Genomic DNA, 111,414 nt, shown 5'->3' with positions numbered 1-111,414 from the left:
ATAATCACCATTTCCTCGAAATAATGGAAGATATAAAGGTTCAGACTTATGGAAGACCAAGAACAAGACCATTAGAGGTACTGGCAGATCCGGCTTATGATGATGTGAAGATAAGGCAATATCTAAGGTCCAGAGCAATCAAAAGTAACATACCCATCAATATCAGGAACACTAAGAACAGAAAAAGAGGAAGACCTACAAGATTTGATTCTAAATCCTACCATAGAAGAGGGGCTATTGAACGATTTTTTGGATGGCTGAAGATGAGATTCAGAAGATTAGTAATCCGATATGAAAGACTTAATGTAGTGTTTAAAGGACTCTTAGATATTGCATGTTTCATGGTGTGTTGGAAAAAGCTATGAATGGAGTTTTGAAACCAGCTCAAAAAATGAATTCACAAAATTATCAAAATCCCTAACATTCGCAAAGGCCTGGTTTGAAAAATTCAAACCATATATAGAAAGTGTAATTGGTTGAGTTCAGGCCTATAAAATAAATGATATTATTTATTGTGATAACAGCCAAAATAAATAAAACATCTTCTCTAATATAATGATAATACGTGATAGAACCTCTGTTCTCCACAATTTTTGTATATTCGGAGATTCGTATATAGGATTTAAAAGCTTGCAGCATAGTTATTTTTTTGAAACTTTATATTAATGAACATAGAATATTGATTTTGATTTTGTTCGTACTTATTAGAATAGAATGATTAATCATGATGAATCTCAACAAACTATAAATACTATTGATACTAATAGTGTCATGATCAAACATGACAGAATACCAAGTTGACCACAGTGCTTCCAACTTTGCAACGCTGATAGTTTCTCTATTGGTCTCACTCTTCGTGTACTACTCATACCTGAGCTATCACGGAGTATTATAATTATCTTCTCTGTACCGCAAAAGCGTGTAGGATCGAGGACTACATGAATAGGCAAATGGATATTTACCATCCATTTGTTTTTACTTTTTAATCATTCGTTCATTGTAAAAAACAAATGTGCATACCCGGAACTGTGTATGCACATTTTAGATAAGTTCTCCTAATATAAATTGCTCTTTTTTCAATAAGTCTCTTCATCCCTGTGATTAAATCCTTTGGTGTAGTCAAGATAGTAAGCTTTTACAGGATCTACCTTGAAAAGGACATATTCATCATTTGATGGCATATCTGACATGAACGGATACTTCTCTGTCATCATACCCAATGCTTTATTCACTTCTTCCCTATCTGTTACAAGAGATGCTTTTCCCTCCATCTGGACCCCTTTTATCTCCATAACATTCACATCATCCTCGTCCACCGTGAATGCAACATTAGGATTATTCAGCATGTGAGAGACTTTATGGGTATTCTTATTTGTAGTAAAGTATACCTTAGACCCTTCAGATACATAGGCCATGGTGTGGACCATGGGTCTGCCTTCCTGGTCAACAGTCCCAAGGTTCAGCCAGTTGTGGCTGGAAAGGTAATTGGATATCTTCTTCCTTATTTCTTCAGACATTTCAAACCCCCGAATTTCTGAATGTTTCAATTAATAATACTAAGTTTCAGGTGATTTAAATATGCTTTGCAAGTAGTCTGCTTCATTTTGATGTTGCATTCCTGCTGTTATCATAATCAGCATACACCTTGGTGAATTCAGTCATAATAGTCACTATGATCGCAGTAATGTATATCCACAATAATATAGCTATCAGAGATCCAATACTTCCATAAACACTCGCCGGGTTGCTGAACATTAGATACAGGCTGAAAGCGTACTTGCCAAGCGTGATAAAGACAACGGTCAGGAAAGACCCTGCCAGGACATATTTCATGTCCAGCCTTGTTTCCGGAAGGACCCTGTAAAGGTAAACGAACAAAAGCATAATCACAAGGAAGTTGAGGATGGAGCTACTGTACTGGATCACATTTAAAGGCAGAGGGAATATGGACTGGAAACTGCGGGATATGTTCATAATTATAACTTCAAAGATAGTTGATAGCAGGATTATAAGAACAAATGCCAGTACTGCAAGTATTGCTGAGATTCTTTCAGATATGGACTTTTTATACCCCCCATAAGCCCTATCGACATTCCACATACCATTAATCGTTTTCTGAAACTGATTAAAAAGATTCCCTGAGGTCCACAGAAAAAGCAGGATACTTATGATCAGTCCCAGAGTAAGAGTACTTGTGTCCGGTATCTGCTGAAATAAAGAGTTCAATGTATCTATGGTGGCCTGGCCTGCAACATTTGAAACATAGTCTATGATCCTTTGCTGTAGGGCCTGATCACGTACGAACATACTTCCCAGTGATATCGTGAACAGAAGCAGAGCAGGTAAGCTCATTAAAAATATGAATGCAAGGGCAGCACTATCGGTCATTCCATCATAGTCGCTCCAGCGTCGATATGTTTGCACGGCTATTTCTTTGATCTTACTCATGTAATCCATTCCCTGTTCTAATTTGCTATTTAATACAATATACTTTTATGCATTACAGGTTAATGGTCTGACAAAAATCAACAGTAACTGTAAAAAACAGCAGCTTTGGAACTTATTTAATTTCTATGACCAAGCATTAAATCGGAAACCTTTTGTATGGGTGTTGCATCAAGGAGTTTGGATCTGGATAAAATGCATAAATAGTTAAGGATATTTATCCTAAAAACCCAAAATGTTCATAATATTGCAGTTAAGAAGATAAGGCGAGGCACCTGATAACCACCACGCTTATGGTGCCTCTTTCCTTGCGAATCCGGAATATCCCCATATTCCGAAAATTTAGTTTACTAACCCGCGGCTTTTCCCTAACCCGCAATTACCAGAATAGCTTATTTTTATTTAACCTGAACCCTTCTTAATCGGAGACCGGGTTATATAATTCAATGCCATTGAAAATTCAATCGTTTACTTACGAACAAAACTTGATTTTAAGCTTGCCTGATGCAATTTAACCTGATTATGGCACAGAATCTAACGATAAAATCAGAGTATATCATCATCTTCAATCTCAACATCAAGTACAGGTAGCTCCACAGGGTTCCCGCTGCCGTCATAACACTTCCAGTTGTTGCTTCCATATGGATGTCCTGCTATTATGTGTCGTGTCCCTGTCTTGCTGAACAACCGCAGGTCAGCTTTCGAGGGTCTTATGGCCGAACTCGGATGGCTGTGCACCGAACCTACGGCTGAGATATTTGGCATCATGAAAAGCTTCAGGACAGCGTTGATCTCGCTCGATTCTGTGCCCGGGAGAATAAGCACATCGGTTATTATACCGTCCTTTGCCTCAAGGAGCCCTGCAAACTCGTTAGGATAGGTTGATCTGCTGACCTCCAGAATAAAACCAAGGGTCTCCCTGGCGATGCCTTTTACCTCGATGTTCTTTTTCATTAATGAAGTATTGTCACGACCGCTTATAAGATTTTTTAAATTATCGGATCTGTTTTTCCGGGTAACAGGAGACCTCAGACAAATACCAGGTACAAAATGCCGGATATCAAAGCACCTGCAAAAGTTGCGACAAAATTGACCCCGCTATTTGAAAGCATACCTTTTTTCTGCAGGGTTGCGCCCAGCAGGCTGTCAACGTTTGTGCCCAGGAACCCACCTGCCGTGGTGATCAATATGACCATGGTGGCACCTTCAACCATCCCAAAAACAACTGGCAGTATCCCTATGATCATTGACCCCAGAATGGCTGCAAATTCCCCGAGAATTGTTACTGCCCCGTCAACTCCTGCATTTGCTGGCTTAAGAGTGGTTATCATGATAGGCTGGGTATGGGCAGTTGTACCGATTTCACTTGCAAGTGTGTCTCCGGTGGCAGTGGCAACCGTTCCAAGATATGCGAAGATTATCAGTTCTGCATATTGCGGATATATCCCGTAGCAGATGGCAAGTACGAGAGCGGCGGTGCTGTTACTGAATACATTCTCATAACTGCGTACTCCACCTTCAGACTGTGCAAGGCCGATGGATTTCTTGTACTTGTACTTGTACTTTGTAAAGACACCCCCAAGTATGAAAAATGTGAGCAGCAGGATGAACCAGAACACCTCACTAAAGACTATTATAAGGACACCAAGCAGTGCCGCACTGAAAAGTGCCGAAAGGTCGGCTATTCTGGTCCTGTAAGCAAAGTAACCGAGAACAAGGGAAAAAATAAGAGCTATGGACATCTGGGAAGGGGGTACTGAATATCCGAAAGAGTGAAACATCCACATGGCCATCCCAGATCCCAGCGGAACCGATATATTATCATCAACTCTTGAAGGGATGGATTCGAAAAGTGCACCTGTGATCGAACCAATTACAGCCACGAAAAATATCAGATTCCTGCTAGCGTTGATATCTCCCCAGCCAGCTATCCATGCTCCTGCCAAATAGGCTGTGACTATACCTACTCCTAACAGAACTATACTTGAAGGGAGCAGATAATTCTCCGTTTCATCACAGGAAGCGCCTTTATCTCCATTGATTTGAAGTTGTTTGCGGTGACGAATAAAAGTAGCTGCACTGCTACCGAAAGTGGATATCGCCATAGTCCCGCCGATCACATACAGCGGAAAAGAGAGTGATGTGAACTCAAGCAGAAGGCTGATCAGCAGGAGTATGGACAGTGACAGGGTCAGGTTCTGGGCGCTTCTGATACCGTCGTTAATACCGTCGGTAAGCATTTCCCTTGAACCGGGAAAAGGTCTCTTGTAAAGGTATTTTTCAATGGTGGGATATTCCCTGAAATGTCCCAATACGACCATAGTCAGCAGGCTGAATGCCAGAAGTGTCAGGGTGTTGAAGAGTGGGAATGCAAATATAAGCAGGCCGAAAGCTGCATGAATTATCTGTCGTCGGTATTCATGTTCCATCTTTTCCAGGCTCTCAAGGACTGCATGCATAAGGATCGTTTTGTTTTTGATTTAATGAGTACTTGATAAAAGTATAAATCAATATTGATTATTTAAGTATGTTCTCATCATGCTTTATTCTATGGTTTTATATAGGTTATTATTTATATATTTTGATACAAAATGAGTTTTTCAAAGGCACTTTGATACAAATTCATCACCAATTTCCAGGAAGATGAATATATTAAAATATGAAGAAATCTTAAAAAACCCGGATATTACAGGATAGTGCATCTGGACGGACCAATCTTTGAAGTGATAGATATGCAGGAAAAAATAAAAGAAATTGCATCCCGCGTCCGGGAATTACGTGAGATATGCGGCTTCTCACCCGGGAAGATGGCAGACCTTATAGGGATACCAGCCGACGTCTACAGGAAGTATGAGAATGCTGAGGAGGACTTTCCGGCAAGTGTCCTTTTTGAGATCGCACAGCATCTGAAGGTGGATATGACAGTATTACTCACAGGTGAAGATCCCCGGATGCATGTATTCACAGTTACCAGAAAGGACAGGGGCGTAAGTGTCGACAGGCGCAAGGACTACAAATACCAGAACCTTGCTGCTAATTTTATCCATAAGAAAGCTGAGCCTTTTGTGGTAAAAGTAGAACCAAAAGCAGAGGATTCATTATCAATGAACTCCCACCCCGGACAGGAGTTCGATTATGTACTTGAAGGCACACTGAAGGTAGTCATCCACAATAATGAAATAATCCTGGAGGAAGGCGATTCTATTTTCTTTGATTCCAATTACGCTCACGGGATGCAGGCAATAGGTGGAAGACCGGCCAGGTTCCTGGCAGTTATTTTATGATTCGGAGGAAAAAATGGCTTCATTACTTGACAGGTATGTATCACGTTCAGAGTTTGATTCATACGAAGATTTTAAAGAGAATTTCAGAATAAACATTCCGGATAACTTCAATTTTGTATATGATGTCGTTGATGTCTATGCAAAGGAGCAACCTGAGAAAAAAGCACTCGTCTGGTGCGATGACAGTGGTGAGGAAAAGATATTCAATTTCAAGGACCTTGCAGACTACAGTAATAAAACTGCAAATGTGTTCAGGAATTTAGGTGTCCGTAAGGGTGACAGCGTGATGCTCATGCTCAAAAGCAGGTATGAGTTCTGGTTCTGTCTCCTGGCACTGCACAGGATCGGTGCCATAGCTGTTCCTGCAACCCATATGCTAACTAAGAAGGACATCGTCTACAGGGTGGAGCACGGTGATATAAGTATGGTGATCTGTGCTCCCGACGCAGGTGTACTGGACTGTGTGGACGATGCCTCCGCTGAGGTAAGCTCAACTCTGAAGACAAGGGTAGCAGTCGGTATGAAGAGAGATGGATGGGTTTCCTTTGAAGATGAGATAGAGGCCGTATCAGCTGATTTCGCCCGTCCTGCCGGAGAAGAGGCAACAAGCAACGATGATATATTGCTGAATTATTTTTCTTCCGGTACAACAGGATTTCCGAAAATGGTGCTTCACAGGTTTACGTATCCTCTGGCCCATATCATTACCGCTAAGTACTGGCAGAATGTGACCGATGGTGGACTACACTACACTGTAGCCGATTCCGGATGGGCGAAATGTGTATGGGGAAAGATATACGGCCAGTGGATAGCAGGAAGCGCTGTTTTTGTCTATGACTATGAAAGATTTGCCGCTGACAGGATGCTGGACAATGCAACAAAATACGGTGTCACCACCTTCTGTGCCCCTCCGACGATCTACCGTTTTCTTATCAGGGAGGATCTGAGCAAGTATAATTTCAGCAGTCTGGAATACTGTGTGACCGCAGGAGAACCACTGAACCCTGAAGTGTATGAGAAGTTCCTGGAGATCACAGGTCTCAAACTCATGGAAGGTTTCGGGCAGACAGAAACCATCGTTACCCTGGCAACCTATCCCTGGGTCGAACCCAAGCCCGGCTCCATGGGAAAACCCTCTCCAGAGTACAGTATAGAACTGCTCAATGCAGAAGGCAAGCCGGCTGAGGTCGGTGAGGAGGGAGAGATAGTGATCGACACAAGTTCTGGTAATCCTCCCGGCATCTTCACCGGGTATGGCTCGGAGCCCGATAGGACCAAAGACGTGTGGCATGATGGTTACTACCACACAGGTGATATGGCATGGAAGGATGAGGACGGCTATTTCTGGTTCGTCGGAAGGGGCGATGATATTATAAAGACATCCGGTTACAGGGTGGGCCCCTTTGAAGTTGAAAGTGCCCTGATAGAACATCCTGCGGTACTGGAATGTGCTATAACAGGTGTTCCGGACCCTATAAGGGGTCAGGTCATCAAAGCTACCATAGTTCTCACAAAAGGCTATGCAGCAAGCGAGAAGCTTAAAAATGAGCTTCAGGACCATGTCAAGATAGTAACGGCTCCTTATAAGTATCCTCGTGTGATCGAATTTGTCACCGAGCTCCCAAAAACCATCAGCGGTAAAATAAGACGCGTGGAAATACGTGATCACGATAAAGTGTCAAAATGACTATATACATAAAATGCATTCCCGAACCGGCAAACAAATACCTTTTTCCAGGCTTATGGGTACTCTGTCCGGGAAATATTGTTTATGCTATTAGTGAGGTTACGATATTATGTCAGATCTTCAAGAAAATAAGGAGCCTTATCCGGTCATTAACATACTGGAATGCAAGGCTTGCGGGCGCTGTATTGCTGCTTGCCCGAAAGATCTCCTGCAATTAAGTGTCGATCTAAATGAAAGAGGTTACCGCTATGTGGAATATTCAGGCGGAAGTTGCACGGGTTGTGCAAACTGTTACTACACCTGCCCCGAGCCACTTGCAATAGAGATACACATTCCCTTAAAAGAAAAGTAAAAATCAGATTATCAAGGTGATCAAAAGTGGCAACACAATTGGTTAAAGGAAATACGGCGGCAATTATAGGTGCCCTTTATGCGGGGTGCGACTGTTATTTCGGCTATCCCATTACTCCGGCAAGTGAGATCCTTCAGGAAGCCTCCAGATATTTCCCACAGGTGGGAAGAAAGTTCGTGCAGGCTGAGTCAGAAGAAGCTGCCATCAATATGGTATACGGTGCCGCAGCAGCTGGTCACAGGGTCATGACAGCATCCTCTGGTCCTGGTATCAGCCTGAAGCAGGAAGGCATCTCGTATCTTGCAGGTTCAGAACTTCCCTGCGTAATAGTCGACATCATGCGAGCCGGTCCGGGACTTGGCAATATAGGTCCTGAACAGGGCGACTATAACCAGGTGGTAAAAGGTGGCGGTCATGGTAATTACAAGAATATTGTGCTTGCCCCGAACTCTGTTCAGGAGATGTGTGACATGGTTATCAAAGGATTTGACCTGGCTTTCAAGTACAGGAACCCTGTGTTCGTGCTGGCCGACGGTGTGCTGGGTCAGATGGTGGAATCCATCCAGTTCCCGGAGGCTGCAGTTCATCCCGGGATTGACACTTCATGGGCCGTAAGCGGAACCGCAGAAACAAGAAAGAACCTTGTATCATCTATATTCCTGGATTTCAACCTGCTTGAGGATTTCAACTATGCTATACAGGAAAAGTATGCGATAATCCAGGAGAAAGAGGTGGAATACGAAGATCATATGACCGAAGATGCCTCTATTATCCTCATATCCTACGGAATCAGCAGTCGCATATGCAGATCTGCTGTGGACCAGGCAAGGAAGAAAGGGATCAAGGTAGGTCTTTTCAGGCCAAAGACACTGTTTCCTTTCCCGAAGATGGAACTGAAGGCTATTGCCGATTCAAGGGATTGTAGTTTCGTTTCAGTGGAAATGAGCAATGGTCAGATGCTTGAAGATATACAGCTCGCAGTCGGGTCTGACAGGAAGGTGGAACTTGTGAACCGCATGGGCGGAAACCTCATTACTCTGGACCAGGTCATGGGCAAGATACGGGATATCGCTGCGAGGGAGGAGTGATCATGACTGAGAAGATAATTAGAAGTTCAGGTCTGTATCCTGAATTTCCGCGTAAGGGCGGTGCCGCGCCAACGGCAACTCATTATTGTCCGGGTTGCGGGCACGGGATTATCCATAAACTCATCGGTGAGGCAATGTCTGATCTTGAGATACAGGACCGCTCCATCATGATAAGCCCAGTTGGCTGTGCTGTCTTTGCATACTACTACTTTGACTGCGGTAACCTTCAGGTAGCTCATGGAAGGGCACCTGCGGTAGGAACAGGTGCTTCCAGGGCAGAAGATGACGCTGTTGTCATTGCCTATCAGGGAGACGGTGACCTTGCATCCATAGGCCTCAATGAGACGATGCAGGCTGCAAACCGTGGTGAGAAGATGGCAATCTTCTTTGTCAACAATACTGTTTTCGGTATGACTGGTGGACAGATGGCCCCGACAACGCTCATCGGAGAGAAGACAGTAACATGCCCTGAAGGAAGGGACCCCATGTCCACCGGATATCCGCTTCATATGTGCGAGATCCTGAACAACCTGAAGGCACCGGTCTTTATAGAACGGGTCTCTGTTTCAGATATATCTCATATCAGAAAAGCCAGAAAAGCTATCAAAAAGGCCCTTGAGATACAGCGCGACGGCAAAGGGTATGCCTTTGTGGAAATATTGTCCACCTGTCCTACCAACCTGCGGCAGGATGCAGAACAGAGCACCCGTTTTGTGAATGAGGAAATGGAAAAGGAATTCCCGCTTGGTAACTTCAGGGACCTTTCGGCAGAAACAGAACCACTGAAGAGAGGTAAGAGTGATTTTTCAAAGGCTGCCATTGACAGATTGTTCAACCTTGAGACGGAGTCCTCACCCGATGCCATACGTGACCCCGGATTCCCTGAGGTGCAGATAAAAGCTGCAGGTTTCGGGGGGCAGGGAGTGCTGAGCATGGGACTTACCATTGCGCATGCTGGCTGTGATGCAAGTCGTTTTGTTTCATGGTATCCTTCGTACGGGCCTGAGCAGCGTGGAGGCACTTCCAACTGCTCTGTGGTAATATCAGGTGGGTCCATCGGCTCCCCTGTGGTTTACACTTCGGATATCCTTGTGGCCATGAACAAGCCGTCTCTTGAGAAGTTCGCAGCTGATGTAAGGGAAGGCGGAGTTATCCTCTATGACTCAACCATAGGGGAATGTGATATTCCTGCAGGTGTCAGGGGAATAGCCGTACCTGCTGTCAGAATAGCACAGGAAGCAGGTTCCGTGAAAGCTGCAAATACCGTAATGCTTGGTGTGATGCTGGCACTTGGTGTTACAGGTCTTTCCGGGGAGAACTTCCGTTCCGCAATAGCAGAGACATTCTCCAAGAAACCAAAACTCATATCCCTGAACCACGATGTGCTGGAAGCTGCAGTAGCATGGGCAATGGAAAATGTATGATGTGTGTTCGGGCTTTGAACAAGCCTGAACTATTTCCTTTCCTTGCAGAACTATTTATACCTGGAAGGTCAAATCTTATTCAGGAGCGGTAGAAATGGATGAAAATGGTGTGATTGAAGCAACAGATGAGAACTGGGAAGAACTTCTCGGGAACCAGGAGAAACCGATGGTGGTTATGTTCTACCTTCCGAAATGTGTTCATTGTAAGGAGATCGAACCATATTTCATAGAATACTCCAGGGAGTTCCGGGATTCGTGCACTTTTGTCAGGATGAACGGGCTTCTCAGTGCCAGGACTTCCAGAAGATACGGTGTGAAGGCAACGCCTACTTTCAAATTCTTCTGCCGTGGAAAACCAATAAAGGAAGAAGTAGGTATTATCTATCCATCTATACTTCGCAAATCCATTGAGGATCTGGTAAAGCACGGCGACGAATGCGTGCTGCATACAACTCCCATGCCGGATGAGGTATCGCCCTACGAATGATTGCAGGCAGGACTATGCGTACCTGTCCTTAATATTTTCATCATCTGCAACCGGTAAACTCATAAGCAGATCTCCCGTGTTAATCCTGTCATGATCCGGGAATACAAACTTTCTGAGCTTGATTTCTTCCCTTTGCTGAACCCTCCGGAAAAGCAGGAAACCTGTTCTAATCATTACTTTGTTTTTAAGGACCGGAAAATATTGCTTATATCAGGGGAAGGTGATCTCAGATTACCTTCTGCATGTAATATCACATCCTTTAAGATAGATATCCAGAGAAAACAGTATCTGGGTGAATTTGGGGGTTTTTCCTGCTTTGCAGCCGAAACAATTGATGATCTCACTGAAAATAAGAGTGTCGTATTTGAGGATATCAGGAAGTTGCCGGGCATTATTGGAGAAACAGTTGCAGCCATTGCAGGCAGGGCTGTTCATTTGCTTGAGTGGGATAAAAACACTCTTTATTGCGGACACTGTGGCTCGGGGACACTCTGGAAATCTGATGAAAGGGCAAAAGAGTGCACTGAGTGTGGTTTACTGTTCTTTCCGAAAATATCTCCTGCAATCATTGTCATGATCGAAAAGGATAATAAGATCCTGATGGCAAGGTCCCCACATTTCCCGCCGAATCGTTACGGCCTGATAGCGGGTTTTGTTGAGCCTGGTGAGTCCATCGAAGAGGCTGTTGTCAGAGAGGTAATTGAAGAAGTGGGAATTCGTATCCGGGGCATATCTTATTTCGGGAGCCAGCCCTGGCCGTATCCCGATTCCCTGATGATCGCTTTCACAGCAAAGTACCTGGAAGGAGAAATACGCTTCAATGACGGGGAAATAGAAGAAGCGGATTGGTTCAGCTATGATGAGATTCCCCATTTACCGGGCAATACCAGTATTTCCGGAAAACTGGTGGAACATTTCATATCCGGTCAGAGAATACGATCTATATAAAAAATATGGATTTCGGATTTCTACAGAGCCTGGATTTCATTAATAATGTCTCTTTCAAACCTTTTTTCCAGAATGGCATATGATAAACTTCTAAGAGATTCAACTCCCGCCCAAATATACATAAGAATTATCTATTTGCAGTTTTCATGTACATATTATCTATTTAAATAGTTATAAGTAACATCTTATTATAGGTTATAAGAAGGTGAGTGGCTTGATACAAAAGATTGCATTATATACATTTGTTTCTTTGTTATTTGTATTTGTATTTTCGCAGACAGGTGCAGCTTTGACTTATTCTGGAGGTGGGGAATGGAACTTCTCGGAAGATATTACCATCATGGAAAATTCAGATCAGAACCTGGTCAATTATCAGGTGCTTCTGGTCCTCAATAGTTCCAACTTCAACTTTTCCAGTGCTTCCCCTGCAGGCGAGGATATTCGTTTTACCTCAGGTGAGACGCAGCTCAAATACTGGATAGAGGAATGGGACCTGCAAAAGGAAACAGCTAGTATCTGGGTAAGGGTGCCATATATTGCTGCCAGGGGAAACGCAAAGATCACAATGTTCTATGGTAATCCCCTTGCAATCGATGCGAGTTCAGGTGCATCTACTTTTGAATTCTTTGATGATTTCGCCGGCCCCAACATCAACTTCGGTAAATGGGACCGGTACTACACAGGCGGGGGCGAGATCGATATAAACGGTGGTATGCTCAAACTGATCGTTCCGAAGTTCCATCCGGAAGATGTCTCGCAGGTGAAATCCGAGGAGACTTTTGCGGTGAACTCCATGCTAGTGACCAAAAGAAAGAAAGTGACCACCGGAGAGGACAGCCGCGGACCAGTTATCGAACAGGGATTTGTTGACCCTCACAATGAGAACCGCAATCAGGTAATTGTTCGTACGGAACTTCAGAATGAGACCTATGTGTCCTGGGTGCTTGAGAACCAGAAGGGTGATGCACGTTACTTCCCGAAAGATATGGCATCCCTGAATGTGCCTGAGGATACCTGGTACACCACGGGTGTTGCCTGGTATGTCGAAGATGAACTTGGAAGGGTCGCATTCTTTGAGGACGGTTCCAGGGTCAGCAGTATGGACCTCGCATCCACAGAGGAAGCAAATTATGTGCCCATAACAGATATGAAAGCATACCTCTTTGCCAGCACCTATTCAGATGTTTCCAAGAATATGGGATATGCAGCATTTGATTATGCATACGTGCGTAAGTTCGTTCCTGAGGAGCCAGCAGTGATCATGGCAACAGCTGCAGTGCTAATGCAAGAAAATGATTCTGAAACTACTCCTGCACCTGTAAAGATCAATATCGCACCCCCGGATGGCAAAATAAATGCCATCCGGATCTTCGATACTGCAGGATACAACGATTCTACAATCGCTGATCTGAAGGACAGTGGTCTGAATCTGGTGATGCTCAGAGTGGATTCCGGGAATATATGGAGTCTGGAGAGATTTGTGAAAAATGCTCATGACAACGGCATGCAGGTCTATGCAATGCTATTAAGTGATCCTGAAAGAAATACAGAGGACAATTCTGCATCTGTTCGGGAGGCGGTTGATTCGGTCATGGATTATAATAACAAGTCCCTTGCAGGTTTTGACGGGATAAACATTGCTCTGAACCCATGCAGCGAAGACCCGGAAACAGCCTGCGAGGACAGTCTGATGTTAGTTGAGGGTATACGTGAAAGTACGAATAGTAGCCTGCCTCTTGCAGTGGATGTGCCATTCTCATATGACCGATCGGCAATCGGAGAGGTTTCGGATCATGTGGAAATCTTTGTTATCCTTACCTATGATGCGGAAGGTAATTCTCAGGATTCCACTGCTAACATTGTTGATTCCATTGCGGCTAAGATGGGAGAGATCCGGGCAGCAGGAGGAGATGCACTGATCAGTGTTGCGGTCGATGATGATTTCATGACGGATGAAAATGTTCAGGAACTGCTTGAAAGATTACAGGACTATTATGCACAGGACCCGGCTTTCATGGGTACTGAGATTGTTGTGTACAGCGAGTATCTCGATTACACCGAAGTATCACCGGCTACCACCGAAGAAAGTAGTCCTGTACCTGGTTTCGATATCATTTTAGCAATCGCTGCAATATTTGTGCTGGTATTTACCGTAAGGAAAAAATGATGTGATAGGTTCACATCATTGTATTTTTTTTAGTTCTGTTTTTCCTTCAGCAGGGCAACTGCCATATCTCTCAGCTTGAACTTCTGGACCTTGCCGCTTGCTGTCATGGGATATTCATCCACGAAGAATACGTGTTTTGGCACTTTGTACCTTGCTATTCTTGAAAGACTGTAGTCACGAATGTCCTCTTCTGTAAGATCGATGCCGTCAGCAAGGACAATATAGGCCCCAACGATCTCACCGTATTTCTCATCGGGAATTCCTACTACCTGTGCACTCTTGATGCCTGGCATGGTGAACAGGAACTCTTCAAGCTCCCTTGGATAGATATTCTCACCACCACGTATTATCATGTCCTTTATACGGCCGGTGATACGATAGTATCCGTCCTCGTCCACGGTAGCAAGGTCCCCGCTGTGCAGCCATCCGTCCTTGTCGATAGCGTGCTCTGTCATTTCAGGCATTTTGTAGTAACCTTTCATAGTATTGTAACCGCGGCAGCATATCTCCCCCTGTACGTTCGGTCCGACAGTTTCCCCTGTATCGGGATTGACTATCTTCACCTCGATCTCAGGCATCGCTGTTCCAACTGTACTGACACGACGCTCGATAGAATCATCTGTACTGGTCTGGGTAAAGACAGGTGATGCTTCTGTAAGCCCGTATGCAATTGTAATATCCGTGCAATGCATCTCGTTGATAACACGCTTCATTGCCTCGATGGGACAGGGAGAACCAGCCATTATGCCTGTTCTAAGTGAGGAAAGATCGAACATCCTGAACATCGGGTGGCTGAACTCAGCAATGAACATGGTCGGTACGCCATAAAGGGCCGTACATTTCTCTTTCTGGACTGCAGCCAGCACCATGAGGGGATCAAACAGTTCAAGCATAACAAGCGTGCCTCCGTGGGTCAGGGCTGCAAGTACCCCCAATACGATTCCAAAGCAGTGGAAAAGAGGGACCGGGAGGCAAACCCTGTCATCCTCAGTTAGCTTCTGCCTCTCTCCGATATAGTATCCGTTGTTCAGGATATTATGGTGAGTGAGCATGACACCTTTCGGAAAACCCGTGGTCCCGGAGGTGTATTGCATATTGATGACATCATCTTTGTTAAGTGTCTTCATTATCTTGTGGATATCTTCATCACTGCTGTGCTGTCCAAGAAGGAACAATTCACGGGTGTTGTACATTCCCCTGTGTTTTTCCTGACCGATGAAAATGACATTTTTCAAGTGCGGGAATTTCTCACTCTTCAGGCTTCCACGATTCTGTGTCTTGAGTTCGGGAACCAGTTCGTAGATTGTCTCGATGTAGCTTACATCCCTGAAGCCGTCTATTATGGCAATGGCCTTCAGGTCTGCCTGTTTCATGAGATATTCTACCTCATGTATCTTGTATGCGGTATTGACCGTGACAAAGACCGCACCTATCTTTGCTGTTGCGAACAGGAAAGTGAGCCAGTCAGGTACATTGGTTGCCCATATGCCAATATGGTCTCCCTTTACGATGCCGATCTCCAGCAGGCCTCTTGCCAGCATGTTGACGCGCTCATCGAACTCTTTGTAAGTGAACCTCAGGTCCCGGTCGGGATAGACAATGAATTCCCTTTCAGGATCCTTCATAACCTGTTTCTCGAAAAAATCACCAATTGTATCATCTGTAAAAGGCATGATCATATCTCCCTGGATATCAATTACAACTGCTACTCTCTTTCTGCAGATGCTCTTCAAGTTCCTTCCTTATGTCATCCGGTATGGGAACAGATCTCTTATTGATAAAATCATAGTGGACGATCGTGGACCTCCCGATAGCACCAATTTTCCCGTTTTGCCATGCTTCCTGCGTAACAGTGAACGATGAGTTACCGATCCTTGATACGTAGGTGATGACATCAACATCTGCTCCATAGAACATTTCTCCTACGTAATCATATTCGGTTCTTGCCATAATGAGCTTCCAGTTCTCATAGCTCAGGTCAAGGTCCGGGGTGAACAACCGGAATATCGGATTACGTGCCTGTTCGAACCATATGGCAATGGCAATATTATTGGCATGCTTCAACCCGTCAATATCGCCGAATCTTGGAGTAACAATTGTTTTGAACATATCGATCTTCTTTCTTAGTAAGGAGCATATACTATTGCAAGTATCTGTGCATCGCTGTCCTTGGCGTGAACGTGGTGTGGAACAACAGAATCATAGTAAATACTGTCACCTGTGACAAGATTATACCTCTCTTTGCCGTAGATTATCTCTACCTCACCTTTGAGCACATAAATGAATTCCTCTCCCTCGTGGGAAGATAATTTTTCCTCTTCTGACTTCGGCGGGTGCACATCAATTAAAAAGGGCTCCATATGCCGGTCTGCCTTGTTCGCAGCAAGGGAAAAGAATTCCAGGGTGCTGGTGTCACATTTATCACAGTTGCCTGAGAAATGTAGTACACTCTCCGATCTGCCGGACTTGACAACAACCGGTGCGTCGTGGGGAAGATCGTCAAGGAAGGTTCCCAGTCTCACGCCCAGTGCACGGGCGATCTGTAAAAGGGGTGTCAGGGAAGGGACAAGTGCTCCGTTCTCAAGCTGCTCGATCAGTTCAGTATTGGTATTGCTGGTTTCTGCCAGTTTTTCAACTGACATATCATGCGACTCTCTTAACTGGCGGATTTTGTTGCCGATCATATTCTTTTCTGGCATGGTGCTTTCCTCATATGGTTTTTCGTGAAAACAAATGAACATAAGACTTACGGTATTTTCAGTTATAATAATTACCTTATTGTAGTGTTCTAACATCTTACAGGTAAGGGATTTTATGAACGTAGACCAACTAAGGAAAGAGCCAACTATAATTAAATTATTCGCTTTGACCGATTAGGCAGATAGCACCAAAACCGGATACACGGCAGTGCTCTGGCATTACATGATTAAAGATGGTAAACTCATGCCAGATTTCTGCATATTCGGGTTCAAAGGATGCTTATAAAAACATTCAGTTTGCTATAAATAGTACTGCCTATAAATATTACACAGGGATGAGTGACTTAAAGGAGCAATGAAAGTATGAAGAAGCCCTTACTTGATTTGATATTTGCATCCGATAAAAGAAAGAGTGCACTCTTATTACTGCAAAATGGCCCTCTGATGATGGAAACTCTTCTCAATTCCCTGAACACAACAAGACAGTCGCTGCTTCCACAAATGCGAATACTGGAAGAGCATCACCTTATAACTAAATCAGATGATTCTTTTGGTTTGACAACTATCGGGGAACTCATTGTTGACGAGATGGTTTCTTTAGTAGATACTGTTGATGTATTAGATACTGATGTTGGTTACTGGGGAACCCATGATTTGGATTTTATCCCCGAGTATCTGTTTAAGAGAATAAATGAACTTGCAGAGATACAAATAATAAACCCTCCCGTTGTCAACATACATGATCTTATGCAGGAACTGTACAATGCTTCAAAGGATTCAAGATCACTAAACCTGGCCACTGTATTCTATCATCCACAATTCCCTGAGCTGTTTGCTGACCTTGTTAAACTTAACATACATGTGTACCTTATTATTTCCAGAGATCTACTCGACAAATTTACAATTAAAGTCGGAGAAGATCTTGATGAACTGCTTAAAAGCCAATATTTCCATCTTTCGGTTTACAGCAAAGAAATGAATTTCATGTCCTTTGCATACAGCGACACATTTTTTAGAATCAGTCCACTGAAAAATACAGGAGAATATGATTATACCTATCTTATTTCTTTTAATGAACAGGCAATCGAATGGGGAAAAGACTTATTCGCATATTATTTCAATGACTCAAAATCGGTATATGAACTTTAAGTAAGTATGTTCCTTTTCAGTATCATTAAATCTGATATTTTGGGCTCTGTAGAAATCCTCATTTGAATCAAACAAACGACCTTGGCATACCTGCCAATGTTGTTTACTATTAGTTTTATTTTAATCTCTTTTACCTGATTCCTTAACTTTATGGCCTTTAACTCCCCCATATTTCCTTTTGAGTACTGAGAACATAGTTTCAACCAGGCTTCTGTTATGGTAGAGTTCCTCATCAAACTCTTTTATCATTTTCCTACGATAGAATCCTTTGATCTTTTTCCTCTTCCTGTTCCGTAAAGGTATCATAGCTATCTCGAAACTATTCTCTTGTTAGTGAATGTATAGGTTCACAATCGTATCCTTTGTCCATGACATAGTAGCTTGACCTTCGAATTCTATGACATTGTTTCAACAATGTTTTTGCATGCTTTATATCGTTGGCAGGTTTACCTGATATCTTAAAACCAGTAACTATCAACTTATCAGTATCAACAGAGATACTTACTTTCATGAATGATCTGCGTTTCTTCTTTGTTCTGAGTGAATAATAGTAACTACAATGGCCACTTGTAAATCCACTTGAATCAATAGCATTAACATCTATTCTGTCTCCATGTGAATAGAACAGATCAAGTGTTTGCTTTAATAATCCATTGAAGTAAACAGATTTAATTCTTCTAACGAACTTATGCAGAGTGTTCCAGATTATAAATCTGGAACTCCCATTCAAGCTATGATTTAATGGAAAGTGAAATGTGGAACTTGTTTTAATCCAATTCTTGACTTAACTGGACCCATCAGTTGAACAAGTTCAACATTACTCCTGCAATCGGTATTCAGGTACTCCTTTAACAAAACCAAGGCTATTAGCTGATGCTGCGTATATTTCCTCTTGGAATACTTACAACTGTAGATCTGCAAATGTGAGTATCCTGATGCAGTTAGCGCTGCATCAACAAACTTTAAGTACTTGTTAGACTGCCATCAAATCGAAGATTTAATGGGAGTTCCAGATCTTTGATCTGGAACAAAATACTAAACATCCCCTTTGTGTTTTCTGTAGCAAGCAACACTTTGGGGTTTTATCCTTTTTAAACTATTATGTGTAAAATGGAATAAAAAATAGGTTTTCTACAGAGCCGTAAATAGTGTAAATATCGGATTTCACTGTAAGCTGAATGCACAGTAGACAGAAGCCTATTGCTTCTTTTTATTATATAAATAGCTTGCCATATATAAGTGGTTGCCTACTATGTACAGACCAATAATGTCCCTTTTGAGGTGTTCGAGTTTCTTATCCACCTTGACCATCCGGGCTTTCCTGCCTTCATTGAAGGCTGGAGGCTTGATGATAAGAGAACCATCCTCAGCGTACAGAATAGAAAGTGGAGAACCGGATTTAAGCTTTGATCTGACAGCCCATTTCTTCGGGATTGTGATAATATACGTAGACTTACCCGTCACCTGCACTTTTCTGGTATCCATAGCTAAACATCCGACCTTTCTTTCAATACAACTGACAGCGCAGGATGAATTAAATAGGTATCCTTAATAGATATATAGTAAGTGTATAGAATATATAGTCAATTTGTTCAAAAATGAATTGGTCCCGGGATTGAAAATATACTCACTTCAAAAGATATTCCGGATTCATCCTTCCACCCCGTATCATATGGTCTGTCAGCACCAGTGCCACCATTGCTTCAGCCACAGGAACCATCCTCGGAGGGATAGTCGGATCATGTCGGCCATGTATCTCAATGCCGGTCTCTTCCATGGAAGCTACATTTACACTTTTTTGCTTTTTTGATATAGAAGGCGTGGGTTTCACAGCAGCACGACAGATCAATGGCAGACCTGTAGACAGGCCACCTATGATACCGCCTGCGTTGTTGCTCTCGGGAACGATCTGCCCGTCATCCACCAAAAATGCATCATTCATCTGGCTGCCTTTCATGCGTGCACACTCAAAGCCCACACCGACCTCCACACCCTTTACCGCGCCTATACTCATAAGTCCCCCTGCGATGTCTGCATCGAGCTTGCCGAATACGGGCTCACCCAAGCCTATAGGCATACCTGTTGCAATGATCTCAACAATGCCACCGATGCTGTCACCCTCATCACGTGCAAGTCTCACTTGTTCAAGCATCTTCTCAGCTGCTTCCAGGTCCGCAGACCTCACTGCAGTTCTTTCAACATTGTCACGGATAGCCTCAAATGTAACAGGACCGGCTTTTATTCCACCCAGCTCGATCACATGTGCAAAGACTTCGATGCCGAAAAACATAAGCAGTTTTTTTGCAATCGCACCGCCTGCGACCCTTCCGATCGTCTCCCTTCCGGAAGACCTGCCACCTCCCCTGTGGTCGCGAAAACCATACTTCTCCATGTAGAAAAGATCGGCATGCCCCGGACGTGGAATGTCCTTAATGTAATCATAGGCACCGGGGTTGGCATTCCTGTTGCGGACAAACATGGAAACAGGAGTACCGGTAGTCACACCCCCAAAAACACCAGAAAGTATCTCAACAGTATCGGACTCCGAACGGGGTGTCGATACCTCGCTCTGACCTGGACGTCTTCTGTCGAGTTCCTTCTGCACATCCACCTCGGAGAGCTCGAGCCCTGCAGGTACTCCGTCAACGACTACACCCACAGCATTACCGTGGGATTCTCCCCATGTTGTGATCCTGAACGAATGACCAAAGGTGTTTCCTGGCATAGTCTTATAAAATCCCTGATTCTATTTATAATTGTAACTGTTATCCTCAGGCTCGATATGTACAAGCACTTCTTCGATGCCCTCGAAGGCTTCTTTCAATCGATACTGTACGATATGAGCTACCGTATGCGACTTATATGTGGGCATTGAAGGGTCAACCTCCACATGAAGATCCACATACACACAACCTTCAGGCCCACGGGTGCGAATATTGTGGCAACCCATGACTCCTTCCACCCTGCACACAACACCACGTATCTCCTCGGGATCTATACGTGATTCATCACAAAGGACTGAAACACTACTGAAAATGATTTCCATTCCCGCATGCAGTATCACAACGGCCACAAAGATAGAAATAATGGGATCCACCATGGGATAACCTGCTCTGATAGCTAGAAGACCTAGCAGCACAGACATGGAAACGTAAATATCACTTCTCGTATGAGCGGAATCTGCGAGCAGGACCTCGCTTCGGAGCTCATTCCCTTTCTTTTTCTCGTAAGTTGTGACAGTATAGTTCACAATCATTGTTCCAAGCATTACAAGGAAACTGATCGTCGTGACTTCAGGAATGCTCCCGTTATCAAAGCGCATCAGTGCAGAGCGTACTATTTCAAATGCAACGGCCCCCAGGATGAATGCAATGAAAACAGCTGCGATGGTCTCGAATTTCCGGTGTCCGTAAGGGTGCTCCGCATCAGGAGGCTTTGAAGCTATCTGAATGCCAATGAGACCTATAACATTGGACACACCATCAAAAAGGGAGTGATAACCGTCAGATTGCATGCTCAGCACATTAGTCCACATACCATAGCCGATTTTGGCAAAAGCAACTGCAAGGTTCAGGAAAAGTACGTACCACATGACTCTTTGTATTTTCCTGAACCTTGAGTCCATAGTTTGCATACTAAGGTCTATTAACCATGTACAATATAAAATCTATGATTCCCGTATCTAAAAAAGGAAGGAAGACCAACAATACCGTATGTGCGAATATATTAATATATAAAAGATATAGTATTAATCAGGTGATATTTTGAGATCTTGTCCAAGAACACTGGCTTTAATATGCTCTTCATTACTCCTGATAGTAACCTCAACGGGATGTATGGAGACTCCTGCTGCATCCCCTGCACTGATTGATGAGACCACCCTGGAAAATCACGGATGGTCACAGGAAGGAGAGATCGAGTATAGTACGTTACAACAGAGTATTTCCGATTCAAGCAGCATCAGCTTCAACAGTACGTTTGTCAAATATCGGAATGAACGACTGACATCGGATATCATTGACCAAACGAACAGTTTCAAAGATGCTTACAATATCCCCTTCGATTCTGAGTTTCCTAAAATGGATGCCTGGATAAGCACCAACCGTATCACCCTTCCGGGCGGAGCAAAACTCCCGATCGACATGATATCAAAGATGACTAACAGAAGTTTTAATGATATGTCGGAACAGAATAATATAAGGAACTTCAGTAAGATCGAGACCAGAGAACTGGTTATGAAAGAAGGTAGCGTTATTTACGTATCTATCTACTCCGGCTCAGCCTCTGCACAGAACTCCAGCCTGAACGTACTTGGGTTAGTAGCAGCATTCGGCAATGAAGATTCTAGCACTATCGTCATAGGAATGACACCCAACGGGAGCCTGCCGGTCAATATCGGACCTGTGGAAGCGGACCTGTTCACCATTGATGGTAATAAGGAAATAGAAGAAATGCTTGAGCTGATAGCTACAATTGAATAATACAGACAATGACGGAATATACTTTTTAATCATGCATCCTTTTTGATTAATATTTCCTGCAGGGAAAACGTACCTATACAGATGACTTTCATAACCGGAAAATATAATTCGGATTAGTCCTGAGTTGAAGAACATGGTAAAGATCGCAGTTACTGGAAAAGGTGGTGTAGGCAAGACTACACTCTCGGGAACCCTTGCACGCATGCTTGCAAGAGAAGGTTATGATGTGCTTGCCATCGATGCGGACGCTGACATGAATCTTGCTTCGGCCTTAGGCGTGAAAAATCCGCCCCAGCCCCTCACCGATTACAAGGACCTTATCGAAGAGAGAGCAGGAGAAGCCGGAGGCATGTTCAAGTTCAACCCGAAGGTCGATGATATCGTTGACAGGTTTGGGGTTGTAGGCCCGGATGATGTGAAAATGCTTGTTATGGGCACCGTTGAGAAAGGTGGGAGCGGCTGCATGTGTCCTGCATCGGCATTCCTGCGCGCTTTCCTGCGCCATGTGGTCCTCAAGGACACCAGTGCAGTGATACTGGACATGGAGGCAGGCATCGAGCACCTGGGCAGGGGTACCACCCGGGGAATAGACCTTATGGTGATCGTCGTGGAACCCGGCATGAGATCTATCGAAACAGCCCGGCGCATTAAAGAGCTCTCCGAAGGTATCGATATCATTAACCTGGCTGCAGTCATCAATAAAGGAACTTCTGCCAATATAAAACCTCATCTCGAGAAACTTGGTATCCCGGTCCTGGGGGAAATACCCTACGACACCGAACTCGTGGAAGCTGACTTCCATGGACTGGCCCCTATCGATGTCGGAGGCAAATGGGTGGAAGCTGTAACGCAGATCAAGGACAATATGCTTTCCATGGTCCGGAACTTTGAAAAGCAAGTTTGATACTGCGGTTTTAAAAAATGCCCATCAAGATAATACATCAAAACATAGAACCATACATAACCAAAGATGGATCTTCTATCAGGGAACTTATGCATCCGGAGGTACATGGGAATCATTTCCAAAGTCTGGCGGAAGCCACTGTACCAGTGGACGGTTCAACCATATCTCATAAGCACATCAGCGCAGAGGAGATATACTACATCCTGAAAGGTAGTGGTCATATGACAATCGAAGGAGAAGGATTTGGTGTGAACGAAGGCGATACTATATGCATTCTGCCCGGGGAATCCCACATGATCCGCAATACCGGGAACATACCTCTTAAGATACTATGCTGCTGCTCTCCTCCTTACTCTCATGATGATACGGAATTGTCAGACTGTTAAAGAAAGTAAAGTATCACAGGCAACAGGATCACACCCATTGCATGGCTCTTCCGGACTTTAAGGAATGGTGCAAGCATCCCAATTGAAGTGGATACTGCAAATATCATCAGTCCATAAATGCCTGTGAAAAGCAGGACGATGACGGAAAGGACTGCTAACACCATATAGCACAAAAGCGGGTAATTCATCTTAGAGAGCGTTCCGTGAACCCTGTCACCTATATAGATCGTGGAAAAGTAGGAGAGAATCGCAGTCAGCGAGACCGCACAGAGGAAAAGAACCATTGAAGAGATATCAAGTTCAATACCTCCGAGCAAACCGCCTATGACAACCATTGCCCCGTTCCTCGACTTACCAATAACCGCAAGGGCTACCAGAGCAAATATTGCGTTGCATGTATTCACTCCCGATACAGAGACAATGAACTCCTTTGCAGGATCAAGAAGTAATTCTTCATTGCCATATCTCCCGAATCGTTCCTGATCTTCTCCGGATTCTTCCCGGATGAACAGCCTGGCAAAGACAGTTGCCACAGATGACGATATGCCAGGCAGCCATGCAACCAGGGAACCCGAAAGGCCACCAACGAAGATTCCCCTGAAGATGCGCTTGCTTCCAAGTTCGATGCGGCAGCGGAGCTGGGCCGGTATCACAGGGCTGGACATCAGACTTATAATAAGCTGTGACGAACCAAAAAGACCACTCAGCAGAGGCAGCAGTATCGAAGGCTCGCCCAGAAAGATGAGAGGTGCCATCAGGTGTTCGGTATTAAAAGCAAGTACTCCCAGTGAACCGCTTAGCAGAAAGACCAATATTGCATAGGACCTGAACTTCCATCTTGAGAGCGAGCCCTGTCCATGGACGAACTCCCCCTTTTCGGTAAGTATCATCACAATTACGACAAATATCAGTATCAAGGCAAGGTAGGATTGTATATGTCCATATGCACTTTTGATCAGCATCGAGAGAGGCAGCGCTATTACCAATGCAAAGGCAACAGAACCTGCACTGCCAAGCGCGGACAACCTGATAGCTTCCGCCCCGCGCCCTTCCAGCAGGAGAGTGTGACCAGGCAGTACTGCAAGCGCCATATCATCGTTCGGGGCACCGAGAAATATTGCCGGGATGATGTCATGGAACGTGTGAGCTACAGAATTTGAAAGGATCATAACTGCAACATAGAACAGAGGTATACCGTTGTCCGACAGGAACGGTGAGAGCGCAAGTAGTACCAGTGCGAAATTGTTGGTGTGTATACCCGGAACAAGTCCGGAGAATACTCCAAGGAAATAACCTGCAAGAACTGAGAGTATGAACAGTACAAAAGAGATTTCACCAAACGATATCATTCAAATTTTCCTTATTTTTTAAGGAAGAATATTTGCAGCCTATTTAATTTTTTCTTTTTGTGCCTGCATGGCCAAGGCTACGGAATACAGGACAGATATTTATATCAATATACCTTTGCATGGACAGGACCTATGACTATAAAATGTGATAAATGCAATAAGGACGCCATCATCTATCAGAAATACTCAGGTATGCACCTGTGCAGGAAACATTTTACCGAGGATGTTGAACGTAAAATAAAACTCACCATTCGGAAGCATTACAGCATCAAAAGGAACGAGACCATTGCAGTAGGCCTGAGCGGCGGAAAGGACAGCAGTACAACACTCCATATACTGCACAAAATATTCGGCATGAGACCGGATATCAGACTTGTTGGTATTTCAATAGATGAGGGCATTGAGGGCTACAGACCCCAGACGATTGAATCAGCAAAGGAACTGACCGAGGAACTGGGTATTGAACTGATGGTCAGGTCGTTCCGGGAAGAGTATGGTAAGACCATGGATGACATAGCACCGATGCAGAGAGAGAAAGGTGCATGCAGTTACTGTGGTGTGCTCAGGAAATCATTGCTTAACAAAACAGCATTGCAGATCGGCGCTACAAGACTTGCTATCGGCCATAACCTTGATGATGAGGCCCAGACCGTTCTCCTGAACCACCTCAAAGGTGACGTGTCACGTCTGGTCAGGATGGCACCACCAAAGGAACTTGAAGGGCTTGTCCTGCGAATGAAACCTCTGAGACAGATACCTGAGAAGGAAATTGCCCTCTATGCTTATCTCCATGACCTGCCACTTGGTTTTGGGGGATGTCCTTATGCACATGAGGCCATGAGAAAGGAAATAAGAACACTTCTTAATGATTTTGAAGTAAGGCATCCCGGTACAAAATATGCCCTCCTCAGCGGGTTCGATAAGATATCAGGAATACTTGGAAAAGAATTTCCGCAGGAAGGGCTGTCTAACTGCAGGGTCTGCGGGCAGGCCTGTACAGGAGAAATTTGCCAGGCCTGCAAACTACTGGGTAGAATTCAGTGATCCAGCAGGTAATCATCAAAGGAATAGAGTTTTTTGTCATTCCTGTTAAGATAGAAGCGTGTCCACCAGATAGTGATCAAGGGCCTTATTATAATAATACTGAGTAAAAAGTCGGCAAATGTCCACATCTGTGACAACACATCGTTGTAACTGAAGATGTTACCTATAATACCAAAAATCACTGTAATTCCAATGACCAGGGACCAAAGTATCAGTGCAGGTACCTTATTGGACATGAAAAATGACACTCCATCCCCAATAGCACTTACAGGGTCAAGACGATCGATCACAAGTGCATATTCGACGAATATCAGGATAATACTCAGTAGCAAAGCATAGAATCCCCATATAAAAAGCCCGAATATCAGCAAGGATGTACTTGCAAGAGCCATACTAGGATCAGCAAGCAGATCACCGATGTTCCCGATCGAAAGGAAGCCAGGTATCAAAAATATCACTCCTGCCAGTGCAAGCAATGATACCATGACTTTTAAGAGAAACAGGTTAAAGAAGTTCTTTGAGCCGTATGAGGACATATCTCCTACATTGGTGTCACCCTTCTCTAATGCCTCTTTGGACATACCTATGGCACCTGCAGTGAAAAACGACTGAACGAGCATGTATAATAGAAAGAAAATGATACCAAAAGCAATGAGTACCAGTAGGTTATCCGAGAGCAGCGACTCAAGAATATTTAGCATTGCATCCGGGGATAATTGTTCAGGATCTATATTGCTGCCTGATATAACAGGCATAATGAACAACATCACAAACAAGAAAGCAGCCAACATTGAAAGGAGCACTGTTACAAGCACCTCTGAAATAAAAGGTATGCAGATAATCAGGTTCCTTTTCCATGTGCTAAAACCTCTTCTGATAATTGTACCGATGTCTTCATTCATCAATAATCTTCTCCGGAGACATGTGCACTATGGGCGGTCACTTTATATTTTTTGTGTTGATTAGATAACAGGTATATAATAAACAGACAATGTACAACAATTTTACAAGTGCGGCAAAGGTTATTATAATTTTCCTGACGGCAATAATTAAATATAATCATGTTAATTGTAGAGATTGCGCGGGTACTTTTTTCATACATTAAACCCCACTCCCCAAATACATTAAACCCCCACTCCCCAACCCGCGCACTTCTTTTCATAAACAGTATCTGGTTTGCATTCATTTTTGGTTATTACAGCCCCCATAATTATTGATGATCTGACTCAAAACGTTGATATCGGTTAAAATTATTGGGATCCAGGTCACATGACAGGATTTAGAACTGCAAGATGCAAAAAAGCTTTTTGTCATTGTAATTCTGAGACTGAATTAACAATGTCACAAGAGATATTCAAAAAAAAGATTATTTCCGGCTTTCACCGGAAATTAAAATATTCTTACTTTTTACAAAAGACCTGCGCCTATGAACAGTGAGGAGAACAGAATCGCAACCATGTTCACTACCTTGATCAAAGCGTTGAGTGCAGGTCCGGATGTATCCTTGAACGGATCACCAACGGTGTCACCGACAACAGCTGCCTTGTGAGCTTCTGAGCCTTTACCACCATAATTTCCGTCCTCAATGAGTTTCTTTGCGTTATCCCATGCACCGCCACCATTGTCCATTGTAAGTGCAAGCAGAAGACCTGCGACAATGATACCAATAAGAAGACCACCAAGAGCTGCGGGACCGAGTATAAGTCCGACCAGCAGTGGTGTGAAGATAGCAAGTGCACCAGGAATGGCCATCTCACGAATCGCTGCTGCTGTGACTATATCCACACATTTGCCATATTCAGGTTTTGCTGTTCCTTCCATAATGCCAGGAATCTCGCGGAACTGGCGACGAACCTCATTGACTATCTTGAAAGCTGCCTTACCTACAGCCTGCATCGTAACAGCACTGAAGACGAAAGGAAGCAGTCCGCCAATGAAAAGGCCTACAAGGACCGTTGGCTGGTTAAGGCTAAGAGCTGCAGCGCTCAGATCCACCTTGTGTGTGTAATCTGCAAAGAGAGCCAGGGCACCCAGAGCTGCAGAACCTATGGCGTATCCTTTGGTAACTGCCTTTGTGGTGTTACCCACTGCATCGAGTTCATCTGTGATCTTGCGTACACTGGAAGGCATGCCAGCCATTTCTGCAATACCGCCGGCATTGTCAGTAATAGGACCGTATGAGTCAAGTGCTACGATCATCCCGGTCGTTGAGAGCATTGCTGCTGCAGCGATCGCAATTCCGTAAAGGCCTATTGCCGGGTTTGCCGCTCCGCCTACAACGTAGTATGAGGAAAGGATACCACTTACAATGATGATGACCGGAAGTGCGGTACTCTCAAAACCGAAAGCAAGCCCTGAAATGACGTTTGTCCCTGCACCTGTTTCAGATGCTGCGGCAATCGTCTTTACCGGGCGGTAGGATGTCGAAGTATAGTACTCTGTGATAACCACCATGAGAACCATGATGACAATACCCACTAAAGCTGCATAGTAGAATCTCATGTCGCCCATGAGATAAGTCGTAACGAAATAGAAAGCTACAAGAGACAGAACTGCAGAAACTGCTACTCCTTTATATAACGCTTTCATAATCTTGCCATCACTGCCGACCTTCACGAAGAACATGGAGATGATGGATGCAAAGATCGCCACTGCACCAAGGATGAGCGGGTAGAGAATCGCGTTTGTATATGAGTCGAGAATCAATGATCCTAGAAGCATTGATGCGAGAACTGTGACTACGTATGTTTCAAACAGGTCAGCACCCATACCGGCACAGTCACCGACATTGTCACCGACGTTGTCAGCTATTACACCTGCATTTCGCGGGTCATCCTCGGGAATTCCGGCCTCGATCTTACCGACAAGGTCCGCACCGACATCTGCTGCCTTGGTGAATATCCCACCACCGACCCTTGCGAAAAGACTTATAAGGCTGGCACCGAAACCGAATCCCACTACAAGGTCCACATTACCGTAAAGGATGTAGAAACCACTTGTACCTAGTAGTGCAAGACCGACTACAGCAAGACCGGTAACAGCTCCACCACGGAACGCAACGGACATGGCCTTTTGCAAGCCCTTTGATGCTGCATTTGCTGTCCTGACATTGGCCCTGACAGATACATTCATACCAACGTACCCTGCAACTGCAGAACTTATTGCACCGACAAGGAAGCCGATAGCCACTTTACTACCATCCTCAAGGAGTGCGAAGATTAGTACTGCAAGAATTACAGCTACTACTGCGATTGTTTTATATTGACGATTCAAATATGCCATCGCACCCTCCTGGATAGCACCTGCTATTTCCTGCATCTTCTCTGAACCAGGATCCTCTTTCAGGACACTGCGTGCAAAGAAGCCGGCAAATAACAAACTGATAATACCAGCAAGAGGGGCGAGATAAATTAAATGTTCCATATTAAAACTCCTCTTAATTAATACTATACGAATACTGTAACTTTCAAATGTTTTTATTCCACAAGTGTTACCGCATACAACAAACCATTGCTGGATGGCATGTTGCACAAATTTTTACAACTCGGCTATAATGCATAATATAATATATAAATGTAGGCAGAGATAAGACATTCCGATATTAACCTATCGATTGATGCTTTTGATCAGAGTCCTCCGCCGACCTGTAAAACTTCAAAACCAATACTTTCAGGTACATCCACCCTGAAAACAAAAACATTGTAACGCAGCCTTCTGGCAACTGCTATTGCATTCTTCTCTTCCGGTCCCAGCTGGCCGTCAGTACTTGCAATGCAGAACGATTTCTTTGCATCTCTTACAAGGAAATCAAAGTGCTGCCCGTAGTCATCCAGGAATTTTACAAGTTCTGCAAGTTCATCCCACTTCTCACACATGTGAATGTTCTTGGTTGCGGAATTGCTCACATACCAGTCCCGGCTCATATAGGGATAGGCATCATATTGCTCCTTGAGGTCTTCATATGCCTTGTGGATCACAGACACATCATCACGCAGGTCCACCCATTTCCATCCCTGTTCTGTGAAATATCTTGCCGCAACAATAGCAACTATCTTTTCCATATCCTGTTTTTCAAGTTCCATATTATCACCTGTAGGCTAAATGATACTTATCACATTTAACTATGTATACATCTTACCAGAACAAGTTAAAAATCGGTCCGATTCGGGTTTTGTGTATCAGATATTAAAATACTGCACACAAAAGAGGAAAGAGCCTGTGAACAGATCTCTTTAGATTAGAACTTATCGTCCTGCGAATAACTCCTTCCGAATTTCAGGGCCAGTTCTGCTTTTTTAAGTTCTTGGCCAAGGTATGCTGCATGTTCCATCCGGGAAACCAGTTTCATGTCCAGAATGGTATCCATGACCTCACCTGCGCTCCTGCCAACGATGGAAACGGAATCGTGTTCTGCAAGGATGTAACCTCCTTTTCCGTAACTTTCGGGAATTACATTTATCCGGATACTGCCTTTCGGATCAACGGTCCACATCCTGCTCTTTTCTGCCCGGACAAAATTATCGGGCATAACGGCATCCGTACGCCTGCGCTTCTCTTTTATCTCGATCAGATCTATGCCAAGGTCCTTTGGCGAGCTTTTGCGCTCCTTTGTAAGCATCATCATCTGCGAAGCTTTCTTAAGTTCCTTAATGGAACCCTGGGTCTTGTTGCTGTATTCGGGAGTGAAAAGTATGCTTACACCCAAATCAGCTGCAATACCGCAAAGGGTTGCGTTAACACCTGTGGAATCTGCATCGATGAGCTCTGTTACATTACCGACACCGAAGAAAATGGGAATTTCCGGAAACATTTCGTGGAACTTGCTGTACCGGACAATAGAAGATGCGATTTCGTGTCCGATCGGGTCAAGCACAGGATCGGCGATTATCTTTCTGACACCCATTCTGCGAGCTTCATTGATATTCCTTATAAGGCTATCCAGACCCTCCCCGGAATCAGGTATAATTACCGATGCAACATCAGAGCTCGCAAGTCGGGGAGCAATAGTGCTTATATTGCTGCTGTCCAGACTGAGAACCATATCGACACCAATGTCAAGTGCCCGGGAAAGCAGTCCGGGATCGAGTGTATCAATACTGACAGGAAGCGATGTCACCGACTTTGCGACCTTTATGGCATGTTCGACATCATCGGCTTCCGCATGCAGGGAGGCACCGAGATCAATAATATCGGCTCCTTTACGCACGAAAGACTCTATTCGCCCGGACAGAGTATCGGTATCCTGACCGGTGGCATCGACCACTTCTGCCATGACCTTCATACGTGAATCGCCTCCGAACTTCAACTCACCTACGGTCATTAAGGGAACTGCCAGTTCTTCCAGTTGCTTTACCTTTTCCAGAGCCATTTCCCGTCTAACGTCCGCAAGCAGTTCACATGCAGGTAGTTCGGTCGAAAACTCGACACTGCCGACAAAATTCAGTACAAAACCCAGGTCGTAAGCATGCTTGGGACCGAGGCGGATCTTGCATCTGAGTTTTCTGGCAAGTCTTGAGAAATCACCTGACACAAGACCAGGGATGAGTATCAGGTCGTATTCAGCATTGTGCGCCTTATTATTCGTGAACTGAGGAAAATCCGCCTCAATGGCTGCCATCAACTTGCGGGGAGTGATAAATGCCGCAATCTGAGTATCAACAATCAGCACATCAGTATCCATGCCTACCGAATCTCTCACAGTCTGCTCTGCAAGGTGACCTGTAGCAACTAGTACTTTCATGCCTTAGAATAGTAATTTATACAGATAAGAATATCCTTTAAAAATAATTGCAAAGCCGGATATCAGCAGTCCGGCTGCAAAGTATCAGGACAGGTTCACTGAATGATGTCGATTATAGATCCGCCACCGTTCCTGGTGCTCACCGGATCCACGACAGAGCGCCTCGTTTTGTTGACCGGGGTGCTAGCGTGCCTGTATGCCCTGGGAGTGTCTGAAACCGGATTTGACGCGGCTGAAGCTTCGTTGTACTGCGGACCAAGTACCTGGGCTGACTGGACACCGGTCATGATAGCCATGACACGTACCCTTCCCTCGTACTCTTTGCTTATGCGGGCACCCCATATGACATTTGCACGTGGTGACAGTTCATATGTGAGTGAAGCGGCGATATCCTCGGCTTCCTTAAGGCTGAGATCCGGGCCTCCTGTGATATGGACAAGGCTTCCGGTTGCGCCCCGGTAATCAACATCAAGTAGTGGATGATTGAGTGCCGAGCGGACGACATCATCACTCTTGTCCTGATTCTTGCTCTCACCCACAAGCATCACTGCAACTCCGCCGCAGCTCATGATAGCCCTGATATCGGCATAGTCGAGGTTGATGAGTGAAGGCTTTGTGATGGTTTCGGTGATACCTTTCACTGTCTCTGATATCAGCTGGTCCATAACTGAGAAAGCCTGGTCTATAGGAAGGTTTGGGACATACTCCAGCAACCTGTTGTTATCGAGCACGATAACTGTGTCTGCAGCACGACGGAACTCTTCAAGCCCTTCTTCGGCTTTGACCGCCCTTGCCCTTTCAACCCTGAAAGGACTGGAGACCATACCTACAACGATCGCTCCCTGCTCCTTTGCGATCTCAGCTACTACAGGAGCGACACCTGTACCGGTACCTCCTCCCATACCTGCTGTAATGAAAACAAGGTCTGCGTTCTTGAAGACCTCTTCAAGGGTGCCGCGTGCAAGTTCAGCTGCCTTGGCACCTATCTCGGGATAGCCTCCTGCACCCAAACCACGGGTCAGTGTCTTTCCCACAAGGATCTTCTTGTCCGCACGTATAAGGTCAAGATGCTGCTTGTCAGTGTTGATCGCAACAGTCTCAGCCCCCTCGATCCCGAGGTTGTAGAGTCTGTTAATAGTGTTGTTACCTGCACCGCCACAACCCACAATCATGATCCTGGGCTGACCAAGAATGTCTAGTTGGTCGTCTACTGCTATCGTTTGGCGGTACTCTTTTTCTTTTTCGGTGTGTTTTAATGCTTCCTGGACTATCGATTGCACATTCATCCCCTCACGGATATGTTACATCGCGGTATAGTATTCGCTTTTTTGATTCTGCTCTTGAACGTTGAACCATTCATCAACGTTTATCGACGTTTCATAATTCTGTGATTGCTATATTTCCTTTATTGTTTTTATACTTATGCTTTTATGCAACTGAAATATGAGAATAAAATGCCACCCTCAAACTATAAGTACACTCCAATCCCTATGTATCACAGAAATATAAAGCGAAACAAACAACGTCATATTCCATATTTAAAAATAGTAATATATAAGCATATCTAAGTTGCTTTTTTATATGATAGGACATATAGAGTCCTAAACTACAGTGGCTTAGATGCTACTGTTTTCAGTGCTGAAGAACAGTGATCCTTTTAAGAAACAGCTCCTAACAAGGATATCCTGCCACTAGGATCATAAATAAGATAAAACTCACATTCAACATCTGGACAGGAGAATTTTTTTGAACGGAACCACCCTTGGACTAACACTTTTTTTAGTATACTGGATAATTGTTATCGCCCTGAAGCGAAAAGGTATACTGGAAAGATATAATATTTCTACATACGGCCCTGTGCTGATGATACGTACCACGCGGGGACTCAAACTACTGGACATACTTGCCAAGCCAGGGAAAGCCTGGAAGCTGTACGCAAACATCGGCATAGTGCTGATGTTCATAGGCATGGCGGCGATGTTCCTGATAGTTATACTCTCAGATATAGCATTGCTCACTTCAATAGGGGACAGTACCCTACCCGAACCTGGAAAGTTCAACGAGGCAAGGAACATTTTCCTGATACCCGGAGTGAACGAGTTCATACCCCTGACATGGGGAATAATCGCATTGATAGTCACCCTGGTTGTACATGAGTTCTCACACGCCATCCTCTGCAGGGTTGAAGATATCCGGGTCAAATCAATGGGAATACTGCTCGCACTTGTACCCATTGGAGGTTTTGCCGAGCCGGATGAAGAAGAACTTTTTGGCAAAAAGGAAGAAAAAGAAGATGAAAAACCTGACCCATATGGCGACCGCAGGCTAGGAATTGTTGTCGAGGACAACGAAGCGCAGAAGCAGACTCTGCGCCACGAAGAGATCCCGGTAAAAAAGGCTGCAACCAGGAACCAGAGAGCAAGGATACTCGCAGCAGGCGTGATGGCAAACTTCGTTGTAGCCCTGATAGCCTTCTCTCTGCTCTTCGGACCTGTGCTCGGTGCGATGGCACCACTCGGAAATACCATGGTGGTGGACGTAAATGAAGGTTCCAATGCATATGCTGCCGGGATCAGGGAAGGCATGGTCATTACGCAACTTGATGGAACGAACATAGGCGATGTAAATGAAATGCTGTTTTACCTTGATTCCGTTGAAATTGGGTCCACAGTTCAGGTCCATGCTGCAACAGACAGGGCCGTTTCAATATATGAAGTGGATGTCACAGATCCCGAACCCGATATATTGGGTATAATGGTACAGGACATCGTTGAAGGGTCACCTGCTGAAGAAACTGGTTTTGAGCAAGGAATGTACATACTGAGTATAGACGGACAGATTATGAGAACCGTCTCGGATTTCACTACATATATGAGTGCAACGTCCCCCGGTCAAAATGTCGTAGTGGAAGTATCCGGCGGACAGGATATTACCAATGAATACGAGGTCGAGCTTGCACAGCACCCCGATGCAGACAAAGGTTACCTGGGAGTCTATACCCAGGGAGACGGATATGTTGAAACATCTCTCGGATTTTCAGTTGGCGAGTTTCCTGCGCACGAATACCTGGAAGTCCTCAGAGAGATCCCCTCAATGCTCACCGGAATCACCGGCTGGGTTATAATTCTCGGATTACCGATCATCGGGATTACCGGAGAAGGATTCCCGGGATTCAGCGGTACACTTGCGCAGTTCTATGAACCTATAGGCTGGGCCGAGCCTCTGGGAATAGGACTGTTCTGGATAGCCAATTCCCTGCTATGGATCGGATGGCTCAACTTCTATGTCGGCCTGTTCAACTGCCTTCCTGCAGTACCCCTGGATGGAGGACATGTTTTCAGGGATTACATGTATGCTGCAGTCTATCGCCTTACAAAGAACGAGACAAAAGCAGAAAATCTGTCCGCCACAATATCCGCAACATTTGCATTGCTGATACTGATGTCATTTATACTGATGATATTCGGACCATACCTTGTGCATGGATTCTGAAAAAGGACAAAAAGCCAGAAGGATTTGAAAGATCGAATAGAAAAGAGATATTTTGAGTTGAAACAATGAAAAATATTCATCTTTTAAACAAAACGATCATAAAATCTATAGTATTTGCCCTTGTTGTAGTCCTTACTTATATCCTCATCTTCATACAGCTAATGAGGTATGAGCAACAATATGAGTTTGCCGACTTCTTCAACGGTCTTTACTGGGTAGTGTCCACAGTGACCACTGTAGGATATGGGGACATCGTTATGGTTTCAACGATCGGTAAAATATTCTCTGTATTCGTGCAGCTATCAGGCATACCAATTGTTTTCGGTATTCTCTTTACCATTGTGATCATACCCTGGCTTGAGAAGAACATACATTCAGGTGTGCCCACCAAAACCGGGGATATGAAGGATCATATTATAATCTGCGGATACAACAGACTGGTCGAAACACTTATCAGAGAACTAAATGAAGATGACATACCATATGTACTCATTGAAGAGGAACAAGATATCACCACGGATTTGCTTAAGCGTGGAATAAATACGATCTACGGAACATTTTCCGAAGAGGAAACACTGAAGAATGCAAATATAGGCACTGCACGCTTTGTTATTGCAAATAGCTCCGACGCGAGAAATGCTAATATAGTTCTGACAGCCCGCAATCTGAGCGATCTGAATATTATTGCTATTGTCGAAGACAGTTCTAACAAGAAATATCTTAAATATGCTGGAGCCACAAGCGTGATATCCCCAAAAGAGCTTTACGGAAGGTTCCTTGGCAGAAAAGCCGCCGACCCTTTCCTAAAAAGACTCACAGGTGCCACCGAGTTCTTCGATGGAGTCAGTATAGTAGAATTCCCGATCTATCCGAAAAGTCCCCTTATCGGAAAAAGCATCAGCAACGCAGCCATCAGGGAAAAGACCGGAGTTAATGTTGTAGGCATGTGGAAAGGAGGAAGCCTGTCCTTTAATATCAGTCCCGGGGACGTTATTCGGGACAATTCTGTGTTACTAGCTGTGGGTAGTACCGACCAGCTATCCGAACTTCGGAAACTGACCCAACGCCTGGAGTGACTCTATGGATGTAACAAAAGACGGACATCTAATCGTATTAGGTTGCGGAGATGTTGGCAAACGAGTGATAGAAACCCTGCAACATGCAGATATCGATTTTGTCGCAGTGGATTCCAATCCAGATGCATTCGAAAATACGGACTTTAAACATATTGTCGGTAATGCAACTCATGAAGATGTACTTGTGGAGGCAGGCATCAATAACGCATCAGAAGTCATTATTACCCTCAATGATGATACTGATGCGATATTTGCAACACTTATAGCACGCGGCTTAAACCCAAAATCCACCATTATCTCAAGGGCCAATTCCTACAGATCGATCGACAAGATATACAAGGCAGGCGCCGACTATGTTGCGGCGCTTTCTATTGTAGCAGGACAGATGCTTGCGAAGATGACATCACATTGCCTGGATGCCTCCTGCAAGAAAATGAATGAGGATATCCTGCTTTACCAGGGAATAGATATCGAGAAGCATCTGATCCCAAAGGATTCTGAGTTAGTTGACAAGACTATGGGAGAGCTGGATCTAAGTACATCAGTAGGATGTACCATAATAGGACTAGAGCGAAACGATGAAGTGATCACTGATATTCTTCCTTCGACCATTATCCTCGAAGATGATATCATCGCAGTCGTTGGCAGTAAAGAAGAAATAGATCACTTCAAGGAAAAGTATGTAAATAAATAGAACTGGAAAACATACTCATACACAGGTGTTAAGATAATGGAAGATATGTTGATCGTAATTGCTGTTTTTTTTAGCTCGATCATATTCTCTATGCTCGGCCTTGGCGGAGCTATCTTCTATGTACCTTTTTTCTACTGGACAGGTATGGAGCTTGTTGGTGCTATCACCACTTCTTTGCTGCTGAACATAGTTACTTCGGGCTCTGCGACCGTGATATATTTGCGAAGGAAACTTGTGGACCTGCATATTGCAGTATCGTTTATAATAGCTTCTGCAACAGGCGCTCAGATTGGTGCCTATTTCACAAGACTGGTCCCGGTTGATATCCTGCTGCTATTTTTTGCCATACTCATGATAGTTGTCGGACTGGAGATGATTTTTGAACGGATAGAGGGGTTCTATCGGGGACAAGACATTACAGGCGGTAAAAAACTTGTACTTGTGCTTTCAGGCGGTATGATAGTAGGGATCCTATCAGGTATGCTTGGGATTGGGGGTGGCTCGTTCATTGTACCTATTCTAGTATTAATGGGTTACGGAATCAAATATGCTGCTGCTACTTCAGGGTTTATCGTAATATTCACATCCCTTTCCGGTTTTATAGCCCATCTGGATTCATGGGAGCCTGATACCTCACTGATAGCATACATCCTGGTAGCTTCATTCATAGGTGCACAAATAGGATCGCACCTGATGTCCGGTAAAATCGAAGCTGGAACCCTGAAAAAGCTGTTCGGCGTGATCCTGCTGCTCATGGCCGCAAGAATCATAAGCGGATCGCTGTGACAGAAACCTTTAATACAACCCGTAGCAATCAATACATCCCCGTGGGCTCGTAGGGTAGCCAGGATATCCTCATGGGCTTCGATGTGACTATGTCACGAAGTTACCCATTGACCCGCGTTCGAATCGCGGCGGGCCCGTCTGCTATATCTGGTTTTGATCATTACTATGTAACAGACCTACTGATGAATACAGATTCTTTTAGCCTTTAACTTATTTTAACTAGTTAAAACTGCGATTACTCGGTACCCTGCAGAACCAGAAAAAGAACAAAACTCAGTTGATGTTAGAGTTGATCGACTGCAAAAAGAACAGATGAAATAGGATAAAAGAAGTACTATTCCCGGATTTCGCTTATATGACATAAAGATTTATAGGGCAGTTAATCTGCCATTAAATCCATCTCGAAACCCACTACCGGTTGTCCCAGGCCGAAATTGACGATGGCCTGCGGGTGGAACTCGCCCATGACACCGATCTTTTTACCATTGACGATGATATCCGCCCTTCTGCCTTCCAGGAATGCAGGATCTGATGATTCGGAAACCTCGTATTCAAGCATCCTTTCCCGCATTACCGCATCTACCAGTTCCCTGACCTCGGTGAAGTTGGAATGGGCATTGATAGATACTGCAGCAAGATGAAGGCCGGTCTTTACGTTAACTATCACATCACCAACCTCGAATATACGTTGAGGGAGCTCCCTGTGCTGATTCATTGAGAGTATTTCCATAAGGTTTGGGAGGATGGTGGTCCGGACCATGGTCTGATCCTCACTGATGGGGTGCATAACATATGTCACATCATCAGTACTCTCACGATTCATCCATTCGAAGTGAACTTTCGCGCTCGTCAGGGTAAAGGGCATGACCTGTTGATACCCGAGGCCCGTCATAATCTCCCCCATAGCAGAACGTATGTCTGATATCTCATGGGAGCTTCCAACTGTCGCGTTCATGGGGAATATCGCTGGTATATTATCAAAACCATATCCAATGGCAATATCCTCTACTATGTCAAAACTGTCCAGAATGTCCGCACGATAGCGGGGTATCATAACCTCAAGGACACCTTCTCCAAGTTCTGTTGCACCAAATCCCATGCGATTAAGTTGTTTTATTATCTCTTCTGTCGAAAGTTCCAGACCTATCAGGGAATCAATCTCAGAGCTTTTCAGGATCTTAACACGAGGCATCAGGTCAAGAGGGATATGCTCTGTGCCGTCGGCCTTGACAACCTTAACAAACTCGATCTGTCCGCCACGTTCTGCAAGTGCTGTTGTTACAATGTTGAGTGCTGTATACACCTCATCACCCAGGCCTGTAACGTCCACTAGCAGGTCAGTGGTGTTCTCGTTTACCATCGTGAGTGTTCCATTGATTATCGGCGGGAATGAAAGGACATTGTCATTAGCATCCAGTATAAGAGGATAGTTCTCAAAATCCTCAACAATATGCGCGAATCTCACACCCTTTGGGTGCTTCTCGAGCATCTCCCTCATGGACATGGGTTCTGTAAAATCAAGAGGGATAAACTCAAAGCCGGGGTCTGCTGCTATATATCGGAATGGTGGCTGCACCTTTGACAGGTCGTGCACTCCGATGGATACTTTCTTCCTGTCACGTCCGAGACCCCAGTGAAGGGACTCCTGCAGGTCCATAAGGCTCTTTATGGATGCAGAGCTGAAATTTATATCTCTTACAACCGCACATCCGAATACAGGACGGATGTGCTCTATTGCAGCATCCTTTGTAATCTCAATTTTGTACGGTTTAACTTCATACTCACGAAAACCTGTATCTATATCAAGGAAACCACGCATGGCACGTGCCACTCCCTCAACACTATAGAGATCCGGGCGGTCAGGGAAGAACTCGATGTCTATGGACTCTTCTTCTATGCGTTCGATGTCCGCACCAATCATCGGCACACGTTTAATGATAGTATCCTTATCGGTCCCGGTAAGCTCTTCAAGATCTTCATATGGCAGGGTTATTATGGGCATGCAGGATATCCTCTCAATTCCAGATTACTTATCATATTTCCACCTGAACATATCAACCCTTGGATTTAACTTTTTTGAGTGAACTACAACTGGACAGGGTTTTTACAGAAAAGCAATTCCAATCCTGTTCAATTCTATACCAATTCTATGTACATGTACATAAGATTTAAAGGGCAATTTGTACAGATATATAATAATATAGGACATATTATCCATTTTCCGGGCATATCATGTACATGTGGATTTTAAGCATGTACATACATAGTACACAAGAGACTAAGAAAAAAGATCAGCAAACAAAATAAAGTAAAAGGTGCGGGTTTTCCACCAGTTGGTCCGGCGGTATCCACCCGATACAATAAGTTTAATAATATGTATATTTATAATATAAATGCGATAAATCTAATATGATCTACATAATCTATAGTACGGTCTGACATAGATCTACTTTAAACATTCATCAAACGGTGACATTAATGGCTGATGCTCAAATAGAAGATCCTAAGAACAAAGAGCTTGAAAAAGCCAAAGAAACAGATGAAACTGATGAAATACCACCAACCAGTGATGATCTGTCCGAGGCTGATGACAACTTTTCTAGTTCGAATGAACATTATCAGATAGATGAGGATGAAAGTGACGGCTCCCTGGAGACATCAAGCCTTCTTGAGAAGTTAGCTGAAATCAAAAAATCAGATCAAAAGCTTGAAGAAGAATTCACCTCGATCATCCATAAAAATCCTCTGAAAAAAGATCATACATATGAGGCAAAAGAAGTAAAAACATCCTTTTCTCCAGATATAACTGCAAACTCAGAGGTTTCTGTTCCTGCAGAAGAGGAGGAAAGCTCTGGTCCCGGATCTGATACTTCAAAAGATGGAAACATTTCAAGCATTGATAAAGATGAAGCAGAGCTGAACATATTACTTCCGAAGTCCGCGGGTTTCGGGCCTAAAAAAACAGGTTTTTTCAGGAAAAAGAAAGATGAGATGACTTTACCTGAAAAAGATGAAGAAGCAAAGGTCAAGGTCAGGAGCATCCTTGAGGAAAAAGCCAGAGAAGAGAGCATAATCACCGAAGGAAAAGAAGAAGAAGAAGAAGAAGAAATCAAAGATCAGGGAATCACTCTAAAAGATAACAAAGAAGAAAATGATGAAAACAGTCTCGTAGGGAAGATTAAAAATCTTTTCAAACAGGCAGAGATAAAGATAGAACCCTATGATCCTGAAGTACACGGTGCTATTACTGAATTCAGAGGCGTGGACGGTTATCAGGAAATAGAACGCTACTGGGTAAATGAACCATATACATTTATTGTCATACTTTACAATGAAGATATAAACAATCATCTTTATTACGTAGTGGAACCCGAGCTTACTGAGTTTGAAGAAGTCCTCCTTAACGAGATAAGGGACAGGCTTCGAGATGTACTCCTTGTGGAAGAGATCTCCCAGGACGAAGAGGATAAAGAGAAAGTCCTTGACACCAAGATATGGTCAATAATCCAGGATTATACTCTTGAGCTCACACCTTCGATACTTGCCAAGATATCTTACTACATCAAGAGAGATTTTGTCCGTTTCGGAAAAATAGATGCCCTGATGTATGACGACTCTATTGAAGATATTTCAGGTAACGGGCATGATGTTCCCATATTTCTTTATCATCGGGTTCAACAGAATATCGCTACTAACATTATTTATAAAGAGGAAGAACTGAACTCTTTCATTATCCAGATGGCACAAAGAAGTGGCAAGCACATCTCAGTGGCTGAACCCATGATCGATGCCACGATGCCCGATGGTTCCAGGATACAGATGACACTGGGCACATGTGTCACTGCCCATGGAAGTACTTTTACGATCCGTAAGTTCAGCGATACCCCGATAACTCCGGTAGACCTCATTAAATGGGGCACATTCTCAGCTGAGGCCATGGCATATCTCTGGCTTTGTATCGAGAACAATAAGAGTTTGATATATGCCGGCGGTACGGCTTCAGGTAAAACGTCATCCCTTAACGCAATATCCCTTTTCATTCCAGAAAAGTCCAAAATAATTACCCTTGAGGATACACGAGAACTGAAACTACCTCATCCTAACTGGATACCAAGTGTCACCAGGGATTCGTTCACTGCAGATGAAAGAGGAGCAGTGGATATGTATGATCTCCTTAAAGCAGCGCTACGTCAACGTCCGGAATACCTGCTGGTAGGCGAGGTCAGAGGTAAGGAAGCGCTGACACTTTTCCAGGCAATGTCCACAGGCCACACAACATTCTCAACAATGCATGCTGACTCCGTTGCATCGGCCATTCACAGGCTTGAGAACCCCCCCATAAGTGTTCCGCGTACAATGATACAGGCATTGGACATTATGAGTATCCAGGCGCAGACATACTCAAAGGGTAAACGCGTGAGGAGAAACCTCAAACTTGTTGAGATCATCGATATCGATCCCAATACCAGGAATATCAGGACCAATGATATCTTTGCATGGGACTCCGAATCGGACATCTTTGTAAGAACAGGTGAATCCAAGGCCCTCTTTGATATAAAGATGCGCCGTGGCTGGGGACAGGGAAGGATTGATCAGGAACTGTACTATCGCCAGAAGATACTTGAGTACATGGTGAACAATAGCATCAGCGATTTCAAAGAGATCTCAGGAATCATCAACGCATACCAGTCAACACCTGAGAAGGTACTCAAGAAACTGCAATTAGCCTGACAGCGGGGGTTACACTGTGACAGAAAATAAAAACTCCTCTGAAATTGATACATCCGGAAAAGAAGAATTTGAGATCGAAACATCTGACGGGCTTTCTGACAGCGAACCAGAAACAATTGCTCCTGCAGATAAACAGGCAAAGAAGAAAAGGAAGACAGGATTCGCTGTTGATCCATATATCAAAAAAGCCTCTTTATATTTCAATATCGTAAAAAGGATACCGTTCATTCTGCTTGGAACCCGCATCAAGGCAAGGAAGCAGAACTATGTGAACCTGCAGAAACAATTGAACCAGGCACGTATACCAATATCTCATGAAATGTACATTTCAAATGCAGTATTCTATTCGGTACTGGCAGGGATCTTAGGTGCTTTTCTCGGACTTTTCCTTACATATGTTATCATAGGACTTATCGGCCTGCCGGAAAATATCACTAAGCTAACTTTTACGCCGAGCATGGCATTCCTCTTGCAGTATAAGGAGATATTCTTAGCTTTCTTCATTACTATTGTTTTTGTTGTAGGCCTGGGAGGCCTGGTCTATACGATCTTCGTGCTATATCCCGGGTTCCAGGCAGGCGAGAGGAAAACCAAGATCGATATGCAACTTCCTTATGCTGTGACGTTCATGTACGCCCTTAGCAAAGGCGGAATGAACATAATCGATGTTTTCAAGGCGCTTGCACGTTCGGAAGACACATATGGTGAAGTCTCAAAGGAAATTGATTCCATTGTAAGGGATATGGAGTATTTCGGGCACGATCTTAGAACAGCACTCACAAACGCGTCTGAGATCACACCTTCCGACCGGTTCCAGGACCTGATCTATAACCTTCTGACAGTCATCGACAGTGGTGGGAATATCCCTAACTATTTCCGAGATAAATCAGAGCAATACCTGATCAAATCCGAGGTAGATCAGAAAGGGTTCCTTGAAACCCTGGCATTGCTTGCCGAATCATATGTAACTGCATTCGTAGCAGGACCGCTGTTCATTATCATCATGGGAGTCATGATGGCGGTTATGGGTTCCGGATCATCAACCATGGTATATGCGATAATCTATGCTGTCCTGCCAGTAGGATCCCTTATGTTCGTAGTCATGATCAGTATCATTACTCCTACTGAAATGGGAGAGCCGGAACTACTCGGTACGAACACTGTTCTGGACCATGGCATACCTGATATACCTGCACATCTTGCACCGGCCTATGACGAGAATGGAGAACTTATCGGCGAAACAGAAGAAAAGGTAAGAGAGAGGGATAATTTCGAGTCGTTTACAAAATCCAAGAAATCCCTCACCCTAAGAGGTATTATCAAGGATCCACTTGCCCCGATGTTCCAAAACCCTCTTGCTACGCTTGCCATCACAGTCCCACTTGCACTTATAATAGTAATAGGATCCGCATTTCTGAACGCGGACAGACTTGGTAACCTTGCGCTGATAGTAGAATTCATTGATGACAAGATCGTTTTTGCAATTCTACTTATAATCATACCTCTTTCGGTATTCTATGAGATCAAACAGAAGAAAAAGAAGAAACTGGAAAGTAGTTTTCCTGATTTCCTGAAAAAACTGGCAAGTACCAACGAAACAGGTATGACGCTGCGAGATTCCATAAGACTTATGGCAAGATCTGATACGGATGCCCTTAGCTCTGAAATCAAGAAGATATGGCATGATGTTTTCTGGGGGCTTGAGGTCAATGACTCTCTGATAAGGTTCGCCAACAGACTAAGGACGCAAGTAGTTACCCGTTCTCTCTCCCTGATCACAAAAGCAAACGAATCCAGTGGTGATATCGGGGAGGTGCTCATGGTCGCCGCCAGGGATGCAGCTTCCGAGCAGGGGATGAAAAGAGAACGCAACATGAGCATGATGATCTACATCGTAATCATCTACATCTCATTCCTGGTCTTTGTAGGTGTTATTTTCGTTATTTCAACAACATTCCTTACAGAGATGGCCCAGGCCGGAAAGCAGATGGCTGAATCAGGTTCAAGCGCGGGAGGTTTTCTTGGCAGTTTTGATATGGAAGCCTACACCCAGCTCTTCAAACACGCAGCTATCATCCAGGGACTGAGTTCAGGCCTGATGGCAGGCGCAATGGGCGAAGGAAGTATTATGGCAGGTCTTAAGCACTCGACCATAATGATGATTATTGGATATGTTATATTCACTCTGTTCATCTGATGGTCAGTTTAAAGTAGGCTGATGAACGGATAGAATATAATGAAAGTAGCTGGAATAGATGAGGCTGGCAAAGGACCTGTGATAGGTCCCATGTGTGTCGGCGGGGTATTGATCGAAGAGTCAAAGATCACTTCCCTGAAGAACCTGGGTGTAGCTGATTCAAAGAAGATAGCTCCTAAAAAACGGGAACTACTTGCATACCAGATCGAAAAGTATGCTGAAAGGGTATTTGTCCTTGAGATCGCACCACAGCAGATCGACGAATTCCGCAAGCTGATGAGCATGAATGACATCATGGTTCTTGCATTTTCAAAGGTACTCGAAGAACTGCATCCGGACGAAGCATATGTTGACGCTGCCGATGTTAATGAGGAAAGGTTCGGTAAAAGACTTCTCCAGAAATATGCAAAAACGCACCCTGAAAGGGCAAAAACAGTCTCAGTTGTATCCAGACACCAGGCAGATGCAATATATCCGGTCGTTTCCGCTGCTTCCATAGTTGCAAAGGTCCGCAGGGATGCAATTATCGAAGACATCAAGAAGGACATTGGTATCGATTTTGGCAGTGGCTATCCTTCTGATCCCAAAACAAAACAGTTCCTTAAGGACTGGTTCAAGAATCATGGAGCTTTGCCTGACATAGTAAGGCATTCCTGGAAAACGGCTGAAAATGTCGTGACAGAGAATTCCGGGCTATGATCATGCGGGTTGCGACAGAAAAATAAAAAACAGAAATAATCCTTTATCTCTGTTTCCTGTACAAAGCATACACACCCGCAAGCATAAGTGAAATTACACCAATTACCACCAGAACATTAAGTGGGTAATTCCGGGTTGTAGTTTCCACATCTTTTGATCCCTCACCTGGAACAGCATCTTCATCATTTACAGATCTCAGGGAAGCTTCTTCGGTAACTTCAACAGCCTCTGTATCAGAGCTGATCGCAAAAGGTGAGAAGCCCGGAGTCTGACTCTCGAAGTAAACAAAGCGGCCATCTTCTGAGGTCACTGAAGTAGAAAGTGCATCCCATGAGTCATCTGAGTACCTGTACAGCTTCACAGTATCAGTTCCAATATTATTTTCCTCCAGCCATGATCTCTCTACCCTGAAAACAATGCGCAAATCTTCAATATTCTCAGGACTGACGAACCCAGCCTTGCCAACCCAAATGTTCATCTGCTGATAAACATTTCCGGGAGCATCTGTCTGCGCGAACGAGGAGCGCCCTTTCAGTATTTCAAGGACGGTCTTGATATTTCCGGAATTCTTCAAAGAATTGAACTGGATACCTGTTATGGCATTACCTTCTTTGTTGAACTCGTACATTACATGGGAATCTTTATTGATGTAGATACTCTGCACTTCAGTTATGAGGACGTTCTCATACTTCTCACCTGTTGTGACACCGCCACCACCTCCACCGCTGCTACCACTGCTTCGGGATGTCTTTTCTGATGGCTTCGGACCAATCCAGAAGTTAGTAGTGAAGGTCTTTTCATTACCCGTGTTATCTGTTAAGGATATTGATGCAGTATGAGCACCTTTGGCCAGACTTGTGGCATTATATGAAGCTGAAGATGCATTTATCGTTGCATTGTTTGTCACATCAATATTGTCAACTATCATACCTATAGAACTTGTATTGATACCTGTCCTGGCGTCACTGTAATAGAAACTGATGTCCACAGCAGTTGTACCTACATCAAAAGTCTTGCCGTCTGCAGGTGAATAATCCCCAATAACAGGTGCGGTCTTATCGACATTGACTGTTATATGCGAAGTTGTATCATTGATATTCTTTGCAATATTCTTTGCAGTATCCTTTGCAACAGCCGTAACAGTATAATTCCCATCAGGGACAGAGGACAGATCAAACTCACCAATCCAAGTGCCATCTTCATTGTTTGCACTGATAGTTTCTGTGAAATCACCGGAAATAGATGACAATGTAATATCCACAGTTGCTACATCTCTTTCGGACTCGGATACCTTAACCAGTAATTCCGAGTTGGCATATACAATATCTCCCTCATTAAATGTACCTGAAATATCATCAATAACAACAGTTGGAGCCGTGTTATCAACGGTCACGCGTATCTCCTCTGAAATAGAATCACTCATCAAACTAAGATTATACATTCCACTTGGAAGAGGATCACCCTGCTGGTCTGTTGCATCCCATTCAAAGGTGTACTTACCTGATTTGAGCTTTTCAGTGATATTTTCAGTTAGGACAACATTATCACTACTATCAATTATTGAAACTACCGTTGACTCCGGATCGGTTCCACTTACATTGACACTGATATCCACCGGATTATTGGTACTTATGGTTTTATGGAATTCTGCCTGCAGGTGTAGAGTATTTCCTTTTACTTCGATGATTTTAGTCTCAACAGGAGACTGCTGCAGGTGGTCCCTTACACTAAAGTTAATGGTATGTGTTCCAACAGAAAGAGATGATGTGGAAAAACTTGACTCGTTGCTCAGGAAGTTATCAATATTGGAATGCCATTCATAGTCATTGTACTTTATATCTCTTCCATCCGGATCTATGCCGGTCCCGCTAAATTTGATTTCCTGATTTTTAAAAGCAGGATTGGGAGTTATAGAATCGATGGTAGCTATTGGAGGAATATTCTCCAGAACTACCACAGAACCATAAACCGGATCTGACCACTGTTTTTCACTGTCCACAACTTGGTAACTTATAGTATGATTGCCTACTGATAGGCTTCCTGTATATACGTTCTTTCCTTTACATAGTAAACCATCTAGATCTGAATACCATCTATGAGCATAACGTTCTGGGATGGCACTGTAGTTATAAACATGTATACCAGTCATGTTAACTTGCTCACCCCTGATTGCAGGATCTGGAACGATAGAATCTATCGCAACTACCGGACGTGTATCTGCTGAGATATAACCCATCTCTGTTAAAGAATCCGTTCCATTAGCATTACTTACCGTCAGACTAACATCAAAAGTACCGGCTTCATCAAAAACATGCGATACGTTCTGCAAGGTTGAGTTATTGCCGTCACCAAAGTCCCATTCCCATGAAGTCGGCTCTCCACTTGAAGTGTCAGTAAACCAGACTTCCAGAGGCACTTTGCCTTCTGTGACATCCGCAGAGAATGAAGCAACCGGAGTTTCGGTTGAGTTATCTGAAGCATTCACAAGACCTGTACATAAAAACAATAAAATTACCATTGTAGTAACTAAGTTTATTTTGATTATACTACCACCACTCAATATAAATAAGGACGTAAGTTAGATAAAAATGTTTCTAAACAATCCTTCAAAAATGAAAGAATATATTCAGGTAAAGAAAAGGATTTTCAATATAACCAGTTTTAATGAATTAATTTCAGTTTTATTGCAATTAATCGCAAGTAGCTTCAAAAAAGAAAATATATAGAGCACAGGAATTACCAAATGGCAATTATTGCTACCAAATTAAAATAAGACACTTCAGCGGCCTGAGATATACTCAGCCATTGATTTGAAAATTTTAAGTCCGTCAGCTGAACCCAGGATATCTTCAGATGCTCTTTCAGGATGTGGCATCATACCAAGCACGTTCTTCTGAGTGCTGACGATTCCGGCAATGTTTTCCTGTGAACCATTTGGATTTGCCTCGTCTGTGACCCTGCCTTTCTCATCCACATACCTGAAGGTAACCTGATCATTTTGCTCCAGCCTTGCAAGAGTAGGTTCATCCGCATAGAAATTGCCTTCCATATGGGCTATAGGGACATTCAGGACCTCGCCTTTCTTAAAACCTGTAGTGAATGGAGTTTCCGTGGTCTCGACCCTCAGGTATGTGGGTTCGCATCGGAATTTGGGATAATTGTTTGTGGTCAGTGCACCATCAAGAAGACCGGATTCTGTGAGCACCTGAAAACCATTGCAAATACCTATGACAGGCTTGCCGGCTTCCACCTGTTTCCTGACTGAGTTCATAATGGGAGTACGTGCGGCTATTGCACCGGCTCTGAGATAATCACCGTAAGAGAAACCACCAGGTATCACAATACCGTCAAACCTGTCCAGGTCCTCTTCCTTATACCACACAAGCTCGGCATCAACACCCACAACATCCCTGAGAACATGAAGAACATCAAGGTCGCAGTTGCTGCCACCAAACTGGACGATGGCAATGCTCATTCTAGTTCCCTCAGGAATATTTCGTAATTATGGATTATCGGGTTTGCTATCAGTTTCTGGCACATTTCCTCTACGTTTACTCTTGCAGCATCGATATTCTTTGCTTGAAGGGTAATAGTGTACTTTTTAGCTGTCCTGACACTGTCGGTCCCATATCCCAGGTGTTCAAGAGCTCTTTTAATTGTTGTGCCCTCTGGATCGAGCATACCTGCCTTAAGTTCGATAGTTACTTCAGCTTGATACTGCATCTTTGCATCCTCAGCTCTGTTTAAATAAGAATTATTAATGGATATCAGGCTTAAATAGAGCACTCTATATTATAATCTTTGCCTCGGTTCTGAGCCTATGCAAGTGATTTCCTGGCATGGATAAGTCGTTGTACAACAGTCACATGAGTAAACACGACTATAATAAATATCGACGCCCCAAGCATCCCCGTCATGGCCCCGGCTATTAGTATAAGCATTCTTTCCGGCCTCTCGGCAATCCCGATATCCATTTCCCGGGCACCCATAGCCTCTGCCCTGGAGCGAGTATAACTGACAAGGTAGGAGCCAATGATCGCAATAACGGTCCAGAGCCATAAAGGCGTGGAGAGTATATACATCTGGGGGATGCTGCCTGCTATAAGACCATAGATGATACCTGCGAATATCAGTGCATCGGCATATCTGTCACAAACTGAATCAAAGACAGCACCAAAGGCACTCGAGGAACCATTTGCTCTGGCTACCGCGCCATCGAAAGCATCGAAAAGCCCGCTTAACAATATCATCAGAGCACCGGATACAAGGAAACCCCTTGCAAACTGTATTGCGGCATAAACGCTTACAAGAAGGCCAATCAATGTCAATGAATTCGGAGACATGGGTATTCTTTTTGCTAATGGCAAGATTGATACCCTGATATTAGATTTTAGTTCGCTGAACATATAGTTCCACCTTAGGTCTTCTCAGGATTCCATCATAATTTATTAGTTTTTTCATCTGTATTGGTTAACTGTAATGTTTAACTTTTCGTATACATCAAAATGATATCATAATGATGATAGTGATTATATTGTAGAGTGCAGACAAGTTTATATAGTAGATTGAGAAACGAGAAAATATATTCAAATCAAGCATGAGAATCCTGTGATCAGATCAGTTGTATGGAGTACTGTCATTAAAATCAGATTTTAAGCCGAGGCAATGGAATGAAGACCGAACGTAAGATCATAGTATCAGAAAACGGAAAACTGGTTCTGAAGAAGATATTACTCTCAGGCAAGGATGGAAACGGGAAGCATTTCTACCTATTCGACCAGGACAAAAAAAAGGAAAAGAAAGAGAGTTATTACGAGCATGCCGAAAATAATTTCCTGCTTATCGGCCTCCTTCAAAGGATCGATATGTCCCGATTGAATAAAGAAGAGATTACCCAGCTGATGTACAGGAAACATGAGAAGGAAGAGAGGTTCTTAAAAGCAGGCGAAAAGCGGGGCTTCAACCTCGGAGTTGACATGGACCCCGATGAGATCCTCAGGTTCTATATCTCTCTTACACCTGAAGAAAGAGTATCCCTCAACTGCAAGCCTTGAAACGGTCTTGTGAGTGTTCAAACTTACAATCGTTTCATCTTCCATGAATACTCCCGGAATTTCTGCTTTAGTTCTCTCTTTTTTGTTTATTACCGTTTTTCATATTACTTTTTGTTCCTGTTTACTATTTTGATTCAAAACTTTTATCTGGCAGTATCGGTTTAGTATTTCAGAAACTCAATTGAACATATACATCTTAAAACCAGGAAAATGTGCGGAATTACAGGTTTTTTTAACAATGACAATGCATTTGAACTGACCCTGAGATCCATCGGGACCATGAAGGACAGGGGTCTTGACTGTATAGGAATATGCGGACAGGACTGGTTTGAGTTCGCAAAGGAGACAAGCAGATTGAATATTCCCAAAGATAGCTATATGAATAACATACTTGGCCACTGTCTCCATTCCATGGTCGACTTTGTCAGACAGCCTATAACAATTGTTGGAAAGCTGTCTGCCAACTGCGAGATATACAACTGGAGAGAACTTGGGGAAAAGTATGGCCTTACGGCAATAAACGATGCGGAGATGCTCATAAATCTCATAGAGCTGAAATTACAGGAAAACAATGATGTATCCGAAGATAGCATACTGCAAACGATCGATGACCTTCTTGCCGAGATCATAGGAGTATATGCCTTTGCTTACTGGAGAGGAGATAAAGTCTATGTTGCAAGGGATATAATCGGGATCAAGCCCTTATGGTACACTACCTCTGAAGGGTTTGCCTTTGCATCGGAAAAGAAAGCTCTTGCAGGAAACGGTTTTGCAGATATTAAAGAACTCAACCCCAGAGAGATGCTTGTCTACGGACTGCAGGACAATTCACTGCAGCGTTTTAACAGAGAGTTCTTTTCCATCGTACCCGAGAACACAAGTTCTTTTGATGTGATCAAGAACGATTTTATGGAACTGCTGGAAAATGCGATATCAATACGTATCCCGGATGAGAAGTTTGGTATCCTTTTCTCCGGCGGGCTTGACTCCACTGTAATCGCATACCTGTGTAAGAAACTCGGAAAGGAACCCGGAATCGATTTTACATGCTATACAGCCGGACTTGATGATGTGCAGCTGCCTCCTGATATAGAACATGCACAGATGCTGGCTGAAGAGTTAGGCCTCGACATAAAGATCAAAAAAGTTACCCTTGAAGAGGTTGAAGAATACCTGAAGGCAGTTGTTCCGCTTGTGGAAGACACTAATGTCCCCAAGGCAGGAGTTGCACTGACAATGTATGTTGCCTGTGTTGCAGCAAGAATGGACGGTATACGGGTAATGTTCTCAGGTTCCGGTGCAGATGAGCTGCTGGCCGGATATGACAGGCATAAGCGCTCCACCGACATCAACAGGGATTGTTATGCGGATATACTAAAGATATACGAGAAGAACACTTACAGGGATGATGTTGTTGCAATGAATAATAACATCGAATTACGTGTGCCTTATCTGGACAAACGGTTTGTCGACTATTGTCTTAAGATCCCTCCAAAATACAAGATAAGCGCAGAACAGAACAAGCTAATACTGAGGGAGACTGCCATGAGCCTGGGCCTCCCCGAAAAAGTTGCCTTGCGTAAAAAGCAGGCTGCACAGTACGGAAGCAGGTTCGATAAGGCTATTGGTAAGCTTACTAAAAGAGCAGGTCACTCTACAAAGACCGGGTATCTGAAGCAGTTCTACGCTCAGCCCAACCTGAAACTCGGAGTGCTCTTTAGCTCAGGTAAGGACAGTAATTATGCAATGCATATTATGCAAGAGCAGAACTATGCCGTGGAATGTCTCATCACGATAAAGAGCCAGAATCCTGATTCCTATATGTTCCACACACCGAACATCGGCCTTGCACAACTGCAGGCGGAAGCAATGGGCATTCCCCTGATAGAGGAGATTACACCGGGCGAAAAAGAGAAAGAACTGGAGGATATGAAAAATGCCATTCGCAGGGCCAGAGAAGAGTTCGGTATTGAAGGAGTTGTCACCGGAGCACTTTACTCAAATTATCAACGTGAAAGGATCGAGAAAGTTTGCGATGAACTCGGCCTTAAAGCCTTCTCCCCCCTATGGCATATTGACCAGGAAAAAGAGATGAGACAGCTATTGTCAATTGGTTTTGATTTTATTTTCAGCAGCATTGCAGCCTACGGCCTTGATAAGAGCTGGGTCGGACGCAGGATAGGAGAGAAGGACATTGACAGGCTGGTCCGGCTCAACGAAAAGATAGGCCTCAACATAGCAGGTGAGGGTGGCGAGTTTGAAAGTTTCGTGCTTGACGGTCCCATGTACCATAAAAGGATCGAGATCAAGGAATTGGAAGTTATAGAACTTGATGAGTACACAGCAAAAGTGATAATAAAAGATGCCATACTTGTCGATAAGTACTGAGAACTGGCATCAACTGCAAGAATATAAATACTGTTCACCTCATAAGTGCTAGTGAGAGTAGTACAGGGAGTGGAATATTTTGGAACTTACAATGGTAATACCCAGTTACTGGGGAAGGGACAGTAGTACTGGTTGGCAGGAAGGGGATGCTGTTTATGACCATCCCATCCCGATAGATGAGGAAGGTACGCTTGACAGGGCCATCAGGAGCATCGGGGTCCTTGATGATAAGGATTTCAGTCTCGTGGTGCTTGCAGTTGCAACTTCTCCTGATATTGAGAATGAGGTCGAGAAAAAGGTAACGGAAATTGTTGCACAGGCTGCGTCTGATGCCGGGGTGAAGGCAATGGTTTTCGGGCCTTCGCATCTGAAAGAGATCCACAAAATGATGGATCAGGATGGGAAAGGCGAGTATGCAGATCTCCTGCAGCTCAGAGGATACTCTAATGTACGTAATATGTGTCTTTTCATACCCCACATACTGGGAGCGGATGCTGCGGTACTTATCGATGATGATGAGGTATTCGAAGATACGGGTTTTATCGGCAAGGTCAGGGAACATATCGGCCAGGAGGTCGACGGCAAAAAGATATACGGCCTGGCTGGTTACTATCTGCAGCCTGATGATGACTTCTACGTGCCTGTTCCTGAAGATGCCTGGGCACGCTACTGGGGCAAACAGGAGCAGATGAACAAAGCCTTTGAATCAACAATCGCATCACCACCCCGCATAAAGGAAACACCTTTTGTGTTCGGAGGTAACATGACAATCCACAGGGAGCTCTTCAGCAAGATACCTTTTGACCCTAATGTCAGACGTGGAGAAGATATTGATTACATTATGAACGCAATGATGTTCGGTTACAAGTTTTTCCTGGACAATGAGCTCCATATCAAACATCTTCCACCTGAAAAGAGCCATCCGCAATGGAAGCGTCTGAGAGAAGATATATATCGCTTTGTCTTTGAAAGGGAAAAATTAAGGCATCAAAAGGGAAAGGAAGGAATGAAACAGCTTTCAGCGGAGGATTTCGGCGAATACCCCGGTGCTTTCTTTAAGGATGATCTCGATGACAGAATAATGAATGCCTGTATGCTCCTATCAGCCGAGTATCGCAGAAATGGCGACATTCAGGGCGGCGTCGAGACCTTGCAGAATATACCTATTTCCAAAAATGATGCAGTGCCTTCTTTCAACCCATTCGGTCATCTGATAGAACTACAGAAAAAATGGGAGCAGCTAATGGATTATACAACTGATGAGAAGGTAAGGGAAAAGTATCAGGCAATTATAGGGAAAAAAAGGTAGACCTGCCAGTCCTGCTGCAGTACCACCTTCAGACCCTGATAAATTGCACGTAGATAAATCCCAGGGTCATCACCAGGAAAAACAGCAGTCCGGTCCAGCTCAGAATCCTAAGGACCATGCCGGGGCGTTCTTCTGCCGGCACATTGCTCCCATTCATCACTTTATAATTTATATAAGCCAGAATCGGCGAAGTTACAAAGCTGATAATAGCTGCAAAGCTCAACAGCTGCAAGAGGTTGTTGACAAAGTACATTACGATCAAAGAAGCTATTATTACTGAAAGCACTATCCAGAACTGGAAGATTGGTTTGAAGCGCCTGGAGCAACTGTCACTTACCAATGTACAGCTTGCTGCCAGTGAACGTGGATAACCATCAATACAGGTTATAGTTGTGCTGAACATTGTGATAAAGGCAGCAGTCAGGATGAGCGGTTTTGACCATTCGCCAATATTTGCCGAATACAGACTTATCAGTTGCTGACTGAATCCGATACCTCCACTGGCAAATTCATAGCCGGAACCGAACATGATCAGTTTGCCCAGAGCTACAAAGGCCACAGCCATTAAAACTGCCATGACGTAACCCAGGTAGAAATCAATGGAAGTTTCCCTGCTCGTAGCAAAGTGACCGGTTTCTTCTTCACGGCTGAACATCCACAGACTCGACCAGGCTGATAGATCCACAGGTGCCGGCATCCAGCCAAGCAGCATTATCAAAAAAGGAAAAGCCATCCATGTCCATGGACTGGGACCGACAAAGTCCGGCGCTGCAACAGGTCCGTGTGTGAATGCCAGACCCAGTGCAACCATTGTACTGAGCCCGAGCAAGACTATGGCAGCTTTAGCCAGCTTATCCAGTACTTTATAGTGACCTATCAGGATGACAACACCACAGATTACCAGAATTCCAACCGTGAAAGTGGGAATACTGCTACCGTTGAACCCGTATCCTGCAAACAGCGTACCACTTATCATGGCCACCCCAGCAGTATTAATGATGCCGGTCAGGATGTTGATACCCAGAAAGATATATGTAGATAGAACCCTGCCGCCGATACCCTGCCAGAAGACTTTCACCAGTAGCAGCCGTATAGCGCTGACCATACAGGAAGAACGGGTATTTGAATAGATTGGCCAGTATAATCAGCCCCAGAAGACCCCATCCATAATGCGCTCCGGCCTGGGTCGACCAGACCAGGTGCGATCCGCCGATTGCAGAGCAAGCTACCAGAATACCAGGTCCGATAGCCTTAAAAAGATTTGTACGGCTGTCAGAGCCTGTGAAAAGATTTCTGTTGATCTTTCTTAAGATATTGGTATGACTGCCAGGATACTCAGCAGCCACCGGTAGGCTTGCATCAGTTGTTGGTTGCGTTTTGTTCATAATTGCTTCTCGTAATAAATATCAGATGTCAGATACTAAAATCGGCCATTGTTTTTACAAATTTATAAATATATATACTTTTTGATTATAGTAGTCTTTTCCGGTATGTTCCGATACTTATGGCATACTGATGTGCCAGGAACCTGAGGATCTGCAGCCATTGACGCAGATCAGTTGAGAGAATCTATTATTGTAAATGGAATAATGGTGTAAAATGGAGGATTATTCATGATTCTTATATAGAAAGGATATTATTATGCCGCTGAGAGTTTAATGAACAGGTATTGACCGTGAAAAGATATACCTGACCATCACAAGGAAAGCATGCTGCAGAACTAAGATATGGATCGAGCTTCGATATAGGATAATTGATGTCTGTGAAGATTTGCCGGATAGAACATAAATATGACAAATCAGGGATTCGGTTCGAATAAAATGTAATTTTACAAAAAAATACTTGTACTTAAATCTTTGCCATCGCACCACCAATATTACTGATTTTTGATTTGTTTCACTGGCAGAACGAAAAACATGAATAGAAAATATTTGATTTGTGTTCCTCTTATGGGAACTTTTATAAAGCAATGAGTAAAGCACGGTATAAGAGTAAAATGATGTATTGATTTCAGAAGTTGATTGCATAAATGTAGTTAACGCTGTTAACATGAAACCAAAATAATGTTAATGTACATGCCGCAAAATAGCTTCCAATAAACTACAATCAGATCAATAACATGAACATCACAAATTACATGATTTCCATCCAAAATAAGCGTTTAGTGCCCGAAATATAGAATTTTTTATATAAATAAAACAAGTATGCCAGGTAAATTATGATGAAGGCTGAATTAATAAGCACCGTGTTCCTATCAGAAAAAAGGAAAAATACTTTAATTACGTTAATGGAAGGACCGGCCACTATTGATGAAATAAAAGACTCATTGACAGGAACCACCAGTGCAATAATGGCTCAGGTAAAAATACTTCTTGAACAAGGGCTCATCGAACAAGAAGAAGATGAATACAGATTGACCAGTGTTGGGAGGATAATTATGAAAAGAATAAAGCCTCTCATAGAAACACTGAATGTATTAGAGGAGAATAAGGATTACTGGCATAGCAAGGACCTTAGTGCAGTTCCTGAATTCCTGTTGGACAGAATTGGTGAGTTTGGTAATGTCATGATACACGAACCGGACCTGAATCACCTTTTCGAACCACCAAAGGACTTATTAACCAGTCTTAAAAAGACAAAGAGTGCATCTACATTTTATTCATATTTCTGTCCTAGCTGCCCTTGTAATTATTCAGAGCTGGCAAAGAAAGAAGTTTCTTATGATCTCATCCTCACAAAACCCGTCTATGAACGATTAAGGGATGAATATACCGAACAGCATAACGCAATGATGGAATCCCGAAATTCGAATATTTACATCTGTAATGATAATATATTAAAAGTTGGTGCTCTTTCGGTTACAGACGATCTTATGTTAATAGCTTTTTTCAATAAAGACGGAGTGTTTGATCATAAAAAGGTCATCTGCTTTGATGAAAGTGCACGTAAATGGGGTAAAGACCTCTTTTTACATTACAAACAAAATTCAGAAAAGATTAAGTAAAAACAGAAGCTGTAAAAACAAGTTCACAGGGAATAGAAAAGTAACTATTCCTCTCCATGGACTCTGTGTCCTTTGTGGTTGCATCTGCCTACAGTTGTGATTGTGACATGGGGATTCCTGCAGAATAAATTTAGTTTAATGTTAAAAACACAATCTTATCTATTGCTGTTTGTTATACAAAGTTGAATCCATTCATGGGTTTGATATTATCAATGGTTTGTTCTTTTTCTTTACTGAAGTTTTTCTGCATGCTGTAAATCCTGAATACAACATTTGCAATAATCATAATTTGAACCTGGAAGAATGTGTTGATAATAATACTTGTATTGATTAATTACCTGAAGTTATTATATATAAATTCACTTTGCTATTTGATTATGGTCACAATTACAGATTCCTGAATCTGTTTGCTGACCGATGGTATTATTTGTAAAATCGGTGGCAGGAATGAGAAAGGATTCCTTTCCTGTCAACTAAATTAGAAATGGGTGATTAAATCATGCCAGCAAAAGATTATGCACCAATAGATCAAAATTGGCTCGAAGATGCAGGAAATTTATGGACAACACCTTGGGTTGACAAACCATCTGAAAGAGTTATTGTGGACCCAATTATTCTGTCCCACGCTGCAAGCTTGTTTCGGAAGAATGCAGGGTATTTCTATCAGAACCCTGATGAAGCGGTAAGGATGGTATGTGCTGCCTGTGAACTTTATGATGTCACTCCTGTAGGCCACTATCTCTACGCAGACTACTGGGGACTGGACTACGGAGCGGAGATAAAGATGCAGACCAATTCTCCGCCAGGTATTACAAAGCGTCCGATAAAGACCGCTGAAGATGTCGATAACTTTGAAGTCCTGGGTACAGATGAACTGGTTAAAGGTCCGACCCTCACAACACACTACAAAGCACTTGATACAGTTTTAGAAGAATATCCTAAAATGTTCGCACCTATCACTCAGCTGGGAGGTACAATGGAAGTAGCAACCAACTGGGCTGCTATCGAAGACGTCTTTATGTGGATGATCACAGAACCTGAGGTCGTCGACAAACTTTGTACCAAAGCAGGTGACCATATGGTAAATGCCTGCAGAGCAACAGCAGAGAGATACGGTGCAAACGTTATGATCACCGGTTCGGTTATCGCCAGTGGAGACCTCATGGACAGGGAACAGATAAAGAGATTCAGTTTCCAGCCAGTTTCCCGTGCAGTTAGAAAGGTTCTGAATGCAGGTGCAGGTCCGGGTGTATACTATCACCTTTGTGGAAACCACACTGATGACTTTGAGATGTGGAAAGATGCTCCAATGAGTCCATTCACAATTATGCAGATCGGCTATGACGGACAGAACATATTCCCAACTTCAAAACTGGTAGAGAACTTTGGAGACAGATGTACATGTTTCGGGACAGTCGATACAAAAATTGTCGACCGTGGCACTCCTGCACAGGTATATGAACAGGCCAGGGACCAGGTTATTGCCGGAAAGGACAGCCCGAGAGGGTTCATTTTAGGAACTGCGTGTGAATGTCCAACCAACGCTCCACCTGTGAATGTCCATGCACTGGTAAAGGCTGCGAAGGATTTCGGGAAATATGAAAAGTTCTAAGGATAACTGGCAATCACACAGATAAAATAGAGAGGATTAATCATGGATATAAAAATAACTGAAGAACTGGACAATTTATTGAAGGACAACGGTATGAAAAAGGAAGAGATCCAGGAAATGATCGACAATGCAGAGTCCAGCGAAACTAAGTTGGAAGCCAGAGATGGTGATATTTCTATTGCAAAGGGTGTTTCAGACAACCTTACCATGTATGCTGTCTACTCACCATCCGAACTTGTTAATGTATATGCCCATAAAATGAAGATTCTTGGCCTCACCGGTGGAGAACTTGATGACATCGAATATGATGACACAAGTGACTGGGTATGTGCAAAGTGCGGTGAAATAGCACTTGAGAGGAATGTAGACATGACATATATGGGCGTTACAAGGCCAGGCCCGGGTATTGTATGTCCGAAATGTAATGAGTTCTACATTTCAGATGGTGTCGCAAAGACACTGAAGACTGCCGAATCGATCCTGGAAGAAAAGAGAGCTTAAATAAACCTCAAAATCCCGGAGATACAATTTGAGGGGGATATAATGGAACAAATAGGGACAGTCCAGAGCCTGTGTCCTGAATGCCTTAAGAGAATAGAAGGCATCAAGTATGTAGAAAACGACAGAGTATACATAAAAAAGGAGTGCGCTGACCACGGTAGTTTTACAAGTCTTGTATCCATGGATGTGAATCACTACCTGCAAATGAAAGAATGTTTCGATGTGGACAGAGCAAAAGCCAAAGAACCTCTAACGGATACGGAAAAAGGCTGTCCTTTTGATTGTGGCCTGTGTCCCTCTCATAAACAGGATACATGTCTGGCAGTAGTGGAAGTGACTGACAGATGTAATATGAAATGCACTTACTGTTTTGCAAATTCATCAATGGATGCCAGTCTTGATCCTGATATGGAAACTATCAGGAAAATGTTCGAAACGGTTAAGAGATGCCAGAACGATCCGACCTGTATTCAGATATCCGGCGGAGAACCAACTTTGAGAGACGATCTTCCGGAGATCATCAGAATGGGCAAAGAAGTAGGAATAGCTCACATAGAGTTGAACACCAATGGTATCAGGATAGCCAGGGATCAGGACTACTTTAACAGAATAGCATCTGCCGGCATAGATGCAATTTATCTTGGGTTTGATGGAGTATCCGATGATGTCTATAGGCAGAGAACAGGAAGGGATATGATCAATGTCAAGACCGAGGTCATCAACAGGTGTGAAAAGGCAGGAATAGGTGTCGTTCTCGTACCACTTGTAGCAAAAGATTACAACTTACACGAGGTCGGCAGGATCATAGATTTTGCAGCTAGCAGAGTTCCGGCAGTAAGGGGTGTACATTTCCAGCCGGTATTCTACTCTGGAAGGTCCCCTTCCGAGATGCAAAACAGGGTGACTATACTGGAACTGCTTGAATCAATAGAAGAACAGACCAGCGGACAGCTTAAGGTTAATAACTTCACACCCTCCCTGATGCCACATGCACACTGCGGTGCAACTTGCCTGACACTAGTCGATAACGGTGGATTTCTGCCATTAACGAATCTTTCGTCAGGAGCAGTGCAATCCGCATCGGATGTGGCAAGCAAGACCAAAAAATCAATTATGGGCCGATGGAAAGGCCTTGAAAAAGAAAAGGAATCAAAACAATCCTGCGGGGATTTGCTTATTAAAGGCTCCTGCTGTGAAAAACCACTCAGTGATATAACTGTAAAAAGTTCATGCTGTGAGAAGCCACTTACTTCGGCCATCCCGGGATCAGGTTCCGGTCTTAGCGGTGGATGGGCGGATTTTATAGAGATGAGCAAGAATAACTATCTCACGATATCGACAATGGCATTCCAGGATGTCTGGTCGTATGAGCAGGACCGTGTTGAGAACTGCTGCATACATGTTGTGACGCGTGATTGCAGGTTTATTCCTTTCTGCAATTACAACATGACCAGCTGTAACGGCGACTTCCTGTACAGGAATGCTACCTGATACCACTATTTTCTTTTTATGTTTTTCCAGTTTCAGAAAATAGATTACTATAACAGAGCAGGAGGCAGAAACTTGAGTCTTCCCTCAAAGATAAATACATCTATCCGTATGAGTGTGGCAAAAAGAAAACTTGAATCCAGAAAGATAGAACTTCGGGACGGAAACCCGCTTGAACAGTGGGGTCTGGCTAAGATCAAAAACGATATAAAGAACAATAAAGAGCTAAAGGAGCTCTTTGGCCAGAAGGAGCCAGACAAAAACGACATTCAAGAATATAAGCTTTTCAAATTCAGGGAACTTATTGCATACGCTCTTGAGAACAGCCCTTACTACAGAGACCTGTATACCAGTGCAGATATCTACCCTTCAAATATCCGGAGCTACAAAGACCTTGAACAAGTTCCGCTGACCGAACAGGAAGAACTTGCAAACAAGCCCTACCACTTTCTTTGTGTTTCAAGAAAGGATATCGCCCGTGAATTTACAAGTTCAGGCACAACAAACATGCTCAAAAGAATGGCATATACCCAGGGAGAGTTGCTGGAGATTGTGGATTCCGTTATTTCCGGACTTAAGATGGCAGGAATGGATTCAAAGGCGGATACGCTGCAGATAATGTACCCCACCATAACAGCTACCTGGGACCCCGGACTTGTCCTGAGCAAAGCATGTGATCTTGCAGGTTATAGTTCTGTGATCAATGATTCAATGGATGTGCATGAGCAGATGAATACAATAAAGGAAGCAGGCACAACTATAATCATAGGTACTTCGTCCTTTCTTTATGAAATCTCAAAACAGATCCGTGAACTTGTAAAACCAGGTGAGATGGGTATTAAAAGGATTATCTGTTCATCTGAGCCCCTGACCGAGGATATGAGAGAAGAGATCGAGAATGCATGGGGATGTAAGACCCTTCGACAATGGGGAATGACAGAACTGGGACTGGCCAATGCAATCGAATGTGAGCATCAGAATGGCTTCCACCTGAATAATCCCGATTTTCTGGCGGAGATCATAGACCCTAAAACCGGGAAAATACTGCCGCCTGGAGAAAAAGGTGAGCTCGTAGTCACTACCCTGAGAAGGAAGTGCATGCCTCTTATCCGGTACAGGACAAGGGACATAACTTCACTGATCGACGAACCATGCAATTGTGGTGCCTGCTTGGACCAGAGGATCGGAGATATCGAAAGACTGGTGGCATAAGTCTAATACTTCCTTTTTCTTATTCTTTACAAAGAACTGTGTATCAGAAAAAGGAAGGATCGGATTAAACAGTCCTGAGCATCGGTTTCTCACTCTCACTACCAATCTCATTTAAAACATCCCGCGAACCAGATACAACTACTGAGGACATAATCTTACCTGCAAGTATCCTATCCCTGAAACCAAAGAAGGAATCGTTGATAATATCCTGTTTGCCTTCGATCTCGAGGATATTGAGCTGGAAGATTTTGGCAAAATCTTCTATTTTCTTATCGTAATCCTCTGTATACTGCAAACCGGTATCGATTTTTATAACGGCCTCATAGCCCATGGAATCTAGGACGAACTTAGCCATCTCGACATCTTCCCTGTTCTCAATGAACCCGCTATGCTGGAACATTTCCTGCCAGTTCTGTACCCACATCGGGGTCATTACTATGGTGCTCTTCCTGTTGAAACCGGCTATCATCTTCAAAAATGACTTCCTGCCGCCAACGACCGCACCAATGCAGTCGTCAACTATCCTTCCATCACTGTCTCTCAGAATAGATACAGGACATGGTAACTGTTCCAGGTCTTTATCTATTCTTTTTAGAACATTTCCGCATAGGCCATAGAATAAGAATATACCATCAGAGAAGTCAGATATTTTTTTAACGTTCATATAGACTTGTTCTCGAAGGCATTTCGGGTCACCGTGCAATGAAAGACCCATGATGTTGATTGTAATGACATAACTATCGGAACTTGCTGATCCGCATTCATCTGAAACCTCATCCAAAGGCAGGAACCTGTAAGATAGACCAGCCTTTTCCATTTTTTGGACCATACCGGTGCACTCTTCATTTTCGATGATGATAATGTCATCTATTCGGGAATCCCTGCACAAGATATCAATAATCTCATCCTCAAACATCCGGCATCCGGTTATGTTCATTACTGTCATACATGTATCCTCTTTATACATATATTGTATCAGAGGCTTTGATATTGGCACAAGCATTTGTTCGATCAGCGCTGTAGTCCATCACAAAACTTGTGTCATTGTTGATCATATCGATATTATCAATACCTTTGATAATTTTTGCTTTATCGATAACTACATATAAGTATATGCTTAACGCAGTTAACAGTATACATATTTATATACAGGACCGTAAAATCAAATACTAGTACATAAAACAAGTGGAATTATATGGGAAACAGTAAAAAGGAATAACTTTTAAACGCAACGCACAAATTGTAAACAGCTATGAACCAAATGCAATTCAGTTTTTCTTCCTGAACCTGCAGTTGACATCGCATTCCCTGTTATATATCATATAGTTACAGGTCCCGGATATCTCAGGCATTTCCCATTCTAACTCCAAAAGTCCTGAAAGGTATCTCATTCCTTCTTCAAGTGATATACGGGTTGTTTTTTTACAACATCTGGCTCCGCCTGACCTGGCAATTGAGTTAAGGGCCCTCGAAGTCGCAAGATTGGCATGGGAACGTTCTTCGGGTGTCAGAGGTGTGGCACCAAGCAGAACGCTTACAGCAATACCAACTCCGACCCCTGCGCCACATGCTCCGTAGAGACCACAGTAACCGCCTGGTACTGTTCGTCCGCGTTTGATGGCCTCCCGGACAGCTTTTTCCTTTCTCAGTCCCCTGTGATTCTTGTAGGCTGCCACGAGCACAGCAGGTACAAGAGCATGGTGTTCCGGGCCGTGCATGTGGACCGCCGGATGCTCCATGATCTTTTCCGCTATAATGAAGGGATTGTCCTCATTGGTACTCAGGCAGACATCCCCGATTACTGCAAGAGCCTCTTTCGAGTGGCATTTATTGCAGATATAGTGACCGTTCCTGCAAAGAAAATATGTTTGCTCTTCGGTTTCGCAATAATAGCATCTTCCGTTTATCGCCTGATCCAGATATTCGACTTCAACATCACACACCAGACAATTGCTCCTGTTTTCTGCTGCCGGGACAGAAATATGGGGGTTCAAACTTGTTTTTATTTCACAAATATCACAGACTTTCTTATCCTTGCATACAATATCCATTTAATCACCTTTTACATATCCTTTGATTCTTTTTCTGGTTGAACATCGAATATATGCTGAAACCTGCTTTCACTCATTTCTTTCAATTGCCAGCGTGCAATTCTCATGAGCCAGCCAGTGGGCAGGCGGCAGACCAGGGAATGTAATAAACCAAAACCCCTGCCGGGAATAACAATGTCTTTACCGGACTGCATTGCTCTGTACGTGTCAAGTGCAACATCCCTTGCAGTGACGGACATCCATGAACTGAAGGCCTTAGCCCCTTCCATTTTGGCAGATATCCGGAAACCGGTATCTCTTACTGCTGTGGGACAAACGGCCAATACTCTTACTTTCAATTTGTTTTCCTTTAATTCATAATTGAGGGCCCGGCTGAACTGCAATACAAAACTCTTGCTGGCACCGTAGGTGGCAAAATAAGGGCTTGGTTGGAAAGCTGATACAGAAGACATATTGATGATCTTTCCCTCATTGCGTCCTATCATCTCTTTTATGTATAGACGGGTCATCTTGTATACTGTTAGCACATGTAGCTGCAACATGTCAAGTTCCCGGTCCTTATCGATGTCATGGAAAAAACCACAGGTCCCAAAACCTGCACAGTTTACAAGTACATTTACCTGAATACCATTCTTCTGAGTGAATTCATGAACATTGTTTGCAGCATCAGGAAGAGTCAGATCCTGCCTCATGAACATGATCCGTATATCCGGGTCAATTGTACTCAATCCATACTTAACATCTTGAAGATCTTTGAGATGCTTGTCAACTAATACAATATCATAACCATCAAGAACGAAGAGTTTCCCCAGCTCTCTTCCGATCCCGCCTGCTCCACCGGTGATCAGAGCAGTTCTTCTGTCTGCTTTTATGCAAAAATCACAAGGATTGTTGCTGTCCGGCATGTTCACATCCACCTGTACATACTTTTGATCAGTTTCCCAATGCGATTCGTGTAAGGAGGATAGATAAGACCTAAAGAACCCCATTTACGTTGAATTACGCTTCTGGTATTGGAAAATTCCATAAAGCAATGAAACCCAAGTGATCTGCCCACTCCACTGTTATTATTACCTCCGAAAGGTAGCTCGGGATTACTATAGCCGAGCATATAATCATTGATCACTGTACCACCTGATGGGTTTTTTTCCATGAAATACCGGATATTGTCCTTATTATTACTGGCTATGTAAAGCATCAATGGATTCGGGTTGCCGCTGATTATCTGGTTTACCCTTGATCTGTTATTATAGGTGATTATAGGGAGTAAAGGGCCGAAGATCTCTTCCTGCAGAATATCCATTTCTTCCGAGACATTGCCAAGGAGAGTCGGCGTAATGAAACGGCCATGCCTGTCAAAATCACCACCGTACAGTACACATGCCCCTTTTCCCAGCGCATCCTCAAACAGATGTCGAAGTCGCTGAAAATGGTGATCACTTATGATCCTGCAATAATCAGGTGACTGATCCACACCTTTATCCTGCTGGCAATAGAACTCTCTAACCGATGATATGAACTCATGGATGAATACTTCTTTTACCGATTCATGTATAATGAGATAATCAGGACTTATGCAGGTCTGGCCACAGTTAATGGATTTGGCCCAAGCTAAACGTCTTGCCATTTTAGGTATGTTCGCAGTCTCATCTATAATTGCCGGAGACTTTCCGCCAAGCTCCAGAGTAAGACTGCTAAGATACTTTGCAGCTTTGCCCATGACTATCTTTCCAACCTCGGGACTGCCTGTAAAAAAGATGTGGTTGAAAGGTAATTCCAGTAATCCGGATGCAACCGAAGCATCACCTTCGATAACCGCCACTTCTTTCCAGTCAAACAAATGATCCATCATTTTTTTTATATAAGCTGACGTATGGGACGATATCTCACTTGGTTTTAACATGACGGCGTTGCCCGCAGTTATAGCGTAGACCAGAGGAACAAGGGAGAGATTGAGGGGAAAGTTCCATGGCGACATAATGAGTACTACACCCTTGGGTTCATAGCGGATATATGACCGGGTACCTGCCAGAGGGAGCGGTGTGGGAACTTTATGGTCCCGGAGCCAACGGTGCAGATTCTTTCTCAAATAGGTTATCTGAGTTTGAATTACACCCACTTCAGTTGCCAGGACCTCTACATCCGGTTTCCGCAGATCCTTGTATAAAGCATCGAACAGTTCCTCCAGATTATCCCGGTCCTTCAGATAATTGTCTATACGCATCAAACGTTCCATTCTTTCCTTTGCACATGTCAGTGCAAGTTTGGAACAATTATCTTTCTGGCTCCTGAATATAGTTTCAATATCCGGTTGCATCCAATGCATCACTTCTTTACATTTGATATTTCATGTTTATACTGAAATAAAGCCAAGTAACGAGAATATATAGAAAGTAGTTAGTACAGCAGCAGCTGCGGATTCCTTTGTGCTCCTGTTATTCCTGCCCTTTGCCAGATCATTTATTGTAAGGCAGACCCAGAGAAGGAATACATACCCTGCCATAAGGGACAAAAGTGAAAAATCCGGATGGTACCATGTACCAAGCATTTCACCGGTAAATTCAGTAAGGACAGTGAAAAATGCTACAAAATAGGCAAGCCTTAAACCTTCAAGTGTCCTGAAAAGCATGAATGCAAGGGTGAATTTTATCAATATACCAACAGGATTTGCAGACATATCGAACACAAGGTAGTCAATGGCAAATAATACAGCCAGACTTAAAACAACAAAGTAACTGGTGAGACCAAACCAATGATTGTTGGAATATTTTCCCTCAAAGTTCTTCCATAACTTATGGGATGACCAGAATATTGTTCCGTAACCTGGTATCAGCCATATGGGAGAACCACCTACAAATCCTCCAAGATATGTAAAATACCCGTATCTGACGCCAAGGAGTTCATGTACGTACCCGAACACTGAAGCTATAATAAGGAATATTCTGCCTTTTTGTTCACTGTTCTTCCAGAAAAGAACCCATAACAGGGAAAGGGCTATTGTTGGTATGACCTCGTCAACCGTAACCCTGTAGTATACAAGAACACTGAATATCACAAAAAGCATGAACGTAAAAAAGTAATGTGGATTGTTTAGAAGTATTCTGCTTTTTTCTTCAAATGAGTTTTTCAGATCATTAGAAGGTTGGCTTTGAGCATTCCGGATACCTAAAAACACTCTTAATTGAGACATCATATTGATCACTACATTTTACAGATATTGCAGGTTGATTCAATTATTATTCCAATACTTTACGGACCTTTGCTGAAAAATAAAAAGAGCCAGTGAAATATCACTGGCAAGGGAAGTGTGGAGGTAGATTTGTGGATAAAATCGATTCTGTTATCTCAGTTATCCAGATACTACCGTACCAAAGGATAATTTCCCCGGACAGAAGGTGACCTGAACATGAAAGTTACTATCCGAAGAAATTATCTTTGATTTTAATATGTGTGTCCTTTTGCCATCTCTATCATTGCCTGAAGGTTTGCATTGGGAGTCTTGCTCACGATCCCACATCCGGGTCCCAGGAGTCCTGCCCCTGCAGCCAGTAAATCCTTTGATACTTCCCTGATCTGTTCTGGAGTCTTTTTCCACAGGACACTTACAGGGTCCAGGTTTCCAATTATAACTGCACTGTCCACTTTGCTCAGAGCGGTTGCTACATCCACATTCTGGTCTACACTTATAGCATCCACATCTGATGATTCCATCAATGCAAGACTTGGAGTAGTATCTCCGCAGATGTGCAATACCGTGGCCACGTTCAATTCGTGCATTGTATCGACTATTCTTTTGTGTGCAGGTACTACAAACTTCTGATAAAATTCGTCACCTATGAGCATGGCACTTGCCGTAGGATCAATGATGACCATGGTGTCGGCTCCGTTATCCACCATTTTCTTCGCATAGGCAATGTTGAATTCTGTAGTGAGTTCCATAAGTGCGAATGCGAACTTCTCGTCAGTCATAATTGCCATGAACCAGTCATCACCATTCATATGCTGTGCAAGAGAGAAAGGACCCAGCATGCTGCCCATGATCGGAAGTTCATCTCCGTACTTGCCCGCAAGGATCCTGATAGCATCACAGACAACACCAATCCTTCCTTCGCTCAGGTCATAATCTTTGAGCTTTTCAATATCCTCGATCGATTTTATCACATGACCCACAACGGATGGTTGCTGTTCTTTTGTACCTGCCTTGATCTCACAACCAAAGAACTCAGCTTCGGCTGTAATATCGAAGGGAACACGCACAGCCTCGAATCCAACGACTGTGTGACCTGCCTCAGCAAGTGTTGCCATTTTTTCCGCATCTTCATTAGCTTCCGGCCAGAAAGCACCACATGCTTCCATCTGTTCCACGGTTCCTGTTTGTGTAACGGAAATTGCTGGCATTCTGTCAACGCTTTCTCCTCTTAACGCAAGTGCCAATCTCTTTTTAGGTGTATATTCATCCATTAAAGTGAACTCCTGTAATCACTTGTTATCGTTTTACTAAAATGTGATATAAAGTGACTGAGACCAGGTGACGATGCAGACTCCTCCCCTGGCCTGATCAGGTCCCAGTCACCAGTTCTGCAAAAGATCCATTATGACCTGCTCCTGTTCACATCCTGGACGGGGTGACGATGGCATGGATGTACAGGAATACTCCTGGATCTTTTGCAGGTTTTCATCTTAATCCCATCTGCCAGGTGAAAGTGACTCAACTGCTTCCTTTGCCCACCTTGCAGCTTCCATTGCATCGGTCTTTGTTGCATCAGCACCGATCTCTGTTGCAAAATCAGCAGTTATAGGTGCACCGCCAACAATGACCTTCATATTGTTCCTGATACCTTTGCTATTCAGACCATCCATGACCCTCTGCATATTGTCCATGGTTGATGTCATAAGTGTGCTTATGGACATGACATCTGCCTTATTTTGGGCAGCTGCTTCGACAAACTGTTCTACAGGTACATCTTTTCCAAGATCAATTGCTTCAAAGCCTACGGCACTCATCATGGTCTTAACAAGGTTCTTACCAATGTCATGTACATCTCCTTCGACAGCACCGATTACAAGGACTTTCCTTGCACCTGATCCTTCTGTCTTGATATGAGGAATAAGCACATCCATACCTGCATACATTGCATTGGAAGCCATCAGGAGATGTGGCATAAATGCCTGTTTATTCTCATATTTCTCGCTCATGATCTCCATTCCTTTTGCAAGACCGTTTATTACTGCTATGTAAGGGTCAACCCCCTCATCCAATGACTTTTGTGATAATTCAGCTGCCTGATCTTTCTTTCCGTTAACTACTGCTTCTGTCAGTCCGTTGATGATCTCATTTTCTTCCATAGAATGCCTCCTGATTTTTGCTGTCAACTCTCAAAAACTCATTTATTATTGACAATTCATCATACCTTATATGAATATAAATAATAACTTATGGTAATTAATCAACGATATAAATATTATCGACACTTTGTTCTCTGTTCAAAATGTGGATTTTGCAAATCAGACATTCTGGATTTATGGTCTGCAGTAAAACTCTGGTAATGAAAAAGAGAAAGCCTTTGATAATATCAAAAGCTTGAATATTAACTGAATTTGAGTATAAATGGTCTCTATGCATGCAGGGAAATTGATTGATTGATTGATTGACTGATTGGTCAAATATTTCTGGCTATCTCATTCGCCCCTGTTATTGCTTCCCAGACCCCCCCGGATCTGCTTGAATCCCCGACACAGTATATCTCCGCTGCAGTTCTATCTTTGAGAAGATTATAATATAATACATCGTCTGCATGTCCACCTGTGGCAAATATTACAAGATCAGTCTCAATAGTAATCTCTTCCAGATTGTCCGGATCAAGTTCTTTTTGAAAAGGAACATTAACATTCGCCGGAATTAAAGCTTTCCAGGGTGTAAATGGGTCCTTACGTGCCCTGTTCGCTTTTATATAGGCTTTCCTGTCTGAAAAGCCTGTGACCTTTGATGCATTGTACACCGTTATGGGTCTCTTTAAACAATCTTCCCTCTTTCCCGATGGAGAACCTTTGCCCATCATCATCCATAAGATCTGAGATCTGTTGGCCATTACGGTTCCTGGCATCAGTTCCTTATTCTTCCCAACCAGGGACACATTTATGCCTTTTTCATAAGCCAGAGAGTAAGCAATCTCGCAACCCAGTATCCCACCCCCGATTACCAGGACATTGTCTGAGTTCTCTGGCAATTCCATATCCTTTTGCAGGAACTCCCTGGCTTCAATATATCTGATCTTTTCCAGACCTGGTATGGAAGGGATAATTGTTTTCAGACCGTTGCAGCAGATAATCACACCGAATTTATTTTTGACATCATCTGCTCTTATTTTCTTATTAAACTCAACTTTCAGACCATCCCCTTTCAGGATGTTCAGTCGATGCTGGAGATTGTCAAGATATCTTCTTATATCATGTTTTATCTCCATCTTGCCGGCCAGACACAACTGTCCGCCTATCTGCCCGGTCTTTTCAAAAAGGGTTACATCATGTCCCCTCATATGGGCTGTCATAGCTGCTTCACAGCCTGCAGGGCCTGCACCGATTATGGCGACCTTTTTTACGAGATCTGCTGGGACCAGCTTTTTAGTATCTTCAAAACCAGTGTAAGGATTTACCGAACAACATGGATGTCCTCCCTTTTTGAATGATTCTATACACCCTTCATGATCACCTATGCAGTGAATTATCTCTTTGATCCTGCTTTCTCTTACTTTAGCAGGCCAGTAAGGATCTGCCAGGAGAGGCCTTCCAAGCATTACAAAATCCGCCCATTCCTCCTTCAGAACTTCCTCGGCCTTTTCAGGTTTACCAAGCTTTCCGACTGCTATTACCTTTGCATGTATGCCTTCATGCCTGAAATGGTCCTTTAACCTGCCAGCCATTTCCCTGACATACACAGCATCATCGAAATAGGATGGCGGATGTGGCCAGAACCAATTATCGTAACAGCCTTTATCTACATCGAAAGCATCCACCCCGGCTTCATAAAGAGCTCTGCAGAACCGTAATCCTTCTTCAATTGTCCTTTCTTTTCCACGAAAATGTTTCCTGAATATCTCGTCTCCGTAACTTTGCTGAAGAGCCTGGGTCAGACCTATTCTGTATATAACAGGATAATTGTCTCCACACCGTTCCTTTATTTCCCTCACAACATCTATTCCGAACTGGAACTTGTTCCTGTACCTGCCAAATCTTCTTCTGTTCCAAGGTGCGGAGGTCAGCTGGTCCATAAGGTATCCTTCATGACCATGTACATGTACACCATCGAATCCGGATATCTTTGCATTTGCTGCACTCTGTCCGAACATTTTAACTATCTTTTTAATCTTATGATCGGATAGAGGAAGATGAGGAACCCCGGGCACGTAGAAATTCCGGTTCCATGAAGAAGATCTCAGGATCTTCCCTTTCAATGCAGGCTCAGGGGAGCCGACTCTTCCAAGACCGGCGGATAGCTGGATGAATATTCTAGACCCGTATGGCCGCACACCTGCTGTAAGATCCCTCCAGCCGCTGAGACGGGTTCTTGATGAGCCATCTATACGGGGAAAATAAGTTGTGCCGTTCTCTTCCGAAATAGTAGGATCAATACCATAAGAAACAGGTACCAGGCCAGTTACCAGAAGACCGGTACCTCCTTTTGCCCTTTCGATGAAATATTTGATCATCTTATCAAGGGGACGGCCAAAGGGATCCGCCATATTGATATTGCCTACAGGAGCCATAATTATCCTGTTTTTCAACTTACAGTTGCCAATGCTACCGTGCTCGAACAATTTTTCAAATGTCATCGTTCCTCATAATATGGCTGATCTTAATAATTATATTCCGATTGTGCTTGCAAGAAAAGAAGGTCAAAGCAAGCAGCATGATTTAAAGTACAATCTTTCCTTTGTTTCTTATAATGCAAGAGAGTATGTACGCATTCAGGACTTATATTTAATCCTGATATTGAGTAGATGGCGTTGATTATATCAAAGCCATTGTTTTTTCTCCGGCCGAAGATTTACTATTATTGCTTGATTTCATACAATAATTCGTTATATATATATCCAAAAGCAAATTTCATATCAGAAGTCAGAAAGGTGAAAAGAGATGTCCGATGAAAAGAGATATGTCGATGATCTTACACGTGATGAAAGGTATTCTTTTGAACTTCAGCGAAAAGGTGTGAACAAGAGCTTTTATGATGCTAATAAAATACTTCTTTGCCCGGAATGCGGCGGATCTTTCAATCTGTTCTATTCAAGAGCAAAACTTTGTGCCGGATGCCCAAGTCTAGTAAGGGGATGTGAACTTGCCAGATGCACACATTGCCATACCGAATTCCCTTTGAGAAATCATATGTCTAAAAGGGCTACCAGGACAACATCCAATTACATTGAATCAGTTGTAAAAAGATATCATGACACTTTCGGGGAAAGACCTGGTCAATGAGATATTCAGAACGATCCGGAATGTCTGAATGCAGGGGAGCTTGGCGGGGTTAGATGTTCACGACCGTCAGGTTCAATTAAGTACAAATAATGATTAAATTCCAGAAAGTAAAGGTAAGTGATCCGACCATGAAAACAGAGTTGATAAGTACTGTATTCTTATCAGAAAAAAGGAAAAACACTCTTATTATGTTACTGAATGGACCAGCAACAATTGATGAAATAAAGCAGTCTATCAACGGTACTACAAGTGCAATAATGGCTCAGGTGAAAATACTTATTGAACAGGGACTCATCGAACAAAAGGACGACGAATACAGACTAACGCATATAGGCCAAATCATTTTGAAAAAGATCAAGCCATTGATCGAAGCATTGAATGTTGTTGAAGGAAATAAGGAATTCTGGGATAGCAGGGACCTTAGTGCAGTACCTGACGATCTTCTGGACAGAATTGGAGACCTCGGAGATGTTACGATACATGAACCGGATCTGAATCACCTTTTCGAACCACCCAAGGAATTACTTGTTAGTCTCAAAAGTAGTGCAAATGTCTGCACTTTCTATTCATACTTCTGTCCTACCTGCCCTTGTAATTATTCAGAACTGGCAAAAAATGAAGTAAACTATAATCTTATACTGACAAAACCGGTCTATGAACGATTAAGGGATGAATATACTGACCAATATAATGCAATCATGCAATCTCAAAACTCACATTTGTTCGTCTGTCATGAACAGATAATAACACCAGGTGCAATCTCTGTCACAGACGATCTCATGTTGCTATCATTTTTCAATAAGAAAGGCTTCTTTGATCATAAAAAAGTAATAAGCTTTGAAGAAAATGCACGTCAATGGGGTCATGAATTCTTTCTGCATTATAAGGAGAATGCAGAACAGATCAAATAACTATTTTTATATAGCCCTGCTTCAGAATGATTGTCATTCAGAGCTTTATTCACCAAGTATCTATGCTTTTGATAAAATCAAAGATGTCAATTGTTCTTCAGCCGTTGTTTTCCTGCAAGCTTAAGATCCTGTATTCCTTATTCCCAAAATCTATTATCTGAATTGAAAACAGCAGGTTGATAATAGTAATTATGTTGATTGATTACCAGAGGTTATTATATATGCTTTAACCGGATACTGTCATTTGTCCCTGTCCGGCACGGATAGAGAAAAGCAGATGTTGAATATGTGATTGCATAGTATGGATCTATCTGGTCTACCTCCGGCATTCAAGTCCAACTTTCAGAAATATTCACCCTATACCATTTCTGCAGGGCTGTGCAATATTCTCACTTTACATCTGCTCTACTTTGCGGGGTCTCTCCACACTAAAAGGCCCTGCAGAGTAAATTTAGTAAAAATAAAACTATCTGTAGAAATTAATTTTTGCTTCTGAAAGGTTTTACCAGCAAGTAGAAAAACCGTTTTGATTTAATCGACTGCATTATTTTTATTGTAACCTTTTCTTTTATCAAGCACATTGTCTGGATCCGATGCATCGACTATATCGCTAGCTCTTATTTTTTGTTCGAAGTCGTTATTTATACTTATCTCACAGATTGCCTGTATGCATAATTGCACGGACTGTTAAGCAATAATGATTGAAGATTTACTAAATTGTACGGAGGATCAATTTGTACGGAATTGCATTGGATCTGGGAACAAGTGGATTTCGTTTGCAGCTTTTAAACATTGGAACCGGGAATACCATAAAAACAGTAATGACAATGAAACATCCACTCCCGGGAGGAAATGTGATAGACCATCTGGGTTTTGCGATTCAGGTAGGGGAAGATAGTGCACATAAGATAATCACCCATACGATCTGCAAAATGCTTGATGAGTTGCAGGTTCCCCTCACCATGATCAGCAAGATCGCTGTATGCGGAAATCCGATTCAGCTTTCCCTTTTCCAGAACATAGAGATAAGGGACCTTGCCTATGCCGGTAAGAACATGCAGAAAAGGCTTGGTATTGAAAATGTGAAAAGGGGTATGATGATCTATAAAGGCTATGAGATATTCGGTAACGATTCCGGTCTGGATGAATGTGAAATTATCGTGCTCCCTTCAATTGAACATGAGATAGGTGCCGATGCCCTTGCAATGATGATCAAGACCGATTTCATTGAACAGGAAGATATTGCCATTGTGACTGATTACGGAACCAATGCCGAAATGGCACTGAAGATAGGTGACCGTATAGTAACATGCAGCGCAGCAGCAGGACCTGCTATAGAAGGACAGGGTATCAGATGCGGGATGCTTGCAAGTCCCGGTGCGATCTCCGATGTGAATGAAGAGCACAGTTACTGGAGAATCACTGTTCTGGATGAAGATATGAAAAGCGGGAAGGGGGACCTGATCGATCCGATAACCGGCTCCATTGTCGAAAAAGGTGAAGTTCAGTCCCGGGGAATCACCGGAACAGGTGTGATCTCTGCCATATCACTGGCGGTCAGTACAGGTATAATCAAAAAATTGCCTGAAATACCAAATGGAAAACTTGTTCTTGGTGAAAATATCTGCCTTACGGATAAAGATATCGCTGAGGCCGGTAAAGCCATTGGCGCTATAAGAGCCGCACACCTGACGTTGCTAATAGAATCCGGTGTAAAATATGAGGACCTGAAGTATATGTACATGTCAGGTGCATCAGGTACCTACGTAGATGCGGAAAAAGGTAGAAAGATCGGTCTTGCACCAATATTCACACAGAAAATAATACAGTTTGGAAATACATCTCTGGAGCTTGCAAAGGATATAATTCTTGGAAACTACGAACTCAAAGAGATAGAGGATCTTGCTGAGAGAATAAAAGCAGATCACATAATGCTGGCTTCAAATGAAACTTTCAAGAATATCTATGCATGCGAACTTGCCTACTGGACCGAAGGTATGCAGTATGAGACGTATAATTATTTCCTTGAAGCCTATGGTATGCCACGTTTGCCGGATGTTACCTGCACACCGTCAATTCAACACAGGGTCAGCAAGGATATCGAAGATACAGGATATGAAGGAATCCGGATCATAAAAGACCTTGATATGATCATAGAAGAAAAATCACACGGATGTATGCAATGCAGAATATGTGAACGCGAATGTCCCGAGAATGCCCTTCAGGTAGTGCCTAAGAATGGTGACATATATGTTGACTATACCGCACATCTTTGCCTGGGAATAAGCTGCAAAAGGTGTATAGGAGTATGCCCTGTAAAAGCTATAAAATACAGACATATAAAGCCGGTTTCCATAGGAGGTCTGCCTGCGGTATAACTCTCTCATACTTTTGCTGATAGATTTGCTTTTGATAAAATAGAAACTCTTGAATGAATCTCAAATTGGGAAAAAACATGACTGAACAATCACATCAACAGATCAGCATGGAATCAATAATCAATAATAGTCCTACTATTGTGATTTCAAGGAAGATCGAAAAGGATTTTCCAGTAAAATACATATCTAATAACATATGGCAATTCGGATATACGCCTGAAGATTTTTACTCAGGCGAAGTTAAATATCCGGATCTGATCCACCCTGAGGATCGTAAAGTTGTCTTAAAATCCTTCAAGTACCTGAATAAACAGCTTAGCGAATTTGTTCAGGAATACAGGGTTATAACCCGGTTTGGTGAGATTCGGCATGTTGAGGACAGGGTCCACATAAAAACATATGGCAACAAAAGTGTACATCTTGAAGGTACCATTCTGGATGTCACCGAACGTAAACATCATGAGATGATCACACATCAGCGCAGCTCGAACAATGGAAAGCCACTTAGTGAAATTTCTCTTGAAGATGTTCTGGGACTGCTTGTCACGAATGCGGAAAGGGTGCGTACCGGTCTGACATGTGCGGTTATGTTGCTTGACAAGAAAAAAAAGCATATATGCCGCGTCATCGCACCTAACCTTCCTCTGTCCTTCAAGGAAGAAATGGAGGGTCTTGAGATTGGATACGGAGTTTGCTCCGGTGGTACGGCACTCTATTTGGGAGAAAGGGTAATTGTCGATAATATAGAGGAGCATCCCTATTGGGCACTACATCGGGAAGCTGCAAAGAAAGCAGGTATCAAGGCCAGCTGGGCTGAACTTATAACAGCTTCTACAGGAGAGATACTTGGGGTTTTCCTGATGTATTTCAATTTTCCAAATAAGCCAAAGAAGACATGTTTTGAGTATCTTAAAGCAAATGCGGATCTGGCAGCCATTGAGATCGAACACAGGATTGTTAATGAAACATTCAGAGAATCCGAGCATAAGTTCAAAACTATCTTCAATAACATCAACGACCAGATATATGTAAGTGAACTGAACGGAAATCTAATTGATGTGAACCAGGTTGTTGTTGACGATCTTGGATATTCAAAAGAGTATATTCTGAAATCATCACCTATGGATATTGTACCTTCCTGGTACATACAGCGTGCCTGTGAACTGATCAAAGTGATCGAAAGGAATCATAAGGCAATGTATGAAGCTGCAGCCATCCGCAAGGATGGTTCTGTAATTCCTCTGGAAATAAATGCACGGATGATCAATTATAATGGAAAGAAGACGATACTCTCAGTCGGACGTGACATCACAGAGCGTAAAAAGGCTGAAAAAGCCAAACAGTTGAATGAATCCCGCCTGGAAGCACTCATCAAGCTCAATGAAATGACAACTGCTTCTTTAGATGAGATATCGGAGTTTGTCAAAGAAGAAGCTGTTCGCCTTACTGAAAGTAAACTTGGATATCTTGCATTCATGAACGCTGACGAAACTGATTTGATCATGCATTCATGGTCTAACTCTGCTATGGGTGAATGCGGTATAAGCGACAAGCAATTCATTTATCCTGTAAACTCCACCGGACTGTGGGGAGAGGCTGTAAAGCAGAGAAAAGCCATTATCACAAATAATTATTCTGCTCCTAACTCGCTGAAAAAAGGGTATCCTGAGAGGCATGTCGTATTGAAAAGACATATGAATGTGCCTATATTTGACGGAGACCATATCGTTGCAGTCGTAGGTGTTGGGAACAAAGATGAAGAGTACGATGAATCAGATGTGCGCCAGTTGACACTTTTGATGCAGGGAATGTGGAAGATCATTCAGAGCAAACAATTGATAAGTGCTCTTAGCAAATATTCCGAAGAGCTATCAAAGGCTAACACAAAGCTCAGATCTGTCAACATGATGAAAGAAGAATTCCTTGAGGACAGTCTGAAAAAAGGTCATGACTTTTTGCACGGATATGATATACTTGATGATGAGACACTTAACCTGCTGGACGGTTCACAAAAAGAGGCCATTTCAACCCTTCTGATGAACTCGGAAAGGTTAAAGCTCCTTATCGATGCCATCCTGTATAGCAATATGCAACAATCCGGCAGAATAGAATACTCATTTGCACCGGTTAGCATAAGCAGCGTCCTGTCGGATGTGCTACTTAATCAGATACTACTGATAGACGAAAAGGAACTGGCACTGGAGAAAGATATTCCAGTAGGCCTTCCTCCTGTGAAGGGTGACAGGGAAAAGCTGGAAGAAACATTTCTTTACCTTATCCATAATGCTATTACCGTTACACCTAAAGAAAATTGTATTCGGGTAAAGGTATTTGACGAAGGCAGTCATATCCATGTAACTGTAATAGATAACGGTGAAGGTATTGATGAAAACCTAATACCTCGCCTGTTCTATAAGATGTATCAGGTGGATGACACGATATCAAGGATGTATCAGGGACTTGAATCAAGCCTTTATATATGCAAGGATACTGTGGTTGCGCATCAGGGGAAGATCTGGATTGAAAGTGAAGTAGGGAAGGGTAGTATATTCCATGTGACACTCCCAAAATGGATCGATACGGAGAAAACATAGAATGTGGATATGATATTGTGTGCAACTACCTGGTATCCTTTTGTCTCCTGAAATCCTTTATTTTCTGTACAATGTTCACACATTCATCAATTCACTGTATATCCAGTCTGAACTACTCTAAGAGAGGCTATTAAAATGGAAGAAGCAGGATGTTCAAATGCATACAGGAACTCTATTGGAATAGAGTTCATACGGATTCCGGAAGGCGAATTCAATATGGGCTCGCAGATAGACGAAAATAACTGGTATGACAACGAAAAGCCGGTCCATAGAATTAACATCGGAAAGGCATTCTATCTTAGCAGGTTTTTAATCACACAGAAACAGTGGGTCGAGATAATGGGCCATAATCCTTCTAAGTTTGCAGGTGATACCCATCCTGTTGACAGAATTTCATGGAATGACGCACAGGAGTTCATTAAGAAACTAAACGAAAAAGAGGGCACTGATAATTATCGTCTGCCCTCTGAAGCTGAATGGGAGTATGCCTGCAGGGCGGGTACGACCACTAAGTATTCGTTTGGTGACAGCGTATCCGAGCTGTACGAATATTGTTATTATGGTAATTTTGATATTGGTTCCCATCCAGTAGGCCAGAAGGAACCCAATCCATGGGGATTGTATGACATGCACGGGAATCTGTGGGAATGGGTTCAGGACATTTACCATGACAGTTACAAAGGCGCTACCGCAGATGGCAGTTCCAGGGAAGATACTGATAGATCTTGCAAGGTCATGCGAGTACTACGCGGAGGCAGCTGGCAAACCTCTGCCGCAGGGTGTCGGTCTGCTAGTCGTTACTATTACCCACCGGTTACACGCCGTAACAGCAGTCGCGTTGGTCTGCGCCTGGCCAGAGAGATATAAGCATCCTTACTGATTATGATAACGGGAACCAGAATGCATATAATCAGGGAAAATAAAGATGTGACTTCTGAGGACGATAAATGGATACAGGAAGATCTAAGCATGAATAAGGAGATTCTGAAAGAACAGAGGGGTCACTGGGAAAATGTATTTTCAAATAATTGCTCGAAATTCGGCGAAAAACCAAGTGAATCTGCTGTATGGGCGGCTGAGTTGTTTAAAGAGGAGGGAAGAAAAAAGATCCTTGAACTTGGAGCCGGCCAGGGAAGAGATACACTCTTTTTTGCAAGGAACGGCTTTGAGGTCTGTTCTCTTGACTATTCTGAGAAAGGCATCCGGACCATAGAACAGAAAATACGGGATAACGAATTGTCTGAACATGTAAAGACTTTATGTCACGATGTAAGAAAAAACCTCCCGTATGAAGACGGAACCTTTGACGCATGTTATTCGCATATGCTTTATTGTATGCCACTTACGATTGCCGAACTCGAATATATTTCAAGAGAAATCAGAAGGGTCCTCAGTCCCGGCGGACTGAACATCTTCACTACACGACATACAGAAGACCCGAAATACAAAACAGGAACCCACAGGTGCGAAGATATGTGGGAGATCGAGGGCGGGTTTATCGTACATTTCCTGAGCAAAGAGAAAATTAGTCACCTTTCAGAGGGATATGATATTATTTGCATCAGGGAATTTGATGAGGGGTCTCTTCCAAAAAAGCTCTTCATGGTTACTCTTAGAAAAAAGTAAACAGCGGGCAAAAGCCCAAAATGCTATCTATCCAGGAAACATCTTACCTGCATGGGTACGCAAATAGGAGCTTTACTCACAAAAAAGCCGATCACATACGAAGAAATATCTGGTAAAGTGATCGCCATTGACGCATATAATACAATTTACCAGTTCCTGAGTGCTATTCGCCAGAGTAATGGCTCCCCACTTACAGATCCTTCCGGAAATCCTATATCGCATCTTACCGGTCTGTTCTCAAGGACCAGCAGGCTGAGAGAATCAAACATCAGGCCTGTTTTCATTTTTGATGGAAAGCCGCCGGAGATGAAAAAAAATACTCTGGAAAAGCGTAAGGAATTTAAAAAGGCTGCAGCCATCAATTATGAGACAGCTAAGGACGAAAGCAATCTTGAGGACATGAAAAAGTATGCACAGGCCACTTCCAGGATAACGCCGCAGATACTCAAAGAATCAAAGAAGATCCTTGAGTTGATGGGCATTCCCTGGGTACAGGCAGAATCCGAAGCTGAGGCACAGGCTGCTTTCATGGTTTCACGCGGGGATGCCGATCTTGTTGGTTCACAGGATTATGATGTATTCCTTTTCGGAGCCGAGGATGTGGTCCGCAATCTGGGAAGTACAGGAAAGCGAAAGGTTCCGGGACAGAAGAAATATGTAACAAGGAAACCGGAGCATATCTCCCTCGCCGGCTCCCTTAAAGAACTGGATATAAGTCGTGAAGATCTTATAGATATAGCCATCTGTACTGGCACGGATTTCAATGAAGGCATCCATCGTGTGGGTGCAAAGACCGCTCTTCGGCTCATCCGCAAACATGGAGATATCAGTACAATAATCACGGAAGAAAAAAAAGACATCCGTGCCTGCGTTTCGGTGGAAGAAATCAGGGAATTCTTCATGAATCCGCCTGTAACAGCCGATTATAGTCTCAGGTGGGAAAAGCCAAAGTCAGGCAAACTGTTTGATTTTCTGATTACTGAGAAAGGATTTTCTGAAGATCTGGTTTTGAAGAACATTGATATCCTTGAGTGCAGGACAGGTAATGAATGCCAGTCATCTCTTGGGGACTGGTGAAATCCATAGTAAAAGAAAAAAGATCTGAACACAGGCTAAACAAATGTACCTTTGATCAAACTGTTTAACTCTTAATTTTCGCTGGTTTTTGATGGGTGATCTTCCAATCAATCACCTATTAACTTTTCATACCAATCAGTGTTCAACAGTTACAGCTGGTTGCTCAATGATTCCCACGACACTGACCTTGCTTGTCCATATGATGCTCCTTAGTTTTACACAGTTACTGAAGCAACTGTTGTCACGACAATAATAACAAGGGAAGCAGTATTTAAATTTGAGGAACTGGAAAAGATGCTGGAACCAAAAGGCTTTGAAAAAAAAGGATCACTACAGAGACGAACGAATATTTATTTATATATATAGAAAGTAAACCATATTTATGTCATCCACTTTAAGATATACATATCTTTTTCTTAGTATTGTACTCACTGGTGCGCTGATCATAGCTTCCGGATGCATTTCTGAACGTGGAGTTGAATCTGCAGACACGGATGTTGCCATGGAATTGGCCAGCTTGACGTATTACACTGAACAACTTCCCCCTTATAATTACCAGGAAAATGGAACTATACAGGGAATCTCGGTTGACCTGCTGGAAGCAACAACTGAAAAGATGGGGAATAAAATATCCCGGGAAGAGATACACCTGGTCCCCTGGACCGAAGGGTATCAGGAGGTTCTCACCCGGAATAACACAGTCCTCTTTAGTATGGCAAGAACTTCCGAACGGGAGGATCTGTTCAAGTGGGCCGGTCCGGCCTATACCAACCGGAAGGTACTGTTTGCCAGATCGGATAGGGGAATCAGTATTGAAAACCCTGAAGACCTGAATGGTTATCGTATAGGGGCAATCACCGACGATATTGCTATCCAGTATCTGCTTGATATTGGTGTGAACCAGAGCCAGATAGTTACTGAAAGTAACACAGACACTCTAATTACTGCACTGGATAAGGATGAGATCGACCTCTGGGCATACCCTGAAGCATCTGGCAGGTATTTCGCTGAACAGACGAACGGTGACTACAACAGCTATATAGTCGTATATGAATTACATTCCCAGGATACTTACTATGCTTTTAGTAAAGACATCCCTGACTCCATTATCCAATCCTTCCAACAGGCTCTCGATACAGTGCGAGATCAGAAAGATGAGCAGGGAGTCAGCGATTACGAACGGATCGTCTATCAGAATCTCGGGGTCAGCTGTGCCCCGCAGACATTCACTGATGAAGCAGTGGTCGCACTTGTGAATACGACCGCCACGGCAATTGAGGAGAACGCTACCGATACATTCCGGCGCATCAACGCAGGTGAAGCACCGTATAAAGACCATGAGAATCCGGCCCTCTACACCTTCGTATATGATGTGAATGTGACAATGGTCGCCCACGCAGATAATATCCGATTGGTCGGTACCAATTTTAAAGGGAAAACAGATGTTACCGGTAAATCTTTCCGTGATGAAATTGTTACCGGAGCTCTGGAAAATGACACAGGATGGGTGGAATATGTGTATACGAATCCTGTACATGCGAATTTGTACTACAAGACCACATACTATCGGTTAGCCAGTGGGAGTGATGGGAACTCCTACATTGTATGCAGTGGCAATTTTAAAAGTTGCTTTATATGATGTCTGAAAATTTCAAACACTACTATTTGAGCAAAGCCGATGAATGTAATAACGGTTTATGTTAAATAAAAATCTGTAGTGATAGAGCTTACTGTCAGGATGGGGGTTCCTGACATCAGAACACGGATGGAGCAAGTATAGTTCCTGATACGGGTGGGTAAATAAATGAATCAGCTAACAGAATGTCCGGAATGTAATGCACACATACAAAAAGTGGATAGAAATGTACAGCACTGTGAAATTTGTGGATACTGGACCGAAACCGGAGCTGCCAGACTTGATCCTCTAATGGTATTTACATAGATATGAAATCTTAGGGGTATACACAATGTGTTATTGGGTTAAATTTTGGGAAAATGAAAAAGTACTCCGAGAAGTACCACTGCATGCAAATACAGAAATTGAGGCTGAAAGTTTTCCAAGAAGACTTTCCACATATAAGTCGCTTTGAGTTGATAAGACCTTAAAAACCTACAAAAATTTAATTTATCTTTTTTTTAGATTCTATTTTTCATAGTTTGTTACTGCAAAAAAGGAAGCGAGGAATACTTCCTTACATGAGATAAAACTAAGTAATAACAGTCTTAGCCAATGACCTACAAGAGTATTTTTTGTAAACAGAATAAGCATGAGTAGTAAAAGGTGAGAATTTATGTTCAAAAATGATATATGAGTTCTACAATAAATGCCTCCATTGTGCCTAGAAGGGCATTTTTTAGACAACAACCGCGTTAAGATGGATTGCCATCGGTAGTTTCATGCAAACTACCTATTTTCTGAATTTTTCGATAGAGCACCTTTTTTGAGTTTACATTATGAAAATATGTGGAACTATATATGAGAACTAAGGTTCAAAAACCATATATGTTTTCTGCGAAAATAACTTATTGGGTGCCCGTATCAATGAACTCGAAGAACCCAACCAACTTTAAGCGAATTCTATTACAAATAAGGACAAAGGGCACCCTTGTTTATGTATTAAGGTAATTTTATTAAATTAATCCTATCCTCAAACATTCTCATACAATGTTTTAACGGTATTGAAAGTTAAACCTGTATATTAAAATGAGTGAATGGTAATACAATATTCAACCTAACTTGAGTTCCATTAAAAATATATCAAGTGCTAATTACTTTTACTCAAGTATATTTGTTGACAAAATCTATATATTAATAACTTGTTTATTTTATGTATTCCTTTGGTTGTTGCTTTGAAAGACATTAATACAGGATGTGCTACAATAAAGAGGCCATTACTTGATGTGATATTTGCTTCTGAAAAGAGAAAAAACGTATTGTTATTGTTGCATGAAGGTCCTCAAGAGATGAATACTTTTCTCATGTCACTGAGTACGACAAGACAGTCACTATTACCTCAGGTACGCATACTGGAAGATCACCATCTTGTGAATCACTATAATGACACCTATGAGCTGACGACTATAGGGAAGCTTATCGTTGATGAGATGTTTTCCCTACTGCCTATAGTTGAAACTTTTAATACTGATGTTGATTACTGGGGAACTCATCAACTCGATTTTATTCCATCTTCTCTTTTAAGTAAAATGGGTAAGCTTAAGGATTGTACGATAACAACACCTTCTTTTGAAGACGTTTTTGAATTAAACGACGAAATCCTGAAAACATCTCCAATTTCATCAGTGCATTATGGGATTGTAACTTTTTTCCACCCTTTATTCCCGGATTTTTTCTCAAGAATGATATCAAACAACGTTAATGTTTATATGATATTATCCCACGATGTGATTGATAAGCTGAAAACTGACCACTCTGCACTATTTTATGAGGTTATGAATAGTGAATTATTCCATTTGTTCGTGTACCCTGAACAATTAAGCCTCATGGCTGTTGTACTGAACGATTACTATGTGTTTATGCGATTGCTAAAAAATAATGGCGAATACGATAACACTTATATCCTCTGTAGCAGTGAAGAATGTCTTGAATGGGTAAAAGAGTTCTTCGAACACTACCTGAACAACTCTATTCCTGTAACAAACATTTAGCTGTTACTTGAATCACCTGCATGGTTTCCCTGCTTTCTGCTTTATCAAGTATATCTATCAAAGATGCAAATTTCTCCACCAGTAACATGCCAATCGTTGTCAATTCATAGGTGTCACTATGATTTCCGATTAAGTGGTAGTCCTGTAGCAACTTCAAGTGAGGACTTAATGTCTGTTCTTGTACTCCCAATTGAGTACTCAAGGTCCTCATGTCTTTGCTTTTCTCTTTCAAAAGGATTAAAGATTCTGTTCTTACTTCTGACTCGAACAGGACTTCCATTAAGGATTTGTTTTTCAATGTTTCCCCTCCTGGTTTTAATTGCAGCATAGGTAGTGCTCATTTACCTTTGCAGAATACAAATACATGTAAAGTGAATAAGATAACATCTACTTAAATAGAACTCATCTTAATTTGTAACGTTAAATATAGTTATTATATAAGCTTATATTACAATGCTATTCTTGCTCTAAACTCGTAAAGAGCTCCAAAAAATCGTCCTGTCTTTACAAGGATGCATGTAGTGTCCTTTATGAGCCATAGTTTATAAAAGTATGCTCTTGAGTTCTGAAGCATTCTGCGAGGAAATATAGACATTTTCACGGAACTACTTAAAATATTGAAGATAGCTACAATTAAGCACAGAGAAAATAATAACAACTCCAAAGGGACGGGAATATAGGAAATTGCTAGTGAATTGAATAACCATTGTATTTTCACAGTGAGATGTGCAATTATTTCAGTAAATGATCCTTAATAATTATGCAATTAAAAACATCTTAAACAATAAATTTATTATTATCGTTAATAAAAGCAATCATTAATAAAAAAGTTAGAATTCCTTTGAAGATTTACACTTCTAATGTTCCTTCAATTTTGCCACCATCATAATTGCATCGAGTATTAATTACACTTTGAAGCATAGGCTTAAATTCAGCATCTTCGTCATATGAAGCTGGGTTTTCGTATTCCAATCTATTTCTTTTTTCCATTGTGTCTATTGACCTAATGTGATCCCCTCTGTTTATAGATTTTATTGGAAGTGTGAGTTCGAATGAGGCACTTGCTGATAAACCATCAATCCTTGAGGTGCCTCTCTTTAAGAATCCGGGATATTTCCTATCCCTCAACTCCACTCCCAATAGCTTGTAAGCGACCCCCTGCTCACAAACTCTAATAGGCTTTGGTTTTATTTAACCAAATCCATTCTTAAATCTACGAACAATGTTATTTTCATTTTACAAATGAAAATTCAATACGATTGTATTCTTGGATTAATATATACCACACATACCATATATTCAATATATATGGCTATTTAGTTGGTTATAGGTATATTGCGATTTCTGCATTTCTGTTTCATCATTCCTTTTCCACCATATCTTCAACACATGCACCTTCAAGATCACGTATCCTCACATTGATGGATTCGCTCACTTCAGTGCAGAGTCATACTTAATTATATAATAATTTTAGCAAGTGCTCACATTTCTGTTACAGGTGTGGAAAAGTTAAGGTAGTGCTCAAAAAAGTTTCTAGCCCATATAAGCGCATTTTGATTGCAACATCGGAAATGCTTGTTATCAAATCCCCCATCACTTCTTAGAGGACTCATCATTATGCAATAATCATTATACATCCATGATATAAAGTCTATATTTTCTTGATAAACAAAGAAATGAGTAAATTTACTATTAACTAATTCTTTAAAGCCTGTATCATTATTAGTTCTCTGTTTGTCAAACAAATCATTGGACATTATTACGTATATGTGCACATTATTTGAAACGAGTTCATGGAGCAACTTGGTTGAATTTGGGAAGAAAGCTGCAGTGATTGCGAAGTAAGATGTGGACTTTCTAGAGATTTCATAGAATTTATCATGTATTTCATACATTTCCGAAATGCTTGGAGTTATTCTTTCGCATGCTCCTAGTTCATTTATCCTTTTTAAAAGATGAGGTGGGATGAAGTCAAGATTACGGGTTGCCCAATAATCAATATCTACGTCCAAAACATCAAGAGTACTTAAAAGAGGAGCCATCTCATCGACAATGAGTTTCCCAATATCCGTTAATTCATAGTTATCATCCTGTTTATCAATCAGGTGATGTTCTTCCAGTATCCGTATCTGTGGAAGCAGTGCTTGTCTGGAAGTATTCAGGTAATTAAGAATAAAACCCATTTCCTTAGGACCACTCTTCAATAACAGTAGTACATTCTTCCTTTTGTCGGATGCAAATATCACGTCAAGTAACGGCTTCTTCGTAAATTGCATTATTTTTAACCCCATTATTCCCGATACAAATTAAGTAGCAATTATATATAAAACCTATTCAGCGGCTCTGTAGAAAACCTAATCGTGATCAAGATCATTGGGCTTAATCCTGTAATTATAATCATAGATTAGTGGTACATTCCAAATTATAGAGATTCTGAATTATTGCCTGAATATTGTGGATTTCTACAGAGCCGAAAATATGTAATATTTATAAACTTTAAACTCTTATGGAGTGTTGGAGTGGAAATCGAATGGGTGTTAAAGAACGGATGCCTGTAGACATACAAATAGTGGCTGCAATGGTACTGCTTTTAGATATTTTCGTATTTGTTTTGCCTCAAAGTACTGGTTTCATACGTGCAGCATCTGGCATGGTGATCCTATTGTTCCTGCCGGGATATGTCCTGACAAGTGCTCTGTTCCCTGGAAAGGATGATCTTGAAGGGATTGAACGCCTTGCTCTGAGTCTGGGTCTGAGTATAGTGATCGTACCTTTCACCGGTTTTGCACTCAACTACAGTCCGTGGGGTATAACACTCGGACCTATTGTGGCAATACTTTCTATTTATATTCTGTTCATGTGTGTGATCACGATCTTAAGACGCCATCAATTACCAGAAGGAGAAGCGTTCTCCATCAGTTTGATTTCGGTCTTCAGGGCTTTCGGACATGAGGTCACATCCAGAAGGTCCGGACTGGACCGAGCATTGACAATATTCCTTTTGTTCTCTGTTATTCTTGCTACGGCAACGATTACATATGTCCTGGTAACTCCGAGGGAAGGGGAACAGTACACCGAGTTCTACATACTCGGTATGAACGGTACGGCAGCTGGTTATCCTGCCGAGCTGGAAATCGGCGAGAGCGGTAATGTGATACTGGGTGTGAAGAACCATGAAGGTGAAACCGTGAACTACAGACTGGAACTTCGTCTGGACAACAGGCCCCTTCATCTGGCAGAAGAATATCGGGATATACATATTGAAGACGAGGGCGAATGGGAGAACACTGTCACTTTCACCCCGGAGGAAGAAGGTGATAATATGAAATTGCAATTCCTACTTTACAGGAACGAAGATCTTACGGAGCCTTACAGGGAACTCCATCTATGGATCGACGTAGGGGGGGATCAGGATGCGGTTTGAGGGAGACAGTCCAAATAAGAGGGATCCTTATGGCGTGATGTCAGTTTTCTCTTTGTATTCGGGGATACTGGTTATATTTTTCATTTTGTTCATAGTGCTTGCAGAGATGCTTCTTTTCACAGGTATGGTGCAGGCAAGTCTTACTTTGCATTTCCTGGCACTTATTGGTATAGCTTTTTCAACAATATGGGTAAGGGACAGGAATATACTATACTCCCTGCAGGCACTGATGCTTTTGCCTCTTCTGAGGATAATCAATGTCTCGATGCCTCTGCCGGATGAGTCCATATTTATTTACGTTATCATTTACATTCTTATGCTGGTGCCTTTGTTCCTTTTAATAAGGCATCAGGGTCTGTCAGCAACGGATCTCGGTGTCACGTTCAACAAAATACTACGCTATATACCACTTTCGATAGTAGTGGGCCTGTTAATCGCGGAAGGCGAATATATTGCCATGGGTTCTGCATACCTCTCTGCAAACCTTCCGATGCAGGGTATGGTGGGTATTTCCATTCTTATCTTCCTGTTCGTGGGAATAGTTGAAGAACTTATATTCAGGTCGATCCTCCAGTCACGGCTTGAAGTGTTGTTCGGCCTGAATGCCGGACTGGTATTTACCAGCGTGCTTTTCGGTATTATGCACGCCGGTTACGGTGTACCTTCCGGGATACTCATCACAACACTTGCAGGTTTTGTTCTGGGCTACATGTTCCAGAAGACCCGCAGCCTTCCTCTTGTTATACTGACACACAGCTTTGCCAGTATTTTCCTCTTTGTGATCATACCTGTTATGGGGGCTGGGATAGGAATTATCTGATCGGGTGTGCAGGTAATTTCATACAAAAACTAATTATAAAATTTAGCAATATAGATTAGAGCATGCTTAAACACAAAGACCGTACCAAGTCCAACCTGTATGGTATCAAGGGTATGCAAAATGTATATTCATGGCAGGGTCTTGCAATACATTTTAAGAACAGTTCCAGGGTGAACAAGTGTGATGGCTATGACTCCTGTCTATCGGATAAGAGGTCCCGGGCATGTAACTTTTCCGTTAAGAGGCAGGATGCTGTTTACATGCTCCAGTCGGAGTTCAATGTGAGTATAAGTCTTGCTGAAAAACTGATCGATACGCTCATAGACATGAGTGTAGCCAGGACCATGCGCTGCTATAAAGGAGGAAGTGCCTGTTTCGATGAGGGCATGCGTATAATCGTTTTTGATGAGGATCTCTGAACGCGATCAAAAATGGCGCAATCAAAACTTTATTAAGCCAACAGGATAATCCTGCACCCATGTTTACGATTATCACAGGTGCGCAGTTTGGTGATGAAGGCAAGGGAAAGGTAGTTGACCTTATGTCCGGCAACTATGATCTGGTTGTCCGTTTCCAGGGAGGGGACAATGCGGGTCACACTGTGAAGGTTGGTGAGGATGTATATAAGCTCCATCTCATTCCCTCTGGTTTCCTTCTGGATTCCAGGGTGCTGATCGGTCCGGGTACGGTGCTGAACCCGGAGGTGTTGATCAGGGAGATCGATATGCTTGCAGAGGGAGGTATTGATATTGGTCCGGAGAAGCTCGGGATAGATGCCAGGACCAGCATAATAATGCCTTATCACATAGAACTGGATGGTCTCAGGGAGTCCAGACGAACAGAGAAGATAGGTACGACCAAACGCGGTATCGGTTTTGCTTATATTGATAAGGTTGCAAGGGATGAGATCAAGATGGCTGATATTGCCGATCACGCACGTCTGCTCCGCAGACTTGCCGAGCTTGCACCTGCGAAAGCGTCCGCCATAAAGGAACTTGATGGCGACCCTGGTATTGTGACCGATGAGCAGCTGGTCGCGAAATATGTGGAGCTTGGAAGGCGTCTTGCTCCTTATATTACTGATGTGTCCTATGAAATAAACAAGGCGCTGGAGGGGGGGAAGAATGTGCTTGCAGAAGGTGCACAGGGTACCCATCTCGACGTTATCCATGGTACACAGAAGTTCGTGACATCATCATCAACCATAGCCGGTTCTGCATGTGCTAACCTTGGTGTAGGTCCTACAAAGGTGGATGATGTGCTGGGTATAGTAAAGGCTTACATCACCCGTGTGGGAGAAGGGCCCCTGCCAACCGAACTGGCCGACGAAGCAGGTAAGCAGATACAAGAAGTTGGTAAAGAATTCGGTACCACGACCGGCAGGTCAAGACGATGTGGCTGGTTCGATCTTCCTCTTCTGAAAAAGGCAATATATCTCAACGGTTATACATCTATTGCGCTTACAAAACTGGATGTCCTGTCCGATCTGGATCCAATAAGGGTGTGTGTCTCATATGAACTGGACGGCCACGTACTGGACTACCCTCCTGAGGATACTGCCGTATTTGCGCAGTGCAGGCCTGTGTATGAGGACCTGCCGGGGTGGGAGGGAGATCTCACAGGTATCAGGAGCTTTGAGGAACTGCCTCAGGCTGCGCAAAGTTATGTTCTTTATCTCGAAAAGAGGATGGGTGTCCCTATAGAGTATGTGTCTGTAGGTCCTGCAAGGGAGCAGACCTTCAGAAAAGAAACGGGTAACTGATATTGTGCCGAAAGGCGTATATACTTCTCAGGAGTTAACAGAACAAACTCCAGCACGAACGAAACCAGATATTTCATTGAGTCCATGAAATTGATAATATCTAAGTTACAAGGAGAATAAAATGACAACTGCATATGATGTTCCTGCAGCCGATCTGATCAGCAAGATCGCAGGTAAACTTAAAGAGAACGATAATGTTAATCCACCTGAGTGGGCAGCATTTGTAAAGACCGGTGTACACAAGGAAATGCCGCCAATTGATAATGAATGGTGGTATACGCGTTGCGCCGCTGTCCTCAGGACAGTAAATAAAGAAGGTCCTATCGGAGTTGAAAGGCTACGCTCCGTGTATGGTGGCAAGAAAGACGAGGGTTCCAGTCCTTCCCATAAGGCAAAGGGAAGCGGGTCCGTTGCAAGGGTGGTACTTCAGCAGCTAGAAACTGCAGGTCTTGTACGCACACTGAAGAGCGGTCGTGTTGTGTCACCTCAGGGACAGTCACTGCTTGATAACAGTGCATACGAGGTAAAACAGGAACTGATGGAAAAGATCCCGGGGCTTGCAAAGTACTGAACCCGGTTACCTGTTCAATAACACTAATAAGGATGTACTAACATCTCTTTTAGCTAGGTGAATTACATGGCGGATGATCTTGAAGAAATAAGAAGGAAAAGGCTTGAGCAACTTCAGCAACAACAGGCTTCTGAGCAGATGGGTGCAGGCGAAATGCAGGCTTCAATGCAGCAGGAGCAGGCAAAAGCTGAAATGGATGCAAAGAAGCAGGCACTGCTCCGCCAGATCCTTACACCGGAAGCGCGTGAGCGTCTGAGCACATTGAAGATGTCTCGTAAAGAGATGGTAGAGCAGCTTGAATCCCAATTGATAATGCTTGCCCAGAACGGCAGGCTGCAGTCCAGGATTGACGATGAGAAACTCAAGCAGCTCCTGGTCCAGTTACAACCTAAAAAGCGCGAGCCAACCATAAAGCGTATGTGAGCTGGCTCTGAATGCAGGTCTTTGTTCTTTTCAGCGGTGGAAAGGACAGCTCCCTCGCAGCTATTCTGCTGGAGCCGTTCTTTGACGTCGAACTGGTTACGTTCAGTTTTTCGTTGCTTCCCGTAGGGCATATTGCTCGTGAAACGGCTGAAAGTCTGGGATTTGCACACAGGGTTGTTCAACTTGAAAGGTCTGTGCTCGAACAAGCTTATAATCTGGTAATTGAGGATGGCTTCCCTAAGAACGCCATAAACCTCATTCACAGAGCCGCAGTTGAAAAGCTGGCAGCGGACAATGATATCAGTTTCATTGCAGACGGGATCAGGCGGGACGATCGTGTCCCTGTTCTTGAAATGCCTCTGATAAGGAGCATTGAGGATCGGCATGGTGTGCATTACATATCTCCTTTGAAAGGATACGGGCGTGCGGCTGTTAATGAACTTGTCAGCAGGCATCTTGTTATCGAGGAAGATCGGAGTGAGAACGTCATCAAAGCCGATTATGAGACTGAATTGCGGGAACTGATCAGACAGAGGGACGGTCCGGAAAAGATCACAGAGGTCTTTCCTGCACATGTCCAATCCCATGTTATTGAACGAAAGAAGGTACAACCCAATGGGTCGAATCAGGCATGTACGCATGATTAAAGATTTATAGAATGGTCATGTTATAGATTCAGACCTTGATCGGTACTTTATATAATAATTATAATCCATAATAAAGGTGAGACAAGTGAGTCACAATACCAAAGGACAGAAAGCGAGGCTGGCTAAAGCTCACAGGCAGAACCAAAGGGTGCCTGTCTGGGCAATTGTCAAGACCAACAGGAAGGTCGTCGGCCACCCCAAGAGAAGACATTGGAGAAGAAGCAGTCTTGATGTGAAATAAGTAGGTGATGATTATGGCAGATGACGCAGTAAAAGAACAGATATACACTATTCCTCTTCGTTCAGTAAAAGAAGCTCCTAGGTGGAAAAGATCTACCAGGGCTGTTAAAGTGATAAGGGCATACCTCACAAGGCATATGAAGGTCGCTCCGGATATGATTAAACTGGACAAGACTCTCAATGAGAAGCTCTGGGAACGTGGTTCCGAGAAACCACCATTATCGATCCGTGTAAGGGCCGCAAAGTTTGATGACGGAGAGGTACAGGCAGAACTTGCATAAACTTATGAAACCTATCATCTACAATAACAAGATATACGGTAGAGAATGATACATAAACTGAGCATTAATGAAAGCCCTATAATAGGGGCTTTTGCAACCTGCACCGAGGAAATCGCACTGGTCTCCCTGGGAACAAAACCGGACATTTGCAGATCACTCGAAGATGTGCTTAAGGTCCGTGTAATATCGACACTTGTCAATGACAGCATTGTAGTAGGCTCTCTTTGCAGAGGTAATTCCAATGGTCTGCTTGTTCCAAGAGGTGCAACCGTAAGGGACCTTGATGAACTTGACATTCCATTACACAACTTGCCAAGTAAGTTGAATGCGGTTGGTAATGTAGTTCTTGCCAATGATTCTGCAGCCCTGGTACACCCTGAACTGAGTGACAGTTCTGTGGAAAAGATTGCAAAGGTCCTGAAGGTAGACGTTAGAAAGGGCACGATCGGGGGCATCCGGACCGTAGGCATGGCAGGAGTTGCCACGAATAAGGGTCTTCTTGTACATCCGAGGGCAAGCAGCCAGGAATTAGCATCTCTGGAAGAACTCTTTGAACTTCCGGTTGAGGTCGGGACCAGTAACTTCGGTACACAAATGGTGGGTTCCGGTGTGGTCGCAAATTCTAAAGGTTATATTGCAGGCTCACAGACAACAGGGCACGAACTTGGAAGAATCGAGGATGCGCTGGGTTTCTAAGATATATTTATTCTATACAGGTTTTACAGGTGATTCATATGAAGACATTCCAGGTTAAAGGCACTTTCAAAGCAGGCATTGCATGGGAAAATTTCACAAAAGAAGTTGAAAGTCAGAACGAGAAGAACGCCCTTGATAAGGTGTATTCCTTATTCGGAAGCAAACACGGCCTCAAAAGGGGCTATGTCCGGATCGAAAGTATAACAGAGGCATGATATCATGGCTGGTATGAATGAACAGGACCCTCGGGCACTTGTCATGCAGCACCGGGAGCTCCAGAAGCGTGCAGAGATGATCCAGCAGCAGATCACTATGGTGAAGATCTCTGTGGATGATTGTACTAAAGTCCTGAAAACGATCGAAGAGCTCGTTAACATCGAAGAGGGCACGGAGATGATGTTCCCGATAGGCTCCGGTTCATTTGTATATGCCAATATAGGTCGTGTCGATAGGATCGTAGTAGATATCGGTTCGGGTGTTTCCGTTGAACGGCCTCTCAAGGATGCACAAGAGATTATGGAGAAGCGTAAAGCAGAGCTTGAGAAGGCATATGAGAACATGAATGCTTCCATGGCCCAGGTATCTCAGCAGATGCAGGCCATTGAAGCTGTTGTCTCCCGGCAGCAACAGGAGCAGCAGGCCCAGGGACAAGGGCAGGTTCCACGTTGATCTTTTCGACCTTTTATCCATCTGCAGGTTTGGTCAAGTGTTCAATAAACTCAAATCAAAACTAAGTGGCTTCAAAGAGAAGCTCGGAAGCAAGATTAATGAAAAGGCCGTAGATGTAGAACACGAAGAGGGGAGCACATCTGCTGAAACGGTCGAATCTTCCGAACCTGTGCCATCTTCCGAACCTTCTTTAGAAGCTGAGGTGGCTGAAACAATTGTTTCGGATGTTCCGGAAGTGTCGGTGGAGGCTCCGATAAAGCTTCTTCCTGCAGAAGAAGAAGAAGAAGAAGAAAAATCAACTGAGGGAAAATCCGGAAACCTATCTTTCTGGAAAAGAGGCAGAGCAGTAAATCCAGAAGATCAGGCACCTGAGCCTTCAATAGAAGAATCTGCACCTGAAACGCCTAAAAAGACCGGCTTTGCACAGAAGGCGAAGGCTCTCATGTTCGAGCGGGAGTTCATCCTTGAAGAGGATGACCTCGATGAGCCCCTCTGGGAGCTTGAGATGGCTCTTCTTGAGAGTGATTTAGCTCTGTCAGTTTCCGAAGCCATAGTAGAATCCGTTAAAGGACAGCTGGTAGGTACAAGGCGTCGTATAGGCAAGAATACGGATGATATCGTTGAAAGTGCACTCCGGAATGCCATACTCGATGTTATGAGTGCTAATATCTTTGATTTTGATGAGTACATAAAAAATGCCGGAAAGCCTGTACATATCGTCTTTGTAGGTATAAACGGTACTGGCAAGACAACATCCATTGCAAAACTTGCAAAGCGCCTGAAGGACCAGGACTACTCGGTGGTTGTTGCAGCAGGTGATACTTTCAGGGCAGGTGCCATAGATCAGCTTGCAATTCATGCAGACAAGGTCGGCGTAAAAATAATCAAACATCAGGAACAGGGTGACCCTGCTGCTGTAGTCTATGATGCTGTACAGTATGCAAAGGCACACAGAGTCGATGTGGTACTTTCAGATACTGCCGGACGTATGCATACTAACGTTAATCTCATGGCGCAACTAAAGAAGGTTTGCCGTGTGAGTTCTCCTGATCTTATGATATTTGTTGATGAGGCTGTAGCAGGTAATGATGCTGTGGAGCGTGCTTCCCAGTTCAATGATGCCGTTCCTATCGATGGTTCCATTCTCACCAAAACAGATGCTGATGCAAAAGGCGGTGCAGCTATCTCGATCGCCTACATAACAGGCAAGCCTATACTTTTCCTGGGGATGGGTCAGGGATACGATGACCTGCAAAAGTTCGATCCGCAATGGTTCGTGGACCAGTTATTTGCAGAATGATCCTCTCCCTTATCTTTTATTGACCTATTTCCTGCAACTATCTTTAAGCTCGGATGCAAGTTCTTCTATCCTTTTGTTCACATTGTCACCTGAAGCGATGATATTAACAAAAGCAGAACCAACGATTACAGCATCAGCACCTGCCTTCATTACTTCGGAAGCCTGTTCTTTGTTGGATATGCCAAAACCGACTGCCTTTGGAACATTTGTGTGGATACGTCCGAGTATGTTCTTTGTGGACCCTGCAACATCGACTCTTTCTCCAGTGACCCCGAGTCTTGAGACTATGTAGACAAAACCGGAAGTTTTCTCAAGTATGTATTCCATTCTGGGTCCTGTTGTCACAGGAGTGATGAGGAATATAAGGTCGACACCGTTCTTCTTACAGGCATCATGCAATTCATCTGATTCCTCTGCCGGGAGATCTGGTACGATTATCCCGGTGATCCCTGACCCTGCACAATCTCTGGCGAACCTCTCTATTCCTCTTTTGTATATCAGGTTATAATAGGTCATACAGACAAGCGGGACCTTTTCCCTGATCGATGCAGCCATCTCAAAGTAAAGGTCCGGGTTCATACCCGCTTTCAGCGCACGGGTGGATGCAGCCTGGATGGTCGGTCCGTCTGCAACAGGATCTGAGAATGGTAGTCCCAGCTCCACTATGTCCGCACCACCCTCTACAAGCGCATGCACTATTTCCTTAGTAGCTTTAACTGAAGGATCACCTGCACATACATAAGCAATAAGAGCTTTTTCCTTCTTTTTCTCAAGTTCGGTAAATTTATCTGCTAGTCTCACAGGCAAGCCTCCTTTTCCTGTTTTTTCTCTCCCTCTTCCTTCAATCTGAATACCGATTCAAGGTCCTTGTCTCCTCTTCCGGAAAGATTGATGACCACAAGGTCTCCGAGCTCTCCTGTTCCTGCCATTTTCATCACATATGCTACTGCATGGGATGACTCTAGTGCAGGTATTATCCCTTCAAGGCGGCTGAGCTCATAGAATGCTTCCAGTGCTTCGTCATCACTTACGTTACACGGTTTTATCCTGCCAATATCTGCAAGATAAGCAAGTTCCGGTCCCACGCCTGAATAATCAAGACCTGCGGAAACCGAGCTTGACTCGAGTATCTGTCCGTCTTTATCCTGGAGTATGAGTGTATGTGCACCCTGAAGTATCCCTTCTTCACCAACACAGAGAGAAGCCGAATGCAGTGCCTCTTTCTCTGTGGTCTTCAGTTCTTTGCCGCCTGCTTCAACAGGAAAGAGCATGACTTCCTTATCCTGGATGAAAGGATGGAATATTCCCATTGCATTGCTTCCACCGCCTGCACATGCAACTATGGAATCCGGGTAGCGTCCTTCTTTCTCCATGATCTGCTCCCTGACCTCCTTTCCGATCACGCTCTGGAAATCCCGCACTATCATTGGATATGGATGCGGACCTACTACGGATCCGATGAGATAATGTGTGTTCTCGACATTGGTGACCCAGTCTCTGAGTGCTTCGTTGATGGCATCCTTCAGGGTCATCGAACCTGATTTTACGGCATGCACTTTACATCCCATCAGTTCCATCCTGTAAACATTCATGTGCTGGCGAATGACATCTTTTGCGCCCATGTAAACCTCGGAAATAAATCCCATGTTGGCAGCTGCCATGGCAGTTGCGGTACCATGCTGTCCGGCTCCGGTCTCAGCAATAATGCGCTCTTTTCCCATATATCTGGCAAGAAGTGCCTGCCCGAGTGTGTTATTCAGCTTATGGGCACCACCGTGAACAAGATCCTCTCTTTTCAGGTATATCCTGATGCCATATTTTTTACTGAGATTCTTTGCAAAATAAAGAGGAGTTTCCCTGCCCCCAAACTCCTTCATATAATAGTCAAGTTCTTCAAGGAACTCAGGGTTATTTTTGTATCGTTCATAAGCTTCTTCAAGCTCCGTTAGTGCAGGCATCAGCACCTCGGGAACGAACTGTCCTCCATATTTACCATACATTGATCTTTTCATGATAACTCTCCATCAGTTGCATTAATCAAGCGCATCGACAAACTCCTTTGTCTTTGCGTAAATATCATCACTTTTGATTATGGATGTGCCTACAAGCACTGCATCAGCTCCGGCTCCGATAACTTTTCTTATATCATCTGTGCTGTGTATTCCACTCTCACTGATAATTATATGACCTGAACCGTTATTCTTATCGTGCTCTCTTACAACCGGGGCAAGCTCAAGTGTAGTATTCAGATTGATCTCCAGAGTATTGAGGTCCCGGTTATTGATGCCGATGAGCTGTGCCTTTGTTTTGAGGGCTTCTTCGAGTTCTCTTATGTTGTGGGTCTCAACAAGTGGTTCAAATCCTTTTGATATGGCTATATTTACCATTTCATCAAGGTCGCTTCCAAGAATACCTGCTATTAGTAATATAAGGTCACTTTCAACCTCGTCGAACTGGATCTTATCAATTATAAAGTCCTTGCGCAGCACCGGAATACTGACATTCTTTCTGACAGCTTCGAGATTGCCGGTCGATCCGTGGAAGAACTCGGGTTCCGTAAGCACTGATATTGCCACTGCACCAGCCTTTTCCATTTCGGATGCTATATGTGAAGCATCCGCTGGTGAAATGTCCCTGAGTTTTTTTCCGGGTGATGCAGGCTTGACCTCTGCTATTACAGGTACTCTTCCTTGTGCTTTTTTCTGCCGGATGTCTGAAATGATACTCTTTGTTCTGGAATTACTGTGTGGAGTTCTTATTTTTGGATATTCCATTCTGGCAGTTCGTTCAACGGTTGCCTGGACTATTTCCTGGATAACAGAGTGCATAATAATAACCATTTATGTTCTAAAATGTACAATGGCGTACATTGTGCTGGTACTATTTAACGGTATTGGGTGAAACGAATAACATAGATAGGTGCTTTGTCTCTTTTGGATTGTGAGTTAATATAAAAAAAGGAACTTCTACTTAAATCTCATCGATGTTCTTCAGTCCGCAAGTTCCGCATTTTCATCAGATACTGCAAATGTGTAAATATTAGCAGCATATTTCCGGATGTCCAGCTTTTCCTGTACCGTCATGGGCGGGAAATATGCAAGATATGCTAGTACGATGCCAATGAGGACGAACAGTCTGGAAAATACCTGCACCACATCTATGATTGCAATGACGTCAGTGAGCATGAAATCGAAAACAAATGAAATGGCTACCAGAGGCAGAACCGTCCTGTAGCGTATTCTTTTTGGTAATTTTTGGAGGAATATGAGTAAAAGCAGTCCCAGTATCATTGATGTGGGTATAACGAAAAGACCCACCAGGTAAATGTGGATCGCAATATCGCTGTTAATACTGAAAAGAGATGCCCATTCGCTGACATCAGGGCCGACTATGCCGCTCTGGTACAGGAATGCAAGATATGCTGCACCTAGCAAAGTGAATATCAATGACAGGTATTCGCCTGTTTTCTTGCTTCCGGTGATTATATAGATAATAAAGAATACCAGGGGCACCGAGACAAAGGCAAAGGGTACTGCAGATATGAAGTAGAGTATTGCATCCATCTCCATATTGCCCGTATATGCTGCTATTGTGCGGATGCATGTGGGTAAATATGTAAGTCCTACCAGTGTCCAGAAAATGACAAGTGAAAAAAGAGCTGGTCTGCTGTTTTCAGGGTATTGTTCACTTTTTGCCAAAAGTACCCATGCAAACGCAAGGGATGAGATACCGATCGCAAAGCAGATCGTACTGCTTAGTAGTAGTCCTGCACTCATTCTTTCCTCAATAATGTATTTGATTATTTATATTTATATATTTGGATTGTGTAATTGTGACGAGTTTGTAGTTTGATATTTCCAACCAAATGATATTTATATATTAATTTAATATATACTAAATAAATACATATTTATGTATTTATAGGAGGATTGTACATGAAAGCAAACAGAACATTCTCAATGAGAAATAACACCCGGGCCCAGGTGGGTATTGGTACCCTTATCATATTCATCGCCATGGTGCTCGTCGCGGCTGTTGCGGCCGCCGTACTGATACAGACATCCGGTATCCTGCAACAGAAAGCCCAGTCTACCGGTAAGCAGTCAACTCAGGAAGTATCTTCCAACCTGATGGTCAAGAACATCGAAGGTGTGCGTGCTGTAAATGGTAGTGATACTTCTGAGACTATTGACATGCTTAAACTCCAGGTAGGTCTTAATGTTGGCAGTTCACCTGTGGATGTCAATCAGGTAGTAATATCCATAACTGATGGCTCGATTGCACATAATCTGGTTTATGCCGGTAATGATAAGACGTATGATGGTACTATGACAGGCTTTAATGACAGTGCTAATGCGAACCTGAAGACCTTACTGACCAATGGGACAAATCCTACTAAGTTCTATACAGTTGACAAGATACGTGACGAAGATCGGTCATTCTCACAATCCAATCCTGTAATGAACACAGGAGATCTCATTATTGTATATCTTGCAACTACGAATAATAACTCCGTAGGATATTCTCATATGGGTTCCTTTGACACAGAGGGAACTTTGGTTGACTCTCAGCTGGAACTCGTTCCAAGGACTACCGTGAACATAGTATTGACTCCTGAATCCGGTGCAGCTACAATTGCTGAGTTCGTAACACCTTCTTCATACGGTGTCAAGGAGACCGTACAGCTCTATCCGTAAGCTGAGAACATGTACAATCAACTGTACATGTTTTTAAGGAGAATGTATTATGAAAGCTAACAAACAACTGTACCTCAGGAAAGATACACGTGCTCAGGTAGGTATCGGCACTCTTATCATATTCATTGCCATGGTTCTGGTAGCTGCAGTCGCTGCGGCTGTGCTGATACAGACTTCCGGCGTCCTGCAACAGAAAGCTCAGGCTACCGGTAAGCAGTCCACTCAGGAAGTATCTTCCAATATCATGGTCAAGAGTATAGAAGGTGTTCGTGCAAAGGACAATTCTACTACTATGGCCGGCAACGTTTCCTTGCTGAAACTCAATGTAGGTCTTAACGTTGGAAGTTCTCCTGTGGATGTAAACCAGGTCGTTATTTCTATAACGGATGGTACTACAACCAATAACCTGATATATGCCAATAATGACAAGACATATGAATCGGCAATGGATAACTTTTCTTCGGATGGCACTGCAGCTGAGAATCTGGAAGCACTGCTCTCGAACACATCTACACCGGGCAATAATGCAAAGTACTTCTTCACTGCGGATAAAATACGTGATGAGGATGGTTCTTTCAGTCAGGAAAAACCTATTATGAACACAGGTGACCTGGTGACGCTCTATATATCCACAGTTTCTGCAGGTGACACCAGCTTTAAAGAGGTTGGTTCTATTACTGCTGCGCTGAAGGATAGTGGTCTTGTTGTGGGGCCCAGGGCGACTATGAATATCGTGCTGACTCCCGAGTCCGGTGCTACAACAGTTGCTGAGTTTGTAACTCCTTCTTCATACGGAATCAGGGAAAACGTGCAACTCTATCCATAAGGTGATTCTTCACCTTATGCTTTCTTTTTTTTTAAAACTGATCTTTGGTATCAGTAATAATATGACAGAATATAACACAAAATCTTATGTTCAGTCTTTATTTTTATTTCTGGTATGATCTCTGGTTTTTACCAAAATATTGTAATAAAAACCTAATAAAAGCATTAAAGATATTTATATCGAACTTATGTTTTATCTTTAACAGTTGCTAAATAAATCTCAGTAGGTCACGTTTCATAAAACAATCTGTTTTTCAATGCGATAACAAATGCAGAAAAATGTAAACTTCAGGGTTTTGACCACTTAGAACAAGAAGTTCTTTTATTTTGATCTGTATGTTATGTATTTCACAGAAGACGTTAGTTTTTTACTAGCATCAATATACAATATGGCATAGTGCCCACCCACGGCAAATACAAACTGGTAGATTTGATGAATTCAGGGCATTCTTTCTATTATTTCGCCTATTCTCTTGTTCTTTTTGTAGAAATTTGTCGTGTCTTTGAGGAAGTTTGATGCGGTAATGCCTTTGTCTGTAATGATGTATCCGCCTCTTTTAACCTTCTCGGCCAGTCCTTCAAGCTGGAACACAGTTTTCATTTTGCTTCCGATACTTCCCTTGTCTGCGAATTTATCAGTGTACTCACGTATCTCTGAGAACTCTGTGATCTTGCCTTCATTCTTACTGAGCACTTTGAGTATCAGTCTGTACTGTATATCTCCCGGTCCCTGGTGTATGCCCAGTGACTGGTAGAACTCGGCGACTTCCTGCTCAAGCCTTACATCTATCTCTTCAGACAATGATGTCGGCCTCCTCTTCATCTTCGTTATCTAAGTCAGTGTCTTCTTCATCTTCTTCTTTTTCGTACAGGTTGTACTCATATCTTTTTATACCGAGTTTTTCCTGAAGTGTCATCGGGGGGAAATAGGCAAGGAATGCCTGCACTGTCCCGATGAGCACAAAGATCCTTGCAGCCAGTTGCATTGCATCGTCCAGTGTGATCATGTCCGTAAGCATGAAGTCAAATACAAATGAAATGGCTACCAGGGGCAGAGCAGTTCTATAACGCAGCCTTTTTGGCATACGCTGGAGCAAAATAAGAGTCAGTAGCCCTATTATCATTGCTGTGGGTATTACGAAGAGCCCAATCAGGTATATGTTTATGGCAATATCGCTATTGATCGTGAAAAGTGATGACAGGGGTGTAATTACGGGACCCAGTACTCCGCTGGAATAGAAGAATGCCAGGTAAGTAGCACCAAACAGGACAAACAGGAATGATATGTAGCCGCTTATCTTCTGATCCCCTATAATAACATACAGGATAAAGAATACCAATGGCACTGTGACGAAAGAGAATGGTATTGCAGTTACATAATACAACATCAGATCAAGTCGCTGGTCGCCCATGTATGCAGCTATCATCCTTATTGTGGTGGGCAGGTATGTCAGGCCTACAAGAGACCACAGGGCTATAAGGGACCAGAGGGCAGGTTTGCTCTTATCGTTGTGCTCCGGGTAACTGCGGGCAAGTACCCATGCAAAGGCAAAAGAAGAAATGGTTATTGCAAAACAGATGGTTGCATTTAACAGCAGGCCTGCGCTCATGTCCTATCCTCTAATATAATATTTAATAGTATTTACTTTTTATTATATAATAGTATCTTGATAGTACAAAAAGATGCTGTTTGGTGTTTATCATTTCCAACCATACTTATTTATATTAAGTATTTTTATAATAATAGCATATCCAAAAACATAAGGATATTATAGGAGGATTGTACATGAAAGCAAACAGAACATTCTCAATGAGAAATAACACCCGGGCCCAGGTGGGTATTGGTACCCTTATCATATTCATTGCCATGGTGCTCGTCGCGGCTGTTGCGGCCGCCGTACTGATACAGACATCCGGTATTTTGCAGCAAAAGGCCCAGTCTACCGGTAAGCAGTCAACCCAGGAAGTATCATCCAACCTGATGGTCAAGAACATCGAAGGTGTACGTGCTAAAAATACCACTGGTGATGACACTAATCTTTCTGAGACCGTTGACCTGCTTAAACTTCAGGTCGGTCTTAATGTTGGCAGTTCTCCCGTAGATGTCAACCAGGTAGTTATATCCATCACCGACGGTTCGATAGCACATAACCTTGTATATGCAGGCAATAGTAAGTCATATGAAGGTTTCATGGATGGCTTTGATGACAGTAGTAGTGCTTCTGTAAATCTGGAAAAATTGCTGACTAATGGAACAAATCCTACTCAGTTCTATACAGTAGATAAAATCCGTGATGAAGATCAGTCTTTTTCACAAGCAAATCCTGTAATGAACACTGGTGATCTTATTATTGTGTACATCGCAACAGTATCGTCTGAAGGGGCTAATTATGGCGCGATTGCATCCACTTCAGGGGAATTGAAGTCATCAGGTCTGGAACTTGTTCCAAGGACTGCTGTGAACATCGTATTGACGCCGGAATCCGGTGCAGCTACAGTTGCTGAGTTCGTAACACCTTCATCTTACGGTGTCAAGGAAAATGTACAACTGTATCCGTGATGTGACTAATGGTGTGTAGGATTTTTACACATCATTCTATTTTCACGGAGATGGTTTCAATGAAAACAAACAGAAAAACCGGAGTATCCGTTAATAACAGGGCTCAGGTGGGCATCGGTACTCTTATAATATTCATTGCTATGGTGCTCATTGCTGCTGTTGCTGCTTCTGTTCTTATACAGACTTCCGGCATTCTGCAGCAGCAGGCCCAGTCTACCGGCAAGCAGGCGACTCAGGAGGTTTCATCCAATATTGTCATCAAGAGCATCGAAGGTGTCCGTGCAAAGAACAATGCCAGTGATATAGCAGGCAATGTCTCTCTGCTGAAGATGCGGGTAGGTCTGAATGTAGGTAGTTTCCCTGTGGATTTCAACCAGCTGGTAGTGACTATCACGGACGGGACAAATACCAATGATCTGCTCTATGCTAACAATGATAAGACATATGGCAACTCGATGAGTAATTTTTCCTCGGAAGGCACTGCAGCTGAAAATCTGGCAGCCTTGCTCACAGATACTCAGGCAACACCGGGACATAATGCAAGACATTTCTTTACGGCACAGAAGATAAGGGACGATGACAGGTCTTTCACCCAGGGAAATCCGATAATGAATACCGGGGATCTGGCAATCATTTACCTGTCAGCGGTGTCAGATGGTGACATGTCCTTTGCGTCAATAGGTGAAACATCTACCGCCGGGAATCAGAAGGATTCCAATCTTGATATCGGGATACGTACAAGTGTGACAATAGTACTTACACCAGAATCCGGTGCAACAACAATGGCTACTTTTTTAACTCCATCATCGTATGGTACAAGGGAAGCAGTCCAGCTCTATCCGTGAGCAGGACTTTCCTTATATTTTTATGAGGGATGACATGGTACAAAAAAATATTTTCTTAATCTTGATCGTATTATTCTGCTGTTTTGCCATACCAGCTTCAGCAGAGGTCTCGTTTACAAACGATATCGACCTGTATGGTGATTCGGTTACATTCACCTTGATCGAAACATACACCGATGAAAACGCCCGTGATTTCAGGGACGAAATGGATATCGATGGTGATGGGGTTGTAAATGCTTCCGAGACCGGTAAATTCGAGGAAGATTACCTATCAAACGGAGGTGTGCAGTTTCTGGAGTACATTATGCTCGACAATGGTTCTGTTCAACTGACAATTGATTCCATAGGTATTCATTTCGAAGGTGCGGAGGGTCAGGTGAACAGCTCTGTCCTGAATGTGACAACAACAGTGCAATATGGTCTGGACTCGACTATCTCTTCCGGAGAACATAGTATATGGGTACTCGGTCATCCCCTGATAAATAAGATAGAACTGGTTCTTCCGGATGGCACTGAACTGGTGTCCTATGACGGACTTGACAACTCATCGCAATCGTTCAAGGGCGGTCGTGTTGTGTTAGAAGGTGCCAGCGGCATACGCTCCTTTATGAATGGGGATATGCCTGCGTTCGAATATGCGGTGCATGTGGATATCCGGGAAAAGCCCTTCTACAAAAATAAATATTTCCTTCCGATTCTGATTATCATTGAAATAATGCTTGCATCAATAGCATTATATATAATTAGAATGAATAAAAATAAATGATCTCTAAAATCTATGCTCCCTACTTCATTATCTATCTGGTGCTCACATGAAACACAGGTCCGCGTACATAATTTGTATCCTTGTCCTTGCATCCGTTATCTTCCAGAGCGGGTGTGTAGGCAAATCTCCTGAAGAGTCCGTTGAATTAACTGTTACCGACTTCCTGAACGCCATCAATGAAGATGAGCCGGGTCTGGCTTTTGATCTGTATGAAGGTAAGGACTTCCTTGCACCTGCAAGTATCACGATGATATTCAATAATAAAGATATCCGGGCAGGCGGGATCAAGGAAATAAACGTAACCTCTGTACAGATATCGGAGAAGCTTGCTATGGTGGAAACCGAATGCATTGTCTCGAGTCTGGATCTTTCGGGGAAAGAAAAGAACACATTTTCCACTCCTGTCTATTTCAAACTCCAGAATACCGAAGTTGGCTGGATAATTACTCGTGTATCTTTCACTCCACTGGAGATGGGCGAGGCTACGGAACTCAACATAGAAGTCAAAAAGACTGTTGTAGACGATATAGCCGATAACTCCGGAATAATCTTTGCCGCCTCGGTCATGATGTTGGGTTCAGGTCTCTACCTTAATAAAAAGGACAAGGATAAAAAGAAAGTCCTGGAGAGGGTAGTAGATATCAGTAATGCTACTTTGATAGCTAATGAAACCCTGGCCCAGTGCATCAGACTGGTTCCGGCGCAGCAGGTGATGGCAGGTAAAGTAACAACTGTAGACGTATGGGTAAAGAACTTTGCCCGGCAACCCTATGAGAACTTTGCAGTCACAGCCAAATTCGGGAACACAATGGATGTTGAGAATACGAATCTGTTCTTTGATAGCATTGCACCCGGAGAAACTACAAAAAAGACATGGATCATCAAACCCAAGGTCGCAGGCTGGGTGTGTATAGAAGAACCCATTGTGGTTTTTGAGTATATGGGTACCAAATATACGGGTGTGCTTGATCCTTTATGGATCCAGGTTCAATAAATATCATTTAGGGGGAAACGATGTCCTTGACAGAGAACGGGAAAGATAAGCGGAATGATCGGAGATCTCCGGAAAAAGATCCTGATACGTTAAAGCAAAAACTGAATGTAGCTATGTCTTCCTGTTTTTGCGATATTCCTTCAAAAGGACCGGACGAGAATCCCGAACATGGTACGGAAAGTTTACCTGACATTGTGAAAGACGGACCGGATGAAGATATAAGCTTACCAGTTAAACACGAAGTTGCAGGCGGGGACTGTATTATTGGTCCCGAATATCCTGCATGCGATGTAGATCCGAAAGAAACCCCGTTTTCAGCAGATTCCGGTCCTGATAAAGATGCAGATCTCAATACTGAGATATTTTCCGGTGCATTCGAGGAAATTGAATATCAATCCGTTGAGATCGAGATGGCTGAAGAGCAGTCTCCAACAAAGTCCGAAGAGGTCAGTTCAAAGTATGAACAGATCGTAAAGGATGCTCTGAAAGCCTCTCCTAAACAAAGAGTAAAAACGGTCCTGGACACTGAGTTTAAAACGCCATGCCCGGTTTCAACTGATAGGCAACAGGCTTTTTCCGGTAACATTGAAACAGAGGCATGTTCCGTTCAACAGAACATGAAAACTCCTGTGCCCCAAAAAAATCAAACAAGTTCTTTATTCGGAGTTCAATCAAGACAAAAACAGAATATGTTTTCTTGTGGCTGGAAGAAGGATGTCCAAAAGGATGAACTGTCGCAGGAAGCGGCAGATGCAATAACTTCCGGAGTAGCATTTCTGTATGATGAAAAACACGTTGAGCATAGTCCTTCTTCCCTGTCTCTGCATGCTCATGAGAGTCCCGGGCGTCTCATAAAAGCAATGTGGTACCTTGAAAAGAACGGTATATTCAGGAATGAACAGTGTTCACTGATGAATGATTTCGATATGGCCTCTGATGAAGATCTTCTTAGGGTCCATGATGACTCCTACATAAAATTCGTAAAATCCTATTCGGCAGCTGGCGGAGGTTTTCTCGGGGACAGCACATACATGACATCCAGATCATATGAGGTCGCAAAATTATCTGCAGGGGCGGCTATAAAGGCAGGTTCTCTTGTTGCTGACGGTAAATATCCGTATGCTTTTGTAATGACCAGGCCTCCCGGGCATCACGCAACTGGAAGTAAGTATGGTGGCTTTTGCCTTTTTAACAATGCAGCCATCCTTGCCAGGTACTTGCAGGAAAAAAAGAATATAGGCAGGATAATGATAGTTGACTGGGACGCACATGCAGGGGACGGTACGATGGATATATTCTATAAGGACCCGACAGTTCTTTTCGTATCTCTGCATCGTGATCCTCATGGTTTCTATCCAAGGAAGGGCTTTTCAAAAGAGACCGGGGATGAGGCCGGCAGAGGTTATACCGTTAATGTGGAAATGCCTGTAGGCGCAGGTGATGAGGAGTATTCACTTGCCTTTGAAGAGGTCGTCATCCCTCTTGTAAAAAGTTTTGCTCCGGAGTTCATAATCTGCTCATGTGGGTTCGATGCATACTACAAGGAAAAGAACATAGGTATGAGTCTTACATCAGATGGCTTTCATAAAATGACCTCGATGATCCGGACTTTGTATCAGAAGAATTTCGTCCTTCTGATGGAGGGAGGTTATCATGACTTTAACGGACAACTGTGCCATAGCGTTCTAAGTGCACTGCTTGAAGAACCAAATCCTGTGAGTGATAGACCCGCGATATCAAGTTTCAAGAAGAACCAGCAGCGACAGGTTTTGATGGATACCAAGATGAAAATCGCCGAAGTGAAAGCACTTAGATCGATTTTAATATGAGGTGCCTATGGTACGGATTGGTCTGACACATAATGTAAACCATAATTCACATGATCCTGTGTTAAACGGTTTTCCCGGACCGGAGAATCCTCAGCGGTTACATCAGATATTCACTTATCTCTCGGAAAATGGAATTCCCGGCAATGGGTCATGCTCCTTGTTCAATTCAGAACCGGCTTTGATCAAGGATATTTTGAGGGTGCATACCAAAAAATATACTGATCTTGTACAGACAAGTACCAGGCAGTCTGCCAGACAGCTCGGTAAAGATACTTATCTCTGCGATTCTTCTTTTGAAGTGCTCCTGCATGCTCTGGGTTGTGTTTTGAATGCAGGCAATCTTGTTATGGACGGTACCTGTGATCACTCATTTGCTCTGGTCAGGCCTCCGGGTCATCATGCAGGTATCGATAACTCCAGTGGCTTTTGTATTTTCAACAACTCTGCCATTCTTGCACGATATTTGCAGGAAGTATATAGGATCAAAAAGATCGCGATACTAAATATCGATGCACATGCTTCCGACGGTACCTATAGCATTTTCTCCGCCGACCCTGATGTACTGTGCATTTCAGTCCACCAGGATCCTTCCACATTTTATCCATATAGTGGTTTTATAAAGGACATTGGTGTCTATCCTGCACTTGGTCTCTCCATTAATATGGAAATGCCATCCCGGTCAGGAAACACAGAATACGCGATGTTCTTTGACGAGGTTGTAGAAAAAGTACTGGATAAATTCAATCCGGAAATCATACTTCTTGAATGTGGTTTTGATTCCTATCATAAAGAATCGCTGGCACAGCTGGACCTTACTGTTGACGGCTACTATCGTATTGTTTCTAAACTTGCAAGCCGATGGAATATGGTATGTCTGTTGGAAGGGGGTTATCATGAAGATATGGGTTTATTGGTATCCACAGTGATCGAAGGACTTATGGGCAAAAGGACTATTCAGGATGAGGTTGATCCGGTATTGTTGCTGGCAAGCAGAGATACGAGCACCAGAAAGATCTTTATGAAAAACTTATCTAAATTGGCGATGATACTGGATCCATACTGGGAATTCAGTGATACCCTATAAATGGTTGTAATCAGATGATCGAACTTGCAAAAACCAGCGATGGCTTATCTTTCTGCGTTCCGGAATACCCTTTTGAGCTTGACAAACTAAAAATTGGAGAGTTCATCTATTTTAAAAAACATCTGGGCATGACAAATTACATGGCTAATTTTAAAAGCTGGCTTAAAAGACCTGCTGTTGTTTTAGTATTGGTGCTGTCAGGAAATACTGTTGTTGGATGGTCCATGAATGAAAAGTGGAACTCACCTTCAACGGACGGGAAACCAGTGTATGTATTGCGTGCTATTGAAATTTCCCCTCAGTTTGCAAGGAAAGGTTTGGGAAAAAATATATTTTATCTTATATCAAGTGTACTCACGGGTCATATCATAACAAAACCTGTTAACAAAGCAGCAAAGATATTCTTTGAATCTCTATACTTTGCTGAACCGTCTTCAGGCTCAACGGTTCATTTAAGCGATCATCCTGGTTATTTCATACTTGAAGATGGTAAAAAAGAATTGCTGTCCTGTGAAGGTATTTCTTTATTCGGGGAAAATATAAGGTCCTGCAGACTTAAGATATTCCCGAAGGGAATAGTTCCCGGGGGTATAAGAGAATATGTCGGGCCATCAGAATCTAAAGGTTTATCCAGTCTTGATAATGAGGTCACTGTTGAAAAGAAAACTGATATTTCAGATTCGTGTAATGATGGGTCAAAGGCTGATCAGGGTCCTATAGTGTTTGATGGTAAGTATATAGGAGAACAGAAAATGATGTCTCCCTGCAAGTGCGGACATTATGTGGTATATAAGTACCAGGTCGCTGGAAAAAAGAAAGGTATTGCTTTTATCTGTGCAGAATGCAATACTGCAAGATATTTCCTTCCGCTTAAGAGCTAGGCATATCCAGTGACTATTCCTGCCACTGAAGTGGCGACATCTAAACTTTTGTGCACGCGGTCCGGTCGTTTATTTGTTATACCGGTTGAAGTTCTATTCTCCTGTAAATCAAAACCGGACTGGGTATGAGTATACACTCTTGAGTTCAGGTTTGGTCAATTTCCAACCTGGAAGTATTTTCTTTTATCCAAAAAAAAGGGCAGGGTAAGTTTCACTTATCCTGCTTAATTGCCAAGGAAATCATTTACCCTTTCGGGATTGTTCTCTATCCATTTTGATGCTGCGTCCTCAGGATCCATTCCGGCATCAAGGTCTATCATAATAGCAGCTATTTCCCCGGTGTCCATTTCAAACCTTGAGATTATTTCGTATACTTCCGGGTTATCTTCCTGGAAACCATTTCTTGTAAGCATGACAATGTTATCACTTTCTCCGAAAATCCCTTTAGGGTCTTCAAGGAATTTAAGGTCCATGCGTGCAAAAGTCCAATGCGGCTCCCATAGAGTTACGACCACCCATTCTTCATTATCTATTGCTTCCTGCAAGACTGTGGACATACCTACGGTACTGCTTGAATGCAGTTCATAATCCAGGTTGTACTCTTCTATTGCTACTTCACAGTTTTGCATAATGCCTGCACCGGGCTCAATACCACGAATAACACCGTCGAATTTATCACGGTTTTCCTGCAGTTCCTCAATGGAGTCTATTTCCACATATTCCGGAACAACCAGACCACATTTTGCACCTGAGGATACATTGTTGACATAAACGATGTCCTCTCCGTATTTATCCCAGTAAGGTGCCTGAGTAGCCGGTAACCATGCACTGGGGAATACATCAATATCATCCTGTGCTACAGCCTGATAGATACCTCCCAGATCAGCCACTATAATCTCTGATTCATGTCCTTCTGATTCAAGCACATGCTTCAGGACATTGGCAGTGGCACGGCCGTCATCCCACGAAGGTATACCTATAATGACTTTTTCTTCACTTATAGTCTGTTCAGTCATACCTTCTGCTGCATCTGCAGAAGTCGCTTCTTCTTCCTGGACGCATCCGATTGCCGCAAAACAGCCAAGTATCAGTAAACATGCAAGCATAATTTTTGCTTTTTTATTCATTTTTATCCTCCTGTATATTTCGCTTTCTAAAAAGAATTCTAACTCAGTTCTGTACTCGGGAATTATGCTGTTATCAGAACTGAATCATGAATGGTTTCAAGCTAAAAACGATTTTAAAGCAAATTTTAAAGCATAATATGTCTCCAAAATATGCTGTTCGAGATTATCTTATTTGGTTTATATAAAATTTTGGCTCTGTAGAAATCCTCATTTGAATCAAACAAACAATTTTGGCATACCTGCCAAGGTTGTTTACTATTAGCTTTATTTTAATCTCTTTTACCTGATTCCAGTGCTTCCTAGCCTTTATTTCCTCAC

101 protein-coding genes, 1 tRNA gene and 1 pseudogene are annotated in these 111,414 nt (G+C 43.1%); 61 read left to right on the top strand and 42 right to left on the bottom strand.

The window, feature by feature from the left end:
- On the top strand, positions 1-365 hold a 365-nt coding region (locus tag CUN85_RS08815; protein ID WP_135389954.1), incomplete at its 5' end, for a transposase.
- Positions 366-1,076: 711 nt separating this feature from the next.
- On the opposite strand, the gene CUN85_RS08810 is transcribed toward CUN85_RS08815, so the two are convergent.
- From CUN85_RS08810 to CUN85_RS08795, 4 genes are all read right to left on the bottom strand, one after another.
- Positions 1,077-1,517: a pyridoxamine 5'-phosphate oxidase family protein gene (locus tag CUN85_RS08810; protein ID WP_135389953.1), complete on the bottom strand. Its 441-nt coding sequence runs from the start codon at positions 1,515-1,517 to the stop codon at positions 1,077-1,079.
- A gap of 82 nt (positions 1,518-1,599) precedes the next feature.
- On the bottom strand, positions 1,600-2,448 hold the full coding sequence (locus tag CUN85_RS08805) for a YihY/virulence factor BrkB family protein (RefSeq protein ID WP_135389952.1): 849 nt from the start codon (positions 2,446-2,448) through the stop codon (positions 1,600-1,602).
- Between the two features lie 543 nt (positions 2,449-2,991).
- Entirely contained in the window at positions 2,992-3,399 is a 408-nt protein-coding gene (locus CUN85_RS08800; protein WP_205804401.1) for a Mov34/MPN/PAD-1 family protein, read from the bottom strand.
- 74 nt (positions 3,400-3,473) lie between these two features.
- Entirely contained in the window at positions 3,474-4,904 is a 1,431-nt protein-coding gene (locus CUN85_RS08795; RefSeq protein ID WP_135389951.1) for a DUF92 domain-containing protein, read from the bottom strand.
- A gap of 273 nt (positions 4,905-5,177) precedes the next feature.
- Here CUN85_RS08795 and CUN85_RS08790 point away from each other — a divergent pair, with 273 nt between their 5' ends.
- The 8 genes from CUN85_RS08790 (at position 5,178) to CUN85_RS08755 (ending at position 13,882) form a co-directional block, all read left to right on the top strand.
- Complete coding sequence (locus tag CUN85_RS08790; RefSeq protein ID WP_135389950.1) at positions 5,178-5,729, top strand: helix-turn-helix domain-containing protein; 552 nt, start codon at positions 5,178-5,180, stop codon at positions 5,727-5,729.
- 13 nt (positions 5,730-5,742) lie between these two features.
- Positions 5,743-7,416 carry an AMP-binding protein gene (locus tag CUN85_RS08785; RefSeq protein ID WP_135389949.1) on the top strand — a complete coding sequence of 558 codons (1,674 nt, stop codon included), beginning with the start codon at positions 5,743-5,745 and terminating at the stop codon, positions 7,414-7,416.
- A 109-nt stretch (positions 7,417-7,525) separates the two neighbouring features.
- Positions 7,526-7,768: a 4Fe-4S dicluster domain-containing protein gene (locus CUN85_RS08780; protein ID WP_135389948.1), complete on the top strand. Its 243-nt coding sequence runs from the start codon at positions 7,526-7,528 to the stop codon at positions 7,766-7,768.
- 26 nt (positions 7,769-7,794) lie between these two features.
- On the top strand, positions 7,795-8,856 hold the full coding sequence (locus tag CUN85_RS08775; RefSeq protein WP_135389947.1) for a 3-methyl-2-oxobutanoate dehydrogenase subunit VorB: 1,062 nt from the start codon (positions 7,795-7,797) through the stop codon (positions 8,854-8,856).
- 2 nt (positions 8,857-8,858) lie between these two features.
- The gene (locus CUN85_RS08770) at positions 8,859-10,280 is read left to right on the top strand and encodes a 2-oxoacid:acceptor oxidoreductase family protein (protein WP_135389946.1); all 1,422 of its coding nucleotides are present in this window, start codon (positions 8,859-8,861) and stop codon (positions 10,278-10,280) included.
- A gap of 94 nt (positions 10,281-10,374) precedes the next feature.
- Positions 10,375-10,767, top strand: a complete 393-nt coding sequence (locus CUN85_RS08765) for a thioredoxin family protein (RefSeq protein WP_135389945.1) — start codon at positions 10,375-10,377, stop codon at positions 10,765-10,767.
- Between the two features lie 90 nt (positions 10,768-10,857).
- Positions 10,858-11,715, top strand: a complete 858-nt coding sequence (gene nudC / locus CUN85_RS08760) for an NAD(+) diphosphatase (protein ID WP_135389944.1) — start codon at positions 10,858-10,860, stop codon at positions 11,713-11,715.
- Between the two features lie 289 nt (positions 11,716-12,004).
- Positions 12,005-13,882, top strand: a complete 1,878-nt coding sequence (locus CUN85_RS08755) for a DUF2341 domain-containing protein (protein ID WP_135389943.1) — start codon at positions 12,005-12,007, stop codon at positions 13,880-13,882.
- 29 nt (positions 13,883-13,911) lie between these two features.
- On the opposite strand, the gene CUN85_RS08750 is transcribed toward CUN85_RS08755, so the two are convergent.
- Genes CUN85_RS08750 through CUN85_RS08740 form a run of 3 tightly spaced genes read right to left on the bottom strand, consistent with a single transcriptional unit; the run spans position 13,912 to position 16,581 of the window.
- Complete coding sequence (locus CUN85_RS08750; protein ID WP_135389962.1) at positions 13,912-15,555, bottom strand: AMP-binding protein; 1,644 nt, start codon at positions 15,553-15,555, stop codon at positions 13,912-13,914.
- A gap of 19 nt (positions 15,556-15,574) precedes the next feature.
- Complete coding sequence (locus CUN85_RS08745; RefSeq protein ID WP_135389942.1) at positions 15,575-15,991, bottom strand: acyl-CoA thioesterase; 417 nt, start codon at positions 15,989-15,991, stop codon at positions 15,575-15,577.
- Between the two features lie 14 nt (positions 15,992-16,005).
- On the bottom strand, positions 16,006-16,581 hold the full coding sequence (locus CUN85_RS08740) for a helix-turn-helix domain-containing protein (RefSeq protein ID WP_135389941.1): 576 nt from the start codon (positions 16,579-16,581) through the stop codon (positions 16,006-16,008).
- Between the two features lie 363 nt (positions 16,582-16,944).
- On the opposite strand from CUN85_RS08740, the gene CUN85_RS08735 reads away from it, so the two are divergent.
- Positions 16,945-17,730, top strand: coding sequence for a helix-turn-helix transcriptional regulator (locus CUN85_RS08735; RefSeq protein ID WP_135389940.1), 786 nt, complete (start codon positions 16,945-16,947; stop codon positions 17,728-17,730).
- On the opposite strand, the pseudogene CUN85_RS08730 reads toward CUN85_RS08735, so the two are convergent.
- The 4 genes and pseudogenes from CUN85_RS08730 to CUN85_RS08715 all read right to left on the bottom strand — a co-directional run bounded on the left by CUN85_RS08730 (position 17,727) and on the right by CUN85_RS08715 (position 21,364).
- Positions 17,727-18,651: pseudogene (locus tag CUN85_RS08730) on the bottom strand (IS5 family transposase). The gene CUN85_RS08735 and the pseudogene CUN85_RS08730 sit on opposite strands and share 4 nt — an antisense overlap.
- Positions 18,652-18,927: 276 nt before the next feature.
- The gene (locus tag CUN85_RS08725) at positions 18,928-19,215 is read right to left on the bottom strand and encodes an AbrB/MazE/SpoVT family DNA-binding domain-containing protein (protein ID WP_135389939.1); all 288 of its coding nucleotides are present in this window, start codon (positions 19,213-19,215) and stop codon (positions 18,928-18,930) included.
- Positions 19,216-19,357: 142 nt separating this feature from the next.
- On the bottom strand, positions 19,358-20,455 hold the full coding sequence (gene aroC, locus CUN85_RS08720) for a chorismate synthase (protein ID WP_135389938.1): 1,098 nt from the start codon (positions 20,453-20,455) through the stop codon (positions 19,358-19,360).
- 21 nt (positions 20,456-20,476) lie between these two features.
- The gene (locus tag CUN85_RS08715; RefSeq protein ID WP_394346219.1) at positions 20,477-21,364 is read right to left on the bottom strand and encodes a cation diffusion facilitator family transporter; all 888 of its coding nucleotides are present in this window, start codon (positions 21,362-21,364) and stop codon (positions 20,477-20,479) included.
- A 130-nt stretch (positions 21,365-21,494) separates the two neighbouring features.
- Here CUN85_RS08715 and CUN85_RS08710 point away from each other — a divergent pair, with 130 nt between their 5' ends.
- From CUN85_RS08710 to CUN85_RS08700, 3 genes are all read left to right on the top strand, one after another.
- Positions 21,495-22,211, top strand: coding sequence for a DUF6517 family protein (locus CUN85_RS08710; RefSeq protein ID WP_135389937.1), 717 nt, complete (start codon positions 21,495-21,497; stop codon positions 22,209-22,211).
- A 133-nt stretch (positions 22,212-22,344) separates the two neighbouring features.
- Positions 22,345-23,115 (top strand): ATP-binding protein, encoded by a 771-nt coding sequence (locus CUN85_RS08705; RefSeq protein WP_135389936.1) that lies wholly within the window; start codon positions 22,345-22,347, stop codon positions 23,113-23,115.
- Between the two features lie 17 nt (positions 23,116-23,132).
- Complete coding sequence (locus CUN85_RS08700) at positions 23,133-23,501, top strand: cupin domain-containing protein (protein WP_135389935.1); 369 nt, start codon at positions 23,133-23,135, stop codon at positions 23,499-23,501.
- Here CUN85_RS08700 and CUN85_RS08695 read toward each other — a convergent pair.
- Complete coding sequence (locus tag CUN85_RS08695) at positions 23,498-24,850, bottom strand: tripartite tricarboxylate transporter permease (protein ID WP_135389934.1); 1,353 nt, start codon at positions 24,848-24,850, stop codon at positions 23,498-23,500. The two genes, CUN85_RS08700 and CUN85_RS08695, sit on opposite strands and share 4 nt — an antisense overlap.
- Before the next feature lie 132 nt (positions 24,851-24,982).
- Between CUN85_RS08695 and CUN85_RS08690 the strand changes: the two genes are divergently transcribed.
- A complete protein-coding gene (locus CUN85_RS08690) occupies positions 24,983-25,894 on the top strand; it encodes a TIGR00269 family protein (protein ID WP_135389933.1) in 912 nt (303 codons plus the stop codon).
- Here CUN85_RS08690 and CUN85_RS08685 read toward each other — a convergent pair.
- The 5 genes from CUN85_RS08685 to ftsZ all read right to left on the bottom strand — a co-directional run bounded on the left by CUN85_RS08685 (position 25,888) and on the right by ftsZ (position 32,914).
- Positions 25,888-26,796 carry a DUF7847 domain-containing protein gene (locus CUN85_RS08685; protein WP_135389932.1) on the bottom strand — a complete coding sequence of 303 codons (909 nt, stop codon included), beginning with the start codon at positions 26,794-26,796 and terminating at the stop codon, positions 25,888-25,890. The two genes, CUN85_RS08690 and CUN85_RS08685, sit on opposite strands and share 7 nt — an antisense overlap.
- 505 nt (positions 26,797-27,301) lie before the next feature.
- The gene (locus CUN85_RS08680) at positions 27,302-29,317 is read right to left on the bottom strand and encodes a sodium-translocating pyrophosphatase (RefSeq protein WP_135389931.1); all 2,016 of its coding nucleotides are present in this window, start codon (positions 29,315-29,317) and stop codon (positions 27,302-27,304) included.
- A 203-nt stretch (positions 29,318-29,520) separates the two neighbouring features.
- The gene (locus tag CUN85_RS08675) at positions 29,521-29,976 is read right to left on the bottom strand and encodes a hypothetical protein (RefSeq protein ID WP_135389930.1); all 456 of its coding nucleotides are present in this window, start codon (positions 29,974-29,976) and stop codon (positions 29,521-29,523) included.
- A 155-nt stretch (positions 29,977-30,131) separates the two neighbouring features.
- A complete protein-coding gene (locus tag CUN85_RS08670) occupies positions 30,132-31,634 on the bottom strand; it encodes a dihydropteroate synthase-like protein (protein WP_135389929.1) in 1,503 nt (500 codons plus the stop codon).
- Between the two features lie 95 nt (positions 31,635-31,729).
- Complete coding sequence (ftsZ, locus tag CUN85_RS08665) at positions 31,730-32,914, bottom strand: cell division protein FtsZ (RefSeq protein WP_135389928.1); 1,185 nt, start codon at positions 32,912-32,914, stop codon at positions 31,730-31,732.
- Between the two features lie 466 nt (positions 32,915-33,380).
- Here ftsZ and CUN85_RS08660 point away from each other — a divergent pair, with 466 nt between their 5' ends.
- The 5 genes from CUN85_RS08660 (at position 33,381) to CUN85_RS08640 (ending at position 37,819) form a co-directional block, all read left to right on the top strand.
- Positions 33,381-35,126: a site-2 protease family protein gene (locus CUN85_RS08660; protein ID WP_135389927.1), complete on the top strand. Its 1,746-nt coding sequence runs from the start codon at positions 33,381-33,383 to the stop codon at positions 35,124-35,126.
- A gap of 65 nt (positions 35,127-35,191) precedes the next feature.
- Complete coding sequence (locus CUN85_RS08655; RefSeq protein WP_135389926.1) at positions 35,192-36,202, top strand: potassium channel family protein; 1,011 nt, start codon at positions 35,192-35,194, stop codon at positions 36,200-36,202.
- Between the two features lie 4 nt (positions 36,203-36,206).
- Positions 36,207-36,896, top strand: a complete 690-nt coding sequence (locus CUN85_RS08650; protein WP_135389925.1) for a potassium channel family protein — start codon at positions 36,207-36,209, stop codon at positions 36,894-36,896.
- Positions 36,897-36,932: 36 nt separating this feature from the next.
- Complete coding sequence (locus tag CUN85_RS08645; protein WP_135389924.1) at positions 36,933-37,682, top strand: sulfite exporter TauE/SafE family protein; 750 nt, start codon at positions 36,933-36,935, stop codon at positions 37,680-37,682.
- Between the two features lie 43 nt (positions 37,683-37,725).
- Positions 37,726-37,819: transfer RNA gene (locus tag CUN85_RS08640), tRNA-Arg, on the top strand.
- A gap of 242 nt (positions 37,820-38,061) precedes the next feature.
- Here the strand turns inward: CUN85_RS08640 and pheT are convergent.
- A complete protein-coding gene (gene pheT / locus CUN85_RS08635) occupies positions 38,062-39,684 on the bottom strand; it encodes a phenylalanine--tRNA ligase subunit beta (protein WP_135389923.1) in 1,623 nt (540 codons plus the stop codon).
- 476 nt (positions 39,685-40,160) lie between these two features.
- Between pheT and CUN85_RS08630 the strand changes: the two genes are divergently transcribed.
- The 3 genes from CUN85_RS08630 to rnhB are packed head-to-tail and all read left to right on the top strand — an operon-like array spanning position 40,161 to position 45,309.
- Positions 40,161-42,413, top strand: a complete 2,253-nt coding sequence (locus tag CUN85_RS08630) for a type II/IV secretion system ATPase subunit (RefSeq protein ID WP_135389922.1) — start codon at positions 40,161-40,163, stop codon at positions 42,411-42,413.
- Between the two features lie 16 nt (positions 42,414-42,429).
- A complete protein-coding gene (locus CUN85_RS08625) occupies positions 42,430-44,610 on the top strand; it encodes a type II secretion system F family protein (RefSeq protein ID WP_135389921.1) in 2,181 nt (726 codons plus the stop codon).
- 39 nt (positions 44,611-44,649) lie between these two features.
- Entirely contained in the window at positions 44,650-45,309 is a 660-nt protein-coding gene (gene rnhB / locus CUN85_RS08620; RefSeq protein WP_135389920.1) for a ribonuclease HII, read from the top strand.
- Between the two features lie 43 nt (positions 45,310-45,352).
- Here the strand turns inward: rnhB and CUN85_RS08615 are convergent, their stop codons facing one another.
- From CUN85_RS08615 to CUN85_RS08600, 4 genes are all read right to left on the bottom strand, one after another.
- Positions 45,353-47,794: a PGF-pre-PGF domain-containing protein gene (locus CUN85_RS08615; protein WP_167848837.1), complete on the bottom strand. Its 2,442-nt coding sequence runs from the start codon at positions 47,792-47,794 to the stop codon at positions 45,353-45,355.
- A 294-nt stretch (positions 47,795-48,088) separates the two neighbouring features.
- A complete protein-coding gene (gene purQ / locus CUN85_RS08610) occupies positions 48,089-48,784 on the bottom strand; it encodes a phosphoribosylformylglycinamidine synthase subunit PurQ (protein WP_135389918.1) in 696 nt (231 codons plus the stop codon).
- Positions 48,781-49,032 (bottom strand): phosphoribosylformylglycinamidine synthase subunit PurS, encoded by a 252-nt coding sequence (purS, locus tag CUN85_RS08605; RefSeq protein ID WP_135389917.1) that lies wholly within the window; start codon positions 49,030-49,032, stop codon positions 48,781-48,783. Before purS ends, purQ begins: the two co-directional genes overlap by 4 nt.
- Positions 49,033-49,127: 95 nt before the next feature.
- Positions 49,128-49,715 carry a CDP-alcohol phosphatidyltransferase family protein gene (locus tag CUN85_RS08600; RefSeq protein WP_135389916.1) on the bottom strand — a complete coding sequence of 196 codons (588 nt, stop codon included), beginning with the start codon at positions 49,713-49,715 and terminating at the stop codon, positions 49,128-49,130.
- 264 nt (positions 49,716-49,979) lie between these two features.
- On the opposite strand from CUN85_RS08600, the gene CUN85_RS08595 reads away from it, so the two are divergent.
- From CUN85_RS08595 to CUN85_RS08585, 3 genes are all read left to right on the top strand, one after another.
- The gene (locus tag CUN85_RS08595) at positions 49,980-50,363 is read left to right on the top strand and encodes a hypothetical protein (RefSeq protein WP_135389915.1); all 384 of its coding nucleotides are present in this window, start codon (positions 49,980-49,982) and stop codon (positions 50,361-50,363) included.
- Between the two features lie 210 nt (positions 50,364-50,573).
- Positions 50,574-52,751, top strand: a complete 2,178-nt coding sequence (locus CUN85_RS08590) for a diphthine--ammonia ligase (RefSeq protein WP_135389914.1) — start codon at positions 50,574-50,576, stop codon at positions 52,749-52,751.
- Between the two features lie 79 nt (positions 52,752-52,830).
- Complete coding sequence (locus CUN85_RS08585) at positions 52,831-54,060, top strand: glycosyltransferase family 2 protein (protein ID WP_135389913.1); 1,230 nt, start codon at positions 52,831-52,833, stop codon at positions 54,058-54,060.
- Positions 54,061-54,088: 28 nt separating this feature from the next.
- Here CUN85_RS08585 and CUN85_RS08580 read toward each other — a convergent pair whose 3' ends face one another.
- Together CUN85_RS08580 and CUN85_RS13155 are read right to left on the bottom strand one after the other, a co-directional pair.
- Complete coding sequence (locus CUN85_RS08580) at positions 54,089-55,036, bottom strand: divalent metal cation transporter (protein ID WP_205804398.1); 948 nt, start codon at positions 55,034-55,036, stop codon at positions 54,089-54,091.
- Between the two features lie 16 nt (positions 55,037-55,052).
- Entirely contained in the window at positions 55,053-55,445 is a 393-nt protein-coding gene (locus tag CUN85_RS13155; RefSeq protein ID WP_205804396.1) for a divalent metal cation transporter, read from the bottom strand.
- 833 nt (positions 55,446-56,278) lie between these two features.
- Between CUN85_RS13155 and CUN85_RS08575 the strand changes: the two genes are divergently transcribed.
- The 5 genes from CUN85_RS08575 (at position 56,279) to CUN85_RS08555 (ending at position 61,877) form a co-directional block, all read left to right on the top strand.
- The gene (locus CUN85_RS08575) at positions 56,279-57,064 is read left to right on the top strand and encodes a helix-turn-helix transcriptional regulator (RefSeq protein ID WP_235856268.1); all 786 of its coding nucleotides are present in this window, start codon (positions 56,279-56,281) and stop codon (positions 57,062-57,064) included.
- A 499-nt stretch (positions 57,065-57,563) separates the two neighbouring features.
- Positions 57,564-58,676, top strand: coding sequence for a uroporphyrinogen decarboxylase family protein (locus CUN85_RS08570; protein ID WP_167848836.1), 1,113 nt, complete (start codon positions 57,564-57,566; stop codon positions 58,674-58,676).
- 42 nt (positions 58,677-58,718) lie between these two features.
- Positions 58,719-59,177, top strand: a complete 459-nt coding sequence (locus CUN85_RS08565) for a DUF7479 domain-containing protein (protein WP_135389911.1) — start codon at positions 58,719-58,721, stop codon at positions 59,175-59,177.
- 42 nt (positions 59,178-59,219) lie between these two features.
- The gene (locus CUN85_RS08560) at positions 59,220-60,668 is read left to right on the top strand and encodes a radical SAM protein (protein ID WP_135389910.1); all 1,449 of its coding nucleotides are present in this window, start codon (positions 59,220-59,222) and stop codon (positions 60,666-60,668) included.
- 72 nt (positions 60,669-60,740) lie between these two features.
- Entirely contained in the window at positions 60,741-61,877 is a 1,137-nt protein-coding gene (locus tag CUN85_RS08555) for a phenylacetate--CoA ligase family protein (RefSeq protein ID WP_135389909.1), read from the top strand.
- Positions 61,878-61,941: 64 nt separating this feature from the next.
- Here CUN85_RS08555 and CUN85_RS08550 read toward each other — a convergent pair whose 3' ends face one another.
- From CUN85_RS08550 to CUN85_RS08515, 8 genes are all read right to left on the bottom strand, one after another.
- Entirely contained in the window at positions 61,942-62,823 is an 882-nt protein-coding gene (locus CUN85_RS08550; RefSeq protein WP_167848835.1) for a DUF1638 domain-containing protein, read from the bottom strand.
- A 322-nt stretch (positions 62,824-63,145) separates the two neighbouring features.
- Positions 63,146-63,928, bottom strand: a complete 783-nt coding sequence (locus CUN85_RS08545; RefSeq protein ID WP_235856267.1) for a DUF5714 domain-containing protein — start codon at positions 63,926-63,928, stop codon at positions 63,146-63,148.
- Between the two features lie 11 nt (positions 63,929-63,939).
- Positions 63,940-64,833 carry an SDR family NAD(P)-dependent oxidoreductase gene (locus CUN85_RS08540; protein ID WP_235856266.1) on the bottom strand — a complete coding sequence of 298 codons (894 nt, stop codon included), beginning with the start codon at positions 64,831-64,833 and terminating at the stop codon, positions 63,940-63,942.
- Positions 64,834-64,835: 2 nt separating this feature from the next.
- Positions 64,836-66,245, bottom strand: coding sequence for an aldehyde dehydrogenase family protein (locus CUN85_RS08535; RefSeq protein ID WP_135389907.1), 1,410 nt, complete (start codon positions 66,243-66,245; stop codon positions 64,836-64,838).
- A 36-nt stretch (positions 66,246-66,281) separates the two neighbouring features.
- The gene (locus CUN85_RS08530; protein ID WP_235856265.1) at positions 66,282-66,992 is read right to left on the bottom strand and encodes a hypothetical protein; all 711 of its coding nucleotides are present in this window, start codon (positions 66,990-66,992) and stop codon (positions 66,282-66,284) included.
- A 377-nt stretch (positions 66,993-67,369) separates the two neighbouring features.
- Entirely contained in the window at positions 67,370-68,389 is a 1,020-nt protein-coding gene (mtbA, locus tag CUN85_RS08525; RefSeq protein WP_135389906.1) for a methylcobamide:CoM methyltransferase MtbA, read from the bottom strand.
- Between the two features lie 219 nt (positions 68,390-68,608).
- Positions 68,609-69,274, bottom strand: a complete 666-nt coding sequence (locus tag CUN85_RS08520; RefSeq protein ID WP_135389905.1) for a corrinoid protein — start codon at positions 69,272-69,274, stop codon at positions 68,609-68,611.
- A gap of 314 nt (positions 69,275-69,588) precedes the next feature.
- Positions 69,589-71,757, bottom strand: a complete 2,169-nt coding sequence (locus tag CUN85_RS08515) for an oxidoreductase (RefSeq protein WP_135389904.1) — start codon at positions 71,755-71,757, stop codon at positions 69,589-69,591.
- Between the two features lie 304 nt (positions 71,758-72,061).
- Between CUN85_RS08515 and CUN85_RS08510 the strand changes: the two genes are divergently transcribed.
- The 9 genes from CUN85_RS08510 (at position 72,062) to CUN85_RS08470 (ending at position 84,655) form a co-directional block, all read left to right on the top strand.
- Positions 72,062-72,403, top strand: coding sequence for a hypothetical protein (locus tag CUN85_RS08510; RefSeq protein WP_135389903.1), 342 nt, complete (start codon positions 72,062-72,064; stop codon positions 72,401-72,403).
- Between the two features lie 188 nt (positions 72,404-72,591).
- Complete coding sequence (locus CUN85_RS08505) at positions 72,592-73,314, top strand: helix-turn-helix transcriptional regulator (RefSeq protein WP_235856264.1); 723 nt, start codon at positions 72,592-72,594, stop codon at positions 73,312-73,314.
- 734 nt (positions 73,315-74,048) lie between these two features.
- Positions 74,049-75,692: a methylamine methyltransferase corrinoid protein reductive activase gene (locus CUN85_RS08500; RefSeq protein WP_135389901.1), complete on the top strand. Its 1,644-nt coding sequence runs from the start codon at positions 74,049-74,051 to the stop codon at positions 75,690-75,692.
- Between the two features lie 77 nt (positions 75,693-75,769).
- Complete coding sequence (locus CUN85_RS08495) at positions 75,770-78,286, top strand: GAF domain-containing protein (RefSeq protein ID WP_135389900.1); 2,517 nt, start codon at positions 75,770-75,772, stop codon at positions 78,284-78,286.
- Positions 78,287-78,421: 135 nt separating this feature from the next.
- Positions 78,422-79,153, top strand: coding sequence for a formylglycine-generating enzyme family protein (locus tag CUN85_RS08490; RefSeq protein WP_135389899.1), 732 nt, complete (start codon positions 78,422-78,424; stop codon positions 79,151-79,153).
- Between the two features lie 60 nt (positions 79,154-79,213).
- On the top strand, positions 79,214-79,912 hold the full coding sequence (locus CUN85_RS08485; protein WP_235856263.1) for a class I SAM-dependent methyltransferase: 699 nt from the start codon (positions 79,214-79,216) through the stop codon (positions 79,910-79,912).
- Positions 79,913-79,963: 51 nt separating this feature from the next.
- A complete protein-coding gene (gene fen, locus CUN85_RS08480; RefSeq protein WP_135389897.1) occupies positions 79,964-80,989 on the top strand; it encodes a flap endonuclease-1 in 1,026 nt (341 codons plus the stop codon).
- Positions 80,990-81,371: 382 nt separating this feature from the next.
- Positions 81,372-82,628, top strand: a complete 1,257-nt coding sequence (locus tag CUN85_RS08475) for a transporter substrate-binding domain-containing protein (protein ID WP_135389896.1) — start codon at positions 81,372-81,374, stop codon at positions 82,626-82,628.
- 1,199 nt (positions 82,629-83,827) lie between these two features.
- Entirely contained in the window at positions 83,828-84,655 is an 828-nt protein-coding gene (locus tag CUN85_RS08470; protein ID WP_235856262.1) for a helix-turn-helix transcriptional regulator, read from the top strand.
- Here the strand turns inward: CUN85_RS08470 and CUN85_RS08465 are convergent.
- The 3 genes from CUN85_RS08465 to CUN85_RS08455 form a co-directional block, all read right to left on the bottom strand.
- On the bottom strand, positions 84,633-84,953 hold the full coding sequence (locus CUN85_RS08465; RefSeq protein ID WP_135389895.1) for a hypothetical protein: 321 nt from the start codon (positions 84,951-84,953) through the stop codon (positions 84,633-84,635). The genes CUN85_RS08470 and CUN85_RS08465 overlap by 23 nt on opposite strands.
- A 551-nt stretch (positions 84,954-85,504) precedes the next feature.
- Positions 85,505-85,795: a hypothetical protein gene (locus CUN85_RS08460; protein ID WP_135389894.1), complete on the bottom strand. Its 291-nt coding sequence runs from the start codon at positions 85,793-85,795 to the stop codon at positions 85,505-85,507.
- Positions 85,796-86,136: 341 nt separating this feature from the next.
- The gene (locus CUN85_RS08455) at positions 86,137-86,946 is read right to left on the bottom strand and encodes a helix-turn-helix transcriptional regulator (RefSeq protein ID WP_235856261.1); all 810 of its coding nucleotides are present in this window, start codon (positions 86,944-86,946) and stop codon (positions 86,137-86,139) included.
- A gap of 239 nt (positions 86,947-87,185) precedes the next feature.
- Here CUN85_RS08455 and CUN85_RS08450 point away from each other — a divergent pair, with 239 nt between their 5' ends.
- From CUN85_RS08450 to ftsY, 13 genes are all read left to right on the top strand, one after another.
- Positions 87,186-88,079 carry a DUF1616 domain-containing protein gene (locus tag CUN85_RS08450; RefSeq protein WP_135389893.1) on the top strand — a complete coding sequence of 298 codons (894 nt, stop codon included), beginning with the start codon at positions 87,186-87,188 and terminating at the stop codon, positions 88,077-88,079.
- The gene (locus CUN85_RS08445; RefSeq protein WP_135389892.1) at positions 88,069-88,899 is read left to right on the top strand and encodes a CPBP family intramembrane glutamic endopeptidase; all 831 of its coding nucleotides are present in this window, start codon (positions 88,069-88,071) and stop codon (positions 88,897-88,899) included. Before CUN85_RS08450 ends, CUN85_RS08445 begins: the two co-directional genes overlap by 11 nt.
- A gap of 62 nt (positions 88,900-88,961) precedes the next feature.
- A complete protein-coding gene (locus tag CUN85_RS08440; protein ID WP_135389891.1) occupies positions 88,962-89,318 on the top strand; it encodes a hypothetical protein in 357 nt (118 codons plus the stop codon).
- 59 nt (positions 89,319-89,377) lie between these two features.
- Positions 89,378-90,661, top strand: coding sequence for an adenylosuccinate synthase (locus CUN85_RS08435; protein WP_135389890.1), 1,284 nt, complete (start codon positions 89,378-89,380; stop codon positions 90,659-90,661).
- Positions 90,662-90,782: 121 nt separating this feature from the next.
- Complete coding sequence (locus CUN85_RS08430) at positions 90,783-91,232, top strand: 30S ribosomal protein S19e (RefSeq protein WP_135389889.1); 450 nt, start codon at positions 90,783-90,785, stop codon at positions 91,230-91,232.
- A 66-nt stretch (positions 91,233-91,298) separates the two neighbouring features.
- The gene (locus CUN85_RS08425) at positions 91,299-91,655 is read left to right on the top strand and encodes a DNA-binding protein (protein WP_135389888.1); all 357 of its coding nucleotides are present in this window, start codon (positions 91,299-91,301) and stop codon (positions 91,653-91,655) included.
- Between the two features lie 11 nt (positions 91,656-91,666).
- A complete protein-coding gene (locus CUN85_RS08420; protein ID WP_135389887.1) occupies positions 91,667-92,302 on the top strand; it encodes a DUF7411 family protein in 636 nt (211 codons plus the stop codon).
- Positions 92,303-92,387: 85 nt separating this feature from the next.
- Positions 92,388-92,543, top strand: a complete 156-nt coding sequence (locus CUN85_RS08415; protein ID WP_135389886.1) for a 50S ribosomal protein L39e — start codon at positions 92,388-92,390, stop codon at positions 92,541-92,543.
- A gap of 13 nt (positions 92,544-92,556) precedes the next feature.
- Positions 92,557-92,823, top strand: coding sequence for a 50S ribosomal protein L31e (locus tag CUN85_RS08410; RefSeq protein WP_135389885.1), 267 nt, complete (start codon positions 92,557-92,559; stop codon positions 92,821-92,823).
- Between the two features lie 45 nt (positions 92,824-92,868).
- A complete protein-coding gene (locus CUN85_RS08405) occupies positions 92,869-93,519 on the top strand; it encodes a translation initiation factor IF-6 (RefSeq protein WP_135389884.1) in 651 nt (216 codons plus the stop codon).
- A 38-nt stretch (positions 93,520-93,557) separates the two neighbouring features.
- Complete coding sequence (rpl18a, locus tag CUN85_RS08400; protein ID WP_268921620.1) at positions 93,558-93,734, top strand: 50S ribosomal protein L18Ae; 177 nt, start codon at positions 93,558-93,560, stop codon at positions 93,732-93,734.
- A 4-nt stretch (positions 93,735-93,738) separates the two neighbouring features.
- Positions 93,739-94,188, top strand: a complete 450-nt coding sequence (pfdA, locus tag CUN85_RS08395; protein WP_135389882.1) for a prefoldin subunit alpha — start codon at positions 93,739-93,741, stop codon at positions 94,186-94,188.
- Positions 94,189-94,225: 37 nt separating this feature from the next.
- Positions 94,226-95,488 (top strand): signal recognition particle-docking protein FtsY, encoded by a 1,263-nt coding sequence (gene ftsY / locus CUN85_RS08390; protein WP_167848838.1) that lies wholly within the window; start codon positions 94,226-94,228, stop codon positions 95,486-95,488.
- A gap of 24 nt (positions 95,489-95,512) precedes the next feature.
- On the opposite strand, the gene trpA is transcribed toward ftsY, so the two are convergent.
- From trpA to CUN85_RS08370, 4 genes are all read right to left on the bottom strand, one after another.
- Entirely contained in the window at positions 95,513-96,289 is a 777-nt protein-coding gene (trpA, locus tag CUN85_RS08385) for a tryptophan synthase subunit alpha (protein ID WP_135389880.1), read from the bottom strand.
- Positions 96,286-97,500 (bottom strand): tryptophan synthase subunit beta, encoded by a 1,215-nt coding sequence (gene trpB, locus CUN85_RS08380; protein WP_135389879.1) that lies wholly within the window; start codon positions 97,498-97,500, stop codon positions 96,286-96,288. Before trpB ends, trpA begins: the two co-directional genes overlap by 4 nt.
- A gap of 21 nt (positions 97,501-97,521) precedes the next feature.
- The gene (locus tag CUN85_RS08375) at positions 97,522-98,316 is read right to left on the bottom strand and encodes an indole-3-glycerol-phosphate synthase (RefSeq protein WP_135389878.1); all 795 of its coding nucleotides are present in this window, start codon (positions 98,314-98,316) and stop codon (positions 97,522-97,524) included.
- Between the two features lie 162 nt (positions 98,317-98,478).
- Positions 98,479-99,264, bottom strand: a complete 786-nt coding sequence (locus CUN85_RS08370) for a hypothetical protein (RefSeq protein WP_135389877.1) — start codon at positions 99,262-99,264, stop codon at positions 98,479-98,481.
- Between the two features lie 159 nt (positions 99,265-99,423).
- Between CUN85_RS08370 and CUN85_RS08365 the strand changes: the two genes are divergently transcribed.
- On the top strand, positions 99,424-100,185 hold the full coding sequence (locus CUN85_RS08365) for an archaellin/type IV pilin N-terminal domain-containing protein (protein ID WP_135389876.1): 762 nt from the start codon (positions 99,424-99,426) through the stop codon (positions 100,183-100,185).
- Between the two features lie 49 nt (positions 100,186-100,234).
- Positions 100,235-101,011 carry an archaellin/type IV pilin N-terminal domain-containing protein gene (locus tag CUN85_RS08360; RefSeq protein WP_135389875.1) on the top strand — a complete coding sequence of 259 codons (777 nt, stop codon included), beginning with the start codon at positions 100,235-100,237 and terminating at the stop codon, positions 101,009-101,011.
- A 438-nt stretch (positions 101,012-101,449) separates the two neighbouring features.
- Here CUN85_RS08360 and CUN85_RS08355 read toward each other — a convergent pair whose 3' ends face one another.
- Both CUN85_RS08355 and CUN85_RS08350 read right to left on the bottom strand, forming a co-directional pair.
- Positions 101,450-101,812 carry a hypothetical protein gene (locus tag CUN85_RS08355; RefSeq protein ID WP_135389874.1) on the bottom strand — a complete coding sequence of 121 codons (363 nt, stop codon included), beginning with the start codon at positions 101,810-101,812 and terminating at the stop codon, positions 101,450-101,452.
- Positions 101,805-102,620, bottom strand: coding sequence for a hypothetical protein (locus CUN85_RS08350; protein ID WP_135389873.1), 816 nt, complete (start codon positions 102,618-102,620; stop codon positions 101,805-101,807). The genes CUN85_RS08355 and CUN85_RS08350 overlap by 8 nt, the downstream gene beginning before the upstream one ends.
- Positions 102,621-102,796: 176 nt before the next feature.
- Between CUN85_RS08350 and CUN85_RS08345 the strand changes: the two genes are divergently transcribed.
- From CUN85_RS08345 to CUN85_RS08315, 7 genes are read left to right on the top strand one after another with little or no spacing between them, the layout of a single operon-like run.
- Positions 102,797-103,570 (top strand): archaellin/type IV pilin N-terminal domain-containing protein, encoded by a 774-nt coding sequence (locus CUN85_RS08345; RefSeq protein ID WP_135389872.1) that lies wholly within the window; start codon positions 102,797-102,799, stop codon positions 103,568-103,570.
- A gap of 59 nt (positions 103,571-103,629) precedes the next feature.
- Positions 103,630-104,415: an archaellin/type IV pilin N-terminal domain-containing protein gene (locus CUN85_RS08340; protein WP_135389871.1), complete on the top strand. Its 786-nt coding sequence runs from the start codon at positions 103,630-103,632 to the stop codon at positions 104,413-104,415.
- 34 nt (positions 104,416-104,449) lie between these two features.
- Entirely contained in the window at positions 104,450-105,181 is a 732-nt protein-coding gene (locus tag CUN85_RS08335) for a hypothetical protein (protein WP_135389870.1), read from the top strand.
- Between the two features lie 46 nt (positions 105,182-105,227).
- The gene (locus tag CUN85_RS08330) at positions 105,228-106,175 is read left to right on the top strand and encodes a hypothetical protein (RefSeq protein WP_135389869.1); all 948 of its coding nucleotides are present in this window, start codon (positions 105,228-105,230) and stop codon (positions 106,173-106,175) included.
- 20 nt (positions 106,176-106,195) lie between these two features.
- The gene (locus CUN85_RS08325) at positions 106,196-108,004 is read left to right on the top strand and encodes a histone deacetylase family protein (RefSeq protein WP_135389868.1); all 1,809 of its coding nucleotides are present in this window, start codon (positions 106,196-106,198) and stop codon (positions 108,002-108,004) included.
- A 7-nt stretch (positions 108,005-108,011) separates the two neighbouring features.
- A complete protein-coding gene (locus tag CUN85_RS08320) occupies positions 108,012-109,088 on the top strand; it encodes a histone deacetylase family protein (protein ID WP_135389867.1) in 1,077 nt (358 codons plus the stop codon).
- A 14-nt stretch (positions 109,089-109,102) separates the two neighbouring features.
- Complete coding sequence (locus CUN85_RS08315; RefSeq protein WP_135389866.1) at positions 109,103-109,969, top strand: hypothetical protein; 867 nt, start codon at positions 109,103-109,105, stop codon at positions 109,967-109,969.
- Positions 109,970-110,193: 224 nt separating this feature from the next.
- Here the strand turns inward: CUN85_RS08315 and CUN85_RS08310 are convergent, their stop codons facing one another.
- Entirely contained in the window at positions 110,194-111,096 is a 903-nt protein-coding gene (locus tag CUN85_RS08310) for a glycine betaine ABC transporter substrate-binding protein (protein ID WP_235856260.1), read from the bottom strand.
- Positions 111,097-111,414: the final 318 nt, after the last annotated feature.

Origin of the sequence: Methanolobus halotolerans, assembly GCF_004745425.1 — an archaeon.
Lineage (GTDB): Archaea > Halobacteriota > Methanosarcinia > Methanosarcinales > Methanosarcinaceae > Methanolobus > Methanolobus halotolerans.
The sequence above is the reverse complement of the archived record's forward strand: the minus strand, read 5'-3'. Positions and strand labels throughout refer to the sequence as shown.

Bases quoted from the DNA above. Each gene is read 5' to 3' on its own strand.
- CUN85_RS08430 (WP_135389889.1), top strand. From the start codon at position 90,783: ATGACAACTGCATATGATGTTCCTGCAGCCGATCTGATCAGCAAGATC.
- CUN85_RS08335 (WP_135389870.1), top strand. From the start codon at position 104,450: ATGGTACAAAAAAATATTTTCTTAATCTTGATCGTATTATTCTGCTGT.
- CUN85_RS08600 (WP_135389916.1), bottom strand. From the start codon at position 49,715: ATGTTCAGCGAACTAAAATCTAATATCAGGGTATCAATCTTGCCATTA.
- CUN85_RS08650 (WP_135389925.1), top strand. From the start codon at position 36,207: ATGGATGTAACAAAAGACGGACATCTAATCGTATTAGGTTGCGGAGAT.
- CUN85_RS08405 (WP_135389884.1), top strand. From the start codon at position 92,869: ATGATACATAAACTGAGCATTAATGAAAGCCCTATAATAGGGGCTTTT.
- trpB (WP_135389879.1), bottom strand. From the start codon at position 97,500: ATGAAAAGATCAATGTATGGTAAATATGGAGGACAGTTCGTTCCCGAG.
- CUN85_RS08700 (WP_135389935.1), top strand. From the start codon at position 23,133: ATGCCCATCAAGATAATACATCAAAACATAGAACCATACATAACCAAA.
- CUN85_RS08375 (WP_135389878.1), bottom strand. From the start codon at position 98,316: ATGCACTCTGTTATCCAGGAAATAGTCCAGGCAACCGTTGAACGAACT.
- CUN85_RS08495 (WP_135389900.1), top strand. From the start codon at position 75,770: ATGACTGAACAATCACATCAACAGATCAGCATGGAATCAATAATCAAT.
- CUN85_RS08450 (WP_135389893.1), top strand. From the start codon at position 87,186: ATGGGTGTTAAAGAACGGATGCCTGTAGACATACAAATAGTGGCTGCA.
- CUN85_RS08365 (WP_135389876.1), top strand. From the start codon at position 99,424: ATGAAAGCAAACAGAACATTCTCAATGAGAAATAACACCCGGGCCCAG.
- CUN85_RS08515 (WP_135389904.1), bottom strand. From the start codon at position 71,757: ATGACATTTGAAAAATTGTTCGAGCACGGTAGCATTGGCAACTGTAAG.
- CUN85_RS08810 (WP_135389953.1), bottom strand. From the start codon at position 1,517: ATGTCTGAAGAAATAAGGAAGAAGATATCCAATTACCTTTCCAGCCAC.
- CUN85_RS08670 (WP_135389929.1), bottom strand. From the start codon at position 31,634: ATGAAAGTACTAGTTGCTACAGGTCACCTTGCAGAGCAGACTGTGAGA.
- fen (WP_135389897.1), top strand. From the start codon at position 79,964: ATGGGTACGCAAATAGGAGCTTTACTCACAAAAAAGCCGATCACATAC.
- CUN85_RS08655 (WP_135389926.1), top strand. From the start codon at position 35,192: ATGAAAAATATTCATCTTTTAAACAAAACGATCATAAAATCTATAGTA.
- CUN85_RS08345 (WP_135389872.1), top strand. From the start codon at position 102,797: ATGAAAGCAAACAGAACATTCTCAATGAGAAATAACACCCGGGCCCAG.
- CUN85_RS13155 (WP_205804396.1), bottom strand. From the start codon at position 55,445: ATGAACAAAACGCAACCAACAACTGATGCAAGCCTACCGGTGGCTGCT.
- CUN85_RS08745 (WP_135389942.1), bottom strand. From the start codon at position 15,991: ATGTTCAAAACAATTGTTACTCCAAGATTCGGCGATATTGACGGGTTG.
- CUN85_RS08540 (WP_235856266.1), bottom strand. From the start codon at position 64,833: ATGCCGGACAGCAACAATCCTTGTGATTTTTGCATAAAAGCAGACAGA.
- CUN85_RS08340 (WP_135389871.1), top strand. From the start codon at position 103,630: ATGAAAACAAACAGAAAAACCGGAGTATCCGTTAATAACAGGGCTCAG.
- CUN85_RS08770 (WP_135389946.1), top strand. From the start codon at position 8,859: ATGACTGAGAAGATAATTAGAAGTTCAGGTCTGTATCCTGAATTTCCG.
- CUN85_RS08530 (WP_235856265.1), bottom strand. From the start codon at position 66,992: ATGCTTTTTGTGATATTCAGTGTTCTTGTATACTACAGGGTTACGGTT.
- rnhB (WP_135389920.1), top strand. From the start codon at position 44,650: ATGAAAGTAGCTGGAATAGATGAGGCTGGCAAAGGACCTGTGATAGGT.
- CUN85_RS08675 (WP_135389930.1), bottom strand. From the start codon at position 29,976: ATGGAACTTGAAAAACAGGATATGGAAAAGATAGTTGCTATTGTTGCG.
- CUN85_RS08505 (WP_235856264.1), top strand. From the start codon at position 72,592: ATGTTACTGAATGGACCAGCAACAATTGATGAAATAAAGCAGTCTATC.
- CUN85_RS08685 (WP_135389932.1), bottom strand. From the start codon at position 26,796: ATGAATGAAGACATCGGTACAATTATCAGAAGAGGTTTTAGCACATGG.
- CUN85_RS08570 (WP_167848836.1), top strand. From the start codon at position 57,564: ATGCCAGCAAAAGATTATGCACCAATAGATCAAAATTGGCTCGAAGAT.
- CUN85_RS08740 (WP_135389941.1), bottom strand. From the start codon at position 16,581: ATGCCAGAAAAGAATATGATCGGCAACAAAATCCGCCAGTTAAGAGAG.
- CUN85_RS08715 (WP_394346219.1), bottom strand. From the start codon at position 21,364: ATGCAAACTATGGACTCAAGGTTCAGGAAAATACAAAGAGTCATGTGG.
- rpl18a (WP_268921620.1), top strand. From the start codon at position 93,558: ATGAAGACATTCCAGGTTAAAGGCACTTTCAAAGCAGGCATTGCATGG.
- CUN85_RS08315 (WP_135389866.1), top strand. From the start codon at position 109,103: ATGATCGAACTTGCAAAAACCAGCGATGGCTTATCTTTCTGCGTTCCG.
- CUN85_RS08320 (WP_135389867.1), top strand. From the start codon at position 108,012: ATGGTACGGATTGGTCTGACACATAATGTAAACCATAATTCACATGAT.
- CUN85_RS08455 (WP_235856261.1), bottom strand. From the start codon at position 86,946: ATGGGGTTAAAAATAATGCAATTTACGAAGAAGCCGTTACTTGACGTG.
- purQ (WP_135389918.1), bottom strand. From the start codon at position 48,784: ATGAGCATTGCCATCGTCCAGTTTGGTGGCAGCAACTGCGACCTTGAT.
- CUN85_RS08785 (WP_135389949.1), top strand. From the start codon at position 5,743: ATGGCTTCATTACTTGACAGGTATGTATCACGTTCAGAGTTTGATTCA.
- CUN85_RS08750 (WP_135389962.1), bottom strand. From the start codon at position 15,555: ATGCCTTTTACAGATGATACAATTGGTGATTTTTTCGAGAAACAGGTT.
- CUN85_RS08800 (WP_205804401.1), bottom strand. From the start codon at position 3,399: ATGAAAAAGAACATCGAGGTAAAAGGCATCGCCAGGGAGACCCTTGGT.
- CUN85_RS08695 (WP_135389934.1), bottom strand. From the start codon at position 24,850: ATGATATCGTTTGGTGAAATCTCTTTTGTACTGTTCATACTCTCAGTT.
- CUN85_RS08805 (WP_135389952.1), bottom strand. From the start codon at position 2,448: ATGAGTAAGATCAAAGAAATAGCCGTGCAAACATATCGACGCTGGAGC.
- purS (WP_135389917.1), bottom strand. From the start codon at position 49,032: ATGCAGTATCAAGCTGAAGTAACTATCGAACTTAAGGCAGGTATGCTC.
- CUN85_RS08590 (WP_135389914.1), top strand. From the start codon at position 50,574: ATGTGCGGAATTACAGGTTTTTTTAACAATGACAATGCATTTGAACTG.
- pheT (WP_135389923.1), bottom strand. From the start codon at position 39,684: ATGCCCATAATAACCCTGCCATATGAAGATCTTGAAGAGCTTACCGGG.
- CUN85_RS08370 (WP_135389877.1), bottom strand. From the start codon at position 99,264: ATGAGTGCAGGACTACTACTAAGCAGTACGATCTGCTTTGCGATCGGT.
- aroC (WP_135389938.1), bottom strand. From the start codon at position 20,455: ATGCCAGGAAACACCTTTGGTCATTCGTTCAGGATCACAACATGGGGA.
- CUN85_RS08425 (WP_135389888.1), top strand. From the start codon at position 91,299: ATGGCGGATGATCTTGAAGAAATAAGAAGGAAAAGGCTTGAGCAACTT.
- CUN85_RS08360 (WP_135389875.1), top strand. From the start codon at position 100,235: ATGAAAGCTAACAAACAACTGTACCTCAGGAAAGATACACGTGCTCAG.
- CUN85_RS08325 (WP_135389868.1), top strand. From the start codon at position 106,196: ATGTCCTTGACAGAGAACGGGAAAGATAAGCGGAATGATCGGAGATCT.
- CUN85_RS08490 (WP_135389899.1), top strand. From the start codon at position 78,422: ATGGAAGAAGCAGGATGTTCAAATGCATACAGGAACTCTATTGGAATA.
- CUN85_RS08550 (WP_167848835.1), bottom strand. From the start codon at position 62,823: ATGACAGTAATGAACATAACCGGATGCCGGATGTTTGAGGATGAGATT.
- CUN85_RS08575 (WP_235856268.1), top strand. From the start codon at position 56,279: ATGATGAAGGCTGAATTAATAAGCACCGTGTTCCTATCAGAAAAAAGG.
- CUN85_RS08790 (WP_135389950.1), top strand. From the start codon at position 5,178: ATGCAGGAAAAAATAAAAGAAATTGCATCCCGCGTCCGGGAATTACGT.
- pfdA (WP_135389882.1), top strand. From the start codon at position 93,739: ATGGCTGGTATGAATGAACAGGACCCTCGGGCACTTGTCATGCAGCAC.
- nudC (WP_135389944.1), top strand. From the start codon at position 10,858: ATGATCCGGGAATACAAACTTTCTGAGCTTGATTTCTTCCCTTTGCTG.
- CUN85_RS08580 (WP_205804398.1), bottom strand. From the start codon at position 55,036: ATGATAAGTGGTACGCTGTTTGCAGGATACGGGTTCAACGGTAGCAGT.
- CUN85_RS08735 (WP_135389940.1), top strand. From the start codon at position 16,945: ATGAAGAAGCCCTTACTTGATTTGATATTTGCATCCGATAAAAGAAAG.
- CUN85_RS08645 (WP_135389924.1), top strand. From the start codon at position 36,933: ATGGAAGATATGTTGATCGTAATTGCTGTTTTTTTTAGCTCGATCATA.
- CUN85_RS08440 (WP_135389891.1), top strand. From the start codon at position 88,962: ATGCTTAAACACAAAGACCGTACCAAGTCCAACCTGTATGGTATCAAG.
- CUN85_RS08420 (WP_135389887.1), top strand. From the start codon at position 91,667: ATGCAGGTCTTTGTTCTTTTCAGCGGTGGAAAGGACAGCTCCCTCGCA.
- CUN85_RS08705 (WP_135389936.1), top strand. From the start codon at position 22,345: ATGGTAAAGATCGCAGTTACTGGAAAAGGTGGTGTAGGCAAGACTACA.
- CUN85_RS08545 (WP_235856267.1), bottom strand. From the start codon at position 63,928: ATGGATATTGTATGCAAGGATAAGAAAGTCTGTGATATTTGTGAAATA.
- CUN85_RS08535 (WP_135389907.1), bottom strand. From the start codon at position 66,245: ATGCAACCGGATATTGAAACTATATTCAGGAGCCAGAAAGATAATTGT.
- CUN85_RS08445 (WP_135389892.1), top strand. From the start codon at position 88,069: ATGCGGTTTGAGGGAGACAGTCCAAATAAGAGGGATCCTTATGGCGTG.
- CUN85_RS08630 (WP_135389922.1), top strand. From the start codon at position 40,161: ATGGCTGATGCTCAAATAGAAGATCCTAAGAACAAAGAGCTTGAAAAA.
- CUN85_RS08595 (WP_135389915.1), top strand. From the start codon at position 49,980: ATGAAGACCGAACGTAAGATCATAGTATCAGAAAACGGAAAACTGGTT.
- CUN85_RS08520 (WP_135389905.1), bottom strand. From the start codon at position 69,274: ATGGAAGAAAATGAGATCATCAACGGACTGACAGAAGCAGTAGTTAAC.
- CUN85_RS08765 (WP_135389945.1), top strand. From the start codon at position 10,375: ATGGATGAAAATGGTGTGATTGAAGCAACAGATGAGAACTGGGAAGAA.
- CUN85_RS08475 (WP_135389896.1), top strand. From the start codon at position 81,372: ATGTCATCCACTTTAAGATATACATATCTTTTTCTTAGTATTGTACTC.
- CUN85_RS08560 (WP_135389910.1), top strand. From the start codon at position 59,220: ATGGAACAAATAGGGACAGTCCAGAGCCTGTGTCCTGAATGCCTTAAG.
- CUN85_RS08350 (WP_135389873.1), bottom strand. From the start codon at position 102,620: ATGAGCGCAGGCCTGCTGTTAAATGCAACCATCTGTTTTGCAATAACC.
- CUN85_RS08410 (WP_135389885.1), top strand. From the start codon at position 92,557: ATGGCAGATGACGCAGTAAAAGAACAGATATACACTATTCCTCTTCGT.
- mtbA (WP_135389906.1), bottom strand. From the start codon at position 68,389: ATGGATGAATATACACCTAAAAAGAGATTGGCACTTGCGTTAAGAGGA.
- CUN85_RS08510 (WP_135389903.1), top strand. From the start codon at position 72,062: ATGTCCGATGAAAAGAGATATGTCGATGATCTTACACGTGATGAAAGG.
- CUN85_RS08725 (WP_135389939.1), bottom strand. From the start codon at position 19,215: ATGGATACCAGAAAAGTGCAGGTGACGGGTAAGTCTACGTATATTATC.
- CUN85_RS08310 (WP_235856260.1), bottom strand. From the start codon at position 111,096: ATGAATAAAAAAGCAAAAATTATGCTTGCATGTTTACTGATACTTGGC.
- CUN85_RS08795 (WP_135389951.1), bottom strand. From the start codon at position 4,904: ATGCATGCAGTCCTTGAGAGCCTGGAAAAGATGGAACATGAATACCGA.
- CUN85_RS08680 (WP_135389931.1), bottom strand. From the start codon at position 29,317: ATGGAACATTTAATTTATCTCGCCCCTCTTGCTGGTATTATCAGTTTG.
- CUN85_RS08565 (WP_135389911.1), top strand. From the start codon at position 58,719: ATGGATATAAAAATAACTGAAGAACTGGACAATTTATTGAAGGACAAC.
- CUN85_RS08435 (WP_135389890.1), top strand. From the start codon at position 89,378: ATGTTTACGATTATCACAGGTGCGCAGTTTGGTGATGAAGGCAAGGGA.
- CUN85_RS08690 (WP_135389933.1), top strand. From the start codon at position 24,983: ATGACTATAAAATGTGATAAATGCAATAAGGACGCCATCATCTATCAG.
- CUN85_RS08330 (WP_135389869.1), top strand. From the start codon at position 105,228: ATGAAACACAGGTCCGCGTACATAATTTGTATCCTTGTCCTTGCATCC.
- CUN85_RS08780 (WP_135389948.1), top strand. From the start codon at position 7,526: ATGTCAGATCTTCAAGAAAATAAGGAGCCTTATCCGGTCATTAACATA.